The sequence below is a fragment of the uncultured Lacinutrix sp. genome, from assembly GCF_947500605.1.
In the GTDB taxonomy this organism is placed as follows: domain Bacteria; phylum Bacteroidota; class Bacteroidia; order Flavobacteriales; family Flavobacteriaceae; genus Lacinutrix.
Genome location: NZ_CANMSJ010000001.1, coordinates 1 through 115,343 on the forward strand (window position 1 = coordinate 1; position 115,343 = coordinate 115,343).

Sequence of the window (115,343 nt, forward strand, 5' to 3'; positions counted from 1 at the left end):
GTGAATGTATAAGTCACTTCACTACCTAATACTAAACAAGGATCACCATTAGCAATCGCTGCCGATTTTACAATATTAATTGAAGGATCACCTTGGCATAGTGTAATTACTGTTGTATTGTTTGTAGTTGCTGTAGTACCAGATTGGTCGGTTACAATCGCATTTGTTAATACATTTTGACCGTTAACTGTTGCTTGGTTCGTTACTAGACCAATATCAATATCATCTTGTGTTACCGCATAGTTAGCAGTGTAGGTCCATGTTTCCGTAGGATCTAATTCGTTATCATTATCCGTATCACTAGTATTATCAAATACGATTGCAACTAGTGGGTTAGGTGCTTGAAGTAATGGATCTGTAACCACTACATTATCAATAGATACATTTCCAGTATTTGTTAATGTAAATGTATAGGTAATTGTTTCACCAACATTAGTACAGTTATCTTTATCTTCATCATTAAACACACCTGCTTTTACAAGAGCAATATTTGCATCATTACATAACGTAATTACTGTTGTATCATTAGTTGTAGAAGTTGTTCCAGATACGTCAGATATAGTTGTATTATCTAATGTTGTAGCTGTTACTGTAGCTTGGTTTGTTACTTGTCCAGCATCTATATTGTCTTGTGTTACGGTATAGTTAGCAGTATAAGTCCAAGTTTCTGTAGGATCGAGTACGTTATCTCCATTAGTATCACCTGAAGCTAGTGCAATTGAAACTACTGGATTAGGAGCTTCAAATAAAGGATCTGAAAGTATAATATTGTTTACAGTTGCGTTTCCTGTGTTGTTTACAGTAAAAGTATAAGTAACGGTTTCATTTACATCGGTACAATTATCATTATCTTCATCATTAAAAACACCAGTTTTAACTAAAGTAATACATGAATTAATTATTGTAACAGGTAAAGTTATAGAACAATTATTGCTATCGGTTACAGTAACATTATATGTATTAGATTCTAAATTAGAAGCGGTTGCTGTAGTTTGAGATGATGAATCATTCCATTGGTAAGTATATGGCGCTGTTCCTCCTGTAGGAGTAACTGTTGCAGATGCATCAGAACTACCACATAATGAATTAGTTTGAGATGATATCGTTGCACCAAGAACTGGTTGTGTTACTGTTAAAACTTGTATGTGTGTTGTCGTTAAATTACAATCATCTGTAGCAACCCAGGTTCTTGTTATATTATAACTTCCAGTACAAATATCTCCTGATTCTGTTTCATTAAAAGTTACTGTAACATTACCACAATCATCTGATGCATTTATATTTGGAACGCTTGGAATATTATCGAAAGAAACAGTTATATCACCTGGTAAACTTTGATTAAAAGTTGGAGGAGTAGTATCCTCTACAGTAAAGGTACCAGTAATAAGAGAGATATTTCCACAGTCGTCTATTACTGAATATTCTGCTTCAATAGTACCACCACCACAAGCATTAGATACAAAATTAGAATAATTATAATTAGAAGTTACATTGTTTGTAGTTGTAAAATCACAACTATCTGTTCCACAATTTCTTAACGCATCAATATTACTGTTATTCCAATTAGAAGCAGCAGATTGAATAGATTGGCTATCACATTCAACAGTCTGATTAATGGTTGTACAATTAGATAAGTCTGGACCAGTAGTATCTTCTATGGTAATAGTTGAACTAATTGTAGATGTGTTATTACATTCATCTTTAACAGTATACGTAACTGTTATACTGCCACTAGTTCCACAACTATTTATAAAATTAGAATAAACATAGTTTGATGTTACAACAAGATTACTAGAATCACTACAGTTATCAGTACTACAACTCTGTAGTAAAGCAATGTTTGATGCATTCCAATTATTTAAAGTTGTTTGGTTTTCTGAACTAGAGCATTCTTCATTTGTTTGCGTGATAAGATTACAATTGGTTAAATCTGGAGGAGTAGTATCTCTAATTGTTATTGTAGAATTCGCAGTAGAAATATTACCACAATCATCCATAGCAGTAAAAGTTCGTTGTACAATTATTGTACAAGTAGCACTAGAACTTATATTATCTATATAAGTTACAGATTGTACGTTATTGTCATCATTAACATTATAATTAGATAGTGTATTAAATGTAGCCAGTACATTGCCTGATGTTGTACTACTGTAATCAAATATAGAATTGCTAACAGTTATATCAGTAGCATCACAACCTTCAATTGTTATTGCTGAAGGAACATTAATATTAGGAGCTTGATTATCATCAAAATCTACAGAAATATTATCAACATATTTTTCACATCCGTTAGCATCGGTAATTAAAACATTATAAACTCCTGAAGGAATATTGTTATAGTCTTGAGTAGTAGAGGCACCATTATTCCATGAATATTCATAAGGAGATGTTCCACCAGTAACAGTTATATCAATACTACCTGTATCTCCAGTATTACATAATGCATTAGTCACATTTGTAATGACTTCTATTGGATTTGGAACACTTAAAAGAGCTTCACTTTCTGCTCCACAAATATTTGCTTCATTTATAAATAATACTTTATAGATATTCCCATCTTGTGAAACAGATATATTATTTACTGTTAAACTAACCTGAGTTCCACTAGCAACTGTTCCTGTTTCACCAGAAATATTATTAAACGTTGTTCCATTATCTGTACTAACCATCCATTGGTAAGTAACATCAGTACTTGCTGTAGTTATTGGTGTTGTTGATAGAATAGTTGTTTCAGCATTTGCTGTAAATGTAACTTCTTCATTAACGCAACCAATAGCATCAGATGCTTCTTCAGTTATAGCTACTTGAGTAGCTTGTTGAAAAGTGTTATTACCATTTGCTGTTTGTGTAATAGTGTTTGTGTATGAATCTCCAGCTCCATTAACGCCGGCAACAATTACTAAACCATTATTATTAACGCCTCCATTTGCTAGAGTAGGAGTGTCTGTGCCATAAAGACCTGTATCTCCTGCATCAGCATCAGAATTATTATAGGCTTCATCAGCATCACTACAACCGTCGCCGTCACTATCTAAATCTAATAAATCAGGAATACCATCTCCATCTGTATCGTAAGTAACAACGCTAGTATCAGGATTGGTGAATTCATCACATCCATAAACATAACCTGTATTTAATACTCTTTTATCAAATGTAGCTTCAAAAGAAGATAAAGGGCTTAAAATTGTAGATATCCATAATCTTTCATCAGAGACTCCTCCTGTATTAAAATCTGAGCTAAACTCTGTATTTTCTCCTATTATATTTGCAGAGATATTTGTTGGACTAGCAAATTGATATGATGAAAGGTCTGAGGTATTGAAAGTTATTTTCTCTTCAAAATTAGAACCACCATCAAGATCTTTCCAAATAAATTTACTTGTTACTATAGCTGGTATACTTGTACCTGCTTCAAAGAAACTAAATTTTAATTTTACTTTTCCAGATGTAGGAGCTCCGGATAAGAGTAAAACGTATACATCACCAGCATCAGTATATGCATCAATATTAACGTTTATATTAGGGTCAGCACTTAGTACTTCCACTTTAAGATCCATTTGCGTTCCTTGAAAAGCACCTACATTTCCCCATAAAGTAGTAGAGCCAACACCTAATGATCCTGAAGCACCAGGAACATGACTTTTATTTGATGGATTTAATATAGGACATAAGTTCTCAATAAGGTTGGATTCATCTGTATCTAAAATACCATCATTATCATCATCAAGATCACAATGGTTATAAATACCATCACCATCAGTGTCAATTACAGTAAAAACTTTTGTGTTTTCGTTTTCACAACCTGTAATTGTATTTATAACAGAAACAGTATAATCACCACTAGATATTCCGTTAAAAGTATTTGATGTTTGATAATTACCGTTGTTTATCGAGTATTCGTATTGAGAACCAACAGGAGAAGTAACAGTAATCGAATTGTTACAATTTAATTCAAGAACAGGTTGCCCAGGTAAGGCATTATATGTTATGTTTACAGTTGCAGTATCACAAACTGATTGATTAGGTGATGGTAAGCATAATTCATAATCAAAAGTGACATTACCTACATAACCAGGTGTTGGGGTGTAAGTGTATGTGCCATTAGAATTAAATACAAAAGATTGTCCAGCAGGTGTAGGTCCCGATGTCACTGAGTAAGTTGAATTATCTGGAGCGTTATTTTTACTAGACAAATCACCATTATATATTTCGTCAACACAAGTATTTACATCATTGTCAATGGCATATTTTTGTATTATAAAAAATTTACCATCTCCATGATCTCTAGTGGCTGCTAAAAATCTAACACTCGTAATTTTAGAGCCAGTTGGTGCCAATTCATTTAAATAAAATAAGGCAACACCAATATTACCATTACTTGTTGTAGATCTTTCGGTTCTCCAATAATCTACTGTATTTCCCGCAGGTGGTGCACCAAAACCGGGTCCATTTTGATTGCTTGGATATGGTCTTATAAAAGTTTCACCAATTAATCCAACAGTATTGCTACCTGCAAGTGTACCATAAACTTCTATGTAATAGCAATTATTGGCGTGACGTTCAGTCGCAGCAAAAATACCTCCTGTGTTAGAAGGAATTGCAGGATCATAAGAAATAGTTTGTATTTGTCCATTTGTTGTTGCAGCATCATTAAATGAGCCACATATATTATCTCCATTATAAGTAGAGGTGAAATAATGATTTAAGTTTAAATCTTGAAATGCTAATAATGCTTTTGCATTCCAAGGAGGTAAAGAACTATTTGCAAAAAAGGATCCATTATTAAAAATTAAATTTCTAATATGACCATCTGGACCAACTTGAGTCATTTCGTAACTAGAAGGTACTACAAAATTATCATATAGTGTGCCATCAACTGTAATAGATTTAATAGTTGCAGGACTATTAGCGTTTGGTTGACTTGCCTCCTGCCATTGAAAAGTAACACCAGTTTGTATAGAAGGTGATTGCGATTGAGAAAAAGAGAAAATGCTAGATAGTATAAATATTAAAATTAAATATTTACATGGATATATTTTCAAATTATAATTGTTAGTTAGCATAATTTGTAGAATTAATAAATAGGGTTTATTAAGAAACTCTGGGCATCAATTTTATTTTTTATAGAAATAGCGTTTATTCTATTAAAACAATTTTGATGTAAATAGGTTTTATAATTAGAGCAAAAGCTCTTGTGTAGAGGTTTACAAGAACAGATTGTTTTTGTAACATTAGGTAATATTAACATTAATATTTTATTCATAACACAGTTAACTCTTATTTTTAATATTTTGAGGGAGTTACATCATTAGTGGTGATAGTAGGATGTCGTTTTTAGTTTTGGGATAAACGAAATAATAGCAATAACAAAAGAAATCGTATTTTTCATATCTAGCAAAAAAAGATGATTAATAACTCAAATATTCGTTGAAATGGTAAACATACATAAAAAATCGACAAAATGCATATAAACACGTTAAAAAGTTGTAAAACGGTATTTTTGATAAGGCATGCTAAATCTTGTTGGGATAATGAATTGGTTGATTTTGAACGCCCTATTAAGAGTAGAGGAGTTTTAGATTCTAATTTGGTTTCTAATTATTTAAAAAACAGCAATATATCTCCTGATTTGATTTTGTGTAGTAGTGCAAATAGGACAAAATTAACAGCAAAAATTTTTATTGAAAATTTAGCCTTAACGAATGTAACCATCAAGTATTTAGAAGAATTATACGATTTTTCAGGAGAATCACTTTTACGGATTATCGAATCGTGTGATAATTCATTCGGTAACATAATGGTTTTTGGTCACAATTATGCTTTGACAAATTTTGTTAATAAATTTGGAGATATTCACGTGGAAAACGTTACTACGTCTGGCTTTGTTAAAATTAATTTTGAGACTAATAGTTGGAAAAATTTAGTTAAAGGAAAAACTGAAAAAATTGTATTTCCAAAACATTTAAAATAGTGCAAATAATAGAATATATTTGTGTTGAAATTTTACATAAATGATAAAAAAAACGAGACCCAATTATACTTATATTAATAGAGAATTAAGTTGGCTTCAGTTTAACGCTAGAGTTTTGCAAGAGGCTTCAGATGAAGGTGTTCCATTGATTGAGCGCTTGCGTTTTTTAGGTATTTTCTCTAATAATTTAGATGAGTTTTTTAAGGTGCGTTATGCAACTGTAAAACGTATTGACGAAGCAGGAAAAGCTGGTAAAAATCAGTTAGGAGGAATTAAAGCATCAGACCTCCTTGATATTATTACCGAAACAGTAATTAAGCAGCAATCTCAAAGTTTAAGTATACTAAGTAATATACAGTCTAAGCTAAAAGCTGAAGATATATTTTTTGTAAAAGAAAATCAGATAAATACTAGTCAGAAAAAATTCATAAAAAATTATTTTATTCAGAATGTAAGTCCTGCGCTAGTTACTATAATTTTAAACGATGAGATTAGAATTCCTAATCTTAAGGATAGTGCAGCTTATTTGGCCATTAATATGTCTTTAGGCAATGGAGGCAATCAATATGCACTAATTGAAATTTCAAAAAATATGGATCGTTTTGTTGTACTTCCTAAAGAAGGCAACAAAAATTTTATAATAATGTTAGACGATTTGTTACGTTATTGTTTAGATGATATTTTTAATATTTTTAACTATAAATCCATTTCTGCACACATGATAAAGATTACTCGTGATGCAGAACTAGATCTTGAGAGTGACTTGAGTAAGAGTTTTATGGAGAAAATTAGTGACAGTGTTAAAGATAGGCAAGATGGAGAACCAGTTCGTTTTGTTTACGATAAAACTATCGATAAAGAAACTCTAGGCTTTTTAATGACTAAGATGGGTATTGAAAGTTCTGATAGTATAATACCTGGAGGAAGATACCATAATAGACGTGATTATATGGGTTTTCCTAGTTTAGGAAGAACAGATTTATTATACAATAAAATAGAAGCATTACCAGTAAAAGGATTAAGTTTAGAAACTAGTATTTTTGAAGCAATTGCAAAAAAAGACTATTTACAATACACGCCATATCACACTTTTGCATACACTGTAAAGTTTTTAAGAGAAGCAGCTTTAGACCCTAAAGTAAAAACTATTAAAATTACAATTTACAGATTAGCACAAATTTCTCATGTTGCAAGTTCGTTAATTAATGCAGCAATTAATGGTAAAAAAGTTACTGTTTCTATGGAAATTCAAGCACGTTTCGACGAGCAAGCAAACATAGATTATGCCGAGCAAATGCAGCGTGAAGGTGTACAACTTATTTTTGGTGTTCAAGGCTTAAAAGTGCACAGTAAAATGTGTGTAATAGAGCGCGAAGAAAAAAATAAATTAGTACGTTATGGCTTTATTAGCACAGGAAATTTTAATGAGTCTACTGCTAAAATATATACTGATTACACATTATTTACAGCAAACCAAAAAATACTTAAAGATTTAAATAAAGTATTTAATTTCTTTTCTGTTAACTATAAAGTTTATAGATTTAAACATATAATAACATCTCCTCATTATACAAAAAATGCGTTCTTTAATTTAATTGATACAGAGATAAGAAATAAGAAAGCAGGAAAGCCAGCTTATATTCGTTTAAAAATGAATAGTATATCGAGTTATAAAATGATTAACAAATTGTATGAGGCTAGTAATGCAGGTGTTAGTATAGAGATGATTGTTCGAGGTATTTGTTGTCTTGTTCCGGGAGTTAAAGGAATGAGTGAAAATATAAAAGTAGTAAGTATTATTGATAAATTTTTAGAGCATACTAGACTATATGTTTTCTGTAATGATAATGATACTAAAGTGTACATTTCTTCGGCAGATTGGATGACAAGAAATATTGAAAATAGAGTAGAAGTTAGCTGCCCAATTTACGATAATGATATAAAAGAAGAATTAATTGATACCTTTAATATCTGTTGGAAAGACAACGTAAAATCAAGAATTTTAGATAAAAAACAGACCAATACTTATAGGCTAGATAATAAAGAGAAAATAAGAGCTCAGTTTGAAACTTATAGCTATTATAAAAAACAATTAAATTAATGCTAAAAATACTTAAATATGCTGCAATAGATATAGGTTCGAATGCTGTAAGATTACTTATTTCCAGTATTGTAGAAGAGAAAAATAAGCCACCTCGTTTTAAAAAAACGTCGTTGGTTCGTGTGCCCATACGTTTAGGCGCAGATGTGTTTATAAACGATGAAATTTCTAAGGAAAATACTAATAGAATGTTAGATGCAATGCTGGCATTTAAATTACTCATGAAAACGCATCGTGTAGACAAATACAAAGCATGTGCAACTTCTGCAATGCGTGAAGCAAATAACGGAAAAGAAGTATCAGATTTAATTAAAGAGTCTACAGGAATAACTGTAGATATTATTGATGGAGAAGAAGAGGCTACAATAATAGCAGCAACAGATTTAAGTAATTTTATAGATAAAAATAAAACCTATTTATATGTAGATGTAGGTGGAGGAAGCACAGAGTTTAGTGTTATTTATAATGGAGAAAAAACAGCTTCAAGGTCTTTTAAAATTGGTACAGTTCGTTTACTAAACGATATTGTTAAAAAAGAAACTTGGTTAGATTTAGAGCAGTGGGTTAAACAAGAGACAAAACAACACGATAGTATTGAGGTTATTGGTTCTGGAGGAAATATTAACAACATTTTTAAATCTTCTGGTAAAGCTGCGGGTAAACCACTTACTTATTTTTATTTAACAACATATTATAATATGTTACAAAGTTATTCTTACGAAGAAAGAATAACAGAACTTAATATGAACCAAGATAGAGCAGATGTAATTATACCTGCAACTAGAATTTATTTGTCTGCAATGAAATGGAGTGGAGCAAAAGATATTTACGTTCCAAAGATTGGATTAGCAGATGGAATTATAAAAAGCATGTATAAAGAAACTATTTTAAGTCATACAAAGTTAAAATGATACACTTTATCTTTTTATTGGTTAAATTATATTAAAAAAAATTATATTAGTGCTAGATTTAGAATTAACCAAAAACTTATTAAAATATAAAACCAAATTTTATGAAAAAAATAGTACTTATCGCTGCTTTTGCAATGTTTTCAATTTATGGCTTTTCACAGAACGCATTATATGGAGTTCGTGCAGGTTATAACATCTCAAACTTAAACTTTGAACCAGAAGTACCAGCAGGTGTCGAGAACATGCATAGAAATGGTTTTGCAATTGGATTCTTTGCAGAATACAGTTTAGGAACAAACCTATCTTTAGCTCCAGAAATTCAATTTTCAGCAGAAGGTGCAAAAGAAGAATTTTTACGTATTGATTATATTCAAATGCCTATATTCTTTAAATACAAAATAGGAGAAAGCCTTTCTATAGGTTTAGGGCCTCAAGTAAGTTTAAAAGGACATGATTACGAAGATGGTATGCAAAACCTTGCATTCTCTGGTTTAGGAGGTTTAGAATATATGATTTCAGATGAATTCTTTTTAGATTTTAGATATTCTTACGGTTTAACAAATGTTTTCGATGACGAAACAAATCTTGAAGCTAAAAATGGCAACATGCAAATAGGATTTGGTGTAAAGTTTTAACCAAACCAACTTTTATAAAACTAAAAAATCCAATACATTATTATGTATTGGATTTTTTTATGCTATAATATTAAGTAGTTTGTTAACCGTGAATAGTTTCACTCTTGCTTAAGTCTTTCATTATCTCTGCTTCAAACTCTAATAGAGCTTGCCATTTCTCGTTCACTTCATCTTTGTCTCCGTATTGCCTTGCAAAGCCTAAAAACATAGTATAGTGGTTTGCCTCACTTACCATTAGTTTTCTATAAAATTCGGCTAATTCTTTATCTTCTAATTCTTCGCTAAGTAGCCTAAAACGCTCGCAACTTCTTGCTTCAATTAAAGCAGCATATAATAGTCTATGTACCAATTGTGTCGTTCTACTACCACCTTTTGGAAAAAACTGAAGCAATTTAGATACATATAAATCTTTTCTATCTCTACCTAAAATCCAACCGTTTTTTAAGATTAAATCGTGTACCATTTTAAAGTGGCTAATTTCTTCTTTAACCAATGCAACCATTTCCTGGACCAAGTCTGTGTATTCTGGAAAACTTACAATTAAAGAAATAGCAGTACTTGTTGCTTTTTGTTCGCAAAAAGCATGATCTGTTAAAATATCTTCAATATTTTTTTCTACAATGTTTACCCAACGTGGATCTGTTGGTAGTTTTAATCCTAGCATATTTTATAAATCTTTTTCTAGTTCATTAGTAACATTAATAATTCTATACGTTCCATCTTTTTCAATTATTAAATCGAAAAATGCACACCAATCGGTTTCTGGCTTACAGAAATTGATGTTAATGGTAATGTTAGAATTTAATGTTGATTTCTCTTTATTAATCCAAACACCATTTAAAATAGCTTCTTTAAAGAATGGGTTAAGTGCGCTATCAAAGTTCGAGAATAATTTTTTATCAATTAATTTTTCAAATATAACACCGTTATTACTAACCAAAACTGTTGCTTTATTACCTCTATAGTAATGTTTATGGATTGTGTTATCAGTTTTAAATTCATTTAAATAACTGCTTTCCATATCGGTAAAAGATTTTATCTTTATTGTAAAGCCATTGCTTAAAATGGTGTCTATTTTAAACTCATTATATTTTTCGGGAAAGTACTTTACGTCTTCAGATAGAGAATCGACTAATTTATGGTTCTTTAAAAATTGAGTATTTGAGTTTTCAATTTTATCTCTACCATCACAACCAGCAATTGCAAAGCAAATAATAAGTAATACAAACAGAAGGTTTTTCATTTTGAAATATTATCAAAATTAATAAATGTTGTTTTTATAGATCTAAATCAAACGTTTTACGCAACAATTCGATATTAGGATTTTTCTCTTTTAGCTTTTCGTATTTCTCATCTGGAGTGTATGCAAACTTCTTTTGCATTTCTTCATTAATATCAATATCTAAGCTTATATCGTAGTTTTTAAGTTTTTTCCTAAGATATTGTAGCAAATCGAAAGATTGTCTTTCAACTTCTACTTTATTTGTAGAATTAGGAAATGTTAAATGTATCGTGGTTCCTTTTAAAGTTGGCTTATCGATAGATAATATTGCTGCAAGATTCATTTTTCCTTCAGCTTCAATTTTTACAATAAAAGCATTCCAAACTTCTGTTAATTCATCTTGAGTAAATGGTTCTTTTGGTAGATTTTCTTCATCAACAACCTTATCTAATTGCTTTGTTTCATGCTCTTTTTTAGCACGAATACTTTTTAAAGATAAGCCAGAAGTACGTTTTGTTTGGCTATTTAAAACAATTTTTGGTCTATCTGGAGTGGTGGGTACAACCGTTTTAGGTTGAGAACTCGCAACTGCTTGTACCTTATTTTCTATTACTTCTTTAGGATGGTTTATTGTTGTTTCTGTAGGTTTTTTTACAGGAATAGGATTAATACCAATGCGTTTAAAATAAGAAGGCGGAATTATGAACCGACTACTATTTTTTTTTTTCTCCATCGAAAGTGATAGAGGCAAGTTGCATGATACAAAGTTCGACGAGCAGTCGTTGGTTTTTACTGGATTTATATTTTAAATCGGTTTCGTTAGCCAATGCAATACCTTTAAGTATAAAGGACTGCGAAGCTTTTTTAGATTGCTCTAAATACTTCTCTTTAGTTTTATCTCCAACTTCAAGTAACTCTATAGTTACAGGATTTTGGCAAACTAATAAATCTCTAAAGTGTGAGGCTAAACCAGCAATATAATGGTGTCCATCGAAGCCTTTAGACAAGGTTTCGTTAAACTGAAGTAATAATTCTGGAATTTTATTTTCTAATATTAAATCTGTACTCGTAAAATAAGTTTCGTAATCAAGTACGTTTAGGTTTTCTGTAACGGCTTGTCTTGTTAAGTCTTTACCAGAGAAACTAACTACACGATCGAAGATAGATAATGCATCTCGCATGGCTCCATCTGCTTTTTGAGCAATAATATGAAGTGCATCATCTTCTGCAGTAATACCTTGTTCTTTTGCAATGTATTTTAGATAGTTTTTAGCATCTTTAACTGTAATACGTTTGAAATCGAAAATCTGGCAACGTGATAATATCGTTGGTATAATTTTATGTTTTTCAGTAGTTGCTAATATAAAAATACAGTGCTTTGGTGGTTCTTCTAAAGTCTTTAAAAAAGCATTGAATGCTGCTTGAGAGAGCATGTGTACTTCATCAATAATATAAACTTTATATTTTCCAACTTGTGGCGGAATACGTACTTGGTCTGTTAAACTTCTAATATCATCAACCGAGTTGTTTGATGCTGCATCCAATTCAAAAATATTGAAAGCATAATCTTCGTCTCCAGTTTCTGTACCGTCACTATTTATCATTTTAGCAAGAATACGTGCGCAGCTGGTTTTACCAACACCACGAGGACCTGTAAATAATAAAGCTTGTGCTAAATGATTATTCTCAATAGCATTTAGTAAAGTATTTGTAATAGCAGATTGCCCAACAACGTCTTTAAACGTTTGTGGTCTGTACTTTCTTGCTGATACTACAAAGTGTTCCAAGTTTTATATTAAATTTAGGTAAGCACAAAATAGTGCTGTTTAATGACTTATTTTAAGAAGTAACAAAGTTAAAAATACAAATTACAATTTTGAATTTTGTATGCTAAATTTAATAGGAGTTATTAACAATAATACAGTTTTAATAAAAAGGATTGAAGCAAAAAAAAAGTTTTTAAATTGAAAACGACTACGCTTTTAGAAATTTTATGATAAATTATTCATAAACTTTATTAAGTTTTAAATATTAATTGTAATATTGCAATGAACTAATATAGTAAAAAATGGGATTAGCAAAAACTGAAATGTTTACAGATAAACAAAATGAGATCGCTCTTTTTGCAAAGGTCTTTGGACATCCTGCAAGAGTCTCTATTTTACAGCATTTATTTAAAATAGATTCTTGTGTTTGTGGTGATTTAGTTAACGAAATTGGTTTAGCACAACCAACTATTTCTCAGCATTTAAAAGAGTTAAAGCACTTAGGTTTAATTAAAGGGAATGTTGAAGGAACAAGTGTTTGCTATTGTATAAATAAAGAAAACTGGTCTAATATGAAAACTGTTATGCTTGAGTTTTTAGATCAAGATGTTTCAAAAATAGAATGCTGTTAAAAAAATTTAAATTATTAATCGTATAATCGCAATAAACAAATATATTATGAAATTATCTGAAGTAAAAACAACATTAAAACATTTAAAAACTATCGGTTTTAAATTACCAAATGGAGAATTAGTACCAAATCATTTTCACGTAACTGAAGTTGGAAAAATAACAAAACATTTTATTGATTGTGGAGGCACAGTTAGAAATGAAGAAGTGGTAAACTTTCAACTTTGGAATGCAAATGATTATGATCACAGATTGCATCCTGAAAAATTGCTAAATATTATTGAGCTTTCTGAAACAGTTTTGGGTATTGAAGATTTAGAAATAGAAGTAGAGTACCAATCTGATACCATTGGTAAATTCGGATTAGATTTCGATGGAGAAAACTTCCTTTTAACAAACACGCAAACCGATTGTTTAGCAAAAGATAAATGTGGAATTCCTACTGAAAAGCCAAAATTGAAATTTTCTGATATTCCAACAGGAAATTCTTGCGAACCAGGAAGCGGTTGTTGCTAAAAATCATTAATAATACTTAGAAATAATAATAAAACAATCTACCATGTTTTCAAATATTATAACTACAATAAAAGCCTTAAATCCAGAATCTATTACTAAGGAACGTAAAGCTGTTTTATTACCTTTAATAGATTTTATTCAACTTAAAGTTTCAAATAGTCAAGAGGCTCGAATCAACTTTATTTGCACTCATAACTCAAGAAGAAGCCATTTAGCGCAGGTTTGGACACAAACATTAGCCAACTTTTTTAATCTTAAAAATGTAACTTGTTATTCGGGAGGTACAGAAACTACAGCTCTTTTTCCAATGGTTGTTAAAACATTAGAAAATTCAGGTTTTAAAATCAATACTATTTCTAAAGGTGATAATGCAGTTTATAGTATTAAATATGCTAATAATGAGCATTCAATAATTGGGTTTTCTAAAAAAATGGATGATGATTTTAATCCTAAATCTGAATTTGCTGCAATAATGACCTGTGACTCGGCAAACGAAGCTTGTCCATTTGTTCCAGGCGCAGAAAAACGTATTCCAATAACTTTTGAAGATCCAAAAGCATTTGATAATACACCACAACAAGCAGAAAAATACAACGAAAGAAGTCTACAAATAGCAACGGAATTATTTTTCGTTTTCTCTCAAATAAAATCCTAAAATGGCAAATAAAAAATTAAGTTTTCTTGATAAGAATTTAACAGTATGGATATTTGTAGCTATGGCTTTTGGTGTGGGACTCGGTTATTTTATACCTACATTTCCAAATGTGATAAATTCTATGAGTAATGGCACAACAAATATTCCCATTGCTATAGGTTTAATATTAATGATGTATCCGCCTTTAGCAAAGGTTAACTACGCATTATTGCCTAAAGTATTTAAAAACACTAAAATACTTTCTATTTCATTGATATTAAATTGGATAGTTGGTCCTGTTTTAATGTTTGTTTTGGCTATTACATTTTTGCGTGATTATCCAGAATACATGGTTGGTCTAATTTTAATAGGATTAGCGCGTTGTATTGCTATGGTTTTGGTATGGAATGACCTTGCTGAAGGAAACAGCGAATATGGAGCAGGTTTAGTAGCATTAAATAGTGTTTTTCAGGTATTTGCATATAGTTTTTATGCTTGGCTTTTTATAACAGTACTTCCTCCTTATTTTGGTTTCGAAGGTGCTATTGTAGATATTTCTATTGCTACAATTGCAGAAAGTGTGGCTATTTATTTAGGGCTTCCATTTGTAATGGGAATATTAAGTAGGTTTATTTTAGTAAAACTGAAAGGAGAAGAGTGGTACACTAATACTTTTATTCCCACCATTTCACCATTAACTTTAATAGCTCTTTTATTTACAATTGTAGTTATGTTCTCGCTTAAAGGAGAATTAATAGTCGAAATCCCTATGGATGTTTTAATTATTGCTGTGCCTTTACTTATTTACTTTACGCTTATGTTTATTATTGGATTTTTCTTTACCAAAGCAACAGGAGCAGAGTATGATAAAACTGCTGCTGTAGCTTTTACAGCTGCTGGAAATAATTTTGAATTAGCAATAGCAGTTGCAATTGCCGTTTTCGGTCTTAATTCGGGTCAAGCATTTGCAGGAGTAATTGGTCCGTTAGTAGAAGTGCCAGCCTTAATATTATTAGTTCGTGTTTCTTTTTGGTTACGTAAAAAATACTACGTTAAGTCAATTGTATAAAGTGATATAAAATATATAGCGTTATTAATTATAACATTATAGCAGTCTAATTTTAATTTAGGCTGCTATTTTTTTTATTTAAAAGTAGAGTGTAACTGCTTATAGTTTAAACTAAAACTTAAATCTTTAAAATAAAATACTACTCACTATAATAATATATACTAGTTTATTGTAATTTCGCGGCAAGTAAATCGCCTTATCGCGTCTTATTTATAAGATGAGGAAAGTCTGGACACCATAGTGCAATATAGTGGTTAACAGCCACCAGCCGTGAGGTTAGGAAAAGTGCAACAGAAAGTATGTACAGGTAATGCTGTAGTGAAACCAGGTAAACTCTATGTGGTGCAATGTCATGTAAACTAGCGCTTGAGCGTGCACGCGCGAGCTAGAGGGTAGGCAGCTAAAGTATATTGGTAACAATATGCGTAGATAAATGATAAGGGCTCGAAAGAGAACAGAATCCGGCTTATAGATTTACTTAAATAAACAAGCCCTTTGAAATTTCAAAGGGCTTTGTTTTTATAATAGATTACTGTGTGTAAATTTATTCTTCCTCATCACTAGTTTCTCCCTTAAAAAAGCTAAACATATTACCACCATAACTTTTAGAATGGCTATAGTTTATTAAATGTGAAAGATCTGTATGTTTAGAATGCTCTACAATTAATAAGCCATCTACTTCTAATAAATCATTTTTAAAAACAAGCTCTGGAATTTTAGAAAACTCTTCTACAGGAAAATCGTAAGGCGGATCTGCAAATATAATAGTAGCCTTAGTTCTGCTTTTTTCTAAAAATTTAAAGACATCACTTTTTATGGTTTGTATTTGCATGTCGAAACTTTCGGCAGTTTCGTTTATAAACTTAATACATCCAAAATTGGCATCTACAGCTGTAATGTTTTCAGTACCGCGAGAAGCAAATTCGTAACTTATATTACCAGAACCAGAGAATAAATCTAGAACCGAAACGTCCTCGAAATAATACTGATTGTTTATAATATTAAACAAAGACTCTTTAGCCATATCTGTAGTTGGGCGAATAGGTAGCTTTTTTGGAGCTGTAATTCTTCGGCCTTTAAATTCTCCTGAAATTATGCGCATTTAAAAATGAGTTAAAAGTGTGAAATGTGAGTGATCGTTTTTTATCTGGTTGTTTGTAGAGAAATTATCTTTTCTGCTACCAAAAGAAATATGCCTAACATATTTATATAGTATACTGTAAAGTGCATCATCGTCTGTAATAGAACCTAACAATACAGTTTCAATAACTTCGGGATTAAGATTTAATTGTTCTGCAGTAAACAAAACATAATAAATAAAATCTTGAGTGGTGTGGTATTCAAAAGTGTTGTAAAGTGCTAAAGTACCTTCTTTAATAACAATAATTTCAAAATGTGTAGCATTAACATGAATGTACATTTTGTTACCACTAGCATTCTTCTCTTGAGCTAAAATTTCTTCTATTAAAATAGTAGAGTAGTGTTTGTATGTAAAATCGCCAAAACGCTCGTAAATGTAGTTATTAACGTTTACATATGGTACGTAGACGTTTATTGTTTCGTTTACAGAGATAGTATCGAAAGTAATAAAATCTGTTTTAAGTATTTTAGTATTAAGCTTTAAATAGTCTGCAATGGCATCTTCATTAAATAAAGGCTCAGGAACCAATGTTGCTAATTCATTTACATGAATAACTAATACATTATCAAAATCTTCATTTAACCATTCTTTAGTATTAAATGTATGCTTTATAGCATCAAGTAATTCGAAAGGTGTTACTTTTTTATCGAAAACAATATGTTCAATTTTTACAATTGCACTTTCTTTTGTGTTTAGGATATAAAAAGAAAGTCCATTCAAACTTATTTGAATGGACAATGCTTTATGCGTTATATGTTTAATATTACTATTTTTTGATTGGATCATAAACTTTCGGCCAGTTTCCATTTACTTTAACTTCTTCCATAGAACCAATTTTAATGGCATCACCATTAATCTCCTCTACAGAAAAGGCATTTTCTTCTTTCTTAATTAAATCTTTAGGCTGATCGTGTAAGATGTCTTTTTTCCAAGCTAAAGCTTCGAATACAGGTAACTCTTTACCTTCTTCACCAGCAGTTCCAGCTTTTAATGCAAATTTAGTTCCTTCTTTAGTAAAAGGAATATTCATCATAGATTTGTAACGAGTAGATTTTTTAAATAAAGAATCTTTTACAGAAACAAAGTCTAAAGTATCTACTATTGTTATTTCTTTATTATAAACAATTCCACCGTAAGCTTTAGTTTTTTCTTCATCTAAAACAGTAGAATCTCTACGTTCTATAATAGCAAACTTACCTGTTTCTATGAATTTAATTAACTCACTATAGTCTCCTGTAAACTTTCCGTTTACTTCCTTGTATGCTAATTCAGAATCTCTAATATCTACTAATTTTTCGATAACGGCAGCATAGCGTTCTTGCTTAATGTTATGGAACTTAATTTCATCGTAAACAGAGTTAAAGGTTAAGTAACCTAATGCAAAAATACCAATCCAAAGTAAAATGGATATTGGTGCTTTAAATTTTGAGGGAATAAACTTGTCTATTGCCCAAACAATTCCAACAGTTAGAAGAATTACAACTATTACAGCAATTATTATCATAATTTTATTAATTTATTTAGTTAATGGTCTATCGCAAATCTACAATTTTTTTTTGTTCGTAAAAACCAATAAGAGTAAAAATCATTTATATCTTTGAATTATTCTTAAATTCTTAAAAGCCTTAATGACCTCTTCTCAATTTTATTCCCTTATAAAACAGCATTTTCCGTTTACTCCAACCGTAAAACAAGATATATTATTATTACAACTTTCTGAGTTTATTTTTAAAGATAATAAAAATGATCTTTTTTTATTAAAAGGTTACGCAGGAACAGGAAAAACAACAATTATAGGGACTATAGTTAATAATTTATGGCATGCCAAAATGAGTGCAGTACTAATGGCACCAACAGGTAGAGCTGCAAAAGTGATTAGTAATTATTCTAAAAAAGAAGCATTTACCATTCATAAAAAAATCTATTTCCCTAAAAAAGATTCTGGTGGAGGAGTAAAATTTGTTTTACAACCTAATAAGCATAAAAACACCATTTTTATTGTCGATGAAGCATCTATGATTCCGGATACACCATCAGATTCTAAATTGTATGCAAATGGCTCTTTACTAGATGATTTAATGCAATATGTTTATCAAGGTCATAAATGTAAATTACTTTTAATTGGAGATACAGCACAGTTACCGCCTGTAAAACTAGATTTAAGTCCTGCTTTAGATGAGAATTTATTGAGCTTAAATTATGATAAAGAGGTTACTAAAATGGAGTTAGACGAAGTTATGCGTCAAGGTCAAGATTCAGGAATTTTAGAAAATGCAACTTTATTAAGAGAAACTATATCTAGTTCTTTTTTCGAAAGCTTTCAGTTTAATATTAAAGGTTTTCCAGATATTGTAAGACTTGTAGATGGTTACGATATTATGGATGCTATTAACGATGCATACAGCACATTAGGAAACGAAGAAATGGCAATTATTGTGCGTAGTAATAAACGTGCAAATTTGTACAACCAACAAATACGAAGTAGAATTTTATTTAATGAAAATGAACTCTCTGCTGGTGATTACCTTATGGTTGTTAAGAATAATTATTTTTGGTTAAAGCCAACAAGTGAAGCTGGTTTTATTGCGAATGGAGATATTATAGAAGTGCTTGAAATATTTAGTATTAAAGAATTGTATGGTTTTCGTTTTGCTGAAGTTAAAATACGTATGGTCGATTATCCTAAAATGATTCCAATAGAAACGGTATTATTATTAGATACAATTAATGCCGAAACACCTTCTTTGCCTTACGAAGATTCTAACCGTTTGTATCAAGAAGTACAAAAGGATTACGAAGATGAAACAAGTAAATACAAGAAGTATTTAAAAATAAAAGGCAATAATCATTTTAATGCTTTGCAGGTAAAATTCTCTTATGCTATTACATGTCACAAATCGCAAGGTGGACAATGGAATACTGTGTTTGTAGAACAACCATATTTGCCAGAAGGTATAAATAGAGATTATTTGCGTTGGTTATATACGGCAGTAACAAGGGCAAAAGAAAAATTGTATTTAATAGGTTTTCCTGATGAATTTTTTGAAGCCGAATAAAAGATTTTGAATCCTTTTTTCTGATATTAAACTAACGGTATTTAGTAGAAATAAATTTACCTAAAAATTAATTATTAAAGATTATATTGTAGGTAATTTAAAACAGACTATTTAACTATACTTTTTATTTTATGAAAAAATATCGACGTTGGATTATTGAAGGTATGATATTTGTAATAATCATGATAAGCTTCTCAATTGTATTAGATATCGTTAATCATGATTTTAGATGGGACAATATGCTTAAGCGTACTGTAGTCTGGTTAATTGGAGGTGTAGTTTACAGTTTTGTAATGTACTTTGCTTATAAAATATCTCTTAATAAATTAAAAAATGACAGCTGAAACAATAATTAGTATTTGCCTTGGTGTAGGTTTAGCGGCATCTGTTGGTTTTCGCGTATTTGTACCATTATTTGCATTAAGCTTAACTGCTTATATGGGTGGTTGGGAATTAAACGAATCTTGGCAATGGATTGGAAGTCTATCTGCTTTAATAGTTTTAGGCGTAGCTACAGTTGTAGAGATTTTTACTTATTATATTCCTTATGTCGATAATTTGTTAGATTCTGTAACGATTCCATTAGCAGCAATTGCAGGAACAGCCGTAATGGTATCTACAGTTGCAGATTTAAGTCCTGTAATTACATGGGCTTTAGCAATAATTGCAGGCGGAGGAACAGCAGCAGCAGTTGCAAGTACATCTGGCGTAACTAGGCTCGCATCTACGGCAACAACAGGAGGTATTGTAAATCCTGTTGTTTCTACTGTAGAAACAGGAACTGCAGTTGTAATGTCTGCAGTTTCTATAGTTTTTCCTGTAGTCGCTATCTTTTTAGTAATCCTTATATTATTCATTATTTTTAAGCTTTATAAAAAGTTTAAATCTCGTAACGCTTAAATTCAGTATAAAAATTATATTTTTGACTTGTTAATAATTCTGCTAAAACTTCAGCTTAATAAATGAAAATTATCGCAATGATTCCAGCACGCTACAGTGCTTCACGTTTTCCTGGCAAACTTATGCAAGATTTGGGAGGTAAACCTGTAATTACTAGAACCTACGAAGCTACAGTTGCTACACAATTGTTTGATGATGTAGTTGTGGTAACTGATAGTGATATCATATTTAAAGAGATTGAAAGTATTAATGGAAAAGTAGTAATGAGCATTAAAGAACACGAATGTGGAAGCGATAGAATTGCAGAAGCCATAGAGTTTATGGATGTGGATGTTGTTGTAAATGTTCAAGGAGATGAGCCTTTTACAGAGGTAGATTCGCTAAGAAAACTTATTAAAGTATTTAAAGAAGATAAGGACAAAGAAGTAGATTTAGCATCGTTAATGGTACATATTACTGACGATGATGAAATAAAAAACCCAAACACCGTAAAGGTAATTGTAGATCAAAAAGATTTTGCTCTTTATTTTTCGCGTAGCCCAATACCATATCCTAGAGATAAAGAAGTGGCTACAAAGTACTACAAACACAAAGGTGTTTATGCCTTTAGAAAAGAAGCTTTATTAGACTTCTACCGTTTACCAATGTTAATGTTGGAAGCATCAGAAAAAATAGAATGTATTCGCTATTTAGAGTACGGAAAACGTATAAAAATGGTAGAAACAAATGTTCAAGGCGTAGAAATTGATACACCCGAAGATTTAGAACGCGCTAAGAAATTGTGGAAATAACGAAAGTTAATTTCCGCTTTAAAAATAGAATTTATAATAATTAAAAGAGTTTAATACTATTGAATAAAGACTACCAAAATATAAAAGTAATTGGTTTTGATGCAGATGATACGCTATGGGTTAACGAAACCTATTTTCGTGATGCTGAAAGCGAGTTTGCAAAGCTTTTAAATAGATTTGAAACCGAGAATAAAATAGACCAAGAGCTCTTTAAAATGGAAATGAAAAACCTTCCCGTTTATGGTTATGGTGTTAAAGGTTTTGTTTTATCTATGGTAGAAATGGCATTAGAATTATCTAATAATACTGTGTCTAATACTACTATTTCAAAAATATTAGACATTGGTAAGGATATGATTAATAAACCTGTAGAGCTACTTGATGGAGTAGAAGAAGTGCTTGCAGAATTATCCAAAAACTATAAGTTAATTGTAGCTACTAAAGGCGATTTGCTAGATCAAGAACGTAAGCTTGAAAAATCTGGATTGTTAGATTATTTTCATCATATTGAAGTATTAAGTGATAAAAAAGAAGATAATTACAGTAAATTATTAAAGCGATTAGATATTGAGCCAGAAGCCTTTTTAATGGTTGGAAACTCTTTAAAGTCTGATATATTACCATTAATTAATATAAAAGCACACGCTATACACGTTCCTTTTCATACCACTTGGGCTCATGAACAAGTTAAAGAAATGGACACAAATGGAAAAGACTATAAAACTTTAAATAGTTTATTAGAACTTCCAAAATTATTGAATTAAAATTGAAAGAATTAGATATAAATACGTGGAATAGAAAGGAGCATTTTGAGCATTTTTCAAAACTGAAAGATCCTTATTTTGGTATAACCATTCCGTTTAATGTAACTAAAACTTATGCGTTTTCTAAAGATAACAAAGTGAGTTTTTTCGGCACTTATTTACATGCTTGCATGCAAGCTATTAATGGTGTCGAAAATTTAAAATATAGAATTGTAGACGATAAGGTGGTAATTTTTAATACCATAAATGCTTCTGCAACTATAATGAGAGAGAATAAAACATTTGGTTTTTCGTATATAGATTTTAATGAGAATTTAGACTTATTTTTGTCTAATTTTCAAGACGAAAAACAACGTATTAATACTTCAAGCAATCTATTTCCACCTAAAAACGGATTAGATTGTATCCATTGTTCCGCTTTACCTTGGTCGGATTTTTCAGGCCACAAAGAGCCCGTTTCAGGTTTGCAAGAATCTGTTCCCAAATTGGCATTTGGAAAAATGAAAGAAGTAAATAATGAAAAAATAATGAATGTAGCAATTAATGTTAATCATGCACTTGTAGATGGTTATCATTTAAGTTTATTTTCAGAATTATTTCAGAAAAAACTAAATAAGTAATAACTTTACAAACTAAGACTAAAAGTCAATGAGTTATAAGAATTTTCCAATGGTGTCCAGAGTAATATTTGGACGAGGTAGTTTTAATCAATTAGAAGAAATTCTTTCTCCTAAACGACTAAACACCAAAGCACCATTTATATTTTTTGTGGATGATGTTTTTAAAGGTAACGCTTGGTTAACCTCAAGAATTCCGTTGTCTTACGACGATAAATTAATATATGTCTCTGCAGAAAAAGAACCTGAAACGTCTCAAATAGACAAACTAGTAGAAGACATTATTCTAAATTATAAAGAGCTGCCATCTGGTATTATTGGTATTGGAGGTGGTAGTGTTTTAGATATTGCTAAAGCAGTAGCTATTATGCTTACTAATGAAGGAGAGTCTAAAGATTACCAAGGTTGGGATTTAGTTAAAAATCCAGCTATTTATCATGTTGGTATTCCTACTGTTTCTGGCACAGGAGCCGAGGTTTCTAGAACTACAATTTTAACAGGTCCAGAACGTAAATTGGGTATTAATAGTGATTATACACCATTCGATCAAGTAATGTTGGATCCAGAATTAACAAAAGATGTTCCTAAAGACCAATGGTTTTATACAGGAATGGATTGTTTTGTTCATTGTGTAGAGTCGCTTAATGGTACTTTTTTAAACGCTTTTAGTAAAACTTATGGTGAAAAAGCATTTACACTTTGTAAAGAAATTTTCCTTGAAGATGGTTTAAGCGATGAGGAATCTCAAGATAAATTAATGATGGCGAGTTGGCACGGAGGTATGAGTATTGCTTATTCTCAAGTAGGTGTTGCTCATGCTTTAAGTTACGGTTTAGGTTATTTATTGGGTGTTAAACATGGTATAGGTAACTGTATTGTATTCGATCATTTAGAAGAATACTATCCAGAAGGTGTTGCTATGTTTAAAGAAATGAAAATTAAACACAATATTACTTTGCCTCAAGGTATTTGTAAAGACCTGTCGGACAAAGAATTTGATACCATGATTAATGTTGCATTAAGCTTAGAACCACTATGGGAAAATGCAATTGGTAAACAATGGAAAAAGACAATTACAAGAGATAAGCTAAAGGCACTATATCAAAAAATGTAGTATGCTAGGCTTCTATAAATTTATATACTTTAAAGTATTGGGCTGGAAAATTGAAGGTAATATTTCAATGTCTAAGGATACTATAAAAAAAGCAGTTATTATTGCTGCACCACACACTAGTTGGCACGATTTCTATATTGGTGTTTTTCTTAGAAGAGTACTCGATATAAAAACCAATTTTGTTGGTAAAAAAGAATTATTTGTATGGCCATTGGGCTATTATTTTCGAGCTATTGGTGGTGTACCATTAAACAGAAGTACTAACGAGAATAAAGTAGAAGCTATTGCTAAAGAGTTTGATAAATTTGAAGAATTTAGAATCACTTTTGCACCCGAAGGCACAAGGAAGAAAGTAGAGCAGTGGAGAACAGGTTTTTATTACATTGCTAAAGCTGCTAACGTGCCAATAATAATGTTTACATTAGATTTTAAGAATAAAAAAAATACTATTTCGGAGCCTTTTTATCCTACAGATGATATTGATGCAGATTTTAAATTCATGCACTCTTTTTATAATGGTATCATTGGTAAAAAACCAGAATATTCTTAACGATTAAGCTTTAGAAAAATAGTTTAAAATTTTTGCAAAAAGCATATCTCAATTTTAAATAATATACTATTTTTGGTATAATAATTGGAATACATTCCGTGTAGTATGCGGATGAAACATAAAGTAAACTTTGCCAAGTCCCTAAAAAGAAACATTTACCTACTACAAGATTATAAAAGCTACTTAACCTATGTGAAGTAGCTTTTTTTTTGTTTTAATTTCTATCCTTTTCTTTTAAAACAAAATATATAACTGTAATATATACAGATGTTTATGGTTTTTTTTTGTTTTAACACTTTTTAAGAAAACTTATGTTTATATGTTAATATGAGGTTAATTTAAATAAAGAGTAAAACCAACAATATCTTTGTTTCGTAAGTAGACTATAATAACAATTAAAACCAATTAGTATGACAATTTTAAAAAATTCGATTAAATTATGTAGTCTTTTTGCCTTAGGAGCATTAACTTTTACATCGTGTAGTAATGATGATGATAATACAGGTAGTACAGGAAACCCATCACCAACTACATCAACAAGACTATATACCTCTAACAATGCAGATGGTAACATTACATTTTATGATATAACAGACATGAGTAACATTACAACGACATCATTAATAACTGCAAGTGTTGCTGCAGATGGTATTTATTATGATGGTAGTACAGATACAGCTATTCAAGCATCTCGTTCTGGTTTAGCACTAGAAGGTTTTGCAAATGCGACAACTCAAGCTACGCAATCTAATGTAAATATTGATGTTTTAGGTACAGCAGATATGGTTAGTCCAAGAGAGGTTGCTGTAAACGGTAATTTTTATGTAGTTGCAGACAACTCTGATGTTGATGGAGATACTACAACACCAGACGGAAGATTATTTATCTATGAAAGATCGGGTGATGCATTTACTTTAAGAAACACAATAACTACAGATTTTAAACTTTGGGGAATTGTATTTAATGGAGCAGATTTATATGCAGTTGTGGATGCCACTAGTGAATTAGCAGTATTTAATGGTTTTCTATCTAACAGTACAGACGTTACTGTTTTACCATCTAAAAGAGTAGTAGTAGAAGGTATTGTAAGAACACATGGTATTACTTACGATGCTAATACAAACACAGCTGTATTAACAGATATTGCAGATGCAACTGTTAGTACAGATGGCGGATTTCATGTAATTGCAGATTTTACAACTAAGTTAGATGCTACACCAAATGGTGGAACAATAGCTTTATCTGATCAAGTAAGAGTTGCAGGTTCTAATACTGTTTTAGGAAATCCTATAGATGTTGCTTATGATGGTAATACAGAAACTGTTTTTATTGCTGAAGCTGCAAATGGAAGAATTCTTGCTTTCAACAATATTGGTATAGGTGGAGATTTAACTCCTGCAGTTAACAATTCATTAGTATCAGCTTCTGCTGTGTATTTATCTAAGGACTAATTAAAGTTTTATAACATATAATTATAAAAAAAAATGCCATTCTGATAGGAATGGCATTTTTTTTATTTGATAATTTTATTACTCTTCAGTACTTTCTTGCATAGTATGATATACATTTTGGACATCGTCATTATCATCTAACTTTTCTAAAAGTTTTTCAACGTCTGCTTCTTGTTCAGGTGTTAATTTCTTTAAAACTTGAGGGATACGTTCAAATCCAGAAGATAGAATTTCAATATCTCTAGATTCTAATTCTGCTTGAATAGCTCCAAAGTTTTCAAAAGGTGCGTAAATTAAGATACCGTCGTCGTCTGCAAAAACTTCTTCAGCTCCAAAATCTATAAATTCTAGTTCTAGCTCTTCAGGATCTAAACCTTCGGCAGGAATTCTAAAATTACAAGTATGATCGAACATAAAAATTACAGAACCAGAAGTTCCTAAACTACCATCACATTTATTAAAATAGCTACGTACATCTGCAACTGTTCTTGTATTATTATCTGTAGCAGTTTCTACAAGTACTGCAATACCATGTGGTGCATAACCTTCGAAAATAACCTCTTTAAAATCACCTTGACCTTTTTCACTTGCTTTTTTAATGGCACGCTCAACATTGTCTTTAGGCATGTTTAAAGCCTTTGCATTTTGTATAACGGCACGTAAACGTGAGTTACTGTCTGGATCTGGTCCTCCTTCTTTTACAGCGATTACAATGTCCTTTCCAACACGAGTAAATGCTTTACTCATAGCAGACCATCGTTTCATTTTTCTTGCTTTACGGAACTCAAAAGCTCTTCCCATAGTAATTTGTATTTTATTGCTTCCTTGTCTTAAATTTTGAGATAAGGAAATCTATATTTTTAATTTCCGCGTAGACGAAAATTTGTTCGTTATTTATTAATGTGTTACAAATTTAAAAAAAATGTTTGGCTACAAAAATGTTTCAAGCTAAACTATTCTAATAGACGTTTAATCTTTTGGCACATGCCTAGATAAAAACTTAGATTTCGATTCTTCCATTTTTAAAAACACTTTCTGTCTGTTATTATTTAAAGCGTCATTTACCTTGTTATAATTAGTTCCAGCTTTATTAATGTCTTTTATTTTTTTATTGTAAGCATCAATTTGCTCTTTGGTACGTTTCTTTTCTGGAGTTTTATCGATAGTTGTTTTTATAGTTTCAAAATCTTCTTTTAGAATTAAATAATCTGCGATTGTAGGAATTTTATTTTCAGATTCATCAACAAAGAAATTAAAAACAGCTTTGTAAGCTAAAATTAAACTTTTATCAGTTTTATATGGCTCGGTTGTTTTTAGTATTTCTAATCCGTCTTTTGCAGCTTGATTTAGTGCATTTGTATTTTGCTGTATACCGCTAACATCACTTTTTTCTATTGCTTCCCATAAGTATACTTCGTTAATGTAAACTTTAAAGAAAATTAGATAAAGTGCATTTGTATGGTCGAATACCTTATTAGATATTGCCATTTTCTTACCTAAATCGTTATCACTTTCAACAATGTTTATTTTGTGCTTATCGGCAAAAGCGTAGAAGTTTTTCTCGTAATCAACTTGCGATTCCATCATTTTTTCGTCTGCCAATTCTTGAGCCAAAATATAAGCTTCCATTAAGTCGTAAGATTGTTCGGCAACAGCTTTCATATCTATAATATCGGCATATTCCTTTTTTAATAAACTTTCGTTTAAACGCATGTGATTAAGGACGTTGTTTTTATAATCTTCACCATCGAAACCTTTTGCTTTTTCAATTTTAGCAATAGCACGTTCAACCGTTTTTATTAACACTTCTCTCTTTTTAGAAATACTTTTATCGCTTTTACTATGCGCAACGGCTTTAGTATATTTCCATGTGTTTTTTGTTACGGTTTCTTGTTCTTTACCAATAAACTCTAGGTATTCTAAAGCGGAATCAAAACTTTGAGCACTGGCAAAAAGTGAGAACAGAAAAAGTGAAGCGAAAAGTAATTTAGTTAGGACTTTCATTAATTATTAATTTGGGTTATTAAATCTTTTAATATGTTTTGCGCTTCGTTTATATAAATATCTTGAGCGAGTGTTTGTAAAACAGCTTTATTCTGTTCTTTATCTTCTGTATTGTATTCTAAAAGTTCGGTTGTAGATATTGTATTTTTAATTTTAAATAGAGGAGGTGTATTTTCATCCTCATTAAAAATAAAATCTAAAGTTGCTTTTCTACGTTTTTTTTCTTCGGAAATACTTTCCAAAGTAAGTTTGTGTTTTATTCCTTTTTTATAAACGAATTTATATAGTGCTTTATTAATATCTAAAACTCTTTTGAAGCTTTTATCATTAGTAATACGCGCATTACTTTTAGTATTTACAACATCTATTCCTAACTTAGGAAGTGGAATATGTTTTAAACTAATGCTAGTTGATGTGTTTTGTAATGCATGTGATTTATTTTTTTCTGCGGTTTCAAAATTATCGTATAATGATGGTAGTTTAATATCGGGAATAATACCAACAGCTTGATGGCTTTTGCCAGTAACACGAAAAAATGTTTCTATAGTTAATTTAGCAAAGCCTAAGGTTTCGTCTTCGTTTAAAGGCATAATACTTTGCGCACTAGATTTACCGTAAGTTGTAGAGCCTACAATTATTGCGCGATTATAATCTTGCATGGCTGCAGCAAAAAACTCCGATGCAGATGCACTATAATCATTAACCAAAATAACAATAGGTTTACTATAAAAGCTACCACGTTTACGGTCTTTAATAGTATAATTCTCTCCTGCTTTAGATTTTATAATAGCTACAGGACCACGGTCTATAAACATACCCGAAAGTTCTATAGCTTCTTGCATAGAGCCACCGCCATTAAAACGTAAATCGAGAATAAGACCTTCAATATTTTCCTTTTGAAGCTTGTATAATTCTTTAGCAATATCTGCAGTTAGACCACGACCATTTGGAGATTCGTAATTGGTATAAAAACTTGGTATTTTAATGTAGCCATAATTGGTAGTGTCTGAAATAAGATACGCTCTAATGGCATTGTTTTCTACCTTAATATTACTTTTAGTAAGCTTTATATCTTGTAGTGTTCCATTTTCTTTTTTTATAGAAAAGGTTAATGTTTTATGGGCTTCTTTATTAAGATATAATGCGATATCTTCATTAGAAACACAGTGTATAGTAAACACGGTTTTTCCATTAGAAATAGATTTTATAACATCGTCCTCTTCAAATTTACCATTTTCGAAAGCTGCACTTCCAGGAATTACGTGTGCAATAGCTATTTCTCCGTTGTCGTTTTTACTTGTAATAATACCAAAAGACATCTGGTTTTTGGAGAGGCTGTTTTGGTAAGTTACTTTTTCGGTAGAACTAAAAAATGTAGAATTAGGATCGTTAACCTTTACATAGGCGTTTAAAAAAGCCGATTTAACAAAACGATTAATTCCGCCTTCTTTATTTAGGAATTCGTTTAAAAGGCAAATTTCATTTTCAATAACTATTTGTTTTGCTTCATTTTCTAAGGTTGCAAAATTCTTTTTTACGTCAGAAATGGTCTCGTTCTCATCGAGTAGTTTCGTAATTACGCGGTAGCTAATTCGTTTACGAATACCTTTTTCTAAGGCAGTTTCATCTTTATAATAGGTATAAAATTTTTGAGGAGTCTGTTGTAATGTTATTGTGCCAGAATAATCTAATGATTTTTGTTTTAAAGCTTCAAGTTTAGCAATATTAAGCTTTATTCTCTGCTCTAAAACCGAAACATATTTGTTTATAAAGTTGCAGTTTTCAACTATAATATAGTCATCGAGTTTTAATTCATCAACACTAAAAACTGTAATATCACTTTTAAGAAAATAATCTTTATCAGCATCCATTTCTTTGAAAAATAATTTAAAAATAGATTTGGAAGTGCTGTCGTTTAGTGTTTTAGGATTAAAATGATTGGTGTTAATCGTTGTTTTAAGCGCAGAAACTTGTTTGCAAAACAGAGTGTCTTCTTGGCTGTAGCCAAAAATTGAAACACAAAAAATAAAGGGAACTAAGAATAATCTAATCATTAAGGGCAGTAAATTAGAGTTGTAAAATACAAAAAAAAGTACTTATAATCCTAGTTGCTACTGCATTTACTAATCTTCTTCTTCAACAATGCCTTCAATGGCTTGCGCAAGTTTTATATCTTTTATAGTAACACCACCAGCATCGTGAGTAGATAATGTAATATTTAAGATATTATAAGTGTTAGACCAATCTGGATGGTGGTTTAAAGCTTCGCACTCAAAAGCAATTCGGCTCATGGCACTAAAGCAATCTTTAAAATTATTGAATTCGTATTCTGTATGGATTGCATTATCTGCATAATCCCATTCTGGTAATTTTTCTAAGTGCTTTTCTATATCCTTTTCTGTGAGTTTTAACATGGTTTTTGTTTTAAGTTATTTATTTATCTAAACTATTAAGTATTACAACTTTTGTTTCAGTAAGGCTTTCGATATTTTGTATTTGCGAGTCATTTAAATTATTAATAAATACTACAATATCAGCATTTATGTTTTTGGATAATTCTTTTAATTCTTCGACTTTACCAGTGCTAATATAGGTGCGGGCGCTAAGAGGTAAATCGAGCATTTTAGAGCCTCCAGGTTTTTTACTTCTAGAAACACCTCTTCTTTGTACAAGTTCTCCAACTATTAGTCCACCTTGATTTATTATTCTATCTCTAATAGAAATAAGATGATCTTCTAGATTTAATTTTGATGAAACCAATCCTGAAATAATTACTCGTTTTCCGTTTATTTGGTGCATTCTAACCATTCCATTTATTAGAAGTTTCATTTTTATAAAAATAAGAATTGTAAGATTGATTTAACAGATTACCACATTTTTTTTATTGAAAAAGTTCGTAATGACATATAGCGAGAACTAAACCTCTAATTCTTTTAAAACATCTTCACTTTCTAATTGTAAATGCTTTGGTAATTTATTCTCTTTAGCTAAAACAGCTAAATAACGCTCTTCGTTAGTAGTATAAACGTTTTTAAAAATAGGTTTACTAATACCTAAGGTGTCAATAATTTCTTTTATAAAATCATTATGAAGCACTAAATCACTACTTCCTAAATGAAAAACGCCATATTTATCACGATTAATAATATAATGAATTTGCTGCGTTAATTTAGTGTCTGTAGTTACATTCATTACCAAATTAGGAAACACCTCTATTGGTAAACCTTCTTTAACAAAGGCCTTAATTTCTTTAATTCGTGGTGATTGTGCTCCAAAAACCATTGGTAATCTTATAATTGCGATTTGCTTTTTAGGCATACGTAATAGCATGTTTTCAATCTTAATTTTAAAATGACCATACATGCTATGACTTAAGGTTTTATCCAGTTCGTAGCTAGGAAACTTGCTATAAGCATCGAAAACATTAGCAGAAGATAAGTAAAGTAGTTTTGCATTATTAGCAATTACATATTCGCAGGCATGCGCATGCGCAATTATTTGTGCAGAAAAATTACCACGAAGTGCAGATATAATTACGGTAGGTTTTACTATTTCAAGAATCTCGAAAATATCGTCTTCTTCAATATTGTATTGAAAGTAATGCTGATTCTTATCAAAGCTATAATTATCGGTTCTATAAGTTCCGTAGGTTCTAAAATAGGAGCAGAGCTCTCTATAAATAGCTTCGCCAATAAAGCCGCTGGCACCTAAAACTAGAATTCTATGTTTTTTGTCTATTTCTTGTTTCATTAAGTAACTTTAAATACTAAAAAATAGAACGGTTTGTTTTAGTAGTAAATTGCTCTAAAGCTTGCATTCCAATTAAAGAATTTCCTTTAGGGTTTAATCCAGGAGCCCAAGTAACAATAACAAAATCGTTAGGTAGTAAAGCTACAATACCGCCACCAACACCACTTTTTCCGGGTAAACCTACTTCGAAAGCAAATTCTCCAGCCTCATCATAAAAGCCGCAGGTTAGCATAATTGCATTAATTCTTTTTACTTGACTTAAGGTTAAGTGTTGTGTTTTATTAACACATTCACCTCTGTTAGAAAAGAGATAAAAAGCGTTAGCAAGTTGCTCGCAATTCATTTCTAATGCACATTGATGGAAATAGAAATCTAAAACAACATCGACATCGTTATTTAGATTATTAAAAGATTTTAAAAGGTTTGCTGCTGCATAGTTTTTAAAACCTGTGTGTTGCTCTGATGCTGCAACTTTTAAGTTGTAATTTATGGTTTGATCTCCAGAAATACCTCTCACATAATTTAAAAAATCTTCTTTAGGATTTTTAAGGTGCGTTACCAAAATATCTGCAACAACAATAGCTCCTGCGTTTATTAATGGATTTCTAGGGATTCCGTTTTCTAATTCTAATAAAGATAAGTGGTTAAATGGGTTGCCAGAAGGTTCTACATCTACACGTTTCCAAATGTTATTACCTTCAAAAACAATGGCTTTAGATAGTGCTAAAACCTTAGAAATACTCTGTATAGAGAATGGTTTATCCCAATCTCCAACTTGGCAATTTTCGCCATTTACTTGCTTTAAATATATACCAAAACTAGTATTGTGTTGCTTTGCTAGTTCTGGTATATAAGAAGCTACAACACCTCTTTGTGTTGTAAGTTTTAAATCGTTATGGATTTCTTCAATAATGTTTTGGAAATCTATCATACGTTTTTTATCCTTTGTAGAAAGGTAATTTTACTACGGTTGCAGGTACTGCATTTTTACGAATTTGGATATTAATTTTACTATTAACATCTGTAAAAACAGTTGGTACATAACCTAAACCAATACCTTTTCCTAACATTGGAGACATAGTACCAGAAGTTACTACACCTATTTTTTTACCTTGCCCATCTACAATATCGTAACCTTGTCTAGGAATACCACGTTCGTCAAGCTCAAAAGCAATTAACTTACGTTCTACACCAAGACGTTTTTGTTCTTTTAAAGCTTCAGAATTTGTAAAGTTTTTAGTAAATTTTGTAATCCATCCTAAACCAGCTTCTAATGGAGACGTTTCGTCTGTAATATCATTTCCGTAAAGGCAATATCCCATTTCTAGACGTAAAGTATCACGAGCAGCAAGACCAATAGGTTTAGCACCAGCTTCGGTAACTTTATCCCAAATTTGTTTTACCTCGTCGTTTTTACAATAGATTTCAAATCCGCCACTTCCTGTATAACCAGTTGCAGAGATAATTACATTCTCTATACCTGCAAAATCTCCAACTACAAAGTTATAGAACTTTATTTCGGCTAAATCGTGACTTGTTAATGCTTGCATTTTTTCTACAGCATTTGGACCTTGTATTGCTAAAAGAGAATAGTCTTCGCTTAAATCGCGCATGGTAGCATCTACATTATTTTTAGATGAGATCCAGTTCCAATCCTTTTCAATATTACTAGCGTTTACTACTAATAAATAGGTTTCTTCTTTTAATTTATAGATAATTAAATCGTCTACAATACCACCATCATCATTTGGTAAACAAGAGTATTGTGCTTTTCCAATAGTTAATTTAGAAGCATCGTTACTAGATACTTTTTGTATTAATTTTAAGGCATTAGGTCCTTCGATTAAAAACTCTCCCATATGCGACACATCAAAAACACCACAGTCTTTTCTTACTGCTTCGTGTTCTATATTTACGCCATCGTATTGTACTGGCATGTTATAGCCTGCAAATGGTACCATTTTCGCACTTAGTGCTTCGTGTGTTGTAGTTAATGCTGTGTTTTTCATTGAAAAAAAGGTTTATTCTTTTCGTATAAACGAAAATCTATAGTGTTTTGTTAATGTTGATTTCTCCAACAAAAGTATTGAAAATTATTGAGTTGATTTCTACGTCTATCATATTAAAAAGGCCTTAATTTTTTAGCTTCAATTTTAATGATTAATTTTCAGCTTTAATATAATAGCTATTATATTTTATGAAACATTATTTCCTTCTTTTTACGTTTTTATGTAGCGCTATTATTTTACATGCTCAGCATACCGAAAAGTATCTAGAGTTAACCAGAAATTTAAAACCTATAGATAGTTTTAAAGCTACTATTTTTCATAAAAACAAACAACTGTGCATTCTGAAAAAATATATAAATATTCAAGAGCATTAAAAGCCATGTTTCTTGCTAAAGAAGGCAAGCTTTTAGATAATAAACGCCATGGTAAATGGGTGTTCTATAATGAAAATGGAGAAGCGGCTAAAGAGAAAACCTACAAATAAAAATGAAATACCTATTTACAAAACTTATCCTTATTTTATTTCTGTTTTCGGCTTGTAAAAATAAAAGAGAATCAGATTTTGTAGGAATACAATACAGTAGCGTTAAACAAGGTTATGTTTTCGATTAATATTTGACTATGGTGGAAATTTCGAATTAGATTGAGATTGTTTGTTTTTAAGGTAATTTCGAATTTCTATAACGGTTTTGTGTGCGAGGATTTACCGCAGGAAAATCAAACGGAACAAAAATACAACGACCTTTGTCTAAGCATTAATTTAGCAATTTTTTATACACGTTGTTGTAAAACGTTTTTATTCATTCTTTTGTTCAGTCAGAGTCTTGAATTCAAACAGTTTGTTTTCAATATTGTCAGTCGTGAATTTTTTAAAGTCATTCACAAATAGAGTAATATCTTGACTCTTTTCGCTTTCTATTTCTAAATTATACTTTTCATTAATTATTAATTTTAAAGGAAGTTTACTTTTTTTAAATGTGAATGATGTAAAACTTTCAAACATCGTATTAATGTTTATTAAACTATCCTTTGATTTTATAGTACTTCCAATTCCAATTCCGTCATCGTTTTTAGAATTCACATAAGATTTGAAAGATATTTTCACTTTTATGGAATCAGTTAAGTTTTCAGTTTCTTTAATTGAAATGCTATCAATAGAATGTTTCGGCTTAATAAAATTCAATTGAATTTTTTTGTTTTCAATCAAATATTCTCCAGAACCAAATTCGTTGATTGTAAAATATGGTCCATCTATATGTCCTTTTATTTGATTCTTATCATTATAGTATGATAATGGCGAATCTCCTTTGTATGAAATAAAACCAAATTTTTGATTTGGCAATAAATGAATAAAAGACAGACTATCAGACGTAAAGAGGGTTTTTTCTCTATTATTTTCTTGTGAGTAAATGTTTTTACTGATTAAAAGAATTGTCAAAATTAAAATTGTCTTCAATTTCATAATATATGTTTATTCAAATTTATTCGTTTTGTGTTTTGAATAAAAATTCAATTTAGTAATCAGTTCTTTTGATTTAGTGAAATGGTCTTTTGGTTTAGGTAAATGTTTTACAACATTTTACTTGATATACAACCGTTTTAATGTTTTATATCAGCAGTTATATAAATTCGAAGTTAGCGGATTTTTTTAACAAAGTCAAGTTGTAAAAAAGCTAAAAATTAGAATTGAAGATAGGTTTATAAATCTTTTAAAATTTAAATAAAATAAGTAACAAAACAATTACCGGACGTTGGTGTACAATACAGTAACGCTAAAGAAGGTTATGTTTTCGATTAATATTTGAGTATGGTAGAAATTTCGAATTAGATTGAGATTGTTTTTTACACTCAGTTCTTTATTATCATAAGTTTTTAATAAAGGAATTATTCTTTATTTTTTTATGAATCATTTAAAGAATATTAATAAAATAACTAGATAGTAACAAATTCAGGTAAAACAATTTCCTCAATTTTAGCTATAGCCTCACTTACGGGAGTTTCAGATTTTCTCAGGTTTATCGCCATATGATTAACACCAACATTTTCATATTCTTTTAAATATTCTGTAAGATGGTTGATACCTACTGTACCACCAAAACGTTGTGGTTTAAAAGTCGCATTGTCGTCTTTAGATAGGTTTAAATGTATAGCCGAAATATAAGGTTTTGCTGCTTGGTCTTCATCATACAAAGCATTACACCAGTATTTTCTGTTTTCTAAAGTTTCTGCTACGGGTCGTGGGTAATTAAACCAAGCTTGCGCGTTTTTGGCAATCCAATTAATACTTTGCCCGGAATGACCAGCTACTACAAGTGGAATGTCTTTTTTAGGTTTTGGATAAACTTCTATACCACTAGTTAAAAAATCGTATTTAGATTTTAAATTGCTATTTGTTTTCCAAGCTTCTTTAATAATGTCAAGATTATGTCTAAAGATTTTAGGTCTTTTTTTATAGTCAATATTATACATTGGGAACTCCACTGGTCTGTCTCCCAAACCTAAACCTAACAAAAGCCTGCCATCACTTAAATTTTCAATGGTAGCAGCAGCTTTGGCTAATTTTATTGGCTGTTGTAGTGGCAATACAATTGCTGCCGTACCCAACAAAATGTTTTTGGTAGCTGCAGATAAATACCCTAAGTACGGTAAGGTGTCAAACAATTGTGCACCATCACCAAAATTAGGATCATATACAGGAACATCTCGCATCCATAAAGCAGCAAAACCTGCTTCATCAATTTGTTGTGCCAATTCTAAATGTTTAGAAATATCGGGTACTCCAAAAGGTCTATTGTCTTCCAAACGTTTGCGGTTTCCTTCTGTTGACCAATCGTTATCTAAAGGGAACTCTATACCAAGTGTCATTTTACCTGGCTTGTATAGTTTATCAAATGAATTCATAGTGTTATTTATTTTTGAAATCATCAGGTATCTCTCAGGATACCTGATGATTTTCAAGATTAGTTATTCCAGATACTATCTGCAGTGTAGGGTCCGTTTTCAACTTCCCAAAATTTACCATCTATAAAACGGTGTCCTTTATCTAAATCCTTCAGCAAAGCCATATCTTCTTCTTTAAGCGTATGGTTTAACGTCTCTAAATTCTGAAGCAATCTCGCTTCATTAATAGATTTAGGAATTACCGCAATGCCTCGTTGCATAGTATATGCCAATGCAACTTGTGCAGGCGACATATTTCGTGCGTTGGCAATGTTTTTTATTGTGTCATTTTCCAACAAACGTAAAGTGTTGTTTTCATCTACAAGTGAACCTAATGGTGCATATGCTGTTATATGCATATCAAAATGCGAGCATAATGCTTTTAATTCTTTCTGCTGTAAAAACGGATGCATTTCTACTTGATTCATCTCTGGTTTATGAACAGCACTCGCCATTATTTCTTTAAGCTGATTTTCATTGAAATTACTCACGCCAATATGCTTTGTAAGACCTTGCTCTAAAGCAGCTTCCATCCCTTTCCAAGTATTGGTTAATGGTACTTCTGAAAGCGGAATAAAATCGAATGCTTTTTCTGGCATTTCTGTTCCTTTTTTTAAAGCTACTGGCCAGTGGATAAGATACTGGTCTAGATAATCTAGTCGTAAATCTTCTAAAGTTTGATTCAACGCAGGAATCACATTCTCTTCACCGTGGGAAGCATTCCATAATTTGGAAGTCACCCATAAATCTTCTCTAGTAACCAAACCTTGTTTAATTGCTTCAGCAATGGCATTACCAACTTCTTTTTCGTTACCGTATGCCGCAGCACAATCTATATGTCTGTATCCCATTTTTATAGCCGAAAGAACAGCATTGTACACTTCATTAGGTTCAGATCTAAAAGTTCCTAATCCTAAAATTGGCATTTCGTCGTTATTTCTAAATTTTAATGTAGTCATCGTTATTATATTTATATTTTTTCTCTTTTGAATAAAACAAGTGTCAACAAGAACCCTACAATTACTAGAATACCACCTACCCAAGGTGTTGCTTCAATACCTAAGCTCGATTCTACAACCATTCCGCCTACATAAGCACCAATAGCAATACCTACGTTAAATGCTGCAATGTTTAATGCAGATGCTACGTCTTCTGTTCCTGGTAAGTACTTTTCCGCCATTTTCACTACGTATAATTGCAATGCTGGCACGTTTGAAAAGGCAAGTATTCCCATAAAAAACAAGGTTATTATTGCAAAAATCTGACTAGAAGCCGTGAAGTATAAAACAAACAACACAATGGCTTGTAACGCAAACATTACCAATAATGCTTTACCTGGTTTGTTGTTAGATACTTTACCTCCAATAATATTTCCTATAGCAATGGCGATACCATAAATTAAAAGGAATACACTGGTCATATTTGAAGAGAAACCAGTTACTTCTTCTAATAGCGGTGTTAAATAAGTAAAAGTTACAAACGTACCACCATAACCAAATGCAGTAATGGCTAACACTAATAAAATAGACGGATTCTTAATCACCTTTAATTGGTCTATAAGTCTTAATGGAGCCGATTGTTTGATGTTTTTAGGCACCAAAGCTAAACTAGCTATTGCACCTACTAATCCTAAAAGGGCTACACCAATAAAGGTTGCTCTCCATCCAAAATTCTGACCAATGTATGTTCCTAAAGGCACACCAGTTACAATAGCCACGGTAAGACCCGCAAACATTATAGAAATAGCAGTTGCCCTTTTGTCTTTTGGTACTAAACTTGCAGCAATAGTAGAACCGATAGAGAAAAATACACCGTGCGCAAAACCTGTTACCACTCTTGATAAAAGAAGCAATTCAAAGCTTGGTGCAATTGCTGCTAATCCGTTACCAATTATAAATAACACCATAATCCCCATTAATAATTGTTTTCTTGGAATTTTACCTGTTAGGGCAGTTAGTATTGGTGCACCAATAGCAACACCAATAGCATAGAGACTTACTAATAATCCTGCTGATGTTAATGATGTGCCTAAATCGTTTGCAACAGTAGATAGTAGACCTACAATTACAAATTCTGTTGTTCCTATGGCAAATGCACTTATGGTCAATGCCCATAATGCTGCTGGTAGACCTTTCTTTTTGGCTACCGTTGTGTCTTTATTTATAGTTGATGTTTCCATAATTTCTAATCGTTTTTTGTTATTCTTATTTAATAGCAACAGGATTTATTTGTACTTGCGTAGAGCCTTCATATAAAGGATGACCTAATACAAAAAGGAATTCCCAAGCTTTATCCTCAACCAATTCATCTACAAGAATGTTTTCCAATACTTGTACACCATATTCAGTTGCCATCATTTGATTTACAGGAAAAGAAAGTTCGCTGTTTTCGTGTGGTACAGCCTCAAAAGACCAGTTATCTGCACCTGCTGCTACAATTCCTTTTTTACCTAAATAATGCGCAGCTTCAACACCAATTCCAGGTCCACCAGCTAAATAGCGTTTATCATCTTTACCCATTAATTTTGTCCATCCCGTGTAGAACAATACCACATCACCTTTACGAATTTCAACACCTTGTTTTTTAGATACTTTTTCAATGTCTTCAACTGTAAAAACAGTGCCTTCTTTTACAATATCTTGATTGTAATATGAGCGCATATCTAGCACAACACCTCTAGTTACAATTGGAGGTAATTTTTCTAGACCTAATTTTTTCACACCAGATACGGTTAAAAAATCTTCTACTTTATGACCGTTATAATGCACATTGTCTCTACCATAATGTGCCAATCCGTTTATTTGAGACCCAACACCTGTCCAACCAATTAATTGATCATCTACGTAAGTGAATTTGTTAGAACCTGCAGCAGCAGTTTCTGGTTGTAACGTTTCAATGTGAAAGTATCTGTGACGGAAAGCTGCAGTTTGTGCATTTACCACCATTCCTAAGCGATATACTTTTCCTTTTTTTACCAATTTTACCGCATCCAAAACTGTTTCTTCATTCAAAAGGTTTAGTGCGCCAATTTCATCGTCAGCACCATAAGGTGATGTTGGTACTTGTTGCGCGTTTGTAGTTAAAGCAGTGAAAAGTGTAGCTGCTAAGGCAATTGTTTTTAATGTATTTACTATTGTTTTCATTTTAATATGTTTTTAAATTTCTTATACAAATTTCCGATTAAAGCAAGAGGTGTGCGAGGATGTACATCACCATTTTAAAGTGATGTATGTCACATTTAATAATGCTCATACATCACTTGGTTTTTTTAGAGATACTTACTCTTCAATCTTCATCTTTAACACCAAGTAAGGCGGTTTACTGGCATCTTTTCCTTCATTTAATAAAGGAAGGTTGTGAAGTTGATTTGCTACTATATATAAGTAGTTACCGTGTATGGCAACACCATCAGGCCAAGACAGGTCTTTTTTGGATTGCGCAATGGTTTTCATTCCAGCAGGCGTACTTTCTACAATGGCTGAATTTTCAACATCGGTTACATACACTTTTCCGTTTGCACCCACTTTAAATCCGTCAGATTTTGGTTTGTTGGCATAAAACTCGATGTGCTTATTCAGTTCGCTATCTTGCTTACTTTCATCAGCTAAAACAGCAGAAGGTATGCGGTGAATTTTGGTATTCCCCATTGCACCATAGTAGATGTAATTGTTTTCATCATCTATGGAAATTGGATTTAAAGGATATCTAGGCTGAATGGTAGTACCGTCTTTTCTTTTGTGGGAAACCAATCTACCGTGAATTTTTACTGGTTCATCAGCAGGTAAAAATGAAGCATTCCCTTCCAAAACACGTCTTATATAACCTGTTTCTAAGTTAATCACGACAAAAGCTGGTGCAATTGGCGGATTTAAAGCATCGGTCATATCTGCAATGACAGCAGTGTTGTTTTTAACATCGATTACAAAATCCTGTAAAAAAGGTTTTGTTGATAATACCGTATTCGGGATAGGAAAAACTTTTGTTACATTACCGGTAACCAAATCAAACCCAACTAATTTTGGAGCTTGATTTTGTTTTACATTACCCATATCCAATACCCAAAGGATACCGTTAGCATCAGCTTGAATTCCGATAGTTGAATTGATACCTTTTAAACTTCCGTTTTGTGGTTTTACAATCCACTCTTTATCTCCAAAAGGAATAGCTTCTCCATTAGGTAAAATTTCTTTCACCATATATTTTGAAGCACTTAAGGCACTCATTGTTACAAATATTCTTCCGTCGTTAGAGACGGTTATATTTCCTGGTCGTGATTCTGGAAATGTAGCTATCGTTTCTAATTGTGCTTGTGCTGATAGTGTAAAATTCATTACAAGTGCGAACAAGACTGTTTTTATAATTGTTATAGTTTTCATTGTTATTGTTTTTAAAAAGTGAATATGATTTGATTAGTTGCCTAAGAATTTCTTTTGGGTTGATGGGTCTATCCAGATAACATCGCTTGGATTTCTAGCTAAGGCATCAAAAACGAGTACGTCTAACGGACCTTCTAAAATTTTTCCGTTACCGTGTGCTGTACCTTTGCCCCAAAAAAGTAAGTCGCCTTTTCCTGCAACAATAGGACCTTTATCGTCTACGTAAAATTCTGCTTTTCCGTTTAAAATGTAGAGGTAGGCATCAGATTTTGCGTGGTAATGCATAGGCACTTCATCATACAATCTAAAGATTCTTACACCTGCGTGTTCGCGGTCTATTAATCTAATGTCTTTGATAATACCATTATGACTTTTAGGAAGTAGCGTTACGTATTCATCAATATTAATAATACCGTAAGAGTTACCCATTGAAGGTCTTTTGCCTTCTTGCGCATAGGAACTAAAACCTATTGTAATTACCGTAAATAATAGAAAAAGTGTTCTTGTTGTTTTCATAATAAATTGTATTAAATTGTTCGATACAAAATTCTATGAAAACAAAGGGGTGTGCGAGGACATACATCACGGATTTTTTGTGATGTATATCAATCTTGAAAAGTGATTTAGGTCACTTTTAGCTGTTAAAACGACTTAAGGTCTCTCTTGATACGCCTAAATAGGAAGCTATTAATTTTTTAGGAACGCGTTGTATTAATTTTGGAAGTTTATTTAGTAGATACTCATACCTGCTTTCTGCGGTCATTGTGAGTAAAGACAAGATTCTTTGCTGTAAATTTATATAACCGTTGTTAGATTTAATTCTGAAGAAGTTGGCAACAGCTGGTACTTCTAAGCAAATTTTTTCCCTGTTTTCCAAAGACAAACAGAAAAACTCTGAATCTTCAAGGCAATCCACAAAAATAGAACCTGGTTCTTGGTGCTGAAAAGCACAGTGATCACTCACCCAGTAATTTTCCATTGCAAATTGAAGAATATGTTCTTTTCCTTTATCGTCTATGGAATACGCTTTTACCAAACCATTAATAATCCAATATTCAAAATCTACAGATTGTCCTGACTGAATTAAAAACTGATGTTTTTTGAGACTTTTATACTGAAACTGCGATTTAACAAAATTCCATTCGTCATCTGTTAATGCAAATAACTCTTCAAAATGTTGTCTTAGTAAATCAAGTTTTTCTTCCATATCGCAAATTTATTTTTTATTTCTGATTCTGGAAAGTTTACTAGTGGTTAAATATATTGATTGGTGTTGTTTTTTACAAATATAGCTTAACATTTTATTTGATATATAACTGTTTTATATCAGCAGTTATATAAATTCGAAGTTAGCTTTTTTTTAAACAAAGTAAAGTTGTAATAAAACAAAAAAAATAGAGTTGAAGACAGGTTTGTAAATCTATTAAAATTGAAAGAAAATATATAAATGCAATTATTTTATACATTGTTACCCGCTGGCTTTTTATTCATAATTTATTCTTTTTCGTAAAGCAATGATTTCTAACTCTAATTCAGAGAATGCTACTTCCATATTTTTAGCATGGAATTTTTCGTAAATCTTTTTTCTTTCCTCTTCAGTCGTATTCTTTTCATATAGTTTTGGCGAAGGCGGAATTGGATTAACAATTGGATATTCAAAACTTCTACTAATTCCACACATATTTAATCGCAAAAATCCGTCCTCCATATTTCCGTATACAATCCACTTTCCTTTTCTCTCAACATACGGACTGCAATATTTCCAATTTTTTGCAACATAAACGTTTCCAATTGAGTCTCCACTATCTAATGATTCCGTTACTTTTATTTTAAATGTCAAATCTGAATCGTTCACTTCAATTACCTCTCCAATAAAAATACATTCAGAATTTTCCAATTCAGATTTCTGCCAATCGGAAAGTCTTTTTATCACACAATCGCAAGCAAAACTTTTTAACGAAATAAGAATGATAATTAGAACTAAATATTTTTTCATAGTTTCTGTTTTCAGCTTGGAGGCAACGTATTTGTTGCATGGTTAAACACCTAATTTAGTAAATAAAAGCGTAATAGAAAATCAGCAAGAATTTTGGCAGGTAGGAGAGAACTATCAATTAATTATACGCCGTATTATTTGTAGTGCTTATTGTAAGCTTTTATTTGGCAGTTTTTATTTTCCACAATAGACTTTTAGTTTTAATAAAAGTTTAAATGTAAATATGTCATTTTTATACATGTAAATATGACAAGTTTTCAAAGTTTTGACAAATTTTCATAAAATATGATTTAATAATTGTGATAAAAACTAATAAATCGATTTTGGTATTTAATTTGTTTAATGGTTATTGAAGTCGTAAAGATTTCAAATTTGAAATAATGTTTAATTTAAATTTTTTAATTATGAGCAATTTAGTTAATGTTCCTAAAAACGGAAGTTTAGCGAACAGCAATTCAAATCAAAACTTCCCAAATTTGTCAAATTGGTTAGATGATATCTTTAATAGAGATCTACCATCAGTATTCACTTCAAATTTTAATACTGGAATTACTTTACCCAAAGTAAATATTAAAGAAACTGCCGATGCTTTTATGGTTGAAATGGCAGTTCCAGGTATTAAGAAATCAGATTTTCAAATTGACCTCGATAATCAAGTATTATCTATTTCTACGGAAACAAAGAGAGAAAATAAACACAAGGAAGAAAATTATACTCGTAGAGAGTTTGGTTATTCTTCGTTCAAAAGAACCTTTAATTTACCCGAAAGTGTAAACGATGAAAATATTAATGCAAATTATGAAAATGGGATATTAAATATTCTTTTACCCAAAAAAGAAGAGGCTAAACAAAAACCAGCCAGAAGCATTAAGATTTCATAATTGTTTCACTAAATATTAGAGCAAAATATTAAGAAGGATGCTGATTTTTCAGCATCCTCTTAATACTAAGTTTAATTCTTTAAAATTATAATGTTATGCCAAGAAAGTTTAAATCTGGGGAATGGGTAGCAGTTAAAGGAAAATTTACCTCCCCAAAAATGCAAGTTATTAAATATGTTACAAAAAAAGATTCAATATTTGGTTTGGTTAATAATGACAGTTATTTGGAATGTGTTTGGTATAAAAATGGTGAACGAAAATTAGAAGTGTTCCACCAAAATAAATTGATTAAAATAATAGAAGCTAGTAGTTTATTAAAAACATTAAAAACAAACTCAAAACTAAGTTTAACTTAAAATATAAAGTGATGAAAAAGTATGTTTTATTATTTATGGTTGGCTTATTAAGTGTTAGTTGTAAAGGGCAAGAAAACGAAACTAAAATAATTGAACAAGAAGACAATAAAACAGATACAGTTAAAGAGCCCAAAGGCACTTGGAAAGTTGACAAAGAATTTGATGAAAACGGAAATTTAATTAGATTTGACAGTATTTATTCGTGGTCTTCTAATAATAAATTCGATAATCTCTCATTGTCTGATAGGGATAGTTTGATGCAAACATTTAAATCAAGATTTTTTTCAAACTATTCACAATTTGAAAATCAAGAATTTGAGGATGTTTTTTCTCAAGATTCACTTTTTAGCAAACATTTCTTTAATGATGATTTTTTCGGAAGTAATTTTGGCAATGATTTTATGGATATTGATAAATTAACACAACAAATTATTGCAAGGCAGAAGAAGTTTTTAGAAAAATATCAGTCTGAATTTATTAAACCTGAAGACGAAAACTAAAAAGTTTTCGTCTTTTTTTCTTATTAGTTTTTATTGCATTACACAATGTTTAAAACGGTTTTGTGTATGGAAAGTTGCGTTTTTGTTAAAGAACTAATCTACGCATTATTTTTATGCGATGTTGGCATTAGTTTTTATTTTCATAAAATTTGAATTCGCCCGGTTCAGTTCTTAAATCAGAATCATTTAATCCGCTTTCCCATCCTTTTTTATTAAATTCTTTGGCAAGATGTTGTTTGTATTTTGTAAAAAGATTGTTGTAAATCAGATAATCCTTTTCAGTAATTAATGGGTCAGTTAATGCAATTTGTTCATTTAGTCCAACAGGATAACGAGCATTTGAAACGCATTGTATCGATAAAACTGATTGAAATTCCTTCTGCTCATTATTTGGTCTAAAGCGATTCAATTTAGAAAGTTGATTTAAGTCGTGAGTTTTAATTTCTTTTTGAAGTTTACCTTTATTCACTAATTCAGGATTATTCAATACAGCAATTCCTTTTAATAAATTCTCTAAAGTATAAGACATTAAAAGATAAGTAGCCCGAGAGAGTACTGGTCTTTTTACCGTTTTTTGATTTTCAAAATGAAATGTTTGATAGAAATGTGCTTTTTCTTTAATCAAATAGAGCTCTTCAACAGCTTCATTTAATTCCAAAGCAGCTTGAAACCAATGTTCTGGACTTGAATAATAAATGAATCTTTTCTTTTTATTCGACATTTCTCAAATTACCGTCAATGTTTTACTTAATATATAGCCATTTTAATACTTTACATCAGCAATTATATAAATTCGAAGTTAGCGGATTTATTTAACAAATTCAAGTTGTAATAAACTAAAAATCCGAACACATTTTATTCTTAATTTAGATCTAAATAAACTTTAAATCTAAAGTTCTTACGGTCTATAAAATACGCTATAATTTGAAGAAGTATTATAACAAACCAATTCCTGCCTAAGCAGGAATTTCTAATTTACACTAAAACAGTGTTTGGTTTGCTATTCTTTTTAATAGGAAAGAAATATTATTCTATTTTATGCTTAGCTAAAAACTCTAAAATGAGTTTTGCAATTTCACTTGTCTTTTCTTCGGCAGCAAAATGTCCAGCATCAAGTAAGTGTAACTCAGCTTTTGGTAAATCTCTTAAATAAGCTTCGGCACCTTTGTAATTGAATTTTAAATCTTTTTTTCCCCAAGTAATTAATGTTTTTGGCTGATTGTCTTTCAGCATTTTCTGCCATTTCGGGTAACTAAGTAAATTAGTATTATAATCTTTAAAAAGCTGTACTTGTATTTCTCTGTCTTTTTTAGATGTTAAAAAAGCTAAATCATGAGTCCAAGCATCTGGACTTTGTATGTTTCTATTTGTACTATCCAAATCGAATAAATACTGCTTGTTAATTATAGCATCTTCACCAGTTATACTGTATAAAAAATCATGCTTTTCTTGTGTGGTATCTTTTTGCGCTGTTCTAAAAAAGGCTTGTCTTTTAGGTGTTAAACCATCTAAATAAGCATTTGCATTCTGTACAATTAAAGCTTCAATTCTTTTTGGGTTTTTCATCATCATACGATAACCAACAGGAGCTCCAAAGTCTTGCATGTACATTATATAGTTTTTTACTTGTAACTTATTTATAAGTTTTTCGGTATAATCTGCTAACAAATCAAAACTATAATCTGTCGTGTTTGGATCTAAATGTGTGCTATAACCAGAACCTAAATTATCTGGCGCAATAACATGGTAATGTGTTGCTAACATAGGAATTAAATTCCTGTACGAATGTGAAGACGTAGGATAACCATGCAGTAATACTATGGTTGGGTTACTTTTATTTCCAGCGGCTCTATAAAATAATTTTACACTATCAATTTCGGTATAATTATAAGTTGTTGCAGGTGGTAAAAAGAATTCTTTTTTACTATCTAGAACATTGGCCTCTTTTGCGTTATTACACGCAAATAAAGAGAATGCTAAAAAAGAAATTACTATTAATTGTTTCATGGATACTGCTTTTCTTTTCGAGTTGAAAATTTATAGATTGTTAAATTTAGACGTTTTTATTTGCTAAGCTTTCGCATAAAACTTCTAATTTTTTTAATAATAGCATCTCCATCTTCTTCTAAAGCAAAATGACCAGTATCGTAAATATTATAATCTATGTTTTTTACATCCTTTTTAAAGGCTATTGCACCACTTTCGGGAAAAAAAGCATCGTTTTTACCCCAAACAATTAATAATGGTGGTTGATTGACTCTTAAATACTTTTGCCATTTTGGATATAATTTCACGTTGTTTTGGTAATCGTAAAACAAATCTAGATTTATAGCATGTGCATTTGGTCTAGACAACCTTAAGTAATCTAAATTGTAACTATCAGGATCTACCGTTTCTGTATTTCTAACGCCATGTGTGTATTGCCATTTTAAACCTTCTAAACAAAAAGCTGATAATAAAGCATCTTCGGTTTGTTTGGTTCTATTTTTCCATAGTTCTCTAATACCCGCCCAAGCTTCTCCTAAACCTTCTTCGTAAGCATTTCCGTTTTGGTTTATTATAGCTGTAATTCTTTCAGGATGTGCAGTTGCTAATCTAAAACCAATTGGTGCGCCATAATCTTGAATCATTATAGCATAAGAATTAATATTCTTTTTTTCTAAAAATGAATTTATCGTTATGGCTATATTATCAAACGTGTATTTGTAAGTATTAGCATCGGGAAAAGCGCTATTTCCAAAACCAGGATAATCTGGTGCTATTAAGTGAAATTCATTTTCTAATTGGCTTATTACTTTTCTATATTGGTAAGACGATGCTGGAAAACCGTGGAGTAAAACAATAGTCGGTTTTTTAGGATCACCAGCTTCTCTATAAGCTATGTTTACACCGTTTACATCTAATGTTTTATATTTTAGAGTTGTGTTACTGTTTTCGCTTATTTGCGTTGTATTTGTAGGTGCAGTAGTTGTTTGCACACTAGCTTCCTGTTTACACGAGATAAAAAGTAAAAGGATACTTAATGCTATTACTAAATTTTTCATATTTCAATTTTATTATAATATTGCTAGGCAATATGTATTAAATAGAAAGCCTTAACGGTTATTTAAAACCAGTAAGACTTTCTATTTTTTTATTTAATTTCTACCAGCCATTACACCACCATCTGTATCCCAAATAGCACCTGTAACCCAAGCAGCTTTGTCTGATAATAAGAAGACAATACTATTTGCAACATCTTGAGATTCTCCAAAACGACCAATTGGGTGAAAACCATTAAAACCAACTAGAGCTTCTTTTGCAGCTTGTTCTCCACCAAAAACACCATGATAAACAGGCGTGTTAACTAGGGCAGGAGAGACCGCATTTACACGTATATTATCTTCTGCTAATTCCATAGCTAGATGTTGAGTTAATGAATGTAAACCTGCTTTTTGCATAGAATATGCAGAAGAAGGTGTTGCTTTTACAGCTTGTTTTGCCCACATAGAACCTACGTTTACAATAGATCCACCTTGAGTAGCTTTCATTTTTTTAGCAACACTTTGTGTGATAAAAAAGAAACCTCTATTTAAATCTTGATAAGAGTTATAGTCTTCCATTGTATGATCTAAAAAAGGTTTAGGGCCAAATATTCCTGAAGCATTTACTAGATAATCTAAGTTGTCTAAACCATCAATTTTAGCTATTAAATCATCTACATCGCTAGTATTAGAGATGTTTGCCGTGTGTTTTACTAGATTTGGTGCATCTGCAATTTTATCTGTATTTCTACCCACAACATGTACTGTTGCACCACCTTCTAATAATGCATTTGTAGTTGCATTACCAATTCCGCTTGTTCCTCCAATTACTAAGGCTACTTTGTTTTCAAATTCTTTCATTTTTCTTTTTATTTAATTATTAATTAAAGACAGACAAGTCTGTCTTTATATGTTTAAATTTTTTTATTGAATTATTATTTCACATAAATTTTTTGACTCTAATATTGGCCAATCTTCTTGGTGTAAATGGCTTTCACCAACAGCACTTTCGTAAAGCAAGTATATTTGTCTTGCAAGAGAATTAACCTGTTCAGCTTTAACTTTTTCTAAGTTGTTTGTAATAAGTTTAGATATAATAGCAATAAAACTGTTTTTTTGAGATTGAATTTCATTTCTAATAATTTCATTGTCTTTTGGTATCTCTGAAACTGTTTTTATACACCAACAACCATTAAAATCTTTATCTTGATAAAACAATTGTAGGAAATCGAAAATAGCAAGTATTTGATCTTTTCCTTTAGGTTTAGAAGTTGTGAAGTTTTCAAAATCTTCTAGAAAATTGATGTTTTTAAATTGAAGATAAGCCAGACATATTTCTTCTTTAGATTTAAAATGATTGTATAACGTTGCTTTTGCAATGCCAGCTTCAGCAATAATTTGGTTTATACCTGTAGAATTATAGCCATTTTTATAAAATAAAAATGATGCAGTTTCTATAATTCTATTTTTTACATCAGCGTGTTTCATATTGCAAATATATAATAAATATTTGAAAACAGACAAGTCTGTCTGTTTTTTTAAATTAAAATAATTTTATTGTTTTTCATAAGTAAACGATTCTGTTTTATCAGATTTTTAATTTCAATATGATGTTTGTTTAACTCTTAATATTATTATAATTCTGTATTAAACTAAAGTTAAACACGGTTTTAGACTAGGAATGAGGGTGTTGTAATGGTATCTTTAGGTATGGAAAATATTTTAGTAGCAGGTGCAAACGGCACCACAGGAAAAAAAATAGTTAATCTTTTAAAAGAATCTCAATATTTTAACCCAATTGCAATGGTTAGAAAAGAAGAGCAGAAAGCTTTTTTTGAGGCTAAAAAAATTGATACTGTTTTAGGTGATTTAGAAGGAGATGTTTCTCAAGTATTTAATACTACAAATAAAATAGACAAAGTTTTATTTGCAGCTGGTTCTGGTGGTAAAAAAGTAGTAGAAGTAGATCAAGAAGGCGCGAAGCGATTAATTGATGCTTCAAATAAAAATAACGTTAAAAAGTTTGTGATGCTTAGTTCTATGGGAGCGAACCAGCCGGAAAAGGCTGAGCAGCTTCAAGAGTATTTAAAGGCGAAACATAATGCTGATGAATACTTAAAATCTAGCGGATTAACTTATTCAATTGTTAGACCAGGTACTTTAACTAATAATGAGTTAACAAATGAAATTGAACTGGAAGAAAAATTGAATAATAGAGGAGAGATTAGTAGAAACGATGTTGCACAAACATTAGTAAGAACTCTTAAAGATGAGATTGCAAATAATGCCACATTCGAAATTATTAAAGGAAACACTTTAATTGGTGATGCCTTAAATAAAGTATCTACTGTTAAAGCTTAATTAGCAAATAATAATAGAATTTTAAACCATTGTAGCTGCCAATTTTGGTGGCTACTTTTTTTATATGGTTAATTGTACTTCCTTTTGGGAGTCGTTCTTTATTTGGTCTTTTTAGTTTTAGAAACATCAGCTTTAGCAATATAAACCCAAGCCTTTTTTCCAGTAGAAAAAGTTTCTAAAATTCTCTTATAATCACTTACTTCATATTTATCTGTTTCAATAAGTTCCTTTTTGGTGATTTTAAAAATGGTACCTTCAATAGAGTCATTTACATTGTTAGTCTTTAAAGCAATGGGATGAAACTCTTTGCCGCTAGCTTTTAAAACTTTGGCATCAGTAATTTTTAATTTATCGAGTTTATATTGTTTTAAACTTGCCTTTTCTCCATTAAGTAAGCGTCCATAATTTTCAAGTTGTACAGTATTTAACTGTAATGTTCCGTATGAGAATAAATTATGTTTTAAAGCGTCCTGCATAGAATATTAGTTTGTTTTGTACAGTTATATTAGCGTTTTTTATAAGTCTTTGTTTGGTGTAGTACTAGCACCTACAGTAGCGTTTTTAAACCAAACTTCTGCATAACATCCATTTGCATATTGTTTAGGGATATCTCCATTATAAGTTTCAGATCCAGTACTCCAAACGATGTTTTTTTCTGGGTCTTTTCCGTTGGTTTGATTGTAAGCACCTTGTTTAAAGTATTGTATTTCTCCAGCATAACCGTTTTCACGCTCTACACCATCACGACCTATTGAGGCATATAATGATAATATTTGTTTTGGAATGTTGGAGTAGGTTGCAAATTCAGATTGTAATAAATTTTTTGTGAATTTTACAGTTTCATGGCCATCGCTTGTAAAAGTGAGGTACATTATACCTTTGTGTACATTTACTTCGTAGCTAAATTCTTCATCTAAAGCAAGACCATTTTCTGGCTCTTCAGGAAATGTTGTTTTGCTAGGTCCAACAACAGACATGTCGTTTCCCCAAACAGCTGTAGAGTAGTCCCATCTTTTAGAGTTGTCTCCTTTTGTATTAATTTCGTAATTCCAAAAAACAGAGCCTTTAGTATGCCCAGGAAATTTTTTATAAAAGATTTTTAAAGGTTCGTTTTCGTGTCCTTCGTCACTATGAATTTGTCCAACAACTACAGAGTAAGAAGCAGCAACTCTTGCATCTCCAGAGGTTGATACATGTTTTACTTTTAAGGTTCCTGTTAATTTGCTACCTGTTTCTGGTATCCAATGCTGTTTTTGACCTAATTCTGTTCTGGTATTGCTTGAAGTACGAGAAGTAATACCAGAATTTGGTGTTTTATATACTACCCAATCGGTATTGTTTTCGTTGGCTACGTAGAAAAAGTCTTTTGCTTCGTAGTCTATTAGATTTTTAGTATGTGTACCATTACCTAATAAAATTTTCCATTTGTCCATAAACGGAATAACATCGCTTGGATACGTTATCGTTTTTGTGTTTTCATGTACTTCTTTTTTAGGAGCATCAAAACAACTACTTAGTAATAAAAGAAAGCTAAAGATTAAAAACGAGTGTGGTGATGATGATGGTTTATTTTTAAGATTCATTATATCTTTTTTTAGATACGTTTTAATTAATCAAATGAAATTAGTCAATACTAAAAACTTAATAACCAGTATTATTTATTTCTATCCAATAACCATCCGGATCTTGGAAATATATTTGCTGTATGCCATCGTCTCGAACGTAGTCTTTACTTGGTGTACCTTTCCAATCTGAGTATTCTATATTTAAACTTTTAAGGTGTTTAATAATTAAATCTAAATTAGGAGTTGCTAAGGCAAAATGAACAGCCTTATTGGTTATAACGTCAAGTTTAGGTCTAGGTATAAGATGTATTTGTTTTTTATCTGTTAAAGAGAGCCATCGCGTTTTAGAATTTGAAGCAGTGTTTTTAATCTCTTCAAGCAATAATACTTCTTTATAGAAATGCAGAGATTGGTCTACATCTTTTACAGAAAGTGCAATATGATCTATTAAGAAGGTGAACATAATATTCTATTTTAAATATGAGATTGCTTTATACTACGCAATGATATTTATTTCAATAAAAACGATTTTAAACCATCGTAACTACTAATTTTAGTTGCTTCTTTAGTTTTTCCCATAACCGATTGTATTTGTTCTGGTAGTGGTTGTTTTTCTTTAATAACGTCTTCAACTACATCTAAAAACTTTGTTGGATGTGCTGTTTCTAAAAATACACAATGTGCATTTGGATTGTTTTCTAAATAAGCTTTACTACCTAAATAACCAACAGCTCCATGAGGATCTGCAACGTAATTGTATTTATCGTGAATTTCTTTTAAAGCTACTTTAGTTTCGGCATCACTAAAACTATAGGAAGATAGATTGTTTTTTAATGCGTTAAAATTATTTTTATAGATTTCTCTAATACGTATAAAGTTACTTGGATTACCAACATCCATTGCATTACTAATAGTTTGTACAGATGGTTTTGGGTTGTATTCTTCTGTTTTTAAGTATTGTGTTACAACGTTATTTTCGTTGTTAGATGCTATAAAGTGTTTAATTGGTAAACCTAATTGTTGTGCCATCATTCCTGCGCAGACGTTTCCAAAGTTTCCACTTGGTACAGAAAACACAATGTCTTTATGTGTTTTATGTAATTGCTTGTAAGCAAATATAAAATAGAGAAGTTGTGGCAACCAACGTGCAACGTTAATAGAGTTTGCAGAGGTTAATTGCATTTTACTAGTTAATTCTTCGTCTAAAAAAGCACGTTTAACCATGTCTTGGCAATCATCGAAAACACCGTCTACTTCAAGTGCTTTTATGTTTTGTCCAAGTGTTGTTAATTGCATTTCTTGTATGTCGCTTACTTTTCCGCTAGGATAAAGAATGACAACATTTACTCCTTTTACACCTAAAAAACCATTTGCTACAGCGCCACCTGTATCTCCAGAAGTTGCAACAAGCACAGTAACCTCGTTTGTGTTGTCTTTATTAAAATAACCTAAACAACGTGCCATAAAACGTGCGCCAACGTCTTTAAATGCCATTGTTGGTCCGTGAAACAACTCTAAAGTAGAAATATTATCATTTAATTTTACAATAGGAAAATCGAAAGACAAGGTTTCTTCAATTATGGTTTTTAAAACTGTTTCAGGAATATCTGGACTAACAAATTGTTTAAGAGCTTCGAAAGCAATTTCGGTATACGTTAAATCGTCTATATTATCGAAAAACGATTGTGGTAATGGTGTTATAGTTTCTGGGAAATACAATCCTTTATCTGGAGCTAATCCTTTAATTACAGCATCTTTAAATGTTGTATTTGGTGCTTTTTTGTTTAGAGAGTAGTAGTTCATTATTTTAGATTTTGAATTGTTTCTGTCATTGCGAGGACGCAAGACGTAGCAATCTTTTACTTTATGTGTTCAATTTTAAATTTTGGTGTTATTCATGAGATTACCATGACGCTAAAAAGCATCTCGTAATGACGATTGAATTTATAACACCTTCATTCCTTGTGTATTAATTTTAGAAACGTATACATTAAACTCAATCTCAGTTTTAGAGTACACGTTTTTCATAGCTTCAGCAACGGCTTCAGCAGTATCTTTTCCTTTAGATAATGCAAAAATAGAAGGACCAGAACCCGAAATTCCTGCACCTAAAGCACCTGCTTTTATAACTTCAGTTTTAACCGAATTAAAATGAGGGATTAACTGACTTCTATAAGGTTCTACAACAACATCTTCTAAAGATTCACTTAATAAATTATAATCTTCAGTATGTAATGCATGTACTAAACTTCCAACATTAGACCATTGCGTTATGGCATTTTGTAAAGGAATGTCTTTAGGTAAAATAGCACGAGATTCTGATGTCTTTACCTCAATTTGAGGATGAATAATTGTAACAAATAAATCTTTTGGTGTTGGTAATTGTAAAACCTTTAAAGGTGTTGTGCTTTTTACTAAAGTAAATCCACCAAATAGAGCAGGAGCAATGTTATCTGCATGTTCGCAACCACTTGCAATAGCTTCACCTTTCATAGCGAAATTAGTGATTTCTGTTTGGTTGTATGGTTTTCCTAATAATTCGTTTATTGCAAAAACACTTCCTGCAGCACTTGCAGAACTACTTCCAATACCACTACCAGGTTTTATGTTTTTATAAATTTCAATTTCGAAACCACAATCTGGTTTTGCATGGTTATATAGTGCTAATGCGGAAACACTAGCAACATTTTTTTCTGTTTCAAAAGGTAAATCTGCACCAACAATTTTGGTGATTTTTATTCCTTTCTCTTTCGTTTTTCTAATAACCATTTCATCACCAATGGTATCTATGCAAAAGCCTAAAACATCAAATCCGCATGAGACGTTTGCTACTGTAGCTGGTGAGAATATTTTTATTTCGTTCATAACCTTTTATAGAAAAGGAAAATAGAGAAAAGAAAATAGACCATTTAATTACAGTCAATATTTTCTTTTCTTTATTCTCTATTTTTTATTTACTTCCTGCTTTTATTATATCGGCAAATAAACCAGAAGCAGTAACATCTGCACCAGCACCAGCACCTTTAACAATTAATGGCTGTTCTGGATAACGCTCTGTATAAAACATAACAATATTGTCTTTTCCTTCAAGGTTGTAAAATGGATGACCATCTGGAATTTCTTTTAATCCAACTTTAGCTTTTCCGTTTTTAAACTCTGCAACGTATTTTAATTGGCAGTTTTTTGCTTTAGCCGAAGCATATAATTTTTGAAAATGAGCTTCGTCTGTTTTAAGCGTTTTGTAAAAATCGTCTACAGTATCGCTTTCTAGGTTCGCTTTAGTTAAAAATGAATCATTTTCTATAGATTCAATTTCCATTTCACCACCATTTTCACGTGCTAAAATTAATATCTTTCTAGCAACATCAATTCCGCTTAAATCTATTCTAGGATCAGGTTCTGTATAACCTTCAAATTGTGCACGTTTTACAGTATCGTGAAAGTTTGTTTTATCACTAAAATTATTAAATACAAAATTTAAACTTCCAGAAAGTACCGCTTGAATGCTAGTTACTTTATCTCCAGAAGTGACTAAGTTATTTAAAGTGTTAATTATTGGTAATCCTGCACCTACATTAGTTTCATAAAGAAAAGGTGTGTTGTATTTTAGAGCTAAATCTTGTAATAATTTATAGTTACTATAAGTACTTGAACATGCAATTTTACTACAAGCAACAACGGCGATACTATTTCTTAAATAATGCTCGTACATTTTAGAAACGGCGTCGTTAGCAGTAACATCTACAAAAATACTATTACGTAAATTTAGTGCTTTTGCTTTTTCTAAAAAGCCCTCTAAAGTTGATTTATCTGCATGATGAAATTTCGACGCCCAATTATCTAAATCTATTCCTTCGGCATTAAAAACCATTTTTTTAGAATTTGCTAAACCAACAATTCGAACGTCTAGTTTTAAATTCTTTTTTAGATAATTGCTTTGTTGGTGAATTTGGTCGATTAACTTTTCGCCTACATTACCAATACCAGTTATAAAAACATTTAACTGTTTTATGTTGTTTCCAAAAAAGCGCTCGTGTATAGTATTTAACGCTTTTTCTACATCTTTTTCTGCAATTACGGCAGATATATTTCTTTCTGAAGCACCTTGAGCAATCGCTCTAATGTTAATATTGTTTTTTCCTAAAGCGCTAAACATTTTACCACTAATACCTTGATGACTTTTCATATTATCGCCAACTAGTGCAATAATAGATAGATTTTGTTCTACGGTAATAGGATCAATTCTGTGTTTAGATATTTCATGTTCGAAAGCTAAATTAATCGTTGTTTCTGCTTGAATGGCATCGTGTTTAGAAATTCCGAAACATATTGAATGCTCTGAAGACGCTTGTGTAATTAATATAATATTAATTTTTTCTTGAGATAATGTTTCAAATAAACGTTTCGAAAAACCAGGTATACCAACCATACCATTGCCTTGCAGCGTTAAAAGTGCAATGTCGTTAATATTGGTAATACCAGTTGCCGTTGAAGACTTTGTGTTGCCTTCGTTAGAAATAATTGTTCCAAATTCGTTAGGTTTAAGGGTATTCTTAATATGAATAGGAATATTTAAACTTAAAACAGGCTGAACAGTAGGTGGATAAAGTACTTTAGCACCAAAATGCGACAACTCCATCGCTTCGTGATAACTAATACGTTCTATAGGGTAGGCTTGCTTAACAAGCTTAGGGTTTGTTGTGTACATACCGCTAACATCTGTCCAGATTTCTAGTTTTTCTGTTTTTAAAGCCGCAGCTACAATGGCAGCAGTATAATCTGATCCTCCACGACCTAAAGTAGTCGTTTTACCTAAGTATGATTTTGAAATAAAACCAGGAAGTATTGTTATGTCTTGTGTTGCTTGGTTAAAATACTCTTGAATATTATTATTCGTCGTTTCAAATATAACTTCAGCCTTTGTATAGTTAGAATTAGTAACTATAAGCTGTTGTGAATTCTTTCTGAACGCATTTATACCTCTAGATTTTAGAGTTTCGGCAATTATAAAAGACGATAAAAGTTCTCCAAAACTTACCAAACGATCGGACGTTTGAGGAGATAGTTCATTTATAAGAAAAATACCGTCTAAAAGGTTTTTAAGTTTTTTTAATTTGCCGTCTAATTCCTTTGTAATGGCAGCGTTATTTTGAGGAATTAATTCTTCTAAAACTTTAATATGTTTAGCTTTAATAGATTTGTATTCCGTTTTATAATTCTTGTTATTATCTTTCGCTAAGTTGCCAGCTTTAAGTAGTTTATCTGTAATACCACCAATGGCAGAAACCACACAAATAACTTTGTCTTTTTTAGAATAATCTTCTAAAATAGTAATAACTTTATTAATGTTTTTTGAAGAACCTACAGATGTTCCACCAAATTTTAATACTTGCATGAGAGTTGAATTATTTTAATAAATGATAGGGAAAAGTATTACTTTTACGTGAATAAGAAAACTAATTGTTGATTTTTATACAATTCTGATTTTTATTCAATTTAATTTTTAATTTAAGAACTATAATCGCTTAAGACTGAATTATCTTGAACGATTTTAAAGGACATTATAATACTACTGAAATTTAATATGAAGATATTCTCTAAGGAACAAATTTACGAAGGTGATAAGTTAACACAAGAAAAGCAGAAAATTTCCTCGACCGATTTAATGGAGCGCGCAGGAATGCAAATTTTTAACTGGATACATACAAGAATGCAAGGTGCTCAAGTGCCAATTCATGTGTTTTGTGGTATTGGTAACAATGGAGGTGACGGATTAGTAGTTGCTAGACACCTAATTACACATGGTTATAATGTTAATACTTACATTGTAAATTGCAGCGATAAGCGTTCTAAAGATTTTTTAATTAATTACGATCGTGTTAAAAATGTTACTAAAGACTGGCCAACATTATTAAGTTGTGAAGAAGATTTTAGTGCCATTACTATTAACGAAAAAGATATTATTGTTGATGCTGTTTTTGGAATAGGATTAAATCGTCCTGTTGATGCTTGGGTTAAAGGTTTATTTAACTTTTTTAGAGCAACAAAAGCATTTACACTATCTATAGATTTACCTTCTGGATTGGCTACAGATAAGAGTGTTGAAGATTCTGAAGCAGTTGTTAATGCTGGTTATACTTTAAGTTTTCAAACACCAAAATTAGTATTCTTTTTACCAGAAACAGCAAAGTATACTGTACAATGGGAAGTTTTAGATATTGGTATTGATCCGGAGTATTTGTTTACTACAGTTACAGAGGCCGATTTAATTGGTAAGAATGAAGTATTACCTATTTATAAACCTCGTGAAAAATATAGCCATAAAGGTACTTTTGGACACAGTTTAATTATTGGAGGAAGTTATGGTAAAATAGGAGCAGTAGCATTAGCGAGTAGATCTGTACTAGCAGTAGGCGCAGGAAAAGTAACAGCTTATATGCCAAAATGTGGTTATATACCATTACAGACGGCTTTTCCAGAGGCTATGGTAATTACTGATGAAGATGATGAAAAAATAACTAAAATAACGTTCGATATAGAACCAACAGTTATTGGAATTGGAGTAGGTTTAGGTACAGATACTAAAACGGTTGCTGCTATGGAAGCTTTTTTAAAATCAAATAAAAAGCCTTTAGTTATTGATGCTGATGGTTTAAATATTTTAGCTAAAAAGAAAGCTTTATTAAAATTATTACCAGAATTAACCATTTTAACACCGCATCCAAAAGAATTAGAAAGACTGGTAGGTAAATGGGACAATGATTTCGATAAATTAAAGAAAACAAAAGCTTTTGCTAAAAAGTATAAAGTAATTGTAGTTATAAAAGGTGCAAATACTATTACTGTTTTCGATGATAAACTATATGTAAACGCTACTGGAAATCCAGGATTGGCAACAGCAGGAACAGGAGATGTTTTAACAGGAATGTTAACGGGTTTAATTTCTCAAGGTTACGATCCATTACAAGCTACACTTTTTGGAGTGTATTTACATGGTAAAAGTGCAGATATTTTAATAGAGCAATTAGGCTACCAAAGTATTATTGCAAGTAATGTAATAGAAGGTATAAGTTTAGCTTACTTAGATTTGTTTAAGCAGCCAGAACAGCCTCAAGTAGAGCAAGCGGATACTGAAGAACAACGATAAAAAAACATAAAAATATAGCATAAAAAAAACGAGCTAAACTTTTAAAAGTCTGCTCGTTTTTTTTATGCTATATTTTTTTTAATTAGATATTATCTAATCCATTTAATAATGCTCTTAATTTTGGACTTGAAGGTCTTGGAGCATCAGCATTAACAATGTTTCCAGCTGGATCGATTAAGATAAAACGAGGAATACCATTAATTTTGAATCCTTGTACGAATTCAGATTTCCAACCATTGTCAGATATTATTTGAATACCACCTAATTCCTTATCGGCTATCATTTTCTTCCAACCTTCTTTAGCAGCTGCGGCATCACCTTTAAATCCTCTACCGTCATCTACAGAAAGGCTTACAAATTCAATGTTTTTATCATGGAAATCTTTTTCAACTTCTTTTAATGAAGGAATTTCCCTAAGACAAGGTCCACACCAAGTTGCCCAAACATCTATATAAACATATTTACCTTTTAAATCTGCTAAAGCTGTTTTACCTCCTTTAACATTTTCAAAATTAAAATCAGGAGAAGGTTGTCCTACATATGAAGCAAATTGTTTAGTTCTGGCTTGTTGTTGTCTGTAAGCTCCAGTAATTCCTGGCTTAAATTGTGTGATCTGTGCTTTTTCATTAGCTACAAGTGTAGAGTCTAAACCTTTAATATTATTGTCTAAGAACGTATACATTTCTTTTTCAAGATCAACTATTTTAGCATTGAATTCTACTTCTTCTAAATCGAAAAGACTTGGTTCTATTAAGTTTTCTTGCATCACTGCTTTTTTTACTAAATAGTTATTAGACTCAGCACCTTCACCTGTGAATTTTAAAGACTCATCGAATTCTTTAGTATCTAATTCTAATTTTAAATCGTAACCATTTTTTAGAAAAATGTTAGTAGATTCATTACCATCATAAACTCCATACATTCCAGTAGTAACTTTTAGAGTATCACTAAACGTACCATCTTGAGCAATTTTAATTGTTTTAGAATATGTCCTTCCTTGATATACAAATAAAGAGTCGCTACTTTTGTTTTCAATTTTACCAGAAAAGGTAACGTAGTCTTTAGGAGCTTCTTCTTTACAAGCTACAACTGCCAATACAGATAAGCCTAATAATAATTTCTTCATTTTTTTTGATATTAAATTTGTATCAAAAATAAGTTATAAATTTTAATTTAAATCATTTTGATAAATTATTAACAATACTTGCACAGCTTGTTTTGAATGATGATTTTTGATACACATAAAACAAACTATGAGCACATTCCATTATATATCTTCAGAAAAACTAGACATTGTAACTATCTACAATATTTTTAAGGACAAGAAAAAGCTAAAGCTCTCCAAAGAGTCTGTTGATAAAATTAACACGTGTAAAACGTATTTAGATAAGAAGCTAAGTGAAGCCGATAAACCATTTTATGGTATTAATACCGGTTTTGGTTCTTTATATAATGTAGAAATATCTAAGAACGATTTAACCAAGTTACAGGAAAATCTTGTAATGTCTCATGCTTGTGGAACAGGAGATCGTGTTCCAGAAAGTATTGTAAAGGTGATGTTACTTTTAAAAATACAATCTTTAAGTTATGGGCATAGTGGTGTACAGTTAGATACTGTAAATAGATTGATAGACTTCTTTAATAATGATGTGTTTCCGTTTGTGTTTACACAAGGTTCTCTTGGTGCTTCTGGTGATTTAGCTCCTTTAGCGCACTTGGCATTACCATTAATAGGAAAAGGAAAAGTAGTACATAATAAAGAAGAAGTTAATGCAGGTGAAATACTTGAGAAATTTGGGTGGGAACCTATAAGATTAGAAGCTAAAGAAGGTTTGGCACTTTTAAACGGAACACAGTTTATGAGCGCTTATGGCGTATATTTATTATTAATGTCTCATAAAACATCGTATTTGGCAGATGTAATTGCTAGTATTAGTTTAGATGCCTTTGATGGTAGAATAGAGCCTTTTCATGATTTAGTACATCAAGTACGTCCTCATCCAGGACAGTTAAAAGTGGCTAGACGTTTTAATGAATTTTTAAAAGGAAGTGAATTAATTACGAGAGAAAAGGAACATGTTCAAGATCCTTATTCTTTTAGATGTATTCCTCAAGTGCATGGTGCAACAAAGGATACCTTAGATTTTGTTGAACGTGTTATTTTAACCGAAATTAATTCTGTTACAGATAATCCTAATATTTTTCCTGAAGAAGATTTAATTATTTCTGGCGGAAATTTCCATGGGCAACCATTGGCTTTAGCATTAGATTATTTAAAGATTGCTATGGCTGAAATTGGTAATATTTCTGAACGTCGTGTATTTCAATTAGTTTCAGGATTAAGAGGATTACCAGCATTTTTGGTAGATAATCCAGGTTTAAATTCTGGTTTTATGATACCTCAATATACAGCAGCAAGTATTGTAAGTGCTAATAAGCAGTTAGCAACACCAGCAAGTGTAGATAGTATTGTGTCTAGTAATGGGCAAGAAGACCATGTTAGTATGGGTGCAAATGCAGCAACACAAGCTTATAGGTTAATTAAAAACGTAGAACGTGTAATTGCCATAGAGTTGATGAATGCAAGCCAAGCGATAGCGTTTAGAAATCCATTAAAAACATCTCCTTTTTTAGAATCGTTTTTAGAGCAATACAGAAAAGAAGTTTCTTTTGTGGAAAAAGATCGTGTATTACATGATGATATTGAAGCTTCAATCCAGTTTTTAAGTGATGTTGATGTGGAGATTGAAGAGTTGTTTTTGAATAATTATGGTGTAAATAATAATTAATTGTTTTCACTCAAGTAGGCTAATACCGTTACCCTTTTTTTGTTTTCTAAGACCAAGGAGTTTGCCCATGATGTTGCTTCGTTAAGTTCTTTAAATATTTTAAAGGGCTTATCGACAAAAAGTTTTTCTATTAATGCGTTATTCTTTGTGATTTCTTTTTGGGAAACAACAGCAAAACCAATTAGATTTTTTATTTTCTTAGTTTCAAAATAAACGGTAGGATTTACCGCATAAGAATTTTTACGATTACTAATGTAAACGAAATTTTTATTCTGGTAAAAAAGATCGACTAAGTCTAGTAGTATTTTATTAGTTTCTATTGTAACAGTTTCGTCTTTATTTATTATTACAACTAAATAATTTTCGTGTATTGTTATGTAGCCTACGCCAATGTCTATATGTGATTGTTCTGTCATGCCAATTTTATCTAATCTTAATATACAAAAAAAGAGGTTATTTAAAAATATTAAATAACCTCTATATCTAAAGCGATATTATTTTAAGATTCTGTAGATTTTTCAATCTTTTCAATTTTAATTGTTATTTCATCAGTTTTAGAATCTAAATCCATAATAATTTTATCTCCTTCACTTACATTAGAAGTAATAATTTCTTCAGCTAAAGCATCTTCAACATATTTTTGAATAGCTCTTTTTAAAGGCCTTGCTCCATACTGTTTGTCGAAACCTTTTTCAGCAATGTAATCTTTAGCAGTTTCGGTTAATTCTAATTCGTAACCAAGATCTTTAATACGTATAAGTAGTTTATCTAGTTCTAAATCTATAATTTTATGAATATCTTCTTTTTCTAGAGCATTAAACACAACTACATCATCAATTCTATTTAAAAACTCTGGTGCGAAAGATTTCTTTAAAGCATTTTGTATTACAGCACGAGCATTAGCATCTTCTTGAGATTTTTGCGACGCTGTACCAAAACCTATTCCTGTTCCAAAATCTTTTAATTTACGAGCTCCAATATTTGAAGTCATAATAATTATGGTATTTCTAAAATCAATTTTTCTACCAAGAGAATCTGTTAAATAACCATCATCCAACACTTGTAAAAGCATGTTAAAAACATCAGGATGGGCTTTTTCAATTTCATCTAAAAGTACAACAGCATAAGGTTTGCGTCTTACTTTTTCTGTAAGTTGTCCACCTTCTTCGTAACCTACATATCCTGGAGGTGCACCTACTAAACGTGAGATTGCAAATTTCTCCATATACTCACTCATGTCTATTCTAATAAGTGATTCTTCACTATCAAATAACTCGCGAGATAATACTTTGGCTAATTGTGTTTTACCAACTCCTGTTTGTCCTAAAAAGATAAATGAACCAATTGGCTTGTTTGGGTCTTTAAGTCCAGCACGATTTCTCTGTATGGCTTTTACAACTTTTGCAACAGCTTCGTCTTGACCTATAACTTTTCCGTTAATAAGCTCAGGAAGCTCTGCAAGTTTGTTACTTTCTTTTTGTGCTATTCTATTTACAGGAATACCTGTCATCATAGACACAACATCTGCAACATTATCTTCAGAAACTATTTCTTTATTTAGTTTGGTATCTTCTTCCCATTTTTCTTGAGCGATAGACAATTCTTTTTCTAAACGCTTCTCATCGTCACGTAAACGTGCAGCTTCTTCGTACTTCTGTTTTTTAACAACAGAGTTCTTAGTTTCTTTAACTTCTTCAAGCTTTTTCTCAAGCTCAATAATTTGCTTAGGTACATCAATATTAGTAATGTGTACACGAGAACCTGCTTCGTCTAAAGCATCAATAGCTTTGTCTGGAAGAAAACGCTCTGTCATGTATCTATTAGTAAGTTTTACACAAGCTTCAATAGCTTCTTGTGTGTACTCGACATTGTGGTGTTCTTCGTATTTACCTTTAATATTGTTTAATATTTCTATAGTTTCATCAACAGTAGTGGGTTCGACAATTACCTTTTGAAAACGACGCTCTAAAGCACCATCTTTTTCTATGTATTGTCTGTATTCATCTAAAGTTGTGGCTCCAATACATTGTATTTCTCCTCTTGCTAAAGCAGGCTTGAACATATTAGATGCATCAAGACTTCCTGTTGCTCCACCAGCTCCAACAATAGTGTGTATTTCGTCTATAAACAAAATAACATCATCGTTTTTTTCAAGCTCGTTCATTACAGCTTTCATGCGCTCTTCAAACTGTCCTCTGTACTTTGTTCCAGCAACTAAACTCGCTAAATCTAAAGTAACAACACGTTTTCCAAAAAGGATACGAGAAACTTTACGTTTTACAATTCTATTGGCTAAACCTTCGGCAATAGCACTTTTACCAACACCAGGTTCTCCAATAAGTAATGGGTTGTTCTTTTTTCTACGAGATAAAATTTGAGACACACGCTCAATTTCTTTCTCACGTCCAACTACAGGATCTAATTTACCTTCTTCTGCCATAGCAGTAAGATCTCTACCAAAGTTATCTAAAACAGGTGTTTTAGACTTCTTGTTGCTTTTTCCCGTAGGTGTATTAAATATGTCTTTAGACTCGTTGCCTTCGTTTCCTTTAGAATCATCATCTTGAAAAGATTCCGATTTAGGCTCTATATAATTACTATCGTCGTTTGTGATCATAGACTTAAATTGTTCTTTTACATTATCGTAATCTACTTTTAGCTTATTTAAAAGCTTAGTTGTTGGATCGTTTTCATTTCTTAAAATACATAACAGCAAATGTGCTGTGTTAATAGAAGTGCTTTGAAAAAGTTTTGCTTCTAAAAAAGTAGTTTTTAAAGCGCGTTCTGCTTGCCTAGTTAGGTGCAAGTTCTTTTTGTCGTTAGAAGTAATGGTAACATTAGGGTTAGCAGGGCTTAAAATTTCGACTTTTCGTCTTAAATGATTTAAATCGATATCTAAGGCATTTAATATATTTATTGCTTTTCCGTTTCCATCTCTTAATAATCCAAGCATAAGGTGTTCGGTACCAATAAAATCATGTCCTAAGCGAAGTGCTTCTTCTTTACTGTAAGCGATTACATCTTTTACTCTTGGTGAAAAATTATCATCCATATAGTTATTCCTTTCGTCAATAAATTTAGTGAATCATAACATCAATGGCAAAAACTATACCTTAAATATTATGATATTCTATTTCTTGTTTAAAATTATGTTAAAATAAAAGATGTTTTTTTTTCATATATAAAGTAAGAAAGTAAAGCATAGCTTTGATTATGGTTTCTTTTTTTACGTAAATAGAAAGGGAAAAAGGACGTTTTATTTAGCAATTTCAAATAATACATAGTATTCTACGCTAATAGACAAAAAAATGTTTAAAAAATCAAAACAATTAACAAGATAGTTATTAACGATAAAGGGTGTTTAAATTGTTAATAAAAAGTCTCAAAAAGTAGGGATAAAGACCTACTGTTACTAATGAAATAATTATATTAGCGCGTTACGAAACAACTATAAAAATTTAATTAAGATTATATATGGCAGAAGGCGAAAAAGTGATTCCAATTAATATTGAAGATGAAATGAAATCGGCTTACATTGATTATTCAATGTCAGTCATTGTGTCACGTGCTTTACCGGACGTAAGAGATGGTTTAAAACCAGTACATAGACGTGTACTTTATGGTATGCATGAACTGGGTGTTAGAGCAAACAGTGCACATAAAAAATCTGCAAGAATTGTTGGTGAAGTTTTAGGTAAGTACCACCCACATGGAGATACTTCTGTTTACGATGCAATGGTACGTATGGCTCAGGAATGGAGTTTACGTTATATGCTTGTTGATGGACAAGGTAACTTTGGGTCTGTAGATGGAGATAGTCCAGCAGCAATGCGTTATACAGAAGCAAGAATGCGTAAGATATCTGAGGATATGCTTGCAGATATTGATAAAGAAACAGTAGATCATAAATTAAACTTTGATGATACTTTAGAAGAGCCAACAGTTCTTCCAACACGTATTCCTGGTTTATTAGTAAATGGAGCGTCTGGTATTGCAGTAGGTATGGCAACAAATATGCCACCTCACAATTTAACAGAAGTTGTAGATGGAACAATTGCTTACATCGATAATAAGGATATTGAAATTGATGAATTAATTACACACATTAAAGCACCAGATTTTCCAACAGGTGGGACAATATATGGTTATGATGGTGTAAAGGAAGCATTTCATACAGGTCGTGGACGAATTGTCATGCGAGCTAATGCTAATATCGAAGAGGTTCAAGGTAGAGAATGTGTTATTGTAACAGAAATTCCTTACCAAGTGAATAAGGCAGATATGATTAAAAAGACTGCCGACTTAATAAACGATAAAAAATTAGAAGGGATCTCTACTATTAGAGATGAGTCTGATAGAAATGGTATGCGTATTGTTTACGTTTTAAAGCGTGATGCTATACCTAATATTGTTTTAAATAAATTATACAAATACACAGCATTACAATCGTCTTTTAGTGTAAATAATATTGCATTAGTAAAAGGGCGTCCGCAGTTATTGAACTTAAAAGAATTAATTCAATATTTTGTAGAGCATAGACATGAGGTTGTTGTAAGGCGTACTAAATACGAATTACGTAAAGCCGAAGAGCGTGCGCACATATTAGAAGGTTTAATTATTGCTTCAGATAATATTGATGAGGTAATAAAAATTATTAGAGCATCTTCAAACGGAGATGAGGCCAGAAATAATTTAATTGAACGTTTTAAGCTTTCAGAAATACAAGCGAAAGCAATCGTAGAGATGCGTCTACGTCAGTTAACAGGACTAGAACAAGATAAACTTCGTAATGAATACGAAGAGATTATGAAAACGATTGAAGACCTTAAAGATATTTTAGGTGATGAAACACGTAGAATGTCTATTATTAAGGAGGAGTTAATTGTTATTCGTGATAAGTATGGAGATGATCGTCGTTCTGTAATTGAATATGCTGGTGGAGATTTAAGTATTGAAGATATGATTCCAGATGAGAAAGTAGTAATTACTATTTCTCATGCAGGTTACATTAAACGTACTTCTTTATCTGAGTATAAGACACAAAATAGAGGAGGAGTTGGACAAAAAGCTTCAACTACACGTAACGAAGATTTCTTAGAACATTTATTTGTAGGTACAAATCACCAATACATGTTATTCTTCACACAAAAAGGAAAATGTTTCTGGATGCGTGTATACGAAATTCCAGAAGGAAGTAAAACGTCTAAAGGAAGAGCAATTCAAAACCTTATAAATATTGAGCAAGACGACAAAGTAATGGCGTTTATTTGTACTCAAGATTTAAAAGATGAGGAATATGTAAATAGTCATTACGTAATTATGGCTACTAAAAAAGGTCAAGTTAAAAAGACTTCTTTAGAACAATATTCTAGACCAAGAACAAACGGTATTAATGCTATTACAATTAAAGAAGATGATGTTTTATTAGAAGCTAAGTTAACAACTGGTGAAAGCCAAGTAATGTTAGCATTAAAATCTGGTAAAGCCATTAGATTCGAAGAAGCTAAAACAAGACCAATGGGTCGTGGAGCTTCAGGTGTAAGAGGTATTAGATTACAAGATGAGAAAACCGATGAGGTAATTGGTATGATTGCCGTAGACGATATGGAAAGTAATATTCTTGTGGTTTCAGAAAATGGTTATGGTAAACGTTCTAGTTTAGAAGATTATAGAATTACCAACCGTGGTGGAAAAGGTGTGAAAACTATTTCTATTACAGAGAAAACAGGGAACTTAGTATCTATTAAAAATGTAACAGATGAAGATGATTTAATGATCATTAATAAATCTGGTATTGCAATTAGAATGGCAGTTGCCGATTTACGTGTAATGGGTAGAGCAACACAAGGTGTGAAACTTATTAATCTAAAAGGTAAAGATTCTATTGCAGCAGTTGCAAAAGTAATGCATGAAGAAGATGAAATAGAATTAGACGAAGATGGAAACATAATAATTCCTGAAGGCGTTGAAAACACTAACGATTCTGAAAATGGCACGACTGTTGTTTCTAATGAAGAAGAAGAATAAATAATTTTAAAACTTAATTCCGGTCAGGAATATAAAAACTTAAACTAATGAAAAAACAATTAATCTTTACACTAGCTTTACTAGTAACTCTATTTTCTTTTGGACAAAAGAAAGAATTAAAGACTTTAGAAAAAGCTGTTAAAAATAACAATTTTGCAGAAGCTAAAGCAGTTGTAACAACCTTAGAACCTATGCTTGATAGTATGGATGATAAAATGAAATCTAAATTTTACTACAATAGAGCAAAAGCATTATATGCTAATGGTACTGGTAATGTTGCCGATTTCGATACGGCTTTCAATGATTTAAATAAAGTTGAACAAAAATATGTAAGTGACTTAGCTGAAACCAAAAAATTTGTACAAAACGAATTATTGGTAAAAGCGAATGGTTTTTACACAGGTGGTAAGTATACTCAAGCATCAAGTTTGTTCTCGATGTTATATAAATTAGTTCCAGAAGATCAATCTTATTTATATTATGCAGCTATTAGTTCTGTTTTAGGACAGGATTTCGATTCAGCTCTTAATCACTATACAGCTTTAAAAGATTTAGGATATACAGGTGTTGCAACAGAATATTTTGCAATAAACAAAGAAACTGGAGAGGAAGAAGTTTTTGATAAATCAACTCGCGATTTATATGTTAAAGCTAAAACGCATATTAAACCTGGAGAAAGAGAAACAAAATCTAAAGCTGGAGAAATCTATAGCCAAATTACTTCAATTTACTTAAATCAAGGAGAGAATGAAAAAGCTTTAGAGTCAATTAAGGAAGCAAGAAGTGCTGATCCATCTAATAGTAGCTTAATAGTTTCAGAGGCAAATGTGCAATTAAAATTAGGTAATGAAGTAGAATATGGTAAACTTATAAAAGAAGCAATTGCTAACGATCCTAATAATACTGATTTAATTTATAATTTAGGAGTGATTTCTAATCAGTCGGGTAATAAAGCTGATGCAGAAATGTATTACAAAAAAGTTATTGAAATTGATCCTAGCTATGTTAATGCATTAAAGAATATTTCTGCATTAATTTTAGAGGAAGATGCTGAAATTGTTAAAAAAATGAATGTTTTAACAAATTCAAGTGCAGATAATAAAATCTATGACCAATTACAAAAAGATCGTGGAGCTGTTTATCAAAAAGCAATACCTTACTTAGAGTCTGTAATAAAATTAGATACTAAAATAGAAAGTATAGATTTTGCTAGAACATTAGCTAACATTTATAGTGTTGTTGGTGATAGTGAAAAAGCTAAAGCGCTTAAAGCTAAATATGAATTATAGAATTAAATCTATATGTTATGAAAAAACCACTTTTTAAGTGGTTTTTTTGTTTTTATAAAGAACTATATTATATAGTCTGTATCTAAGTAATAGAGGTGTCAGTAATATATTAATACTGAGTAGGTCTTCAAAAAAAAAATTAAAATACAATTTAATATAGTAAATAATATTTCTATTAATTAAAGGTCTTCATAAAAAAAGGAATGCGTTTAGCATTCCTTTTTTTTGTATTTGTAATTTTATATTAGAGCTAAACTTGTAATACACCCATGTTAAAAGGTTTCTCGATAGGAGCGTGGTTAGCAGCTTCAATTCCCATAGAAATCCATGTTCTAGTATCTAATGGATCTATAATGGCGTCTGTCCATAAACGAGAAGCAGCGTAATATGGTGACACTTGGTTATCGTATCTATTTTTAATTTTAGAGAATAATTCTTCTTCTTTCTCAGGAGTAATTTTTTCTCCTTTTTTCAATAATGAAGCTTTCTCAATTTGTAATAATACTTTAGCAGCACTATTTCCACTCATAACTGCTAATTCTGCACTTGGCCAAGCAACAATTAATCTCGGGTCGTAGGCTTTACCACACATAGCATAATTTCCAGCACCATAACTATTTCCAATAATAATAGTGAATTTTGGAACGACAGAGTTACTAACAGCATTCACCATTTTTGCTCCATCCTTAATAATACCACCATGTTCACTTTTACTACCAACCATGAAACCAGTAACATCTTGTAAGAATACTAAAGGTATTTTCTTTTGGTTACAATTCGCAATAAAGCGTGTAGCTTTATCTGCGCTATCATTATAAATAACACCGCCAAATTGCATTTCCCCTTTTTTCGTTTTAACAAGTTTACGCTGGTTAGCTACAATACCAACAGCCCAACCATCTATTCTTGCATAAGCAGTAATAATGGTTTGTCCGTAACCCTTTTTATACTCATCGTATTCTCCATTATCTACTAATCTAGAAATAATATCAAGCATATTATATTGGTCTGCTCTAGATTTTGGTAAAATACCATAAATATCTTCTGGATTCTCCTTAGGTTTTTTAGCTTCAACTCTGTTAAATCCTGCTTTATCGTAATCGCCAATTTTATCTATTAATCGCTTAATAGTATCTAAGGCATCTTTATCGTCTTTAGCTTTATAATCTGTAACACCAGAAACCTCACAATGTGTAGTTGCACCACCAAGAGTTTCATTATCTATTGTTTCACCAATAGCCGCTTTTACTAAGTAGCTTCCAGCAAGAAAAATACTTCCAGTTTTATCTACAATTAAAGCTTCGTCACTCATAATTGGTAAATATGCACCACCTGCAACACAACTTCCCATAACAGCTGCTATTTGGGTAATACCCATGCTACTCATTATGGCGTTATTTCTAAAAATACGACCAAAATGTTCTTTATCTGGAAATATTTCGTCCTGTAATGGTAAATAAACACCAGCACTATCAACCAAATAAATTATTGGAAGTTTATTTTCAATAGCAATTTCTTGAGCACGTAAGTTTTTCTTTCCTGTAATAGGAAACCACGCACCAGCTTTTACTGTAGCATCGTTTGCAACAACAATACATTGTTTACCACTAACGTAGCCCATTTTAATTACAACACCTCCAGAAGGACATCCACCATGTTCTTCGTACATGCCATCTCCCACAAAAGCACCAATTTCAATGCTTTTACGTTTTTTATCTAAAAGGTAGTCAATACGTTCTCTTGCCGTAAGTTTACCTTTTTCGTGATGTTTATCAATACGTTTTTGTCCACCTCCTAATTTTACTTGAGCAAAGCGGTTACGCAAATCAGATAATAGTAATTTATTATAATCTTCGTTTTTATTGAAGTCGATATCCATTAAAATAATTTTTAAGCTAAAATACAAAGTTTAATGTCATTTTCAATTTGAAATTATGATAAAAAACAATAGTTAATAATTTATTAAATACCCTAGTATTATATTCTATGGAAACTATTTTTTTTATATTTGAGATACAATATTTTTTTATGAAAAACATTTTAGTATTTGCAGGAAGTAATAGTAAGGTTTCTATAAATAAACAATTAGCAACTTATGCAGCTTCATTAATAGAAGAAGTTAAGTTAACAGTCTTAGATCTTAACGATTTTAATTTACCACTTTATGGTATAGATTTAGAAAATGAGGTAGGTATTCCTAAAGCTGTAGAAGTTTTTTTAGAACACATTAAATCTACAGATGGTATTATTTTATCGTTAGCAGAACATAATGGAGCTTACGCGACAGTTTTTAAAAACCTTCTAGATTGGTTATCGCGTATTGATAATAAATTATGGCAAAATAAACCAATGCTTTTAATGGCTTCGTCTCCAGGAGGAAGAGGTGGTCAGTCTGTTTTAGAAATAGCCAAAGATAGATTTCCAAGGCATGATGCTAATGTTGTAGCCACTTTTTCTCTACCTTCATTTAATGAAAATTTTTCAGAAGAAGGCATAAAAGATAAAAGCCTTAGCGATGTATTAACTCAAGCTATTCAAACCTTTAAAGACACGATATAATGGGAGATATTTCAAAGGAAATAGAATCGACCTTTGCATCTAACGATTTAAAGGCATATATAAATATATTATATACTGCCAGTTGGATTAATGGCAAACAATTAGAGTTTTTTAAGCCATATAATATATCTCCGCAACAATACAACATTTTAAGAATACTAAGAGGAGCAAAGGATCCTATTAGTGTACAAACTGTTAAAAACAGAATGGTACAACGTTCTCCAAATGTAACTAGACTAATGGATAAATTGTGTGCAAAACACTTTATAGATAGAATACCTAGTAAAGACGATAGAAGAGTTGTAAATATTATTGTGACAGAAAAAGGGTTGAATTTGTTAGCTGAAATTGATAAGAAGTGGGATAATGTATTACTTAAAAATTTAACAGATGAGGAGGCTTTACAGCTAAGTAATTTATTAGATAAAGTAAGATAAGATTAAGTTATACCGTTATATTTTATTAAAAATTAAAAATTATAATATAAATGAAAACAGTTGTACACAAAGCAGATTCTAGAGGATTTGCAGATCATGATTGGTTACAGGCAAATCATTCTTTCAGTTTTGCAAATTTTCATGATCCAACGAAAATGCATTTTGGTGCCTTACGAGTGTTAAACGACGATGTTATTGCACCAAAAATGGGATTTGCCACACATCCTCATAATAACATGGAAATTATTACTATTCCATTAAAAGGCACACTTAAGCATAGGGATAATATTAGGCATAAAGAATGGCAGCAAGTATTACCTGGAGAAGTACAAATTATGTCTGCTGGTACTGGTGTAGAACATTCTGAAATTAATGGTTCGGAAAAAGAACATCTAAGTTTATTTCAAATATGGATTATACCAAATAAGCAGAATGTTGCTCCTAATTACGATCAACGTATTTTTAATTCTGAAGAAAGAAAAAATAAGCTACAAACAGTAGTATCTTCTATAGATAGTGAAGAAGAAGGTCTAAAAATACATCAAAATGCTAAAATATCTAGATTAGATTTGTCTAAAGGAAAGATTATAGATTATAATACTTTATCCGTAAATCACGGTGTTTATATTATGAACATTAGCGGAAGCATAGTAATAGATGATAAAAATATAGAATTAAGGGATGCTATTGGAGTTTCAGAAATAGAAAGTTTTTCAATAACAGCGAATAAAGATTCAGAATTAATTTTGATTGAAGTGCCAATGCACTAAACAGTAATATAAGGGATTAAAAGCATCATAATTAAAGTGCTTTTTTTATATAAATAAACGATATTTGCAATTCCCTTAAAATAAAATAATACAAATATGGCAATGAATAAAAATACTGTGTTAGCATGGGCTACCACAATAATGATAATAGTAGGTTTAGGATTAATAGGATTAGGAGCTTTTAGATATAATGAAGTTGCCGGTTGGGGATTTGCAGCTGTTGGAGTAGGCTTTTTTGCTATTGCATGGGTTTTTAATGCACTAAAAGGTAGAGTTTAAGCTCTTCTTATTCTAAATAAAATAAAAAAATCACATAAATCAATACACATAAATTATATGTCTGACGATAAAAAAATTATATTTTCAATGGCTGGCGTTACAAAAACGTTCAAGTCGGCAAACACACCAGTATTAAAAAATATCTATTTAAGTTTCTACTACGGAGCAAAAATTGGAATCTTAGGTCTTAATGGTTCGGGTAAATCTACTTTATTAAAAATTATTGCTGGAATAGATAAAAACTTCCAAGGAGATTTAACTTCAGATAAAGAATTTACAACAGGTTACTTAGAGCAAGAACCTCAATTAGATCCTGAAAAAACAGTTTTAGAAGTTGTAAAAGAAGGTGCTGCAGCTACAGTTGCAATACTTGAAGAGTACAACAAAATTAACGACATGTTTGGTTTAGAAGAAGTATATTCTGATGCAGACAAGATGGATAAATTAATGGCACGTCAAGCTGTTTTACAAGATGAGATTGATGCTGCTGGTGCTTGGGAATTAGATACTAAATTAGAAATTGCAATGGATGCGCTACGTACTCCAGAAGGAGATAAGAAAATTGGTGTACTTTCTGGTGGAGAAAAACGTCGTGTTGCTTTATGTCGTTTATTATTACAAGAACCAGATGTATTATTATTAGATGAGCCTACCAATCACTTGGATGCAGAATCTGTACATTGGTTAGAGATGCACTTAGCACAATATAAAGGAACTGTAATTGCTGTAACGCACGATAGATATTTCTTAGATAATATTGCAGGTTGGATTTTAGAATTAGATAGAGGTGTTGGTATTCCATGGGAAGGAAATTACTCTTCTTGGTTAGACCAAAAGTCTACACGTATGGCACAAGAGTCTAAAACGGCATCTAAGCGTCAAAAAACATTAGAACGTGAGTTAGAATGGGTTAAGCAAGGAGCAAAAGGAAGACAAACAAAGCAGAAAGCGCGTTTAAAGAATTACGATAAGTTAATGAGTCAAGATCAAAAACAACTTGACGAAAAACTAGAAATATACATTCCAAACGGACCACGTTTAGGAACTAATGTAATTGAAGCTTCAGGTGTAAGTAAAGCCTTCGGTGATAAATTACTTTACGAAGATTTAAATTTTAACTTGCCACAAGCAGGAATAGTAGGTGTTGTAGGACCAAACGGTGCTGGTAAAACCACTATTTTTAGAATGATAATGGGCGAAGAGAAGCCAGATAAAGGTGAATTTAAAGTTGGAGAAACTGCTAGAATTGCATACGTAGATCAAGCACATAGTAACATCGATTTAGATAAAACCATTTGGCAAAACTTTAGCGACGAGCAAGAATTAATAATGATGGGTGGAAAAGAAGTAAATTCAAGAGCCTATTTAAGTCGTTTTAATTTCTCTGGAAGCGAGCAAAACAAAAAAGTAAGTATGTTATCTGGTGGTGAGCGTAACCGTTTACACTTAGCGATGACGCTTAAAGAAGAAGGTAACGTGTTGCTTTTAGATGAGCCTACCAACGATTTAGATGTAAACACACTAAGAGCCTTAGAAGAAGGTTTAGAAAACTTCGCTGGTTGTGCAGTAGTTATTTCTCACGACAGATGGTTCTTAGATAGAATTTGTACGCACATTTTAGCATTCGAAGGAAACTCAGAAGTATACTTCTTTGAAGGAGGATATTCAGAATACGAAGAGAATAAGAAAAAACGTCTTGGTGGAGATTTAATGCCAAAACGTATTAAGTATAAAAAATTAGTTAGATAATAAGTTTAATATATTGTACAAAAAAAGCAGACTATTTAAGTCTGCTTTTTTTATGCTTTAATTTTATTTTTGATATAAATGGCCATCTGTAAAGTCAATGTACTTATCATCTTTATTTTGTTTACTAGTCATTTCTTTAAGTTTTTTATCTTGTTCTTCAAGAGCTTTTAAATCTTTAAAAAGTTTTATCTTTTGTTTTAAAAGTGGTACAATAAATAAAAGAATAAATACAGTAAAAATAACAATAGGTAATATTATACTAATCATGGCGGTTTGTAGTAATAATTTATTTGGGTGATAACAAATATAGTAAATATCTAATTACCTGTTACTTGCATTTGGGTACCAATCTAATTGTACAACCTCAATAGCTTTTGTTTCATTATTAACTATTTCTTTAAAAAGGGCTACATCACTAAGGCCTTCAGTACCACGGTAATGGTATGGGTAAACTTGTTTTGGTTTAAAAGATAATACAGCATTTGCAGCACTTTCAACAGTCATAGTATAAGGTAAATTCATGCAAACAAAAGCCTTATCTATATTTTTTAGTTTACGCATTTCTGGTATATCTTCAGTATCACCTGAAATATAAATACGTTCTTTTCCAAACGTTAAAACATATCCATTTCCTCTGCCTTTAGGATGAAACTTTAAGGCTTCTTCTCTTAAATTATACATAGGTACTGTTTCAACAGTAAAAATCTCATAATTTTCTTTACTTCCATTAACCATAGGATTTGTATTTAGTCTAAGTCCTTTAGGTAATAATTTATACACTGCTTCGGTTGCAATAATTTTAGCATTACTTAAATCTAGAGATTCAATAGTATTTAAATGAAAGTGGTCACTGTGAATATCTGTAATTAAAACAAAATCAGCTTTTGGTACAGCCTCAAAAGCATCTTTTCCACCAGTAGGATCTACGTAAATAGTTTTACCTTTATATTCTATTACCATGGTAGCATGCTCAATAGGTGTGATTTTAACTTCAGAAATTTTAGAATTATTAACTGTGTTAATAGTGTTTTTATCATTTTTACATGCTGAAACACATATAATTAATGCTATAATAAGGTAGTTTTTCATATTTATTTTAATTGATTTATTATTGGGTATAAAGATAATTTCTTTATTTCAGATAATATAATTGTAACATTTAAATAAAAGTTAATACATATAAGTAAGTAATTTGTTTCAGAAGTTAATTTTTTTTAACGAAATTGCTTAGCGAATTCATTTTGCTTTTTTCAAATTTAAAATGAATTTCAAAAAAAATGTACAACCTTAAAACCACACATAACCTATGTCTGATGATTTTGACTTATTAGAAACCAGTTCAAACGAGAAAACCGAAAAAGTAGATGTTAATTGGGGAAAAGCAATAGATACCATGAAATCTAAGCTTGCCCAAGAAGACGATCCAGAAAGTCGTCAGAAAATTCTAAACGCAACATTAGACAATGTTGTAGATATGGCAGAAAAAGACAGAACAACACTTTTAGATGCTATTAAGGATTTAACAGATTATCAAGATGAGGTTGGTATTCTTTTCGAGCGTTTTTCTTCGCTAAATGCCGAAGAACAAAAAATTATCGACGATGCTCAAAAAGCATTAGAGCGCGCTAAAATAGAATTAGAAGATGCTCAAAAAGTTCCAGACACATGGTGGAACAACCTTTGGGGACGCAAAAGCAAAATAGCAAAAGCAGAACAAGGTTTAAAAGACAAAGAAAAAGTACGTGCAGGAGCAGACAACAAAGCAAAAGCAATGTTTCAAGAGCGTATAGAAAGTGCCGATGTGCAAACATTATTAAGCGAACTTTCATATAAATCTCAAGCAGCAGTAACACGTTTAAAAAACCGTGAAGTAGAAATTAAGGAAGTAGAAGAGAAACTAAAAGACGCAATTGTAGAAGCTTCTAAAAACCATACAAAAGCTTTAGAGAAAAAGAAAGAAACAGAAGATAAGTTAGAAGCGCAATATGCTTTATTAAAGCAAGCGCGTCAAGCATTAGAAGATGTTTCAGATAAACAATCTGCAGACTATTCAGAAGCTTTATCTAAAGTTACAACATTAGAGCAAAAAGTAGAAGAATTAGAAGGTCTTAAAAATGCATATACAACACTTGCAGCATCAAAAGACAGTTTTGTACACAAGCATAATTTAACAATTAAGGTATTAACATCTTTACGTTCGAACCTACAAACGCACCGCGCAAAATTAAAGAGTGATACAGACGAGCGTCTTAAATATTACGATGGTTATGTTGTCGCTTTAAAAGCAAGAACGGATCAAGAATTTGCAGCTATTTTAGAACATTTAGGTGTAAAAACCGATGAGCATATTGGAGAGACTTTAGCATCTATGCATACGGCAAGTGCAAAAGCACGTCAAGAAATGATGGATAATATTCCAGTACACGAAAAAGTAATGCAAGGCGTTTATGGTAGTTATGCCGAAGCTTTACAAGAGATTAGAGCAAAAGATAGCGACATCCAAAAGAACTTTGCAGAGCGTTACGGTATCGACATGAAAGAAATGTTCGAAGACTTTTACGCAGCAGATGCAAACGCACCTTCAGGTGGAGGAGACGATGCTCCAGCACCAAAAAAAGAAGACTCTAGCGACGACGATTTATTAGGTTAAAATAATTTGGGCGTTTCCTACTTTTGCTTTTAAGGGCAAAAGTAGGTCAGGCTTTCCGCTATATCTTTTGCTAAAAATGCAAAAGGATGCCGCTTCAATCCTTAACGCGCCTACTCAAATAAATAGTAATGAGTAATAAAACTGAGAGTTTTTTTACTTATAATTCTTCACTTTTAACTTAAAAAATGTCATTAAACCACATAGTAACACCTCTAGATTCTGCTGTACTAGACAGTAAAGAACAATACGTGTTCTATCATAAAAAAGTAGATTTTGCTTTAAAAGAACTCATTACAAGTGTACAATTCAACAAATTGTGTACACCGCAAGAAATGACCTATTTTAAGCAATATTGCGATTTACTATTGTATTCCATAGAAGCCATGCGTGTAAAATACATGTACGACGACGAGGATAATATGAAAGTAGATGTAACCGAATCTGGTTTTCCTAATTATTTAGAGTTTCGTTATCTGTATAACGATTTATCATTACGAGATAATTACCTAAATAAGTTAAAAGATGTAAGTGAGTTGCAAGAAGAATTTCTAACGCAATTAATGCACAAAAAAGAGCCAATAAAACGCGATAAACTCTTTCAAGCAGCATCAATAGTATATTACACATCGGTAGAACAAAAATACATTTTCAACCGTTTTGTTCAAGGTAAAATAATTAATGCAGAAGCAGGAAGCCAAGCCCAGTATATGGTAAGTTGGAGTTTTTACGATGTGTCGTTAAATCGTCCATTTGTATGCTTTATGTATTTCTATTACGATGGTAAAAAATTAGAAAGTATAAAAGAAGAACTTTACGAGACATTAAAAAATGTAGCAGATAGAAAAATGGCACTGGATACTATGGCTTATGGAATAGACAGACGTTTAAAAGACGTTAGACCAAAGCACATAAAACGTATCGATTTAGGACCATTCCATAACGTTTTTGCAAAAGATGAAAATGTACTAACGCATAGTATTTTAGAAAGCATAGTTAAAAAAGAAGTGCCATTAGAATCTTACGCTTTATCCTTTAAAATTGACGAAGTATTCTCTGGCAGCGAATTTAAAGAAGGTGGTTATTTCTCTAAACAAACCTTGCAAAAATGGAGTGATATTGTCAATCAAAAATATGTATTTGCACCACACCGTATCATTCAATTATTATATAATAAGAATCCTGAAATTATGAACAAGCTGGCAAAACCACCTTTTCAAGTTGCAGATCTTAAAATGAATTTAAAAAAAACATGAAAAAACAAGTACTACTTATTACATTATTTTTTGCGTCATTTTTTTGCTTTTCTCAATCAACACCTAAAGAGATTGCTGAACTTTTTTTAAAGAATTTAAAGAAAGTGGAGCAACAGTAGCATTAGATAATTTATACAAACCGAATAAATGGATTAGTAAAAATACAGATGCAATTATTCAATTAAAAAGCCAAATGGCTGGATTGAATGAAGATTTTGTAGGTAAGCTTTATGGTCATGAATTAATGTTTGAAAAAAAACTAGCAGATAGCTATATATTATTTAGTTATATGGTTAAATACGACAGGCAACCAATACGTTTTACATTTCAATTTTACAAACCAAATACTGAATGGGTTATTTATAGTTTTAAGTATGATGGGAATATTAGTGAAGAAGTAGAAGAGGCTGCAAAACTTTACAACTTCAGGCTTTAGAAATATAAACTAAGAGGACTAAGAGTTAAATATTTAAATAAAATTAACAAATACAAGAGTAAACAAAACGTAATAAGCGCTGTTTACTAAGACTGCTTACTGAAGACTTAAAAAAATGGAACACAACTCAACTTTCCCAATAAAAAAGAACGAACTAAACATGCTTCGCGACGAAGCCAGTGGTTATCTTAAAAGCATACAATGGGAACAAGGCGCAAGAGCCAAGAATAAAGATAAAGATGCCAAAGACGAATCTATTTTATTGTATTTGTCTCGTGCTAATAATGGAAGTGGAGTAACAGATATTACTTCGGTTTCTAAAACCATATTAGCTTTAAAAAAGCGCTTATTACCAGATTCAATTGCTATTCCTGTACATTTAAATCAAACACTTTATGCAGTTCAAGAAGGTATCGCTTTAGGTATTTGGGTAAAAGATAGTTATTACGACGCTTCAGGTTTATCAAGCTTAAACGAGCGTAAAGCTGCTTTAGATTCTAATGGAAAGCGCGAATACGAAAGTAAAATGCATACCTCTACAGCATTTATGTTGTTTTCGATGGCTTATAATATTCTTCATAATTTAAAACCTTTAGCATCAGACGATTTATCTGTAATGAAACAGAAATTTGCCGGTTTGCCAGAAGTCTCTTTTATAACACCTTTAAAAGGTATTGCTTGTAGTTTATTTTATTACGATAAATATTTAGGACATCCAGATATTGTTAAAACAGATAAAGATGTAATCGATTTTACAGTTGTTTATTTTGAAGCTTTAATTGCTGAAATTCAACTACGTAAAAGTAGTCTAGAATATACAGAAACTATTGTAGATAGAACTTACAAACTAGAAAATAGCGAGTTTGCTATTTCAGGTTGGGATAATGTGTTTTCTGGTACAGCAAAAAGTATAGAATTTAATAAAATTCAGTTCGAGCAAATTGTAGGAAACAGAGATGCAAAGCACTTTGCAAGACGTTTAACAGAGCGTATGCTGAGTTACGATTTCGAGGCAAAAAAGAATCCGTTTCAAGAACTTGGAGGTTTCATGCCTGTGTTTATGGGTTATGGTATTCCAGGAACAGGAAAAAGTATGCTAATTGCTGCAATCGCAACACGATTAAAAGAACATGCAGATAATTTAGACATTCCGTTTTTATTCCATCCAATGCCAGATACTTTAATTAGCACCTTTCAAGGTGGAAGTGCCGAGAAAATGGTAGAATGGATGAAGCCTATGCAAGATCCTTCAAAATTAATTTTTGCACCAATAGATGATGCCGAAAACAATTTACAAGAAAGAACATCGCAAGGCGTATCGGCAGGTGTAAAAGAAGTTATAGGTGTTTTTCTGCGTTATACAGAAGGTGCTTATGCTGTAAATTATGGAAATAGTTCAATAGGATTATTTACCAATTTACCAGAAATGCTTGATAAAGCTGTAATCTCTCGTGTACAAGGTCGTTTTAAAATCGATGGTGCAAGATCGGAACACGATTTCTTAGATCAAGATCATTTATGGTGGAGAAAACTAGAGAAAACAATGCCAGAGTTTGTTAATATGGTAAGTCCTAAGGATTACGAATACCTAAAAGACCAAGGTTTGGCAAAAAATATGGGAGACATTTTAAATACTGTCGAAAAACCAAGTGAAGCTAGAGTTTTAGAAGCTTACGATAAAGCAGAGAAATTACATAATACAAATGATCACTTGTTTTATGCCGGTTTATATAAGGAGATTCAAAATATATTTCCATTTTTCTCTTCTAGAGATGTTAGAAACATTCAATCTGCAATTTCATTACGTTTAACAGATTTCGATTTAGAACAAGACTGGTTCGATAAACCTGAAATTTATTTCAAGCAGAATTACGAAACAAAATTTAATATGCTTCAAGAACTAATGAAGCAAAACATGAAAGGTTTAAACTTTTCAGATATAAGAAAACAAGAAGTTGTTCGCTATCTAGATAACGTTGCAACCATTGCAGATACCGATTTTAAACGCAAAGTAGATGCAAGAGTAAACCAAATGAATATAGACTTAAAAGCAAGAGAAAGCTTTGGAAAATAGAATAAAAAATAGAGTCAGTAAAACAGTTCACAAAGGTTGGGCAACTTTAAGCGAAATAACTTTCGATTATAAGATGACAACTGGTAATTGGGTGAGTAAAAAAAGAGAGTCGTATAATAGAGGAGACGGTGCTACAATTCTATTGTATAATAAAGAAAAACAAACTGTAATTTTGGTAAAGCAGTTTAGAATTTCGGCTTTTTTAAACGAAGATAAAACTGGATTTATAATAGAAACTTGTGCAGGGATGCTAGATAAAGACGATCCTAAAACATGCGTTATTAGAGAAGTCGAAGAGGAAACAGGTTACAGGTTAAAAGAAGTTAAAAAGATAATGGAAGCTTATTCTTCACCTGGAGCTTTAACCGAAAAGTTATATTATTTTGTTGGGGAATATTCCGAAGGAATGAAAGTTAGTGAAGGTGGCGGACTTGAAAGTGAGAAAGAAGATATTGAAATTTTAGAAATGCCATTTAAAAAGGCATTGCACAAAATTGAAACAGGAGAAATTAATGATGCAAAAACCATAATATTATTACAATACGCACAGATTAATAATCTAGTATAATTAATATTCTCAGTTTAGGGACTAAGAATCTCAATGAAATTAAATTAAAGATTACCGCTTTTGCGGAAACAAAATGCAAAAACTAAAACAAGCAAATTTATACAGAAGCGAACTTATTCCTATAAGTGGCAAACTAGTAGAGCGTTATAATAAATGTTTGGTAAAACTTGGTTTTATGCCAACCAAATTAACTTCGTTTTCTATAGATGGAATAGGTTGGAGCCCAGAAATTGCTGAAGAAAAAAAGAACTTACATTACTTAAATAATGGCGAGGCAAATCCGCATGCCATTATCATTTCACCTTTACAAAAAGGGAAACCTGTTTATGTGCCGTTTCATACGTTCGATCGTGAAATGATGCAACAGGTGTTTAAAACTCACGAAGCAAAAATTAATAATATTACTCGAGACAGTGCTATTTGTATTGATTTCGATCAAAATATTGATGCCTTTTACGAGCCTTTAGACGTTTTAAAATACAATGTTGTAAATATCAATTTTCATTTAATTGATAATTTAGATCGTGTTAAAAAAGAACAATTAAAGCTTATTCATAAATTTAAGCAAGGCAATAATTTTATAGATGAAACTATTCATGCCGAATTACTTGAATCGGCTAAAAAATATGGAGATTTAAGACATCGAGATTTAGATTTGCATGAGGTTCAGTTTACTACAAGTTCTTTTTTCACAAAAGCCTTTGGAGGTGTTTATGTCCTTAGAGATTTTATTAAAGAAATAGTAGTTTTCGAAGATGAAAAATGGCATAAAGAGGCCATAAAAGACACCACTCACGATGTGTTGATTTATCATATTTCGCAACCAGAATTAATGGATAAATTAAGAGATCATGTTATTATTGAGTGCGATCTTGAATCGATAGTTAAAACAGAACGTTACGAGCGTATTAAAAAGTTTGTTTTTGCCGAGACGATTAAAGAGTCGCAACATTCAATTAAAGCTATTTTAAATGATAATGTTTTAACTAAAAGTTATTTAAATAAACTGTCTATTGAAGATAGAAAACTAGTAATGGGTGTAGAGCGTTATCTCGAAAAACTTGAGGTTAGCAACGAGTTTAAAATTGCAGATATAATAGATTTAAAATTCTATGAAGCTTTACATAAACCACATTCATCATTAGATACAAAACATCAAGATTTAATTTGGAAGCTATTAATTAACGTTTCTGCTAAAGATGTTTTATTTTTATATTGGTACGATAAGGAACAGTTTTATAAAACTTATACTACTTGGGATGATGCTTTAAAAGAGTGGGTAATTCAAGAAATTAGTAACAATATTTAATGATTAGTTACAGATAGGTTGGAAGTTTTAAGCACGAAGCTTGAAGTTTCCTTACTCTAATTAAAATAAATGTAGATGAAATTTAAGTTTGAAGGTTTAATTATTTGGCAAAGAGGAATGGATTTAGGAGAAGAGATGAACATTCTATCGAAAACATTTCCTAAAGACGAACTTTATAATTTGTCCTCACAACTAAAGCGGGCAACAGACTCTATAGCATTAAATATTTCTGAAGGCTCTATTTTGCAATCTGGAAAGGAATATCGAAAATTTTTAGGATATTCCATTCGTTCTTTAGCTGAAGTTGTAACTTGTTTGCATAAAGCCAATCGAAGGAATTATGTAACTAAAGAAAAGTTTAATATATACTATAATGATTGTTTTAATTTAATGAATATGATGATAGCTTTTAGAAATAAAATTAAAGATTAATAACCAGTAAGAGTAAGAAACTTCCAACTTCCAACTTCCAACTTCAAACTTCAAACTTCTAACTTATGACATTCGAAATAATAATATTTATCGCCTCAATTCTTTTCGGAATTGTATTGTATTGGAGAGAATCTAAATCTAATAAAGTATATAGTTTCTTTAATAAACTATTTTATTCCGAAGAGCTTCAAATGAAACCAGGAAGTAAAAAAGGCTTTCTATACCAACAGTCTTTTTTAATGCGCTTGGTTTATATTGGTGTTTTGTTTTTATTAGGAATAGTAATACTTCGATTTATTATACCAATAGATGTTTATACCATTCAATTATTTATAGCAAGTATTTCGGGTACTTTAGTAGGAACGTATTTGGCTAATTTTGTATTTAAATCGTCTGAAGTTATAGACGAGCAAAGCGACTCTTTTGTAGACGTTGTAAAAGATACAGTAGAAAAAGGAAAAGATTTTATTAAAGATCTAGAAACAAAAGATACTGAAGCTATACAGGAAGCAAAAAAAGAAATTAAAGAACCAGACGCTCCAAAAAAGAGTGCAAGGCAGCGTTTAAAAGATAAAGGACATTTGTAATGTCTAATATTCCGCACTTAATGCGGAATCAGAATAAAACATAGAATTAACTAAATACATTCCTGTTTTCGCAGGAAAAGATTATGATAAAAAACTACTGGAATAAAGGCGGAAAGCAAAAGCGAATAGTCATCATTTTAAGTCTAATAATAATTGGTTTATTATTCTTTATGCGTGACGATTACCAACCAGCGTTGCTATTTGTTAGAAAATTTATATTCATAATATTACTTTGCGCATTGGTATTATTCTTTGGACTAAGAGCCTTTAGAAAACAAGCCTCTACCGGAAAACGTATTTTTATGTTAGCTATTATGGGTGTGTTTTTTGGAGCTTTATACTTTGTGGGATGGAAAATGGAATTATACGATTACATGAAAACGTATAATGTTTTTAACGATTTAAATAAAGTTAATATTTCTGAATTACCATTAACGCAAAACGAACGTATTCAGCCATTAAAAAATATCCATTCTATGGGAAATGAAAGTGTTGGTGAAACTAAAGACGTTTCACTACCTCACTTGGTTAGAATAGATGGAGAAAATAAATGGACCATGGCAATCCAGCCTACAGAAAAGTACTACTGGCAAGGTATGCGAGATAACACAGAAGAAGTGTTTTCTGTATCGAGTACAACACCTTTTCCGCGCTTTTCTAGTGAAAATAGAATTCCAGTAACATTTGCTATTGGCGAGTCGTTAAAATTTAGTAGAAACACTTACAATGCGGTTGTACAGCGTTTTAATCCTTGGATGCTTGTTAATTACGAACCAAGTGATACGTTTTACATGAAAAACGACACAGGCCAATGGGTAGAAGTTGTAAGTTTAATAAAATGGAAAGGTTTCTTTTTTCCTTATCCATCTTTTGGAGGTGTTATGGTGATTGAAAATGGTGAACACGATACTAGCGATTATTTTGAACGTATTACCATAGGAAAAGGAGAATATATCGCTCCAGATGAAATGAAAAATTTTCCGTTTTTAACAAGACAAAATACTTTAGCAGAAAAAATATCACGTTTACAGGCAGAATCTTTAAAGTTCTTAGGAGGATTTAGTGATCCGTTACCTTGGAATATGGAAACAGCAGTTAAGATTCCAGATTTAGCAGACGATCAAAATCAGCAACCATTTGTAACCGATTTTAATTTTGAAGATACTAAAGTAGGTGCATACAGTGGTTTATACCATTGGTTTGGTTTAGAACCGGTAGGAGATGAGCGCACAAGTTTAACCTACAGTGTTTTTGTACCTGCAGATGGTACCGATAAGTTGTATTATTACGACCATGCAGCTAAAAAGCAAGGTTATGCAGGAGTTTCGGCAATGCCTTTAAAAGTAATAGAATCTCGTAAAGAGTTTGATTGGTCTGTAAATAAACCAGTGGAATTTAGACCTTATATTAAAGATATAGCAGGACGTAGAAGATTATTTTTCTTAGGAACTATAGCTGCTATTAGAGAAGGTTCAGATGCTTTTGATGGTTCTGCAACTCCAGATTTAGCTATAATTGATAGCGAATATCGTGATGTGGTTTGGATAGATGTTAAACATCCAAGTGGTTGGGAAAAAGAAATTTATAACCAATTAGGAGAAGCTTGGCGTTCTAGCGAAGGTATTGGTGAATATTTTGTTGAAGACACAAAAATTATTGATGTTGTTGGAGATAGTATTCCCGACTTTAAAGTTGATCCATTAGTAGTTGAGGGAGAGATTGAAGAATCTGTAGAATCTTTACAACGTAAAGTAGATTCTATAAAAAACGTTAATAAATCTGAGGAAATTAAACGCTTAAAAAGAGAGCTAGATTCTTTAAAGAACTTGAATTAAAATTTAATAGTTAAGATTAACAAAAAATTAACTAATTTCGCAGTCGCTATTAACTATTAATCATACCCAAATTATTATTATTATGAAACAAATTTACGTCCTTACATCAGTATTGATGCTTTTTACTATGTCTTTAATTGCTCAAACTACTGTTGTTACAACAGGTGTTGCTGATCCATACAGGTTAGAGCTTTCAGGAAACAATTTATACATTTCAGAATTTAACAATGGAGTAATCTCTGTTTTAAATATTAATCTTTCATTACCAACAACTAAGTCAAGTGTTATTTCTGGATTAAATCTACCTATGGGAATAGCTATTAAAGATGATTTTATTTATATAGCCGAATCTGGCGCAAATAAAATTTCAAAGTTTGATACTACTTCATCTTCTCCTGTAGCAATAGATGTTGTTACTGGATTAAGTCAGCCATCTGGTTTAGTATTTGTTGGAAACGATTTATATTTTACAGAATTGGCAGCAAATAAAATTTCTAAAATAGATGTAACTGTGGCTTCACCAACAGTAACCGTAATTAAAACAGGTCTTTCTTATCCGTATGATATAGAGAATGTTGGAACAGAGTTATTTGTTGTAGAATCTAATGCAGGTAAAGTGTCTAAAATAGATATTTCTACTACAGCGTATACAAAAACGGATGTAGTTACAGGTTTAAGTTATCCAGTAGCTTTGGCTTTAAATGGAACCGATTTACATATTGCTGAGTATACTGCAAGTAAAGTATCTAAAATAGATGTTACTAACCCAACGCCAGTAGCTACAGATGTTGTGAGTTCATTATTAGCACCAATTGGTTTAGTTGCTAATATGGGTAGTCTTTTTATTGCTGAATTTGATGGTAATAGAATTTCAAAATTTGATTTTCCTACTTTATCTACAAGCAGTTTTAATTTACTACCAGATTTTAAAGTTTATCCTAATCCTTCAAGAGATTTTATTAGTATTTCAGGATTAAAATCGACTGAAAACTATACTATTTATAATAGTTTAGGAGCAGAGATAATGAAAGGAAATATTTCTGAAAATCAGAAAATTGATATTCAAAACTTAAGTAATGACTTGTACTTTTTAAGTTTAAATAATGGAAACTCTTTTAAGTTTTTAAAGCAATAACGTATAAATAAATTATAAATTAAAAAGCACTAAAGTTCTCTTTAGTGCTTTTTTTTGTAACTAATATTAGTAAAAACAGACCTATATATAAAGCAATATTATGGCTGGTTACATGGGTTTTGGTATGCAAAGTTGGATCTATAAGAGAAAACTAAGAAAGCCTTTTTCTAAACGCGGAAAAGTGCCAACACATTCATCATTGCCATTATATTCCAGAGTATTTAAATTACAACGTTCTGTAAAGAAGAATAAAAAACAAAATGCAGTATTAACTTTACTCATTATATTCTCGCTACTCATTTTAGGAGTTCTTACTTTTAGTAATATTTTTAAATATGAAAAGCAACACAAAGAGTTTGTAAGTGAAATGAAGGATATTAAAAATCAAGAAGCATTTATATTCTTACTAAATTCTGGAAAAGAAAGGTTGAATGCTAATAATTTTTCAGGAGCTTATTCTGAGTTTGTTTTGGCTTATACTATTAATTCTCAAAATGAAGAAGTAGTAAGATTGTTAGAAGAAACTTCTAGTGTTTTATGTAAAACGGATAAAAAGTACTGCAATACAAGTGAGTTATAAACTTATAGTTTATTTAAAAAATATTCCATCTTAATATCACAACGTTTGTAAGGACAATTATCTTCTACTTCAATTTCTACAAAGCCAAATTTTCTATATAAATAAATAGCATTTTCGAGTTTTCTACTAGAATAGAGTAGTAGTCTATTAAATTGTTCTGTTTTTGCATAAGTAATACAATGATCTAACAATTGCTGACCAATTTTTAATCCTCTATGTTCTGGAGAAACAGCCATTTTAGTTAACTCGAAAGCGTCTTGTTTAGGTAGTGGCATTAAAGCATAAGTACCAACTATAGTGTTATCTATTTTAGCAAAAAAAACTGAACCTCCTTTGTCTATAATATATTTATCTGGGTTGGATAGTACTTCTCTATCAAATGGTTCTACTTCGAAAAAAGCTTCTAACCATTCTATATTTAAATTGTAGAAGTCTTTTGAGTATTTGCTATCGAAAGGAGTAATATCTAAGGTCATTTTAAGAGAAATAAGAATTGGTAATTAATAACATTACTATTGTAAATAAGGATACTAATAAGGTGAAAATGTATGTAGATTGCTTTTGGTTTTTCTTTCTTAAGTTATCTATTAATGCCCAAATAGGTAGTGAAACTAAAGCAAGAAGAGCAGGAATTGTTAATAATTCTCCAATGACTCTAATGAATTGTAATTCTACTTTAGTAAAATAAACAAAAAGGATAAGACAGAAATAAATAAGTACTACAATGGTAGCAATAAGCCTGTTTTTTTCTAATTTAAGTCTGCTTTTCATAATTAATTATTATTTGCTCTTATAAAATCTGTTATTAAATAAGTAATTAGTTTACCTACTTGTGTCGCCGTTTTTTTAGTTGGTGCGGCTTCACAAATGTGAAGGTATTGAGCGGCAGGATTACTTCCAAAATAGTGAACAAATTGCCTGGCTTTATTTACCGAAAAACCAGAAGGTGTTTGCGCACTACTAGGCACATTTGCTATGGCATCGCAATCTATTTCTATACCAAAAGTATCTTTAGAAACGTATCGTAATGCTTCCTTCATTTCGTCTTTAAATTTTAAGCTGTTTTCAATTTCAATAGCTTCAAATGTATTGTATCTAATACTGTTGTTAGCATTTAATGCATCGTCTAAAATAGTTTGAGAGGTGTAGTTTTTATGTACTCCGAAGATAAAATAACGATTAAGGAATCCTTCCGCGTAAGCGTAACTAAAACCATTACCACTATGTCTCCCTTCTAGCGCTCTAAAGTCTGTATGCGCATCGAAATTTACAACGTTTATTTTCTTGTTTAACGCTAGCGAAGTCCCTTTAATATTGCCATAAGCATTGTTGTGACCGCCTCCAATAATAATTGGAATTTTGCCAGCTTTTACTATATTGTAAATAAGATTACTAACTTCTTTATCTATTTCGGCTACTAAAGCTCTGGCTTTTTTAACGTGTTTTATATTGCTTTGATCCCATTTAGAAAGTTGTTCTTGCTCTTGAGTAAAGTCTAAATGGCCTAAAACACACAATTGTTTGGGATTATTAAGAGTGCTACTTTGTGTATTTAACAAAATTTTAATTGTAGCATCCCAGGCGTTACAAGTACCTGGTTTACCGTAGTTTGCGAAAACGCCAACATCTTCTGGTAAACCGACTAATACATACTTGACGTCTAAATTTACTAAGTCGTCGTATATGTTTGTAATTGATGGAAGTACAGTTATTTGCTCTCCAAATTTAGATTCGCCAGATCGTGTTACAACACTATCTTCAATTTTAGATTTGGTCATTAAAACAAGTTTACTCATAACGATAGATGCGTTTAAAAGATTAAAATTAATGTTTTATAAAGTAAATACGACGTATTAATTCAAATAAAAAGAAATAAATTTGAACCCTTAAACAAAATAATTATGACAAACAAAACAGCAAGTAATGGCCTAAAAGTAGCTTTGGGAATTGCAATAGCTTTATTTATTGGCTTAGGTGTATTTTCATCTTCTTTATACAAAGAAAAGAAACAAAATGAAAAAGAATTAATTAGTGAGAAAACAAAAGTACTTAACGAATTAAACCAAATGGCGACGCAGTACGATGTTGCTATGAGTGAAAATAATGTTGTTAATCAAAATTTAGTTGATGCCAAAGGACGTATAGACGGTTTAATAGATTCTTTAAAAGTGTCTGAAAACAATTTGAAAAGTTTATGGAAATACAAAACGAAGTATTTATCGTTGCAAAAGGAAATGGATTACCTTTTAACTGAAAATGATAAACTTAAAGTTGAAAACCAAATGTTAGCAACAAGTTTAGATAGTACTAAAGTTGAGTTAGTGCAACGTACTATGTTTACAGATTCGCTTTTAGTACAAAATACCGCTTTAGCAGATGTTGTTGAGAGTGCAGCAACATTATCTGCTAATAGCATGAAAGCTTCTGGTGTTTTAGAGCGTTCTTCTGGTAAGCAAATACCAATGGAAAAGGCAAGCCGTAGTGATAAAATTAGAATTTGTTTTACAGTTGCCAAAAACAAATTAGTTGAAGCAGGAGATAAGGAATTGTTTGTACAAGTTATAGACCCTAAAAATAATATTTTAGGTTCTAACGAACAGGTTGTTTTTGGAGAAGAAACTTTAAACTACAGTTTAATTAGTAAGTTTAGCTATGAAAACCAAAGCTTACCAATATGCGAGTACATTGCAAAGAAAGATAAGAAAGACGACTTTGAAAAAGGAACGTATAAAGTAAACGTTTTTAATGGCAAAGAGTTAGTTACAAGTACACAGTTTTCTATGAGATAATAGAATTTGTTATAAATATTAAAAGCCTGAAAAATTTAATTTTTCAGGCTTTTTTATTTGTCATTTTATTAATGTTACAAAAATTATAACTTGAGATAAAACTCTTATTTTATAATCGTTTTAAAACTTAAACTAAGTTAGTTTACTATTAAATATATTCACCATTTATTATTACTTTATCTATATTATTTTCACCAAAAGCATAAGGCAGGTAATTGTAACTAGGTACTTTTTTAGTAATAATTAAATTTGCTTTTTTACCTTTAGTAATGCTTCCGTATTGGTTGCTAATACCCATAGCATAAGCACCGTTAATTGTGGCTGCGTTTATGGCTTCTTCTGGTGTTAATTTCATTTTTATGCAAGCTGTACTTACTACAAAATTCATGTTTCCAGAAGGTGTAGAACCTGGATTAAAATCTGTTGCTAATGCTAAAGGTAATCCAGCATCTATAATTTGCCTTCCTGGCGTATATGGTATGCTTAAAAAGTAAGAACATGACGGTAATGCTACTGGCATTGTGTCGCTACCTTTAAGAGCATTTATATCGTCTTGATTTAATTCTTCTAAATGATCTACACTTATTGCATTATGTTTTACCGCTAAAGCAACGCCGCCAAAAGCATTAAATTGATTGACGTGAATTTTTGGAATTAAATGGTATTGTTTTGCTGCTTCAAGAATTTGCTCGGTATCTTCTAACGAGAAATAACCTTTTTCGCAAAAAACATCTACGTAATCTGCCAAGTTATCTGCTGCAACTTTAGGCATCATTTCATTAATAATCAAGTCTAAATAGCCTTGTTTATTGTCTTTAAACTCTTTAGGTAAAGCATGAGCTCCAAGAAAAGTTGCTTTTACTTTTATAGGAAACTCTTTTTTTATGCGTTTAATTACACGAAGCATTTTAAGTTCGGTTTCTGTAGATAAACCATATCCAGATTTTATTTCTAAAGCACCAGATCCTAATTGCATTACTTTATTTACACGTGCAATAGATTGCTGGTATAAATCCTCTTCGCTAGTGTTTTCAAGAGTTTTAGCACTATTTAAAATACCACCGCCTCTGTTAGCTATTTCCTCGTACGATAAGCCGTTAATTCTATCTACAAATTCTTGTTCTCTATTTCCTGCATACACAATATGGGTGTGAGAATCGCACCAGGTTGGTAAAACAACCTTTCCGCTAGCATCTATAACATTATCTGCATTATCATATTTGCAGTTGTCCATAGTGCCAAAATCTACAATAGTATCGTGTTCTATAAATAGATATGCATTTTTAAGAGTAGGAAGTGTTTTCATTTCTTCACCAGAAACTTTTAAAACATTAGGCTCTCTAATTTGTAGTAATTCTTTTATATTTTTTATTAGTAAAGACATCTTAAAGTGTTTGTGAGTAATCGGTTATATAAAGATTATAAGTTGCTATACACATAACAATTATACCTATTAGACTTATAATCCAATTGTATTTTTTTATAAATAAACGAGAAACAAAGTAGAGTAGTAGTGTTGTTATGCCTATTAAAGCAGGAACCCATTTTAGTATAATACCTACCATTCCAGCATCGGAATAATCTACAGTAAAAGAAATAGACAGCGTAATTATTTCTACTATAATTATTGCTATAATGTTGTTTTTAGGATTGTTTAAAAGCTTATTCATAGTCCAAATATAGATAAAATGCATAAGGTTGAATAATAAAGTACCGTTAGTTTTATAGCGTTTAATGTATCGATTATAACGAAAAGATAGTTTTTGTTTCTTGTAATTAATTACATTTCAATTGTAAATGTGTAATTGAAATATAAAGTGCTATTTATATTTCGTAAAAAATATGTATGAAACCATACTATAAGGAAGCTTTTGATTTTATCAATACGTTTCAACCTATACCTATATCTGTATATGATACATTGTATGATATTGCTAGTTATAAGGAAATAAAACAAGGAGATAAGCTTCTTGATTTGGGCGTAATACCGCAAAAAATTTACTTAATTGGTAAAGGTGTAATTCGTTCTTATATTTTACTTTCTAACGGAAAAGAAGTTACAACAACATTGTACAGTCCATTAATGTTTTTTGCTTCGTTTAAAGCATTATTACATAAAAAACCTACTAATTTAATCTATGAAGCTTTAACAGATTGTGATGTTTTTGAAATTGATTATGAAACGTTTTATAATTTATGTAAAAAAGACATGAATCTAATGTGTCTCTATAGTAGGTTTTTAGAGTATATAATTCTTAAAAGTGAAGCACGTTTTATAGAGTATGCTTCTAACGATGCTAAGGAGCGTTACTTATCGCTTAGAGAGCGCATACCAAATTTAGATAATACCATCGCACAATATCAAATTGCTGCAGCTTTGGGTATTACACCGGTACAATTAAGTAGAATTAGAGGTAAGCTTTAGTATTTTATTAACACATGTTAAGGGTTGTTTAAAACCATTGTTTTAAACTTGTAGTATTATAAAAATATTTATCCCTTATAATAATAACTAACTAAAATTAAAAAACCGATTAGCTTAATGCTAATCGGTTTTTTCAGTTTTATAATATTTTTTATTCCTGCGAAGGCAGGAGTCTATTATATAAAGTTGGATTCCTGCCTTCGCGGGAATGACAAAAATTTTATTTTAAACCTCCAACCATGTTTTCTGGTTTCACCCAAGCATCATAATCTTCGGCAGTAACATAACCTAAGTTTACAGCTTCTGTTTTTAATGTAGTTCCATTTTTGTGAGCAGTATTTGCTATTTCGGCAGCTTTATAATAACCAATTTTAGTATTTAAAGCAGTAACTAGCATTAAAGAGTTGTTTAGTAATTCTTTAATAACATCGTGATTAGGCTCTATTCCAGCAGCACAGTTTTCTTCAAAACTTACACAAGCATCACCAATTAATTGAGCACTTTGTAAAATGTTAGCAGCCATCATTGGTTTAAAAACGTTAAGCTCGTAATGTCCTTGAGTACCACCAACAGTTATAGCAACATCGTTACCCATAACTTGTGCACAAACCATAGTTAAAGCCTCACATTGTGTAGGGTTTACTTTTCCTGGCATAATAGAACTTCCTGGCTCGTTTGCAGGAATAATAATTTCTCCAATTCCAGAACGTGGTCCAGAAGCCATCATACGTATATCGTTAGCTATTTTATTTAAAGAAACAGCTAATTGCTTTAAAGCACCATGAGACTCTACAATAGCGTCATGTGCAGCTAAAGCTTCAAATTTATTCTCAGCAGTAATAAATGGTAAGTTTGTAAATTTTGCAATGTATTTAGCAACTAAAACATCGTATCCTTTAGGTGTATTTAAACCAGTACCAACAGCAGTACCACCAAGTGCTAATTCAGCTAAATGAGGTAACGTGTTTTCTAAAGCTTTTAAGCCATGATCTAATTGAGATACATAACCAGAAAACTCTTGACCTAATGTTAAAGGCGTAGCATCCATAAGGTGTGTACGACCTATTTTTACAACATCTTTAAAATCTTGTACTTTATCGTTTAGTGTATTTCTAAGTTTAATAACTCCAGGAATAGTGTTTTCTACTATCTTTTTGTAAGCAGCAATGTGCATTCCTGTTGGAAATGTATCGTTAGAAGATTGCGATTTATTTACATCATCATTAGGTGCAATTACTTTTTCGCCTTCTCCTACAATTCTTCCTGCTAATTGTTGTGCTCTATTTGCAACAACTTCATTAACATTCATGTTAGATTGTGTTCCAGAACCTGTTTGCCAGATTACTAAAGGAAATTGATCGTCATGCTTACCTTCTAAAATTTCATCGCAAGCCGCAGCTATTAAATCTCTTTTATCTTCTGGTAAAACACCTAATTCGCAGTTAGTGTATGCTGCTGCTTTTTTTAAGTATGCAAAACCATAAACCACTTCTAAAGGCATAGAAGCTGGTGTTCCTATTTTAAAATTGTTTCTTGAACGCTCAGTTTGTGCTCCCCAAAGTTTATCTGAAGGCACTTTTACTTCGCCCATTGTGTCTTTTTCTATTCTAAATTCCATCTGTTATTTGGTTTGTTTTAGGTTTGCTAAATTACGAAAAAATAAAAGTTTTTAGGATTGAAATGTTGATAAGTTTTAGTTGTATTAAGCTGTATTTAATTAATGTAATTTTTGAAATAGTTAATTTCGTTTAGCTTGATATATTTCAATGAAATGATAATTAATTCAATATAATTTGGAAAAAAAGAAATGTATATGGTGTTTAAGTTCTGAAAAAGAAGAATCTTTCAAGACTAAAGCGCACACTATTCCAAAGTCTTTAGGAGGCCAAAGTTTTAATAAAAATGTATGCGATAATTGTAATTCTTATTTTGGAAGTAGAGTAGAGTATAAATACTCAATTGAAGAAGCTTTAAAAGAAGGATTTAATATCTCACGTAGAATGATGTTGCTTTCTGGTAAACCTAAAAAAAAGTTGGTGGTTTTAAATCTAGATATTTTGATATTAGAGAACGAAATGGGAAAAGAACATTAAAAGTGTTACCATCTTTTAGGCTTAATGAGTCTTTTCAAAAAGAACTTTGTCATGCATTTAAACGAGGTCTATATAAATTATTTCTTGAAGAGTTAAATCGCCAAAAAGGATTAGGTTTTGATGATAAATATAACGTAATCAGAGAATTTTCTAGATATAATAAAGGAGATTTACCTGTTATATATTTTGATAGATCTGTTGGTATATTTATGAGTATTAAACGAGAAGCTGAAACTCCTGTTTTGCTTTTTGACAGAATGAAATATTTATACTCAAATGAAAAATTTGTAGAAATAGAGTTTTTAGGGCATGTATTCGGTTTCCCAATAACAGAGGTAACGAAAGAAGATTTTGATAGTTATATTACTAATTCTAAAGAGTTAAAATTAGGGCATTTTAATAGTTGGAAAAAAATTGAGAAATTAATTGATATTGATATAACATTGAGTATAATGGATAAGTAAATATCATTTAACTCTTCCTAAAAAGTAAATCCAATCTTAATACCTCCATATTTAGCAGAGTTACCAGATTTAAATTCGCGTGTAATTGCAGAGCGAGAATACTCAAAATACAGTGTTTTTGTTTTTAAAATTAATCCATAATTGTATTGTGCAGTTAAGCGTTCAATATTATTAGAAGAAATGGTATAAGGACTTTTATTATTAAATATGCCACCTTGCAAAGTAGCATCGTACGCAACCATACTTATAGCTGGCTGTGCATAAGCATAAAGTTTAAAACCTTTAGTGTTTTCTATTTTAGAAAAAGGTTTGTCTATAATGCCAAAAACAGTATTAAAACCAACCGAAGCATTAGTAAAAAGTGTTCCTACCTTTAGATTACTAATAACCTGTAATGCAATTAAATTATTATAACGATAGAGTTGTTTCTCGTACCCAACTTCGTAACTAATTACAACATCGTTTTTTATCTGGTTTTTCCAACCTCTTGGTATTTTGTTACCTGTAGCTTTGTGTATACCAACTTGCATTTCTTCACCAAAAGCACCAGGACCAATTAGTCCTAAGTTAAAAGATGAAGTAAAACGTATTTTTTTATCTAGATTGGTAGAGATAATAAAACTTTTAAGCATTATTGCAGCCGCGAAAGGTCTATCTTCAATTTGAATAGCTTCGCTAACATAATCGTTAGGTGTATAGCCAATATGCTCTATAGATAATCCATATTTTACATATGAGGCTTTTGGATTAAAGAACAGTTTATTTATTGGATTCTTTTCTAAACTTTCTAAAACAAGTTCAAGATTATAACCTTGAGTATAATTCTCGTCTGTGGCAGCGAAATAATCGTTTTCGTAATTAAATCTAAAGTAAGAGTTGCTATTTATGTTTCTATAGGAAACCATATTATCAATTTTCTGAGCATGCGAAATTGAAATAAATAAAAATAGAGTGAGTAAATGTTTTATGTTTCTAGTCATAATTTACTTACGGTTTTTATTAAGTTTAGGTTTTATATCCTATGCTATTATTTGTTTCTTGATTAATAGTTTTTATGCACTTTAATCCAATTTAAAACCAAGAAAAATTCAATTAGATAATTTGGTTAATAAAACTGTTAATAATTACAAAGTTTATATTGTATAAAAAAAGAGATTAACTTATATTTGCGTTATATTAAAAACAAGACACAATCAATTATGTTCGAATTCGACCAATACTTAGGCTTTTTAGCATTTTTAACAATATTAACTATAGGTTTCTGGTTAATGATATTTTTAGTAACTTTTGTTGTTCCTTATTGGATTGGCGGAAGCTTAATAGAACGTATTAACGAAATTAGAGAAGAGAGAAAAGCAAAGCTTGAAAATTAAGCTTAATTTTTCAGGTTTTATTACACTGTAATTCTAAGTGTAATTTATGGCTTCTAAATATAAATATTAAAAAAGGGAAACTTTTATAAGTCTCCCTTTTTTTGTGCCTAATAGTTATCTGTGTTTTATTTTAAAACGGATTTCTTCTAATAGAAAACAACCAATTAACTTTATTAAATCAGGATGTAGATATTAAAAAAAAATCCTTGTAACTAAAATTAATAGTTACAAGGATTAAGTTTTTTGATCGTTAAAGATTAACCTTCAAATCCTTCGTCTCCACCATAATTTCCGCTTTGTACACGCTTCTTTTTTTGGTTGAATCTATATGTAAAGGCAAGGTTAAAACTACGTTCTCTCCACTGGAATTCGCTTTCCGAAGTATAAGTTGGAGTAGTGGTTTCTTGTATACGTTTTCTACTATTAAACAAATCATTTACATTAAAAGCAATAGATGCTTTTTCATTGAATAAATCTTTACTAAAAGCCATAGTTGTACTAAATATACCTTCACTTTCGTTTTGTGCATCTGCACTAGGACCTCTGTAATTTAAATTTGTTTGCCAATCGATATCAGCTGGCAATGTGTATTTATTACTAATACGCGCATACCAACTGTTGTTAGTATTGTCTAAAGATAAACCATTGGGAGTAGTACCTTTTGTTTCATTTTGGAAGAAATTAAAGTTACCATTTACTCTCCACTTTCTTGATGGATTATAAGTTAAAGTAAACTCGAAACCATAACGATCTTCGGTTGCTAAGTTAATAGGTGTACGTTTAATAATTGGTAACTCTTCACCATTTACGTTAGCTGTATCTCCAGTATCGAAACTAATGTAACTAAAACCATCTGTTGCATGAGAGTAGTAAGCAGATGTGTTAAATGTAAATTTTCCAAAACGCTTTAAATAACCTAAATCTATCTGTCCAGAATAACTTGGATTTAAATCAGGATTTCCTTGAAAAAAGTTTGTAACACTATTTCTAGAAGGAAAAGGATTTAAAAAGTAACCTCTTGGTCTTCTTAAACGTCTAGCATAACCTAAGGTAACATTTTCTTTCTCGTTAAATTCGTAACTTAAATTAACTGTTGGAAATAAACCTGTAAAATTCTTTCTTGTTAAATCTCCTGTAGTAGGTTGGTCTATTGTAAATCTTGTATTTTCTAATCTTAATCCTAATAAAAAAGAAAATTTATTGAATTTACTACCAAATTGAGAGTAAACTGCATTTACATATTGCTTAAAATTTAAAACGTTTGTTAAGTCTAAATTAGATACAAAAGTATTACTACTTGCATCAAAATTTGACACATTAAAATCTGTAATAGTCGTATCAAAATTACCTCTATATCCAGCTTCAAACTGACTATTCTCTCCAATAGGTAGTACATAATCTGTTTGTAAAAGAATCTGACTTTGATCTTCTAAAGTAGATACGTTTTCTACAGCTACATTATCTACAGAAATTAAAGAGTTTTCATTCTCTTGGCTATCTTCATATTGAAAATCGAAAGTTAATGTGGCACTAGATTCGTAATTTTTTTGAAAATTTAAAGCATATTGTACTGTTTGATCATCTTCATTACTAGGATCTAAACGTGTAGTAGTTGATAATAAATTTCTGTTACTGTCATACTGATTTAGAATATTGGTATTTAAATCTGTATCCTTACTATCTCTATATAAAATAGAAGTTGTTAAAGAAGCAGAATCGTCTACATACCATTCTACACCAAAGTTTGTAGTTAATCCTTTTCTTTCTCTATCGTAAGTATTGTCTTCGTCTAAAAAGTTGCCTGTAGCATTGTATTGTGTAGACGAATTTGAATTTCCTGGCGCTTCTCTATAACTATAACCAGTAGTATTAAAAATGTTTACGTTTCCAGTTCTGTAGTTTACGTTTCCGTTAATTCCAGCTGAAGGATTATAACCAACATTTGTAGTAATAGCTCCATTTAAGCCTTGCAATTTGCTACGACGTAAAATAATATTTATAATTCCACCAGTTCCTTCGGCATCATATCTTGAAGATGGAGAAGTTATAACTTCTACTTTTTCAATAGATTCTGCAGGTAATTGACGTAAAGCATCTGTAGAGTTTAAGCCTACTAACCCAGAAGGTTTTCCATTAATTAAAATACGTACGTTATCGTTTCCACGAAGTGCAACGTTTCCTTCAACATCTACAGAGACTGAAGGTACATTATCTAAAACATCACTAACGGTACCACCTCTAACAGTTAAATCTTTACCAACATTATATATTTTTTTATCGAGTTTAATCTCAACAGTAGTTTTTTCGGCAATAAGTTCTACTTCCTCTAAAGTAGTAGCATCTTCTTTTAAAAATATATTTCCAAAATTTAAAGCCTTATCAATGACTTTGTTTTTTAGCGTTATTTTTTCAAAGCTTATAAATTCGAAAGTAAAATTATAGGTTCCAGCAGCAACATTAAAATTAAATGCTCCGTTTTCGTTTGCAGTACCTCCTGTAATAATTTTTCCATCAGTAGGATTAGAAACAACAACAGTTGCCCATTCTAATGGGATGTTAGTTTCTTTTTCTAAAATTTTTCCAGTAATGGTAAAGTCTTTTTGTGCGGAAGCCAAAAAGCCAATAAAAACGGTTAAAAAAGTGGCAATTAATTTTCTGTTCATTCTCTTAGGATTTAATTTATAAGATTACAAAAATAGCCTAAGGTTTAAACGTGTTTGGTTAAAGGTTTGTTAAATAAAAAAGCCTTGTAATTTTACAAGGCTAAATATTTATGTTATGATGTCGAAAATTTTTCGTGCAGGTTTACCAATCACTGCTTTATCTCCATTAATTATTATTGGTCGTTCTATTAACTCTGGATATTTTATAAGTATTTGAATGTACTCTTCTTCTGAAAAATCAATTCCTGAGTCTACAATATGTTGAAATTTTTCAATCCAAAGTACATCGCGAGTTCTAATAATCTCGATAGGAGAGACGTTAAGAAGTTTAATAATTTTGCGAAGTTTTACAGCATCAAGTGGTTTGTCTTTATACTTTATTATTTCGTGATTATGTTTGCTAGTTTCTAGTATTTCAAGACATTTATTAGAATCTTCCGATTCTGGATTGTGATATAGTATTATCATTGTAGGTTAAGGGAAGTTTTAGAATTTGCTAAAAATTAATTACATTAAAAAAAGGTGCTAATCTTTCTATAAAATTTTATAAATATTTTCTGTAGGACGGCATATTACAGCCTTATCTCCATTTACTATAATTGGTCTTTCGATTAGTTTGGGGTGTGCTAACATTGCATCAATAATAGCATCGTTAGTAAGATCTTTATTTTTATATTCAGACTTCCATATAGCTTCATTTTTTCTTACTAAATCTATAGGTTCAATATTAAGCATTTTAATAAGTTGTTGTAATTCCTTTTTAGTTGGCACATCTTCCAAATATTTTACAATTTCAAAGTCTTTACTAGAGTTTTCTAAAACCTCTAATGCGCATCTAGATTTGCTACAACGATTGTTATGGTATATTTTAATCATATTTATTTTTAAGAATTAGAGCTTCTTTGTTTTTCTTAATTAAAAAAGGAAATTATGTATTAACTTTTTATAGTTGATTAGATTCTGTTGTTTGTTGTCCCATCATCATTAAATAAGCCTTTAAAAACGGTGTAATATCACCATCCATAACTGCATCTACATTACCAGTTTCGTGCGCAGACCTTACATCTTTAACTAATTTGTAAGGATGCATAACGTAATTTCTTATTTGGCTTCCCCATTCAATCTTCATTTTTCCAGCTTCAATATCTTGACGTTGGGCTAATTGTTTTTGAAGTTCAATCTCATATAATTGAGACTTTAACATTTGTAAAGCTCTAGATCTATTATCGTGTTGCGAACGTGTTTCAGAACATTGTATTTGTATGCCAGTAGGTTTATGTAGTAATTGAACTTTTGTTTCTACTTTATTTACGTTTTGTCCACCAGCTCCGCTTGATCTTGCAGTAGTAATTTCTAAATCTGCAGGATTAATTTCAATTTCTATAGAATCGTCTACTAAAGGATAGACATAAACCGAAGCAAAACTAGTGTGGCGTTTTGCATTACTATCGAAAGGAGAAATACGTACCAATCTATGTACACCGTTTTCTCCTTTAAGCCAACCAAAAGCATAATCGCCTTCAATTTCTATAGTTACTGTTTTTATACCAGCAACATCACCTTCTTGAAAGTTAAGTTCTTTAACCTTAAAACCACTTTTTTCAGCATACATTAAGTACATGCGCATAAGCATTTCGGCCCAATCACAACTTTCTGTACCACCAGCTCCAGCAGTAATTTGAAGCACTGCACTTAAGCTATCACCTTCTTCCGAAAGCATGTTTTTAAACTCTAAATCTTCAATTAAAGTTTGCGCTTTTATAAATCTGTTTTCAACATCTTTAGCAGTAGCTTCATTTTCTTTAAAGAATTCGTAAATAACTTCTAAGTCTTCAATAAGTGTGTTAGCTAGGTTATAATCTTCAACCCATCTTTTTTTTACACGTAGTGATTTCATTATTATTTCAGCAGCTTTAGAATCGTTCCAAAAATCTGGTGAAAAGGTTTGTTCTTCTTCATTGCTAATTTCTATTAATTTAGCATCTATGTCAAAGATATTGCCTTAACTTAGTCAGGCGTTGTGAGAGATCTTTAATTTGATCTTGTGTTATCATTATATATGTGTTTGTAACAAAAATAGAATTTATAGTATGATAAATAAATTATTACCTACTTATTTTCTAATTTTATACTGAAAAATAATAATAAGAAATTCGTTTATATAATTAAGGTGTTAATATCTAAATTATGATAACGATTAATAGCAGATAAATAACAATATTAAGAAAAAATGAGAATAGATTTAAGAAGTGATACTGTAACAAAACCATCTGAAGGCATGTTAAATGCTATAATGAATGCTAAAGTTGGAGACGATGTATATAAAGAGGATGAAACGGTTAACGCACTAGAAGAAAGAGTTGCCAAATTATTTGGAAAATCTCATGCTTTATTTTTTCCTAGTGGAACCATGGCAAACCAAACAGCTATAAAACTACATACTAATCCTGGAGACCAAGTAATTTGCGATAAGTATGCACACATTTTTAATTACGAAGGTGGAGGTGCATCTTTTAATAGTGGTGTGTCTTGTAATCTTATAGATGGAGATAGAGGTATGTTTACAGCAGCGCAAGTTATAGAGGCTATTAATCCTCCCGATTTTTATCACAGTCCATTAACCACATTAGTTGAAATAGAGAATACAACTAATAAAGGAGGCGGAGCTTGTTGGAATTTTAACGAATTAAAAAAAATTAAAGAAGTCTGCACAACTAATAATTTGCGTTTTCATTTAGATGGAGCACGATTATGGAATGCATTAGTTGAAACTAAAGAAACAGCTGAAGATTATGGTAATCTATTCGATACAATTTCTGTATGTTTTAGTAAAGGATTAGGTTGTCCAGTAGGCTCTGTATTGGTAGGAGACGAACATTTAATGAAAAACGCTATAAGAATTAGAAAAATTCTTGGAGGAGGTATGAGGCAAGTTGGTTTCCTAGCAGCGGCAGCATTGTATGCGTTAGATAATAATATGGAAGCATTAAAAGAGGATCACATTAAAGCAAAAGAGATCGCTTCTGTATTAGAAAAAGCGGATTATATAGCTAAAGTAGAATCTGTAGAAACCAATATTGTAATTTTTACTTTAAATAGTAAATATAGTGATGAAACTTTTTTAAATATTTTAAAAAGTAAGGATATTCATTTAAGTAATATGGGACAAGGTAAGCTTCGAATAGTTACACACTTAGACTATACACAGAGTATGCATAAAGTTGTTTTAAATGAATTAAGTGTTTTGTAAATAAATAATGGGTAAAGTGTAAATGTCTGATTATTAGAATGAAAAAATGTTAACGAAATGTTAAACGGAGTTTTTTAACACTTTATCGAATTGTCATAGAAATATAGTAATTATTTGAATTAATAGTTTGTTAACAAGTAATTTTACACGAAATTAGAGAACAGCCGAGTATATATTTGGCTTGTTTAACCTTAAAATAACCATTAAAATTATTTAAAAAATGAAAAAAGCATTACTAACAATCTTATCTTTTGTTGCCTGTACAGTAGCAATCGCACAAGATTTACCTACAAATCCTGAACCAGGAAAATGTTACGTACGTTGTGTAACACCAGATGTATGGGTAAATCAAGATGTGACTATCCAAGTTGCACCGGCTTACAAAAAATTAAAAGTAGTACCTGCACAGTACAGAACAGAAAATGAAGAAGTTGTTGTTCAGTCTGCTGGACAAGAATTAGCTGTTGTACCTGCACAGTACGAAACACAAACTTTCGAAGTAACTGTACAAGGACCTGCTCAAAGACTTGAAAAAGTAGCTGGATCTACAGATTCAACTACTGAAGAAATGGTAATTCAGCCAGGATACCAAGAATTAGCTGTTGTACCTGCACAGTACGAAACACAAAATTTTGATGTTACTACTTCAGAAGGTGGACAAACTTTATCTGTTGTTCCTGCAAAATTAGGAACAGAAACTTTTGAAGTTGTTGTAACTGAAGCTAGCCAACGTTTAGAAGTTGTACCTGCTCAATACGAGACAAGAACAGAAACTGTTATTGTACAACAAGCTTACCAAAAATTACAAACAGTACCTGCTCAATACGAGACAAGAACTGAAACTGTAGTTGTTACTGCTGCTGGACAGCGTATGGAAGTTGTTCCTGCTAAATGGGGAACTGAAAATGTAGAGATTGTTGTTCAACCAGCATCTTCTAGATTAGAAATTATTCCTGCTCAATATGGTACTGAAACTGAAACTGTTGTAGTTACAGAAGCTAGCCAGCGTTTAGAAGTTATACCTGCTAAATGGGGAACTGAAACTTTATCTTATAAGAAAAGAGAATTTGGAAATACTTTAAAAGTTGTTCCTGCTAGTTTTTCTACAGATTACCAAGTTATCGAAACTAAGCCAGCTACTGCTAAATGGGGAATGAGTGATACTCCTGCTGCAGATTGTGCATCTAGCGATCCTAACGATTGTAGATACTGGTGTTACAAAAATGTACCAGCTCAAAACATTACAGTAAATACTACTACTTTATCTAATGATGCATCTATTGTTACAACTCCTGGTTGTGATAATTCTAATGCTAATAGTGATGATTGTGGTATGGGAACTTATACAAGAAAAGTTGTACAAACTCCTGCTACTACTAGAGTAATTGATATTCCTGCTGTAACTAAAGAAGTTAAGCGTACAGTAATGACTCAGCCTTCAACTACAAGAACAATTGAAATTCCTGCAGTAACTAAAACGATCAAGAAAACAGTATTAGTTTCTCCAGCAACTACAAGAGTAATCGATATTCCTCAAGTAACTAAAGAAGTTACAAGACAAGTAATGGTAACTCCACCAACAACAAGAGCTATTGATGTTCCTGCTGTAACTAAAGAAATTACGCGTACTGTAATGGTAACACCTCCAACTACAAGAGTTATTACTATTCCTGCAGTTACAAAAACGATGAAGCGTACTACTTTAGTAACTCCAGCTTCTACAAGAGTAACAGAAATTCCTGCTACTACTAAAACTATGAAGCGTGTTGTTATGGCTACACCTCCAACTGCAAGAGCTATCGATATTCCTTCTAAGTCAACTACAATTAGAAAAACTGTTATTACTCCAGAAACTACTAGATCTATCGATATTCCTGCTGTAACTAAAACAATGAAGCGTACTGTAATGGCAACGCCTCCTACAACTAGAGTAATAGACGTAGCACAAAAAACTGCAACTTTAAAAACAACTGTTTTAGCTAGTGATGCTAGAGTAGAAGAAGTTACTATTCCTGCTGTTAACAAAACAGTTACTAAAGAAGTTTTACAAACTAAAGGTGGTTTAACTACTTGGACTGAGGTTGATTGTAAAATCGTTGAGTATAACGATCTTAACATAAACTGGTTATTAGGTTCTGCAACTTTAACTCCTTCTGCTAAAGCTGAGATTGATGCAAAATTATTAGTAGAATTGAAGAATGGTGTTTCTGTAGAGATCGCATCTCACACAGATTCAAGAGGTTCTGCTGCATCTAACAGATCTTTATCTGAAAGAAGAGCACAAGCTGTAACTAACTACTTAATTTCTAAAGGAATCAACTCTTCAAGAATTGTTTCTAATGGATATGGTGAGTCTAGATTAGCAAACAGATGTTCTGATGGTGTTTCTTGTACAGAAAGAGAGCACTTAGCAAACAGAAGAACTCAATTTAGAGTTATCAATGCTAACTAAGATGTAATTCTTATTTCATTTATATATAAAAAGAAGCCTTCGGGCTTCTTTTTTTGTTTGTTATGCTTTTTTTATTATTCGATATAACGTTTGTAAATTTTAGACTCTTAGTTTAGAATTGAATTTAAAAAAAAGCCTCACTCAATATAGATATTGAGTGAGGCTTTTTTAATTAATAGTATTACCTATTGTGTAAACCCTTTATTTAAACATATCCATTCCTGGAATACTAGGCATACCATCTTTTGCCACAGCAGCTAATTCTGCTTCATTAATTTGAGTAGCTTTTTCAATAGCTTTATTTAAAGTAAGTATTAAATAATCTTCTAACTGCTCTTTGTCTTCTAATAATGAATCATCAATAGTAATAGCTTTTATGGTTCTATTTGCTGTTAAAGTAAGCTTTAATAATCCATCGTTACTTTGTTCATCTACTAAAACAGAGTTTAACCTTGCTTTAGTCTCTTCTACCTTTTGTTGGGTTTCTTTAAGTTTTCCCACCATTCCTGCTAAATCTCCAAACATAATTTGTTATTGTATTAATTTAAATGCAAATTTATTAAATACAATGGTTAATAACCAATATAATATATAATCAAAAACCTTGTATTTATTTTCTCTTTAAGTTTTACTTTTGTTTTTTCTTGTAAATAAAACTAAAACATGTCAGAAACAACAGTAACAGTTAATGCACCAGTTGCAAAAAAAATAAAGAAATCTCTAGAAAAGCATAACGATATTCGTATTGATAATTATTTCTGGATGAATGATAGAGAAGATAAAAATGTTATTGATCATCTTAATGCAGAAAACAGCTATACTAAGTCCGTTTTAAAACATACAGAATCATTTCAAAAAGATCTTTTTGAAGAAATGAAGGGTAGAATAAAAGAAGATGATACTTCTGTACCTTACAAATTGAATGGTTATTGGTATGTTACTAAATTTGAAAAAGGTAAAGATTATCCTATATACACAAGAAGAAAGGAGAATATAGATGCAGCCGAAGAAATTATTTTTGACTGTAATGAGATGGCTAAAGAACATGCTTATTTTAAATTAGGAGGAATATCTATTAGTCCAGATAATAAAATGGCAAGTTTTGCTGTAGATACAGTAAGTAGAAGGCAATATACCTTGCAAATAAAAGATTTGACTACAGGTGAAATTTTTTCTGATAAAATAGAAAATACTACAGGAAGCTCTACTTGGGCGAACGATAATAAAACGTTGTTTTATACAAAGAAAGATGAGGTAACCTTGCGTTCGGACAAAATATACAAGCATAAATTATATACAGAAGAAGAAAAAGATGTTTTAGTTTTTAATGAAACCGACGATACCTTTAATTCATTCGTATATAAAACAAAATCTAAAAAGTATATTGTAATTGGTTCTTCGAGTACACTAACTTCAGAATATAGAATTTTAAATGCAAATACTCCAGATGGCGAATTTAAAATATTTCAGGAACGTGAACGTGAATTAGAATATTCAATTGCTCATTATAAGGATAGCTTCTATATTATTACTAATAAAGATGATGCTACTAATTTTAAACTACAAAAAACGTCTGAAACTAATACTGAAAAGGAGAATTGGAAAGATGTATTGCCACACAGAATAGACGTTTTACTAGAAGATATAGAGATTTTTAAAGATTATCTTGTAGTTAACGAACGTGAAAACGGACTGAATAAAATAAGAATAATAAGTTGGAATGGAGAAGAAGATTATCATCTACCATTCGATAACGAAACATATACTGCTAGTTTAGGTAATAATCCAGATTTTAATAGCGACGAGTTACGCTATGGTTACAACTCTTTAACAACACCAAGCTCAATAATTGATTATAATTTAAAAACGAAGATTAAAACAACAAAGAAAGAGCAAGAGGTTTTAGGAGGAAAGTTTAATAAAGATAATTACGAATCTAAACGCCTTTGGGCAACTGCAAGAGATGGAGTTAAAGTACCTATATCTTTAGTTTATAAAAAAGGAATAGAATTAAATGGCAAAAACCCAGTTTTACAATACTCTTATGGTTCTTATGGTTCAACAATAGATCCTTATTTCTCTACTATTAGACTAAGTTTATTAGATAGAGGTTTTATTTATGTAATAGCGCACATAAGAGGAGGAGAGTACTTAGGTAGAGAATGGTACGAAAACGGAAAATTATTAACTAAAATGAATACTTTCACAGACTTTATAGACTGTTCTAAGTTTTTAATTCAAGAAAAATATACATCTCCAGAACATTTATATGCAATGGGAGGAAGTGCAGGAGGCTTATTAATGGGAACTATAATTAATTTAAATCCAGAATTATATAATGGAGTAATTGCAGCTGTACCATTTGTAGATGTTGTAACTACAATGTTAGACGATACTATACCATTAACTACAGGAGAATATGATGAATGGGGAAACCCAAACGATAAAAAATATTATGATTACATGAAATCATATTCACCTTACGATAATGTAACACCTAAAAATTATCCAAACCTACTAGTTACAACAGGTTTACACGATTCTCAAGTGCAATATTTTGAGCCTGCAAAATGGGTAGCAAAATTAAGAGAATTAAAAACAGATACCAATAAGTTATTGTTTCATATCGATATGGAAGCAGGACATGGTGGAGCATCTGGACGTTTTGAAAGTTTAAAAGAAGTCGCATTGGAATATGCGTTTTTACTTGATTTAGAGGGAGTTGACTGTTAAAAAAAAAAAGCTTATTTTTGCAAGGTTTTAAGTTACATTTCTAACTATAAGTAACTGATCAAATATTGTTTATGACACACGAGAAACAGGTTTTTGACAATGTATTGGACTTAATTGGCAATACACCAATGATAAAACTAAAAAAAATGACTTCAGAGTTTAAAGGTAACTTTTTGGCTAAAGTTGAAGCTTTTAATCCTGGACATTCTTCAAAAGATAGAATAGCACTATATATTATTGAACAAGCAGAGAAGCAAGGCATCCTAAAGCCTGGTGACACTATTATTGAAACTACTTCTGGTAATACAGGATTTAGTATTGCAATGGTAAGCGTTATTAAAGGATACGATTGTATTCTTGCAGTAAGTTCTAAATCTTCGGCAGATAAAATAGATATGCTAAAGAATATGGGAGCCAAAGTTTATGTTTGCCCAGCAAATGTTAGCGCAGACGACCCAAGGTCTTACTACCAAGTAGCAAAACGTTTACATGACGAAATGAAAGGTTCGGTTTATATAAACCAATATTTCAATCAGTTAAATATAGACGCACATTACGCCTCTACTGGACCAGAAATATGGAATCAGACTGATGGTAAAATAACACATTTAGTAGCTTGTAGTGGTACAGGAGGAACTATTTCGGGTACTGCGAAGTACTTAAAAGAACAAAATCCAAATATTAAAGTTATTGGTGTTGATGCTTTTGGTTCTGTATTAAAAAAATACCATGAAACTAGAGAATTCGATGATAAAGAAATTTATCCATATCGTATAGAAGGTTTAGGTAAAAATTTAATTCCTACTGCAACAGATTTTGATACTATTGATGAGTTTGTAAAAGTAACGGACGAAGAAAGTGCACATACAGCAAGAGAAATTGCAAAAACCGAAGGTCTTTTTGTTGGTTATACTTCTGGAGCAGCAATGCAAGCTATAAAGCAATTAAGTGCTTCTGGCGAATTTAAAGAGTCGGATAATATAGTTGTTATTTTTCCAGATCATGGATCACGTTATATGAGTAAGATTTATAGCGATAAATGGATGAGCGAACAAGGCTTCTTTGATAGCGTAAATGCTGAAGCAGCACAAAGTATTCAATTCATAAAATAAAGGAATTACACAATAAATATTGAAACTGATACCATTAAAAAGGTATCAGTTTTTTTATGTTGTTAATTGGAGGTGAAAATATTATGCAAAAAACGTAGAATTGCTTAATTTTGCATTCTCTAAACTAATTAAGTACAGATGAAAGATTTATTTGCAAAAATATATAAAGATAAAGGACCATTAGGAAAATGGGCTGAGCAGGCTGAAGGTTATTTTGTATTTCCAAAACTAGAAGGACAAATTTCTAACCGAATGAAGTTCCAAGGAAAAGATGTTATTACTTGGAGTATTAACGATTACTTGGGTTTAGCAAATCATCCAGAAGTGCGTAAGGTTGATGCTGAAGCAGGTGCTGCATATGGTTCGGCTTACCCAATGGGAGCTAGAATGATGTCTGGCCATACAGAATTACACGAACAACTTCAAAACGAACTAGCTGCCTTTGTTAATAAAGAAGCGGCTTACCTTTTAAACTTTGGTTATCAAGGTATGGTATCTACTGTAGATGCTTTAGTTGCTAAAGATGATGTTATTGTTTACGATGTAGATGCACATGCATGTATTATTGATGGTGTGAGATTACACCACGGTAAACGTTTTACTTATAAGCACAACGATATTGAAAGTTTAGAAAAAAACTTAGAGCGTGCTACAAAAATGGCAGAAACAACTGGAGGAGGAATTTTAGTAATTTCTGAAGGTGTTTTTGGTATGCGTGGAGAACAAGGACGTTTAAAAGAAATTGTTGCGCTTAAGAAAAAATATAACTTTAGATTTTTTGTAGATGATGCTCATGGTTTTGGTACACTTGGTAAAACAGGTGCTGGAGCAGGAGAAGAGCAAGGAGTACAAGATGATATAGACGTTTATTTTGCAACTTTCGCAAAATCTATGGCTAGTACTGGAGCATTTATTGCTGCAGATAAAGAAATTATAGACTATTTAAAGTATAACTTACGTTCTCAAATGTTTGCAAAATCTTTGCAAATGCAATTGGTAGTAGGTGCTTTAAAGCGTTTAGATATGTTACGTACAATGCCTGAGTTAAAAGAAAACTTATGGAAAATTGTAGATGCATTACAATCTGGATTAAAAGAAAGAGGATTCGATATTGGTACAACACAAAGTTGTGTTACACCGGTTTACTTAAAAGGTAGTATTCCTGAAGCTATGGCTTTAGTAAGAGATTTACGTGAGAATTACGGAATTTTCTGTTCTATCGTAGTATATCCAGTAATACCAAAAGGATTAATATTATTACGTATGATTCCTACAGCAACGCATACCATTCAAGATGTAAATGAAACATTAGATGCTTTTGATGCTATTAGAACACGTTTAGAAAATGGAACTTATAAAAGAATGTCTGCTGCTTTAATTAAAGCAATGGGAGAATAATTTCTTTTCAATTTATTGTATAAAAAAATCCAATTCTTTCGAATTGGATTTTTTTTGTTACTTATACTTATTATATAATAGTTTTTCTAAACGTTTTTCTGCGTTTTACAACTACAGTTTCAATATGCTTCCAAATTTTATGAATAGCTTCATTATCTTCTAATTCTGGAGTTCTGTAACAATTAATGATTCCTTTTTGTCTAAAAGTTTCATAATACTCATTAAATATAACAGCATGGATACCTTTATTTTGATATTCAGGATGTACACCAATTAGGTAGAAAACCACATCTTTACTATGTTTCTTTGCTTTTAGTAGCTTAGCAAAACCAAAAGGAAATAGTTTACCATTCATTTCTTGGAGAGCAGAAGCAAACCTAGGCATTACAATAGCAAAAGCTACCATGTCATCATTTTCATCAACAACAAACTTTATATACTCTGGATTTACAAATGAGATAAATTTCTTTTTAAAATATGCTTTTTGTATGTCTGTTATTTCAACAAAAGAAGATAAACTTTCATAAGATGCATTAAACAAATCGAACATTTTATCTACATAAGGCATCACTTCAGATGTTTTTGTGAGTTGTAATGCTGTTAATTTGTAGCGTCTTTTTATAAGTTCTTGAGCTTTTTTAAAGTTTTCAGGTTTTACATTTACAAAAGGAAAGCTACTTTCAGAATAACTTTTTTCTACAGTAAAACCATGTGCTATATAATGTTTTACATAATACTCATGGTTGTACCATGTTATCATATTACTAATCTGGTCGAAACCTTCGGTCATAACACCAACTTTGTCTAGGTTCGAAAAACCAACAGGACCTTCAGTATATTCTAGATTATGTTGTTTCCCAATTTTTGTTACTTCATCTAAAAGTGCTTTAGAAACTTCTAAATCATCAATAAAATCAAACCAACCAAAACGCATTTTAAGATGCTTTTGTTTTTTTACTTCAAGCCAATTAATAATTGCTGCTACACGGCCAACAAGCTTATCGCCTTTATAGGCAAGAATTAATGTAGTTTCGGCATCATTAAAAATGGGATTTTTGTCCTTATTAAAAGTCTCCATTTCTTGACTAATAATAGGAGGTACCCAATATTTAGAATCCTTATATAGCGAAAACGGGAATTTAACAAAGGTCTTTAAATCCTTTTTTGTAGTTACTAGTTTAGTTGTAATCATAGGCATTACTCATCATCAAAATCAATATCCTGAGTTTCTTTTTTACGTTTGTTATCGCTATCAGGAGAAGCATCGTCACCTTTCTTTTTGTTTTTCTTCTTACGTTTTTTATTCGCTTTTCGTTCTGCTTCTTCTTCAGCAGAAGTTCCATTATCGATTCCTGGATCTTTATGAAAATCTAAACGATAAGAAATACCTAAATTTAATCCGAAAACTGAAGGCGTATCTTTAGTATTAAATGTTACAGCGGTATCTAACTGAAAATCTTTTCCCCAAAGATATGCACCACCAAATCTAAAAAGATTGTCTGCATAAAAATCGCTATGGATTCCTTGCGTTTCCCCAAATAAAACCCATTGTTCACTTACAGCTTTAGTTAGAGTAAAAATGTATTGAAAATCTGAATAATCGGTACCAATTCTATCTTTAGATAAATTCATTACCAATACCCAACCACTAGCAAAATTATTTTGTGTTGCAACCATTACTTTAGGGCTAAAACCTTCTACTCCAGGAGCAGTGTATGGATTGTCTGCCGAATCAAAATTTGCTCCAACATAAACAGCAACAGCAGGAATTAAGCTACTCCATTTAAAACGTTTGTTTGCATGGTAACTAAAAATATTTGGTTTTTCTTCAACAGCGTGTTTATAAGGGTCGTAAACTAGATATTTAGCACCAAGTGTTAGATTTTTAAAGTTTGAACGCTTTAAATCTGTAGGAATAGTAGAACGGTAATCTGTTTGTGTATCATTTTGATAAATACCTTCAATATTAATTTCTAATTGCGGTAAAAGTAGGCCATAACGCGCAGCAAAATCAACTCCAAAACCAGATACATCGTATTTTAAAGGTGTGTGTTCTTCCTTTACGGTATAGGGACCAACTTCAATTTGAGCTACATTTGTTCCAACAGAAAAAGCAGACCTAGAAACTCCAGGACGGTTAGAATTAATAACTTCTGTATATTGTGCATGTGCTGTTAAACCAGCAATACACAGGACTATAGTTAAATAGGTTTTATTTAAAAACATAAGTTTTAGGTTTAGCTTCAAATATAGAGATTTTATATATTTTTTAAGGAAAAAAATCTGAAATTACTCAACAAGTATTGTATTTTTGTATTACAACATTTAATATTTTGATTTTTCTATGGGATTAATAAAGACCATACTTATAATATTGTTATTTTATTACGGATTCAAGATCTTATCTAGATTTTTTGGTCCTTTTATATTAAAGTATTTTACAAAGAAAGCAACCGAACGTTTTGGTGGCCAATTTCGTGATTTTAATAACCAAAAACAGCAGCAACCACAAGAAAAAGAAGGCGAAATTACAATAGATAAAATGCCTAACAATAAATCTTCAAACAAAACGGTTGGTGAATATGTAGATTACGAGGAAATTGATTAATTTTCGGTTTTAAGAATTATTCTATTATTTATGCAATCAACTTTTAAAAAGATCTTGCCACATATCCTTGTGTTTGTAGGGTTTATAATACTGTCTTTAGCCTATTTTAGTCCTGTTTTACAAGGTAAGCAAATATTACAAAGTGATATTTTGCAGTACAATGGTATGGCTAAACAGCAACGCGATTTTAAAGCAAATACTGGTGAAGAAGCCTATTGGACTAATAGTGCTTTTGGAGGTATGCCAACCTACCAATTAGGAGCTAGATATCCACACACTTATATTAAGAGTTTAGATTTAGGACTTCGTTTTTTACCACGTCCAGCAGATTATCTTTTTCTTTATTTTGTAGGTTTTTATATACTATTATTATGTTTAAAAGTTAATTTTAAACTTGCAGCACTTGGCGCATTAGCCTTTGGTTTTTCTACTTATTTAATAATTATTCTTGGAGTAGGACATAACAGTAAAGCACATGCAATTGCTTATATGCCTTTAGTTTTAAGTGGAATTGTGCTAACCTTTAGGAAGAAATATATACTTGGATTTATCGTCACAGCTATTGCTATGGGATTAGAATTAGTAGCCAATCATTTTCAAATGACCTACTATTTAATGCTACTTGTTATTGTTCTTGGTATTGTATATTTAATAGATGCTTATAACAAAAAAGTACTACCGCATTTCTTTAAATCGGTAGTTGTTTTATTAGCAGCAGTAATATTAGCTATTGGATTAAATGCAGCCAATATTATGGCAACGCAAGAGTATGCTAAAGAAAGTACACGTAGTAAAACAGAATTAACCATAAATCCTGATGGCTCTCCTAAAAAGGACATTAGTTCTGGTTTAGCAAAAGAAAAAATTACCGAGTACAGTTATGGCTATTTGGAAACTTTTAATCTTTTTATTCCTAGATTTTTAGGTGGAGGAATGGGAGAAGATTTAGGTAAAGAATCTGCTTTTTATGAGTTTTATAGAAGTCAAGGTGTGCCACCATTAGAAGCAGCAGATGCAGCTAAATCTGTTCCTACTTATTGGGGAGATCAGCCAATAGTTGAAGCACCAGCTTATGTTGGAGCCGTAATATTATTCCTTTTTGTTTTCGCTTTATTTTTAGTAAAAGGTAGATTAAAATGGTGGTTAGTTTCCGGATCAATACTCGCATTATTATTGTCTTACGGTAAAAATCTAGGTTTTTTAACCGATTTCTTTATAGATTTTGTTCCATTTTACGATAAGTTTAGAGCAGTAACTTCAATACAAGTTCTTTTAGAACTTTGTATTCCTGTGTTAGCAATCTTTGGTTTGATTAAGTTGTTTAATGATTACGAAAAAGATGAAGATAAATTAAAAGCCTTAAAGTTTTCAGTAATAATAACAGCAGGATTATGTTTGTTCTTTTTATTATTAAGATATGCAGGAATTATTTTAGATTTTGAAGGAATAAGAGATGCAAATTGGTCTCAAGGCGGAGGACAACCATTTGTAGATGCTATTGTAGCAGATAGAAAATCTATTTTTACAAAAGATACGTTACGTACCTTATTATTGGTACTGCTTTCAGCAGGAGCTATTTATATGTTTTTAAAACAAAAGCTTTCCGAAGGAAAAGTTATTATTGTTTTTGCAGTGTTAATTCTTTTCGATTTGGTTGGCGTAGATAGACGTTATGTAAATACCGAAAATTTTGTATCGAGTAGAGAAGTGCAAAGTCCTTTTAAAGCAAATAATGCCGATAAGAAAATATTAAGTGAATCTGGTAATTTTAGAGTTTACGATGTTAGTTCTGGAGCAGGAAGAGCCATTTCTCAAAAAGTAGAAAGTATGGCTTCAGGCGCAACTTCTGCACCATATTTTCATAATACTATAAATGGTTATCATGCAGCAAAGCTGAAACGGTTTGATGAGATTTCAGATTTCTTTCCATTTACAAGACATCCTGAAATGCTTAATATGTTTAATGTTAAGTATATTATTAGTGAAGATGAAAGTAAACAGCCTTATCCATATTTAAATACTGATGCCAATGGTAATGCTTGGTTTGTTGAAAAAATAAAACAAGTTAATTCGGCAGATGAAGAAATGCTTTCTTTACTAGATTTGAATACTAAAACGGAAGCTGTTGTAGATAGAAGTGCTATTGAAACTTATAAGACTGTTTCACAAACATTACCTAATAGGGCTATAACAGAGTTTAATCATGTTGTAGATTCGCTAGCTTCAATTAAAGTATTAGAATACCAACCTAACTATATTAAATACGAGTCCAATAATCTAAATAATGGTTATGCAGTATTTTCAGAAATGTATTATGCAAACGGTTGGAATGCTTATGTAGATGATGAAATAACAAATCACAATCGTGTAAACTACCTTTTAAGAGGAATGGAAATACCTAAAGGAAAACATATTGTTGAGTTTAAGTTTGAGCCACAAGTTGTTAAAACAGGAGGTTCTATTGCTTTAACAAGTTCT

109 protein-coding genes, 1 other RNA gene and 1 pseudogene (1 of these 111 running past the window's edge) are annotated in these 115,343 nt (G+C 31.1%); 56 read left to right on the top strand and 55 right to left on the bottom strand.

Annotated features, from left to right (window positions below; all coding sequences use genetic code 11):
* Window positions 1–5,042 (bottom strand): Ig-like domain-containing protein (locus Q0935_RS00005; RefSeq protein WP_299381255.1); only part of this gene is annotated, 5,042 nt, incomplete at its 3' end.
* A gap of 419 nt (window positions 5,043–5,461) precedes the next feature.
* On the opposite strand from Q0935_RS00005, the gene Q0935_RS00010 reads away from it, so the two are divergent.
* The 4 genes from Q0935_RS00010 (at window position 5,462) to Q0935_RS00025 (ending at window position 9,618) form a co-directional block, all read left to right on the top strand.
* Window positions 5,462–5,971, top strand: a complete 510-nt coding sequence (locus Q0935_RS00010; RefSeq protein WP_299381257.1) for a histidine phosphatase family protein — start codon at window positions 5,462–5,464, stop codon at window positions 5,969–5,971.
* A gap of 40 nt (window positions 5,972–6,011) precedes the next feature.
* Window positions 6,012–8,072, top strand: coding sequence for a polyphosphate kinase 1 (ppk1, locus tag Q0935_RS00015; protein WP_299381260.1), 2,061 nt, complete (start codon window positions 6,012–6,014; stop codon window positions 8,070–8,072).
* On the top strand, window positions 8,072–8,983 hold the full coding sequence (locus tag Q0935_RS00020; protein ID WP_055437402.1) for a Ppx/GppA phosphatase family protein: 912 nt from the start codon (window positions 8,072–8,074) through the stop codon (window positions 8,981–8,983). The genes ppk1 and Q0935_RS00020 overlap by 1 nt, the downstream gene beginning before the upstream one ends.
* Window positions 8,984–9,084: 101 nt before the next feature.
* Window positions 9,085–9,618 carry a porin family protein gene (locus Q0935_RS00025; protein ID WP_299248594.1) on the top strand — a complete coding sequence of 178 codons (534 nt, stop codon included), beginning with the start codon at window positions 9,085–9,087 and terminating at the stop codon, window positions 9,616–9,618.
* A gap of 82 nt (window positions 9,619–9,700) precedes the next feature.
* On the opposite strand, the gene Q0935_RS00030 is transcribed toward Q0935_RS00025, so the two are convergent.
* From Q0935_RS00030 to dnaX, 3 genes and pseudogenes are all read right to left on the bottom strand, one after another.
* On the bottom strand, window positions 9,701–10,282 hold the full coding sequence (locus Q0935_RS00030; protein ID WP_299248592.1) for a tRNA-(ms[2]io[6]A)-hydroxylase: 582 nt from the start codon (window positions 10,280–10,282) through the stop codon (window positions 9,701–9,703).
* Between the two features lie 3 nt (window positions 10,283–10,285).
* Window positions 10,286–10,861 carry a hypothetical protein gene (locus Q0935_RS00035; protein WP_299381262.1) on the bottom strand — a complete coding sequence of 192 codons (576 nt, stop codon included), beginning with the start codon at window positions 10,859–10,861 and terminating at the stop codon, window positions 10,286–10,288.
* Between the two features lie 34 nt (window positions 10,862–10,895).
* Window positions 10,896–12,627, bottom strand: a pseudogene (gene dnaX, locus Q0935_RS00040) (DNA polymerase III subunit gamma/tau).
* Between the two features lie 281 nt (window positions 12,628–12,908).
* Here dnaX and Q0935_RS00045 point away from each other — a divergent pair.
* The 5 genes from Q0935_RS00045 to rnpB all read left to right on the top strand — a co-directional run bounded on the left by Q0935_RS00045 (window position 12,909) and on the right by rnpB (window position 15,940).
* On the top strand, window positions 12,909–13,238 hold the full coding sequence (locus Q0935_RS00045) for a helix-turn-helix transcriptional regulator (protein ID WP_299381265.1): 330 nt from the start codon (window positions 12,909–12,911) through the stop codon (window positions 13,236–13,238).
* A gap of 46 nt (window positions 13,239–13,284) precedes the next feature.
* Window positions 13,285–13,752 carry a DUF6428 family protein gene (locus tag Q0935_RS00050; RefSeq protein WP_299381268.1) on the top strand — a complete coding sequence of 156 codons (468 nt, stop codon included), beginning with the start codon at window positions 13,285–13,287 and terminating at the stop codon, window positions 13,750–13,752.
* A gap of 43 nt (window positions 13,753–13,795) precedes the next feature.
* Window positions 13,796–14,407, top strand: coding sequence for a protein-tyrosine-phosphatase (locus Q0935_RS00055; RefSeq protein ID WP_299381270.1), 612 nt, complete (start codon window positions 13,796–13,798; stop codon window positions 14,405–14,407).
* A 1-nt stretch (window position 14,408) separates the two neighbouring features.
* The gene (arsB, locus tag Q0935_RS00060; RefSeq protein WP_299381273.1) at window positions 14,409–15,455 is read left to right on the top strand and encodes an ACR3 family arsenite efflux transporter; all 1,047 of its coding nucleotides are present in this window, start codon (window positions 14,409–14,411) and stop codon (window positions 15,453–15,455) included.
* Between the two features lie 183 nt (window positions 15,456–15,638).
* Window positions 15,639–15,940, top strand: an RNA gene (gene rnpB, locus Q0935_RS00065) — RNase P RNA component class A.
* A 59-nt stretch (window positions 15,941–15,999) separates the two neighbouring features.
* Here the strand turns inward: rnpB and Q0935_RS00070 are convergent.
* Genes Q0935_RS00070 through Q0935_RS00080 form a run of 3 tightly spaced genes read right to left on the bottom strand, consistent with a single transcriptional unit; the run spans window position 16,000 to window position 18,100 of the window.
* Window positions 16,000–16,557 carry an RsmD family RNA methyltransferase gene (locus Q0935_RS00070; protein WP_299248569.1) on the bottom strand — a complete coding sequence of 186 codons (558 nt, stop codon included), beginning with the start codon at window positions 16,555–16,557 and terminating at the stop codon, window positions 16,000–16,002.
* Window positions 16,558–17,334 carry a DUF3822 family protein gene (locus Q0935_RS00075; RefSeq protein WP_299381276.1) on the bottom strand — a complete coding sequence of 259 codons (777 nt, stop codon included), beginning with the start codon at window positions 17,332–17,334 and terminating at the stop codon, window positions 16,558–16,560.
* A 28-nt stretch (window positions 17,335–17,362) separates the two neighbouring features.
* Window positions 17,363–18,100 (bottom strand): hypothetical protein, encoded by a 738-nt coding sequence (locus Q0935_RS00080; protein WP_367181427.1) that lies wholly within the window; start codon window positions 18,098–18,100, stop codon window positions 17,363–17,365.
* Between the two features lie 124 nt (window positions 18,101–18,224).
* Here Q0935_RS00080 and Q0935_RS00085 point away from each other — a divergent pair, with 124 nt between their 5' ends.
* The 9 genes from Q0935_RS00085 to Q0935_RS00125 all read left to right on the top strand — a co-directional run bounded on the left by Q0935_RS00085 (window position 18,225) and on the right by Q0935_RS00125 (window position 25,839).
* On the top strand, window positions 18,225–19,652 hold the full coding sequence (locus Q0935_RS00085; protein WP_299248563.1) for an ATP-binding domain-containing protein: 1,428 nt from the start codon (window positions 18,225–18,227) through the stop codon (window positions 19,650–19,652).
* Between the two features lie 131 nt (window positions 19,653–19,783).
* Window positions 19,784–19,996: a hypothetical protein gene (locus tag Q0935_RS00090; protein WP_299381279.1), complete on the top strand. Its 213-nt coding sequence runs from the start codon at window positions 19,784–19,786 to the stop codon at window positions 19,994–19,996.
* On the top strand, window positions 19,986–20,552 hold the full coding sequence (locus Q0935_RS00095; RefSeq protein ID WP_299381282.1) for a DUF4126 domain-containing protein: 567 nt from the start codon (window positions 19,986–19,988) through the stop codon (window positions 20,550–20,552). The genes Q0935_RS00090 and Q0935_RS00095 overlap by 11 nt, the downstream gene beginning before the upstream one ends.
* A gap of 62 nt (window positions 20,553–20,614) precedes the next feature.
* On the top strand, window positions 20,615–21,343 hold the full coding sequence (kdsB, locus tag Q0935_RS00100) for a 3-deoxy-manno-octulosonate cytidylyltransferase (protein WP_055437388.1): 729 nt from the start codon (window positions 20,615–20,617) through the stop codon (window positions 21,341–21,343).
* Between the two features lie 59 nt (window positions 21,344–21,402).
* Window positions 21,403–22,107, top strand: a complete 705-nt coding sequence (locus tag Q0935_RS00105) for an HAD family hydrolase (protein ID WP_299381285.1) — start codon at window positions 21,403–21,405, stop codon at window positions 22,105–22,107.
* 2 nt (window positions 22,108–22,109) lie between these two features.
* On the top strand, window positions 22,110–22,727 hold the full coding sequence (locus Q0935_RS00110; RefSeq protein ID WP_299248548.1) for a CatA-like O-acetyltransferase: 618 nt from the start codon (window positions 22,110–22,112) through the stop codon (window positions 22,725–22,727).
* A gap of 28 nt (window positions 22,728–22,755) precedes the next feature.
* Entirely contained in the window at window positions 22,756–23,838 is a 1,083-nt protein-coding gene (locus Q0935_RS00115) for an iron-containing alcohol dehydrogenase family protein (protein WP_299248545.1), read from the top strand.
* Between the two features lies 1 nt (window position 23,839).
* A complete protein-coding gene (locus tag Q0935_RS00120; protein ID WP_299248542.1) occupies window positions 23,840–24,388 on the top strand; it encodes a 1-acyl-sn-glycerol-3-phosphate acyltransferase in 549 nt (182 codons plus the stop codon).
* 410 nt (window positions 24,389–24,798) lie between these two features.
* Window positions 24,799–25,839, top strand: a complete 1,041-nt coding sequence (locus Q0935_RS00125) for a hypothetical protein (RefSeq protein WP_299381288.1) — start codon at window positions 24,799–24,801, stop codon at window positions 25,837–25,839.
* Between the two features lie 78 nt (window positions 25,840–25,917).
* On the opposite strand, the gene Q0935_RS00130 is transcribed toward Q0935_RS00125, so the two are convergent.
* The 8 genes from Q0935_RS00130 to gcvT form a co-directional block, all read right to left on the bottom strand.
* A complete protein-coding gene (locus Q0935_RS00130; RefSeq protein WP_299248536.1) occupies window positions 25,918–26,640 on the bottom strand; it encodes a YebC/PmpR family DNA-binding transcriptional regulator in 723 nt (240 codons plus the stop codon).
* A gap of 168 nt (window positions 26,641–26,808) precedes the next feature.
* On the bottom strand, window positions 26,809–27,843 hold the full coding sequence (locus Q0935_RS00135) for a hypothetical protein (protein ID WP_299381291.1): 1,035 nt from the start codon (window positions 27,841–27,843) through the stop codon (window positions 26,809–26,811).
* The gene (locus Q0935_RS00140) at window positions 27,843–29,897 is read right to left on the bottom strand and encodes a carboxy terminal-processing peptidase (protein WP_299381295.1); all 2,055 of its coding nucleotides are present in this window, start codon (window positions 29,895–29,897) and stop codon (window positions 27,843–27,845) included. Before Q0935_RS00140 ends, Q0935_RS00135 begins: the two co-directional genes overlap by 1 nt.
* 69 nt (window positions 29,898–29,966) lie before the next feature.
* On the bottom strand, window positions 29,967–30,257 hold the full coding sequence (locus Q0935_RS00145) for a 4a-hydroxytetrahydrobiopterin dehydratase (protein WP_299248527.1): 291 nt from the start codon (window positions 30,255–30,257) through the stop codon (window positions 29,967–29,969).
* 19 nt (window positions 30,258–30,276) lie between these two features.
* On the bottom strand, window positions 30,277–30,672 hold the full coding sequence (locus Q0935_RS00150) for a hypothetical protein (protein WP_299381298.1): 396 nt from the start codon (window positions 30,670–30,672) through the stop codon (window positions 30,277–30,279).
* An 87-nt stretch (window positions 30,673–30,759) separates the two neighbouring features.
* Window positions 30,760–31,593: a sugar nucleotide-binding protein gene (locus tag Q0935_RS00155; protein WP_299248522.1), complete on the bottom strand. Its 834-nt coding sequence runs from the start codon at window positions 31,591–31,593 to the stop codon at window positions 30,760–30,762.
* Window positions 31,594–31,609: 16 nt separating this feature from the next.
* Window positions 31,610–32,524 (bottom strand): glutaminase, encoded by a 915-nt coding sequence (locus tag Q0935_RS00160; RefSeq protein WP_299248520.1) that lies wholly within the window; start codon window positions 32,522–32,524, stop codon window positions 31,610–31,612.
* A gap of 7 nt (window positions 32,525–32,531) precedes the next feature.
* Window positions 32,532–33,602 carry a glycine cleavage system aminomethyltransferase GcvT gene (gene gcvT / locus Q0935_RS00165; RefSeq protein WP_299381301.1) on the bottom strand — a complete coding sequence of 357 codons (1,071 nt, stop codon included), beginning with the start codon at window positions 33,600–33,602 and terminating at the stop codon, window positions 32,532–32,534.
* 334 nt (window positions 33,603–33,936) lie between these two features.
* On the opposite strand from gcvT, the gene Q0935_RS00170 reads away from it, so the two are divergent.
* Entirely contained in the window at window positions 33,937–34,086 is a 150-nt protein-coding gene (locus Q0935_RS00170; protein WP_299381304.1) for a hypothetical protein, read from the top strand.
* A 2-nt stretch (window positions 34,087–34,088) separates the two neighbouring features.
* Window positions 34,089–34,214 carry a hypothetical protein gene (locus Q0935_RS00175; protein ID WP_299381306.1) on the top strand — a complete coding sequence of 42 codons (126 nt, stop codon included), beginning with the start codon at window positions 34,089–34,091 and terminating at the stop codon, window positions 34,212–34,214.
* Between the two features lie 184 nt (window positions 34,215–34,398).
* Here Q0935_RS00175 and Q0935_RS00180 read toward each other — a convergent pair whose 3' ends face one another.
* The 9 genes from Q0935_RS00180 to Q0935_RS00220 form a co-directional block, all read right to left on the bottom strand.
* A complete protein-coding gene (locus tag Q0935_RS00180) occupies window positions 34,399–35,064 on the bottom strand; it encodes a hypothetical protein (protein ID WP_299381309.1) in 666 nt (221 codons plus the stop codon).
* A 470-nt stretch (window positions 35,065–35,534) separates the two neighbouring features.
* A complete protein-coding gene (locus tag Q0935_RS00185) occupies window positions 35,535–36,503 on the bottom strand; it encodes a TIGR03571 family LLM class oxidoreductase (RefSeq protein ID WP_299381312.1) in 969 nt (322 codons plus the stop codon).
* A 59-nt stretch (window positions 36,504–36,562) separates the two neighbouring features.
* Window positions 36,563–37,501: an aldo/keto reductase gene (locus tag Q0935_RS00190; RefSeq protein WP_299381315.1), complete on the bottom strand. Its 939-nt coding sequence runs from the start codon at window positions 37,499–37,501 to the stop codon at window positions 36,563–36,565.
* An 11-nt stretch (window positions 37,502–37,512) separates the two neighbouring features.
* Window positions 37,513–38,721: an MFS transporter gene (locus tag Q0935_RS00195; RefSeq protein WP_282049925.1), complete on the bottom strand. Its 1,209-nt coding sequence runs from the start codon at window positions 38,719–38,721 to the stop codon at window positions 37,513–37,515.
* A gap of 25 nt (window positions 38,722–38,746) precedes the next feature.
* Window positions 38,747–39,685 carry a cyclase family protein gene (locus Q0935_RS00200; protein WP_299248498.1) on the bottom strand — a complete coding sequence of 313 codons (939 nt, stop codon included), beginning with the start codon at window positions 39,683–39,685 and terminating at the stop codon, window positions 38,747–38,749.
* Between the two features lie 135 nt (window positions 39,686–39,820).
* Window positions 39,821–40,918 carry an L-dopachrome tautomerase-related protein gene (locus tag Q0935_RS00205; RefSeq protein WP_299381318.1) on the bottom strand — a complete coding sequence of 366 codons (1,098 nt, stop codon included), beginning with the start codon at window positions 40,916–40,918 and terminating at the stop codon, window positions 39,821–39,823.
* 33 nt (window positions 40,919–40,951) lie between these two features.
* Window positions 40,952–41,434, bottom strand: a complete 483-nt coding sequence (locus Q0935_RS00210; protein ID WP_299381321.1) for a cupin domain-containing protein — start codon at window positions 41,432–41,434, stop codon at window positions 40,952–40,954.
* A gap of 118 nt (window positions 41,435–41,552) precedes the next feature.
* Window positions 41,553–42,125, bottom strand: a complete 573-nt coding sequence (locus Q0935_RS00215) for a Crp/Fnr family transcriptional regulator (RefSeq protein ID WP_299381324.1) — start codon at window positions 42,123–42,125, stop codon at window positions 41,553–41,555.
* 276 nt (window positions 42,126–42,401) lie between these two features.
* Window positions 42,402–42,914 (bottom strand): hypothetical protein, encoded by a 513-nt coding sequence (locus Q0935_RS00220; RefSeq protein ID WP_299381326.1) that lies wholly within the window; start codon window positions 42,912–42,914, stop codon window positions 42,402–42,404.
* Between the two features lie 404 nt (window positions 42,915–43,318).
* On the opposite strand from Q0935_RS00220, the gene Q0935_RS00225 reads away from it, so the two are divergent.
* The 3 genes from Q0935_RS00225 to Q0935_RS00235 all read left to right on the top strand — a co-directional run bounded on the left by Q0935_RS00225 (window position 43,319) and on the right by Q0935_RS00235 (window position 44,651).
* Complete coding sequence (locus tag Q0935_RS00225) at window positions 43,319–43,795, top strand: Hsp20/alpha crystallin family protein (protein ID WP_299248484.1); 477 nt, start codon at window positions 43,319–43,321, stop codon at window positions 43,793–43,795.
* A 95-nt stretch (window positions 43,796–43,890) separates the two neighbouring features.
* Window positions 43,891–44,151, top strand: coding sequence for a hypothetical protein (locus Q0935_RS00230; protein ID WP_299381329.1), 261 nt, complete (start codon window positions 43,891–43,893; stop codon window positions 44,149–44,151).
* Window positions 44,152–44,162: 11 nt separating this feature from the next.
* Window positions 44,163–44,651, top strand: a complete 489-nt coding sequence (locus Q0935_RS00235) for a hypothetical protein (protein WP_299381331.1) — start codon at window positions 44,163–44,165, stop codon at window positions 44,649–44,651.
* A gap of 127 nt (window positions 44,652–44,778) precedes the next feature.
* On the opposite strand, the gene Q0935_RS00240 is transcribed toward Q0935_RS00235, so the two are convergent.
* The 5 genes from Q0935_RS00240 to Q0935_RS00260 all read right to left on the bottom strand — a co-directional run bounded on the left by Q0935_RS00240 (window position 44,779) and on the right by Q0935_RS00260 (window position 49,162).
* The gene (locus tag Q0935_RS00240; protein ID WP_299248478.1) at window positions 44,779–45,372 is read right to left on the bottom strand and encodes a hypothetical protein; all 594 of its coding nucleotides are present in this window, start codon (window positions 45,370–45,372) and stop codon (window positions 44,779–44,781) included.
* Between the two features lie 305 nt (window positions 45,373–45,677).
* Window positions 45,678–46,658 (bottom strand): alpha/beta hydrolase, encoded by a 981-nt coding sequence (locus Q0935_RS00245; protein ID WP_299381334.1) that lies wholly within the window; start codon window positions 46,656–46,658, stop codon window positions 45,678–45,680.
* 56 nt (window positions 46,659–46,714) lie between these two features.
* Entirely contained in the window at window positions 46,715–47,695 is a 981-nt protein-coding gene (locus Q0935_RS00250) for an alpha/beta hydrolase (protein WP_299381337.1), read from the bottom strand.
* A 93-nt stretch (window positions 47,696–47,788) separates the two neighbouring features.
* Window positions 47,789–48,535, bottom strand: coding sequence for an SDR family NAD(P)-dependent oxidoreductase (locus tag Q0935_RS00255; RefSeq protein ID WP_299381340.1), 747 nt, complete (start codon window positions 48,533–48,535; stop codon window positions 47,789–47,791).
* Between the two features lie 63 nt (window positions 48,536–48,598).
* A complete protein-coding gene (locus Q0935_RS00260; RefSeq protein ID WP_299381343.1) occupies window positions 48,599–49,162 on the bottom strand; it encodes a TetR/AcrR family transcriptional regulator in 564 nt (187 codons plus the stop codon).
* 222 nt (window positions 49,163–49,384) lie between these two features.
* Between Q0935_RS00260 and Q0935_RS00265 the strand changes: the two genes are divergently transcribed.
* Window positions 49,385–50,035 carry an SDR family oxidoreductase gene (locus Q0935_RS00265; protein ID WP_299381346.1) on the top strand — a complete coding sequence of 217 codons (651 nt, stop codon included), beginning with the start codon at window positions 49,385–49,387 and terminating at the stop codon, window positions 50,033–50,035.
* A gap of 98 nt (window positions 50,036–50,133) precedes the next feature.
* On the opposite strand, the gene Q0935_RS00270 is transcribed toward Q0935_RS00265, so the two are convergent.
* The 6 genes from Q0935_RS00270 to thrA all read right to left on the bottom strand — a co-directional run bounded on the left by Q0935_RS00270 (window position 50,134) and on the right by thrA (window position 56,995).
* Window positions 50,134–50,511 carry a gamma-glutamylcyclotransferase family protein gene (locus Q0935_RS00270; RefSeq protein ID WP_299381349.1) on the bottom strand — a complete coding sequence of 126 codons (378 nt, stop codon included), beginning with the start codon at window positions 50,509–50,511 and terminating at the stop codon, window positions 50,134–50,136.
* A 39-nt stretch (window positions 50,512–50,550) separates the two neighbouring features.
* Window positions 50,551–51,618, bottom strand: coding sequence for a polysaccharide lyase family 7 protein (locus Q0935_RS00275; RefSeq protein WP_299381352.1), 1,068 nt, complete (start codon window positions 51,616–51,618; stop codon window positions 50,551–50,553).
* Between the two features lie 58 nt (window positions 51,619–51,676).
* Window positions 51,677–52,063 (bottom strand): VOC family protein, encoded by a 387-nt coding sequence (locus tag Q0935_RS00280; RefSeq protein WP_299248456.1) that lies wholly within the window; start codon window positions 52,061–52,063, stop codon window positions 51,677–51,679.
* Between the two features lie 47 nt (window positions 52,064–52,110).
* The gene (thrC, locus tag Q0935_RS00285) at window positions 52,111–53,403 is read right to left on the bottom strand and encodes a threonine synthase (RefSeq protein WP_299381355.1); all 1,293 of its coding nucleotides are present in this window, start codon (window positions 53,401–53,403) and stop codon (window positions 52,111–52,113) included.
* Window positions 53,404–53,544: 141 nt separating this feature from the next.
* Entirely contained in the window at window positions 53,545–54,465 is a 921-nt protein-coding gene (locus Q0935_RS00290; protein WP_299381358.1) for a homoserine kinase, read from the bottom strand.
* Window positions 54,466–54,550: 85 nt separating this feature from the next.
* A complete protein-coding gene (thrA, locus tag Q0935_RS00295) occupies window positions 54,551–56,995 on the bottom strand; it encodes a bifunctional aspartate kinase/homoserine dehydrogenase I (RefSeq protein ID WP_299381361.1) in 2,445 nt (814 codons plus the stop codon).
* Window positions 56,996–57,184: 189 nt separating this feature from the next.
* Between thrA and Q0935_RS00300 the strand changes: the two genes are divergently transcribed.
* Window positions 57,185–58,747: an NAD(P)H-hydrate dehydratase gene (locus tag Q0935_RS00300; RefSeq protein WP_299381363.1), complete on the top strand. Its 1,563-nt coding sequence runs from the start codon at window positions 57,185–57,187 to the stop codon at window positions 58,745–58,747.
* Window positions 58,748–58,829: 82 nt separating this feature from the next.
* On the opposite strand, the gene Q0935_RS00305 is transcribed toward Q0935_RS00300, so the two are convergent.
* A complete protein-coding gene (locus Q0935_RS00305) occupies window positions 58,830–59,873 on the bottom strand; it encodes a TlpA disulfide reductase family protein (protein ID WP_299381366.1) in 1,044 nt (347 codons plus the stop codon).
* A gap of 127 nt (window positions 59,874–60,000) precedes the next feature.
* Here Q0935_RS00305 and hutH point away from each other — a divergent pair, with 127 nt between their 5' ends.
* The gene (hutH, locus tag Q0935_RS00310) at window positions 60,001–61,536 is read left to right on the top strand and encodes a histidine ammonia-lyase (protein ID WP_299381369.1); all 1,536 of its coding nucleotides are present in this window, start codon (window positions 60,001–60,003) and stop codon (window positions 61,534–61,536) included.
* Here hutH and Q0935_RS00315 read toward each other — a convergent pair.
* The gene (locus tag Q0935_RS00315) at window positions 61,533–61,952 is read right to left on the bottom strand and encodes a hypothetical protein (protein ID WP_299381371.1); all 420 of its coding nucleotides are present in this window, start codon (window positions 61,950–61,952) and stop codon (window positions 61,533–61,535) included. The genes hutH and Q0935_RS00315 overlap by 4 nt on opposite strands.
* An 83-nt stretch (window positions 61,953–62,035) precedes the next feature.
* A complete protein-coding gene (locus Q0935_RS00320) occupies window positions 62,036–64,588 on the bottom strand; it encodes an ATP-dependent Clp protease ATP-binding subunit (protein ID WP_299381374.1) in 2,553 nt (850 codons plus the stop codon).
* 422 nt (window positions 64,589–65,010) lie between these two features.
* On the opposite strand from Q0935_RS00320, the gene gyrA reads away from it, so the two are divergent.
* Window positions 65,011–67,563 (top strand): DNA gyrase subunit A, encoded by a 2,553-nt coding sequence (gene gyrA, locus Q0935_RS00325; RefSeq protein ID WP_299248438.1) that lies wholly within the window; start codon window positions 65,011–65,013, stop codon window positions 67,561–67,563.
* Window positions 67,564–67,610: 47 nt separating this feature from the next.
* Window positions 67,611–68,852 carry a hypothetical protein gene (locus tag Q0935_RS00330; RefSeq protein WP_299248436.1) on the top strand — a complete coding sequence of 414 codons (1,242 nt, stop codon included), beginning with the start codon at window positions 67,611–67,613 and terminating at the stop codon, window positions 68,850–68,852.
* Between the two features lie 250 nt (window positions 68,853–69,102).
* Here the strand turns inward: Q0935_RS00330 and Q0935_RS00335 are convergent, their stop codons facing one another.
* Window positions 69,103–70,731 (bottom strand): acyl-CoA carboxylase subunit beta, encoded by a 1,629-nt coding sequence (locus Q0935_RS00335; protein WP_299248434.1) that lies wholly within the window; start codon window positions 70,729–70,731, stop codon window positions 69,103–69,105.
* Between the two features lie 149 nt (window positions 70,732–70,880).
* Here Q0935_RS00335 and Q0935_RS00340 point away from each other — a divergent pair, with 149 nt between their 5' ends.
* From Q0935_RS00340 to ettA, 5 genes are all read left to right on the top strand, one after another.
* Window positions 70,881–71,411 (top strand): NADPH-dependent FMN reductase, encoded by a 531-nt coding sequence (locus Q0935_RS00340; protein WP_299248432.1) that lies wholly within the window; start codon window positions 70,881–70,883, stop codon window positions 71,409–71,411.
* Window positions 71,411–71,848: a MarR family winged helix-turn-helix transcriptional regulator gene (locus tag Q0935_RS00345; RefSeq protein ID WP_299248430.1), complete on the top strand. Its 438-nt coding sequence runs from the start codon at window positions 71,411–71,413 to the stop codon at window positions 71,846–71,848. The genes Q0935_RS00340 and Q0935_RS00345 overlap by 1 nt, the downstream gene beginning before the upstream one ends.
* A gap of 50 nt (window positions 71,849–71,898) precedes the next feature.
* On the top strand, window positions 71,899–72,618 hold the full coding sequence (locus Q0935_RS00350) for a pirin family protein (RefSeq protein ID WP_299381377.1): 720 nt from the start codon (window positions 71,899–71,901) through the stop codon (window positions 72,616–72,618).
* Window positions 72,619–72,720: 102 nt separating this feature from the next.
* Window positions 72,721–72,897 carry a CAL67264 family membrane protein gene (locus Q0935_RS00355; RefSeq protein WP_164483829.1) on the top strand — a complete coding sequence of 59 codons (177 nt, stop codon included), beginning with the start codon at window positions 72,721–72,723 and terminating at the stop codon, window positions 72,895–72,897.
* Between the two features lie 57 nt (window positions 72,898–72,954).
* Window positions 72,955–74,646: an energy-dependent translational throttle protein EttA gene (ettA, locus tag Q0935_RS00360; protein ID WP_299248426.1), complete on the top strand. Its 1,692-nt coding sequence runs from the start codon at window positions 72,955–72,957 to the stop codon at window positions 74,644–74,646.
* 63 nt (window positions 74,647–74,709) lie between these two features.
* Here ettA and Q0935_RS00365 read toward each other — a convergent pair whose 3' ends face one another.
* Entirely contained in the window at window positions 74,710–74,913 is a 204-nt protein-coding gene (locus Q0935_RS00365; protein ID WP_299248424.1) for a hypothetical protein, read from the bottom strand.
* 54 nt (window positions 74,914–74,967) lie between these two features.
* The gene (locus Q0935_RS00370) at window positions 74,968–75,735 is read right to left on the bottom strand and encodes an MBL fold metallo-hydrolase (RefSeq protein ID WP_299248421.1); all 768 of its coding nucleotides are present in this window, start codon (window positions 75,733–75,735) and stop codon (window positions 74,968–74,970) included.
* Between the two features lie 217 nt (window positions 75,736–75,952).
* Here Q0935_RS00370 and Q0935_RS00375 point away from each other — a divergent pair, with 217 nt between their 5' ends.
* From Q0935_RS00375 to Q0935_RS00425, 11 genes are all read left to right on the top strand, one after another.
* Entirely contained in the window at window positions 75,953–77,296 is a 1,344-nt protein-coding gene (locus Q0935_RS00375) for a microtubule-binding protein (protein WP_299248419.1), read from the top strand.
* A 185-nt stretch (window positions 77,297–77,481) separates the two neighbouring features.
* Window positions 77,482–78,549 carry a hypothetical protein gene (locus Q0935_RS00380; protein WP_299381380.1) on the top strand — a complete coding sequence of 356 codons (1,068 nt, stop codon included), beginning with the start codon at window positions 77,482–77,484 and terminating at the stop codon, window positions 78,547–78,549.
* 193 nt (window positions 78,550–78,742) lie between these two features.
* Entirely contained in the window at window positions 78,743–78,985 is a 243-nt protein-coding gene (locus Q0935_RS00385) for a hypothetical protein (protein WP_299381383.1), read from the top strand.
* Between the two features lie 115 nt (window positions 78,986–79,100).
* On the top strand, window positions 79,101–81,059 hold the full coding sequence (locus Q0935_RS00390) for an AAA family ATPase (RefSeq protein WP_299381385.1): 1,959 nt from the start codon (window positions 79,101–79,103) through the stop codon (window positions 81,057–81,059).
* Window positions 81,049–81,627 carry an NUDIX domain-containing protein gene (locus Q0935_RS00395; RefSeq protein WP_299381388.1) on the top strand — a complete coding sequence of 193 codons (579 nt, stop codon included), beginning with the start codon at window positions 81,049–81,051 and terminating at the stop codon, window positions 81,625–81,627. Before Q0935_RS00390 ends, Q0935_RS00395 begins: the two co-directional genes overlap by 11 nt.
* Before the next feature lie 73 nt (window positions 81,628–81,700).
* A complete protein-coding gene (locus tag Q0935_RS00400; RefSeq protein ID WP_299381391.1) occupies window positions 81,701–82,936 on the top strand; it encodes a DUF6638 family protein in 1,236 nt (411 codons plus the stop codon).
* 75 nt (window positions 82,937–83,011) lie between these two features.
* Window positions 83,012–83,368: a four helix bundle protein gene (locus tag Q0935_RS00405; protein WP_299248406.1), complete on the top strand. Its 357-nt coding sequence runs from the start codon at window positions 83,012–83,014 to the stop codon at window positions 83,366–83,368.
* Between the two features lie 65 nt (window positions 83,369–83,433).
* Window positions 83,434–83,955, top strand: coding sequence for a hypothetical protein (locus Q0935_RS00410; protein ID WP_299381394.1), 522 nt, complete (start codon window positions 83,434–83,436; stop codon window positions 83,953–83,955).
* 83 nt (window positions 83,956–84,038) lie between these two features.
* Window positions 84,039–85,790 carry a bZIP transcription factor gene (locus Q0935_RS00415; RefSeq protein ID WP_299381397.1) on the top strand — a complete coding sequence of 584 codons (1,752 nt, stop codon included), beginning with the start codon at window positions 84,039–84,041 and terminating at the stop codon, window positions 85,788–85,790.
* 82 nt (window positions 85,791–85,872) lie between these two features.
* Window positions 85,873–86,925, top strand: coding sequence for a T9SS type A sorting domain-containing protein (locus Q0935_RS00420; protein WP_299381399.1), 1,053 nt, complete (start codon window positions 85,873–85,875; stop codon window positions 86,923–86,925).
* 100 nt (window positions 86,926–87,025) lie between these two features.
* The gene (locus Q0935_RS00425; RefSeq protein ID WP_299381402.1) at window positions 87,026–87,505 is read left to right on the top strand and encodes a hypothetical protein; all 480 of its coding nucleotides are present in this window, start codon (window positions 87,026–87,028) and stop codon (window positions 87,503–87,505) included.
* A 2-nt stretch (window positions 87,506–87,507) separates the two neighbouring features.
* Here the strand turns inward: Q0935_RS00425 and Q0935_RS00430 are convergent, their stop codons facing one another.
* The 3 genes from Q0935_RS00430 to Q0935_RS00440 are packed head-to-tail and all read right to left on the bottom strand — an operon-like array spanning window position 87,508 to window position 89,301.
* The gene (locus tag Q0935_RS00430) at window positions 87,508–87,981 is read right to left on the bottom strand and encodes a GNAT family N-acetyltransferase (RefSeq protein WP_299381404.1); all 474 of its coding nucleotides are present in this window, start codon (window positions 87,979–87,981) and stop codon (window positions 87,508–87,510) included.
* Window position 87,982: 1 nt separating this feature from the next.
* Entirely contained in the window at window positions 87,983–88,276 is a 294-nt protein-coding gene (locus Q0935_RS00435; protein WP_299248389.1) for a hypothetical protein, read from the bottom strand.
* A gap of 2 nt (window positions 88,277–88,278) precedes the next feature.
* Window positions 88,279–89,301 carry a formimidoylglutamase gene (locus tag Q0935_RS00440; RefSeq protein WP_299381407.1) on the bottom strand — a complete coding sequence of 341 codons (1,023 nt, stop codon included), beginning with the start codon at window positions 89,299–89,301 and terminating at the stop codon, window positions 88,279–88,281.
* Window positions 89,302–89,406: 105 nt separating this feature from the next.
* Between Q0935_RS00440 and Q0935_RS00445 the strand changes: the two genes are divergently transcribed.
* The gene (locus tag Q0935_RS00445) at window positions 89,407–90,294 is read left to right on the top strand and encodes a chromosome partitioning protein ParA (protein ID WP_299381410.1); all 888 of its coding nucleotides are present in this window, start codon (window positions 89,407–89,409) and stop codon (window positions 90,292–90,294) included.
* 148 nt (window positions 90,295–90,442) lie between these two features.
* On the opposite strand, the gene hutI is transcribed toward Q0935_RS00445, so the two are convergent.
* Window positions 90,443–91,678, bottom strand: coding sequence for an imidazolonepropionase (gene hutI, locus Q0935_RS00450; RefSeq protein WP_299381412.1), 1,236 nt, complete (start codon window positions 91,676–91,678; stop codon window positions 90,443–90,445).
* Window position 91,679: 1 nt separating this feature from the next.
* Window positions 91,680–91,964 (bottom strand): hypothetical protein, encoded by a 285-nt coding sequence (locus Q0935_RS00455; protein WP_299381414.1) that lies wholly within the window; start codon window positions 91,962–91,964, stop codon window positions 91,680–91,682.
* Window positions 91,965–92,140: 176 nt separating this feature from the next.
* Here Q0935_RS00455 and Q0935_RS00460 point away from each other — a divergent pair, with 176 nt between their 5' ends.
* Window positions 92,141–92,719 carry a Crp/Fnr family transcriptional regulator gene (locus Q0935_RS00460; protein WP_299381417.1) on the top strand — a complete coding sequence of 193 codons (579 nt, stop codon included), beginning with the start codon at window positions 92,141–92,143 and terminating at the stop codon, window positions 92,717–92,719.
* Between the two features lie 220 nt (window positions 92,720–92,939).
* Here the strand turns inward: Q0935_RS00460 and fumC are convergent, their stop codons facing one another.
* The gene (gene fumC, locus Q0935_RS00465; RefSeq protein WP_299381419.1) at window positions 92,940–94,337 is read right to left on the bottom strand and encodes a class II fumarate hydratase; all 1,398 of its coding nucleotides are present in this window, start codon (window positions 94,335–94,337) and stop codon (window positions 92,940–92,942) included.
* 175 nt (window positions 94,338–94,512) lie between these two features.
* Between fumC and Q0935_RS00470 the strand changes: the two genes are divergently transcribed.
* A complete protein-coding gene (locus tag Q0935_RS00470; RefSeq protein WP_299381422.1) occupies window positions 94,513–94,812 on the top strand; it encodes an HNH endonuclease in 300 nt (99 codons plus the stop codon).
* Between the two features lie 2 nt (window positions 94,813–94,814).
* Window positions 94,815–95,276, top strand: a complete 462-nt coding sequence (locus tag Q0935_RS00475) for a hypothetical protein (RefSeq protein WP_299381424.1) — start codon at window positions 94,815–94,817, stop codon at window positions 95,274–95,276.
* Window positions 95,277–95,293: 17 nt separating this feature from the next.
* On the opposite strand, the gene Q0935_RS00480 is transcribed toward Q0935_RS00475, so the two are convergent.
* A complete protein-coding gene (locus Q0935_RS00480; protein ID WP_299381427.1) occupies window positions 95,294–96,256 on the bottom strand; it encodes a lipid A deacylase LpxR family protein in 963 nt (320 codons plus the stop codon).
* 219 nt (window positions 96,257–96,475) lie between these two features.
* Between Q0935_RS00480 and Q0935_RS00485 the strand changes: the two genes are divergently transcribed.
* On the top strand, window positions 96,476–96,649 hold the full coding sequence (locus Q0935_RS00485) for a hypothetical protein (RefSeq protein ID WP_299248364.1): 174 nt from the start codon (window positions 96,476–96,478) through the stop codon (window positions 96,647–96,649).
* A gap of 257 nt (window positions 96,650–96,906) precedes the next feature.
* On the opposite strand, the gene Q0935_RS00490 is transcribed toward Q0935_RS00485, so the two are convergent.
* The 4 genes from Q0935_RS00490 to prfB form a co-directional block, all read right to left on the bottom strand.
* Window positions 96,907–99,312: an outer membrane beta-barrel family protein gene (locus Q0935_RS00490; protein ID WP_299381430.1), complete on the bottom strand. Its 2,406-nt coding sequence runs from the start codon at window positions 99,310–99,312 to the stop codon at window positions 96,907–96,909.
* Between the two features lie 108 nt (window positions 99,313–99,420).
* Window positions 99,421–99,780 carry an ArsC/Spx/MgsR family protein gene (locus Q0935_RS00495; RefSeq protein WP_299248357.1) on the bottom strand — a complete coding sequence of 120 codons (360 nt, stop codon included), beginning with the start codon at window positions 99,778–99,780 and terminating at the stop codon, window positions 99,421–99,423.
* A 66-nt stretch (window positions 99,781–99,846) separates the two neighbouring features.
* Window positions 99,847–100,188, bottom strand: coding sequence for an arsenate reductase (glutaredoxin) (gene arsC, locus Q0935_RS00500; protein WP_299381432.1), 342 nt, complete (start codon window positions 100,186–100,188; stop codon window positions 99,847–99,849).
* 67 nt (window positions 100,189–100,255) lie between these two features.
* Window positions 100,256–101,366 (bottom strand): peptide chain release factor 2 gene (prfB, locus tag Q0935_RS00505; RefSeq protein ID WP_299248348.1). Its coding sequence is split into 2 segments (ribosomal slippage): window positions 100,256–101,302 and window positions 101,304–101,366, totalling 1,110 coding nucleotides; the frame shifts between segments, so codons are not numbered across the junction.
* A gap of 176 nt (window positions 101,367–101,542) precedes the next feature.
* Here prfB and Q0935_RS00510 point away from each other — a divergent pair.
* Complete coding sequence (locus Q0935_RS00510) at window positions 101,543–102,562, top strand: low specificity L-threonine aldolase (protein WP_299381435.1); 1,020 nt, start codon at window positions 101,543–101,545, stop codon at window positions 102,560–102,562.
* Between the two features lie 220 nt (window positions 102,563–102,782).
* Window positions 102,783–105,014, top strand: coding sequence for an OmpA family protein (locus Q0935_RS00515; RefSeq protein ID WP_299381437.1), 2,232 nt, complete (start codon window positions 102,783–102,785; stop codon window positions 105,012–105,014).
* 201 nt (window positions 105,015–105,215) lie between these two features.
* On the opposite strand, the gene Q0935_RS00520 is transcribed toward Q0935_RS00515, so the two are convergent.
* Window positions 105,216–105,539, bottom strand: a complete 324-nt coding sequence (locus tag Q0935_RS00520; RefSeq protein WP_299381440.1) for a YbaB/EbfC family nucleoid-associated protein — start codon at window positions 105,537–105,539, stop codon at window positions 105,216–105,218.
* Window positions 105,540–105,677: 138 nt separating this feature from the next.
* Here Q0935_RS00520 and Q0935_RS00525 point away from each other — a divergent pair, with 138 nt between their 5' ends.
* From Q0935_RS00525 to Q0935_RS00535, 3 genes are all read left to right on the top strand, one after another.
* The gene (locus Q0935_RS00525) at window positions 105,678–107,747 is read left to right on the top strand and encodes a S9 family peptidase (protein ID WP_299381442.1); all 2,070 of its coding nucleotides are present in this window, start codon (window positions 105,678–105,680) and stop codon (window positions 107,745–107,747) included.
* Between the two features lie 71 nt (window positions 107,748–107,818).
* A complete protein-coding gene (locus Q0935_RS00530) occupies window positions 107,819–108,859 on the top strand; it encodes a PLP-dependent cysteine synthase family protein (protein WP_299248333.1) in 1,041 nt (346 codons plus the stop codon).
* A gap of 138 nt (window positions 108,860–108,997) precedes the next feature.
* Complete coding sequence (locus Q0935_RS00535) at window positions 108,998–110,257, top strand: aminotransferase class I/II-fold pyridoxal phosphate-dependent enzyme (RefSeq protein ID WP_299248330.1); 1,260 nt, start codon at window positions 108,998–109,000, stop codon at window positions 110,255–110,257.
* Window positions 110,258–110,327: 70 nt separating this feature from the next.
* On the opposite strand, the gene Q0935_RS00540 is transcribed toward Q0935_RS00535, so the two are convergent.
* Entirely contained in the window at window positions 110,328–111,449 is a 1,122-nt protein-coding gene (locus Q0935_RS00540) for a GNAT family N-acetyltransferase (protein ID WP_299248327.1), read from the bottom strand.
* A gap of 5 nt (window positions 111,450–111,454) precedes the next feature.
* Window positions 111,455–112,483: a transporter gene (locus Q0935_RS00545; RefSeq protein WP_299248323.1), complete on the bottom strand. Its 1,029-nt coding sequence runs from the start codon at window positions 112,481–112,483 to the stop codon at window positions 111,455–111,457.
* A 118-nt stretch (window positions 112,484–112,601) separates the two neighbouring features.
* Here Q0935_RS00545 and Q0935_RS00550 point away from each other — a divergent pair, with 118 nt between their 5' ends.
* Both Q0935_RS00550 and Q0935_RS00555 read left to right on the top strand, forming a co-directional pair.
* Window positions 112,602–112,865, top strand: coding sequence for a DUF4834 family protein (locus tag Q0935_RS00550; protein ID WP_299381445.1), 264 nt, complete (start codon window positions 112,602–112,604; stop codon window positions 112,863–112,865).
* Between the two features lie 30 nt (window positions 112,866–112,895).
* Window positions 112,896–115,343, top strand: the 5' portion of a protein-coding gene (locus Q0935_RS00555; RefSeq protein ID WP_299381447.1) for a YfhO family protein. 63 nt of this gene lie beyond the right edge of the window; 2,448 of the gene's 2,511 nt are visible here — the first part of the coding sequence; its start codon is at window positions 112,896–112,898; its stop codon lies off the right edge, out of view.

Excerpts from the sequence above, each read along its gene's own strand:
- Q0935_RS00010 (WP_299381257.1), top strand. The coding sequence starts at position 5,462 with ATGCATATAAACACGTTAAAAAGTTGTAAAACGGTATTTTTGATAAGG.
- ppk1 (WP_299381260.1), top strand. The coding sequence starts at position 6,012 with ATGATAAAAAAAACGAGACCCAATTATACTTATATTAATAGAGAATTA.
- Q0935_RS00020 (WP_055437402.1), top strand. The coding sequence starts at position 8,072 with ATGCTAAAAATACTTAAATATGCTGCAATAGATATAGGTTCGAATGCT.
- Q0935_RS00025 (WP_299248594.1), top strand. The coding sequence starts at position 9,085 with ATGAAAAAAATAGTACTTATCGCTGCTTTTGCAATGTTTTCAATTTAT.
- Q0935_RS00030 (WP_299248592.1), bottom strand. The coding sequence starts at position 10,282 with ATGCTAGGATTAAAACTACCAACAGATCCACGTTGGGTAAACATTGTA.
- Q0935_RS00035 (WP_299381262.1), bottom strand. The coding sequence starts at position 10,861 with ATGAAAAACCTTCTGTTTGTATTACTTATTATTTGCTTTGCAATTGCT.
- Q0935_RS00045 (WP_299381265.1), top strand. The coding sequence starts at position 12,909 with ATGGGATTAGCAAAAACTGAAATGTTTACAGATAAACAAAATGAGATC.
- Q0935_RS00050 (WP_299381268.1), top strand. The coding sequence starts at position 13,285 with ATGAAATTATCTGAAGTAAAAACAACATTAAAACATTTAAAAACTATC.
- Q0935_RS00055 (WP_299381270.1), top strand. The coding sequence starts at position 13,796 with ATGTTTTCAAATATTATAACTACAATAAAAGCCTTAAATCCAGAATCT.
- arsB (WP_299381273.1), top strand. The coding sequence starts at position 14,409 with ATGGCAAATAAAAAATTAAGTTTTCTTGATAAGAATTTAACAGTATGG.
- Q0935_RS00070 (WP_299248569.1), bottom strand. The coding sequence starts at position 16,557 with ATGCGCATAATTTCAGGAGAATTTAAAGGCCGAAGAATTACAGCTCCA.
- Q0935_RS00080 (WP_367181427.1), bottom strand. The coding sequence starts at position 18,100 with ATGATAATAATTGCTGTAATAGTTGTAATTCTTCTAACTGTTGGAATT.
- Q0935_RS00085 (WP_299248563.1), top strand. The coding sequence starts at position 18,225 with ATGACCTCTTCTCAATTTTATTCCCTTATAAAACAGCATTTTCCGTTT.
- Q0935_RS00090 (WP_299381279.1), top strand. The coding sequence starts at position 19,784 with ATGAAAAAATATCGACGTTGGATTATTGAAGGTATGATATTTGTAATA.
- Q0935_RS00095 (WP_299381282.1), top strand. The coding sequence starts at position 19,986 with ATGACAGCTGAAACAATAATTAGTATTTGCCTTGGTGTAGGTTTAGCG.
- kdsB (WP_055437388.1), top strand. The coding sequence starts at position 20,615 with ATGAAAATTATCGCAATGATTCCAGCACGCTACAGTGCTTCACGTTTT.
- Q0935_RS00115 (WP_299248545.1), top strand. The coding sequence starts at position 22,756 with ATGAGTTATAAGAATTTTCCAATGGTGTCCAGAGTAATATTTGGACGA.
- Q0935_RS00120 (WP_299248542.1), top strand. The coding sequence starts at position 23,840 with ATGCTAGGCTTCTATAAATTTATATACTTTAAAGTATTGGGCTGGAAA.
- Q0935_RS00125 (WP_299381288.1), top strand. The coding sequence starts at position 24,799 with ATGACAATTTTAAAAAATTCGATTAAATTATGTAGTCTTTTTGCCTTA.
- Q0935_RS00130 (WP_299248536.1), bottom strand. The coding sequence starts at position 26,640 with ATGGGAAGAGCTTTTGAGTTCCGTAAAGCAAGAAAAATGAAACGATGG.
- Q0935_RS00135 (WP_299381291.1), bottom strand. The coding sequence starts at position 27,843 with ATGAAAGTCCTAACTAAATTACTTTTCGCTTCACTTTTTCTGTTCTCA.
- Q0935_RS00140 (WP_299381295.1), bottom strand. The coding sequence starts at position 29,897 with ATGATTAGATTATTCTTAGTTCCCTTTATTTTTTGTGTTTCAATTTTT.
- Q0935_RS00145 (WP_299248527.1), bottom strand. The coding sequence starts at position 30,257 with ATGTTAAAACTCACAGAAAAGGATATAGAAAAGCACTTAGAAAAATTA.
- Q0935_RS00150 (WP_299381298.1), bottom strand. The coding sequence starts at position 30,672 with ATGAAACTTCTAATAAATGGAATGGTTAGAATGCACCAAATAAACGGA.
- Q0935_RS00155 (WP_299248522.1), bottom strand. The coding sequence starts at position 31,593 with ATGAAACAAGAAATAGACAAAAAACATAGAATTCTAGTTTTAGGTGCC.
- Q0935_RS00160 (WP_299248520.1), bottom strand. The coding sequence starts at position 32,524 with ATGATAGATTTCCAAAACATTATTGAAGAAATCCATAACGATTTAAAA.
- gcvT (WP_299381301.1), bottom strand. The coding sequence starts at position 33,602 with ATGAAAAACACAGCATTAACTACAACACACGAAGCACTAAGTGCGAAA.
- Q0935_RS00175 (WP_299381306.1), top strand. The coding sequence starts at position 34,089 with ATGAAATACCTATTTACAAAACTTATCCTTATTTTATTTCTGTTTTCG.
- Q0935_RS00180 (WP_299381309.1), bottom strand. The coding sequence starts at position 35,064 with ATGAAATTGAAGACAATTTTAATTTTGACAATTCTTTTAATCAGTAAA.
- Q0935_RS00185 (WP_299381312.1), bottom strand. The coding sequence starts at position 36,503 with ATGAATTCATTTGATAAACTATACAAGCCAGGTAAAATGACACTTGGT.
- Q0935_RS00190 (WP_299381315.1), bottom strand. The coding sequence starts at position 37,501 with ATGACTACATTAAAATTTAGAAATAACGACGAAATGCCAATTTTAGGA.
- Q0935_RS00195 (WP_282049925.1), bottom strand. The coding sequence starts at position 38,721 with ATGGAAACATCAACTATAAATAAAGACACAACGGTAGCCAAAAAGAAA.
- Q0935_RS00200 (WP_299248498.1), bottom strand. The coding sequence starts at position 39,685 with ATGAAAACAATAGTAAATACATTAAAAACAATTGCCTTAGCAGCTACA.
- Q0935_RS00205 (WP_299381318.1), bottom strand. The coding sequence starts at position 40,918 with ATGAAAACTATAACAATTATAAAAACAGTCTTGTTCGCACTTGTAATG.
- Q0935_RS00210 (WP_299381321.1), bottom strand. The coding sequence starts at position 41,434 with ATGAAAACAACAAGAACACTTTTTCTATTATTTACGGTAATTACAATA.
- Q0935_RS00215 (WP_299381324.1), bottom strand. The coding sequence starts at position 42,125 with ATGGAAGAAAAACTTGATTTACTAAGACAACATTTTGAAGAGTTATTT.
- Q0935_RS00220 (WP_299381326.1), bottom strand. The coding sequence starts at position 42,914 with ATGAAAAAATATTTAGTTCTAATTATCATTCTTATTTCGTTAAAAAGT.
- Q0935_RS00225 (WP_299248484.1), top strand. The coding sequence starts at position 43,319 with ATGAGCAATTTAGTTAATGTTCCTAAAAACGGAAGTTTAGCGAACAGC.
- Q0935_RS00230 (WP_299381329.1), top strand. The coding sequence starts at position 43,891 with ATGCCAAGAAAGTTTAAATCTGGGGAATGGGTAGCAGTTAAAGGAAAA.
- Q0935_RS00235 (WP_299381331.1), top strand. The coding sequence starts at position 44,163 with ATGAAAAAGTATGTTTTATTATTTATGGTTGGCTTATTAAGTGTTAGT.
- Q0935_RS00240 (WP_299248478.1), bottom strand. The coding sequence starts at position 45,372 with ATGTCGAATAAAAAGAAAAGATTCATTTATTATTCAAGTCCAGAACAT.
- Q0935_RS00245 (WP_299381334.1), bottom strand. The coding sequence starts at position 46,658 with ATGAAACAATTAATAGTAATTTCTTTTTTAGCATTCTCTTTATTTGCG.
- Q0935_RS00250 (WP_299381337.1), bottom strand. The coding sequence starts at position 47,695 with ATGAAAAATTTAGTAATAGCATTAAGTATCCTTTTACTTTTTATCTCG.
- Q0935_RS00255 (WP_299381340.1), bottom strand. The coding sequence starts at position 48,535 with ATGAAAGAATTTGAAAACAAAGTAGCCTTAGTAATTGGAGGAACAAGC.
- Q0935_RS00260 (WP_299381343.1), bottom strand. The coding sequence starts at position 49,162 with ATGAAACACGCTGATGTAAAAAATAGAATTATAGAAACTGCATCATTT.
- Q0935_RS00265 (WP_299381346.1), top strand. The coding sequence starts at position 49,385 with ATGGAAAATATTTTAGTAGCAGGTGCAAACGGCACCACAGGAAAAAAA.
- Q0935_RS00270 (WP_299381349.1), bottom strand. The coding sequence starts at position 50,511 with ATGCAGGACGCTTTAAAACATAATTTATTCTCATACGGAACATTACAG.
- Q0935_RS00275 (WP_299381352.1), bottom strand. The coding sequence starts at position 51,618 with ATGAATCTTAAAAATAAACCATCATCATCACCACACTCGTTTTTAATC.
- Q0935_RS00280 (WP_299248456.1), bottom strand. The coding sequence starts at position 52,063 with ATGTTCACCTTCTTAATAGATCATATTGCACTTTCTGTAAAAGATGTA.
- thrC (WP_299381355.1), bottom strand. The coding sequence starts at position 53,403 with ATGAACTACTACTCTCTAAACAAAAAAGCACCAAATACAACATTTAAA.
- Q0935_RS00290 (WP_299381358.1), bottom strand. The coding sequence starts at position 54,465 with ATGAACGAAATAAAAATATTCTCACCAGCTACAGTAGCAAACGTCTCA.
- thrA (WP_299381361.1), bottom strand. The coding sequence starts at position 56,995 with ATGCAAGTATTAAAATTTGGTGGAACATCTGTAGGTTCTTCAAAAAAC.
- Q0935_RS00300 (WP_299381363.1), top strand. The coding sequence starts at position 57,185 with ATGAAGATATTCTCTAAGGAACAAATTTACGAAGGTGATAAGTTAACA.
- Q0935_RS00305 (WP_299381366.1), bottom strand. The coding sequence starts at position 59,873 with ATGAAGAAATTATTATTAGGCTTATCTGTATTGGCAGTTGTAGCTTGT.
- hutH (WP_299381369.1), top strand. The coding sequence starts at position 60,001 with ATGAGCACATTCCATTATATATCTTCAGAAAAACTAGACATTGTAACT.
- Q0935_RS00315 (WP_299381371.1), bottom strand. The coding sequence starts at position 61,952 with ATGACAGAACAATCACATATAGACATTGGCGTAGGCTACATAACAATA.
- Q0935_RS00320 (WP_299381374.1), bottom strand. The coding sequence starts at position 64,588 with ATGGATGATAATTTTTCACCAAGAGTAAAAGATGTAATCGCTTACAGT.
- gyrA (WP_299248438.1), top strand. The coding sequence starts at position 65,011 with ATGGCAGAAGGCGAAAAAGTGATTCCAATTAATATTGAAGATGAAATG.
- Q0935_RS00330 (WP_299248436.1), top strand. The coding sequence starts at position 67,611 with ATGAAAAAACAATTAATCTTTACACTAGCTTTACTAGTAACTCTATTT.
- Q0935_RS00335 (WP_299248434.1), bottom strand. The coding sequence starts at position 70,731 with ATGGATATCGACTTCAATAAAAACGAAGATTATAATAAATTACTATTA.
- Q0935_RS00340 (WP_299248432.1), top strand. The coding sequence starts at position 70,881 with ATGAAAAACATTTTAGTATTTGCAGGAAGTAATAGTAAGGTTTCTATA.
- Q0935_RS00345 (WP_299248430.1), top strand. The coding sequence starts at position 71,411 with ATGGGAGATATTTCAAAGGAAATAGAATCGACCTTTGCATCTAACGAT.
- Q0935_RS00350 (WP_299381377.1), top strand. The coding sequence starts at position 71,899 with ATGAAAACAGTTGTACACAAAGCAGATTCTAGAGGATTTGCAGATCAT.
- Q0935_RS00355 (WP_164483829.1), top strand. The coding sequence starts at position 72,721 with ATGAATAAAAATACTGTGTTAGCATGGGCTACCACAATAATGATAATA.
- ettA (WP_299248426.1), top strand. The coding sequence starts at position 72,955 with ATGTCTGACGATAAAAAAATTATATTTTCAATGGCTGGCGTTACAAAA.
- Q0935_RS00365 (WP_299248424.1), bottom strand. The coding sequence starts at position 74,913 with ATGATTAGTATAATATTACCTATTGTTATTTTTACTGTATTTATTCTT.
- Q0935_RS00370 (WP_299248421.1), bottom strand. The coding sequence starts at position 75,735 with ATGAAAAACTACCTTATTATAGCATTAATTATATGTGTTTCAGCATGT.
- Q0935_RS00375 (WP_299248419.1), top strand. The coding sequence starts at position 75,953 with ATGTCTGATGATTTTGACTTATTAGAAACCAGTTCAAACGAGAAAACC.
- Q0935_RS00380 (WP_299381380.1), top strand. The coding sequence starts at position 77,482 with ATGTCATTAAACCACATAGTAACACCTCTAGATTCTGCTGTACTAGAC.
- Q0935_RS00385 (WP_299381383.1), top strand. The coding sequence starts at position 78,743 with ATGGCTGGATTGAATGAAGATTTTGTAGGTAAGCTTTATGGTCATGAA.
- Q0935_RS00390 (WP_299381385.1), top strand. The coding sequence starts at position 79,101 with ATGGAACACAACTCAACTTTCCCAATAAAAAAGAACGAACTAAACATG.
- Q0935_RS00400 (WP_299381391.1), top strand. The coding sequence starts at position 81,701 with ATGCAAAAACTAAAACAAGCAAATTTATACAGAAGCGAACTTATTCCT.
- Q0935_RS00405 (WP_299248406.1), top strand. The coding sequence starts at position 83,012 with ATGAAATTTAAGTTTGAAGGTTTAATTATTTGGCAAAGAGGAATGGAT.
- Q0935_RS00410 (WP_299381394.1), top strand. The coding sequence starts at position 83,434 with ATGACATTCGAAATAATAATATTTATCGCCTCAATTCTTTTCGGAATT.
- Q0935_RS00415 (WP_299381397.1), top strand. The coding sequence starts at position 84,039 with ATGATAAAAAACTACTGGAATAAAGGCGGAAAGCAAAAGCGAATAGTC.
- Q0935_RS00420 (WP_299381399.1), top strand. The coding sequence starts at position 85,873 with ATGAAACAAATTTACGTCCTTACATCAGTATTGATGCTTTTTACTATG.
- Q0935_RS00425 (WP_299381402.1), top strand. The coding sequence starts at position 87,026 with ATGGCTGGTTACATGGGTTTTGGTATGCAAAGTTGGATCTATAAGAGA.
- Q0935_RS00430 (WP_299381404.1), bottom strand. The coding sequence starts at position 87,981 with ATGACCTTAGATATTACTCCTTTCGATAGCAAATACTCAAAAGACTTC.
- Q0935_RS00435 (WP_299248389.1), bottom strand. The coding sequence starts at position 88,276 with ATGAAAAGCAGACTTAAATTAGAAAAAAACAGGCTTATTGCTACCATT.
- Q0935_RS00440 (WP_299381407.1), bottom strand. The coding sequence starts at position 89,301 with ATGAGTAAACTTGTTTTAATGACCAAATCTAAAATTGAAGATAGTGTT.
- Q0935_RS00445 (WP_299381410.1), top strand. The coding sequence starts at position 89,407 with ATGACAAACAAAACAGCAAGTAATGGCCTAAAAGTAGCTTTGGGAATT.
- hutI (WP_299381412.1), bottom strand. The coding sequence starts at position 91,678 with ATGTCTTTACTAATAAAAAATATAAAAGAATTACTACAAATTAGAGAG.
- Q0935_RS00455 (WP_299381414.1), bottom strand. The coding sequence starts at position 91,964 with ATGAATAAGCTTTTAAACAATCCTAAAAACAACATTATAGCAATAATT.
- Q0935_RS00460 (WP_299381417.1), top strand. The coding sequence starts at position 92,141 with ATGAAACCATACTATAAGGAAGCTTTTGATTTTATCAATACGTTTCAA.
- fumC (WP_299381419.1), bottom strand. The coding sequence starts at position 94,337 with ATGGAATTTAGAATAGAAAAAGACACAATGGGCGAAGTAAAAGTGCCT.
- Q0935_RS00480 (WP_299381427.1), bottom strand. The coding sequence starts at position 96,256 with ATGACTAGAAACATAAAACATTTACTCACTCTATTTTTATTTATTTCA.
- Q0935_RS00485 (WP_299248364.1), top strand. The coding sequence starts at position 96,476 with ATGTTCGAATTCGACCAATACTTAGGCTTTTTAGCATTTTTAACAATA.
- Q0935_RS00490 (WP_299381430.1), bottom strand. The coding sequence starts at position 99,312 with ATGAACAGAAAATTAATTGCCACTTTTTTAACCGTTTTTATTGGCTTT.
- Q0935_RS00495 (WP_299248357.1), bottom strand. The coding sequence starts at position 99,780 with ATGATAATACTATATCACAATCCAGAATCGGAAGATTCTAATAAATGT.
- arsC (WP_299381432.1), bottom strand. The coding sequence starts at position 100,188 with ATGATTAAAATATACCATAACAATCGTTGTAGCAAATCTAGATGCGCA.
- Q0935_RS00510 (WP_299381435.1), top strand. The coding sequence starts at position 101,543 with ATGAGAATAGATTTAAGAAGTGATACTGTAACAAAACCATCTGAAGGC.
- Q0935_RS00515 (WP_299381437.1), top strand. The coding sequence starts at position 102,783 with ATGAAAAAAGCATTACTAACAATCTTATCTTTTGTTGCCTGTACAGTA.
- Q0935_RS00520 (WP_299381440.1), bottom strand. The coding sequence starts at position 105,539 with ATGTTTGGAGATTTAGCAGGAATGGTGGGAAAACTTAAAGAAACCCAA.
- Q0935_RS00525 (WP_299381442.1), top strand. The coding sequence starts at position 105,678 with ATGTCAGAAACAACAGTAACAGTTAATGCACCAGTTGCAAAAAAAATA.
- Q0935_RS00530 (WP_299248333.1), top strand. The coding sequence starts at position 107,819 with ATGACACACGAGAAACAGGTTTTTGACAATGTATTGGACTTAATTGGC.
- Q0935_RS00535 (WP_299248330.1), top strand. The coding sequence starts at position 108,998 with ATGAAAGATTTATTTGCAAAAATATATAAAGATAAAGGACCATTAGGA.
- Q0935_RS00540 (WP_299248327.1), bottom strand. The coding sequence starts at position 111,449 with ATGATTACAACTAAACTAGTAACTACAAAAAAGGATTTAAAGACCTTT.
- Q0935_RS00545 (WP_299248323.1), bottom strand. The coding sequence starts at position 112,483 with ATGTTTTTAAATAAAACCTATTTAACTATAGTCCTGTGTATTGCTGGT.
- Q0935_RS00550 (WP_299381445.1), top strand. The coding sequence starts at position 112,602 with ATGGGATTAATAAAGACCATACTTATAATATTGTTATTTTATTACGGA.